This window comes from Mesorhizobium sp. M0968, assembly GCF_040319065.1.
GTDB lineage: Bacteria > Pseudomonadota > Alphaproteobacteria > Rhizobiales > Rhizobiaceae > Mesorhizobium.
In genome coordinates this window covers 217,652-324,596 of record NZ_JAMYNL010000007.1, presented here as the reverse complement: position 1 = coordinate 324,596, position 106,945 = coordinate 217,652, and the positions used below count along the sequence as shown (strand labels likewise).

Below are 106,945 nucleotides of genomic sequence, written 5' to 3'. Positions count from 1 at the left end.
CGCAATACGGTAAGCTGAAGAACTGGCGAATTGCCAATGACGGCACCCATGTCGACGGCCTCAGGATTTCCGAAACCGGCCTCGCTGCACTCGATCTGAAGAGCCATCATTCAATCCGCGTCCGTATCGGCGTCAAGGACGACGCCAAGCGCCCCGGCGGGATCAATATTTTCGGCAAGGGCTTTGGAAATTACGATCAGGACATCCTGCTCAGGATCAAAACTGGTTGATATCATGAAACCGGGTTCTGAAGATAACGCAGCGATTTCAACGATCTGGCATTCTGCTGTGCCAAGGCGTTCGTCTAATTGTCCTACATTTGGCTATTTTGGCTTGACGAAGGGCTGCCAATTCCTCTTTGATATCGGGCAAGATGATTTAAATCATCGTTTGTGATATCGATGGGAGGAATGCATGAAGGCAGCCGTTACGGCTCATCCGCACTATGTTGTCTCGGAAATCGATCCGAGGCTCTACGGATCCTTCATCGAGCATCTGGGGCGGGCAGTTTACACTGGCATCTATGAGCCCGGCCATCCGACAGCGGATGCCAACGGCATGCGTCAGGACGTCATCGACCTCGTCAGGGAACTCAATGTTCCGATCGTCCGCTACCCCGGCGGCAATTTCGTCTCGGCCTACAATTGGGAAGACGGCATTGGCCCCAAGGAACAGCGCCCAGTGCGCCTCGACCTCGCCTGGCACACGTCGGAAAGCAACGAAGTCGGCCTGCATGAATTTGCCGATTGGTGCACCTCCGCCAACACCGAGATGATGCTTGCGGTCAATCTCGGCTCGCGCGGCCTCGATGAAGCCCGCAACCTGCTGGAGTACGCCAACCATCCCGGCGGCAGCAAATGGAGCGACAGGCGCATCGCCAACGGCCGCAAGGAGCCGTTCGACGTCAAGCTCTGGTGCCTCGGCAATGAAATGGATGGCCCCTGGCAGATCGGCCACAAGACCGCGGACGAGTATGGCCGGCTGGCGCATGAGACGGCCAAGGCCATGCGTGCCTTCTCCAAGTCACTTGAGCTGGTGGTCTGCGGCTCTTCGAATGCCAAGATGCCGACCTACCCTGAATGGGAAGCGACGGTTCTCGACCATACCTACAACGAGGTCGACTACATCTCGCTGCACATGTATTTCGACAACGAAGCCAACGACGCTCCGAACTATCTCGCCATGAGCGAAAAACTCGACGACTACATTGTCTCGGTCGCCGGCGTCATCGAGTATATCAAGGCCAAGAAGCGCTCCAACAAGCAGGTCTACATCTCATTCGACGAATGGAACGTCTGGTACCATTCCAAGGAGCAGGACAGGAAGATACTCGGCGGCAGCAACGGCTGGCCGTTCGCCCCGCCGTTGCTCGAAGACATCTATAATTTCGAGGATGTGCTGCAGGTCGGCCTGATCCTCAACACCTTCATCCGCCGTTCCGATGTCGTCAAGATCGCCTGCCTGGCACAACTGGTCAATGTCATCGCGCCGATCATGACCGTTCCGAATGGCCCGGCATGGCGGCAGACGATTTTTTATCCCTATCTGTTTGCTTCTAACTATGGTCGCGGCAATGCGCTGGATCTCAAGGTGGAAAGCCCGACCTACAAATCCAGCGTTGCGGGCGACGTCGCTTATGTCGATGTTGCGGGCGTGCACGACAGGCAAACCGGCCACGTCACCTTCTTCGCGGTCAACCGCCATTCGAGCGAGGCAATCGAAACAGTGGTCGACCTCACCGGCTTCGGCGCGGCGGAGATCGTCGATCACCAGGTGATGGCACACGCCGATCTGAAAGCCGTCAATTCGGCCGAAAACCCTGGCAATGTCGGCCCCAGGAAGGGCGAGGGCGCCTCGCTCGCCAGCGGCAAGCTGAGCCTGTCACTGCCGCCCTATTCCTACCAGGTCATACGCCTGAGGCTCTGAGTTCAGGCGGATCATCGAGAAAGCGCAAACGCTGAGGAGGAGCGTCGACGTGACGGCCGATATCGAGATCAGGAACGTGAGCAAGCAGTTCGGTGCCATGACGGTGCTGGATCATCTGTCGCTCTCCATAAGGGCACGCGAATTCATCGTGTTCCTGGGCCCGTCCGGCTGCGGAAAATCGACGCTTCTTCGAATGATTGCCGGGCTCGAAGCTGTCGATAGCGGCGAGATTGCCATCAACAACGAGCGCATCGATCATCTGCCACCGGGCAAGCGCGGCATTGCCATGGTGTTCCAGTCCTATGCGCTTTATCCGCACATGACGGTGCGCGACAACATGGCCTTCGGGCTTGCGAATATCGGCGTTCCAGGCAAGGTCATCGAGGCGCGCATCAACGAAGCCGCCCGCATCCTCGAAATGCCGCATCTGCTCGATCGCAAGCCGGGCCAGCTCTCCGGTGGTCAGCGCCAGCGCGTCGCCATCGGCCGTGCGATCGTCAAGGAGCCGAAGGCCTTTCTGTTCGACGAGCCGCTTTCCAATCTCGATGCGGCGTTGCGCACCCGCACCCGCATCGAGCTTGCCCAGCTTCACCAGCGGCTGCAATCGACGATGATCTTCGTCACCCATGACCAGGTCGAGGCAATGACGCTGGCCGACCGCATCGTCGTCATGAACAATCGCAAGATCGACCAGATCGGTACGCCGATGGAGATCTACGAACGCCCGGCGACCAAATTCGTCGCGGGTTTCGTCGGCGCGCCGGCGATGAACTTCGTCGATGCGACGCTTGACAGATCCGGCGAGAACGCCACGGCCAGGTTTGCGGACGGCGTCTCGGTCCAGACCGAGATCGCCTCCAGCCAACTGACCGATGGCAAGTACACTTTCGGCATCCGTTCTGAAGACGTGCGCATCGTTGCCGCCGGACAGGGCAATGCCGGCGGCGTGGTCGATGTGCTCGAGCGGCTCGGCGAACGCACCCTGATCTACGCGCGGCTGGGCGATGGCCAGCAGATCGTCGGCTCGGATGCCGGCAACAGCCGCGTCGCCGTCGGCGATAGAATCGGGCTCGCCTTTGACGGCCAGAAATCGCATCTGTTCAACGAGACCGGCCGCGCCTGGCATGCGAGAGAGGCCTGAGATGGCTGACCGGCTGGCGATGTCCCCGACCGCGACGCTTGCTGTCGGCGTCAGAGCCCCTACCGCCGACATCTATGCGCCGCAATGGCGAAACGTCATTTTCGTTGCGCCATTCTTGTTCTTCTTCACCACGCTGCTGCTCTTCCCGCTGCTCTGGGGGATGTGGCTGAGTTTCCACAAGGCCGACACGTTCTCGTCCGGAAATTTTGTCGGTCTCGGCAATTACGCCAGGCTGTATCACGACAAGGTCTTCCTGCAATCGATCTGGAACACCTTCTATTTCGTGCTTCTGACGGTGCCGACGCTGGCGCTGATCGGCCTTTTCCTGGCGCTTTGCCTCAACCGCCGCACGCGCACTGCCGCGGTTTTGCGGACGCTGTTCTTTTCCTCGTCGGTGCTGTCGGTCACCATCGTCACGCTGATCTGGCGCATCGTCTTCATTCCGAATGTCGGCCTGTTGTCGACGATCTACGGATGGTTCGGCGCAACGGCTCCGGCCTTCATTTCCGATCCCAGCCTTGCGATGATCGGCATCGCCATTGCCACCATCTGGTGGTGCATCGGCCTGCCGATGATGCTCTTTCTCTCGGCGCTCCAGCAGATTCCACAGGATATTTACGAGGCGGCAGCGCTGGACAATGCCAATCGCTGGCAGACGCTACGGTCGATCACGCTGCCGTCGATCAAGCGGACCTTCATCCTGGTGATCATCATCCAGATCGTGCTGCAATTCCAGCTGTTCGGCCAGGCCTGGCTGATGACGCGCGGCGGTCCGAACAACCTGACCAAGCCGATCGTGCTCTACATCTACGATACCGCATTCCGTCGCTGGGATCTCGGCCTGGGCGCCGCGGCATCGGAAATCCTGTTCATCCTCATCCTGGTCGCGGCCATGGCCCAGTACCTGGTGACACGCAGCAGGGGAGACCAGGCATGAGCGCCACAGCAGCTTCCATCAAGGGCCGGGCATTTGGCGACCATTTGTTATTGGCCCTGGTCATCCTGCTTTCGATCGTCATGATCGCGCCGGTTCTGTGGGTCATCGGCCTGTCACTCAAGGACAATACGGAGCTGATGGCCGATCCGAATTCGGTGTTTCACGCGCCCTATACGCTGAAGAACTACATCAACACCGTCGGCACCTCGTCGGTGTTCATCTGGGTGCGCAACAGCATCATCGTCTCGGGCGGATTGACGCTCGGCACGTTGATCCTGTCATCGCTCGCCGGCTACGGCTTTGCACGGCTGAATTTCCCCGGCCGAGACGTGCTGTTCGTGATCGTGCTGTTCGGCCTGGCGGTCCCGGAACAGGCCGTGCTTGTCGCCCGTCACCAGATCTTCAGCATGCTGAAGTTCCACAACACCTATCAAGGGCTCATCCTGCCGGGCCTTTCAGCTCCGTTCGGCGTCTTCCTGATGACCCAGTATTTCAAGGCCATCCCGAAGGAGCTGGACGAAGCCGCCATGCTCGATAACGCCAGCCGGCTCAGGATTTTCTGGAAGGTGCTTCTGCCGCTCACGCTGCCTGCGCAGGCGACGCTCGGCATCTTCACCTTTCTCGGCGCGTGGAACGACTACTTCTGGCCGCTGATTTCGGCGACGAAGAAGGACATGTTCACGCTGACGGTCGGCATGGCCTCGACCCAGACCAACTTCGCCCAGTCCGAAGGCATCGGCTTCCTGATGGCGCAGGCGGTGTTCGCCGGTGCACCGATCCTGATCGTCTACCTGTTCTTCCAGAAATACATCGTCACGGCGGTCTCCGGCGCTGCGGTGAGATAACGAAGATTGCCTGACGGCCGGGGGAATGCGCAGCAATTGAAGCACGAAAGCCAATCCAGGGTGGAGCGGCGGAAACTCAGTAGGAGGAACTGATATGAAACTGAAGAAAATACTGTTTGCCGCAGTCTCTGCGGGCGCAATGATGCTCGCAAGTCCAAGCTTCGCGGCCACGGAGCTGAGCGTGCAGCGCTTTTTCGGCGCCTGCGATGCCGATTTCGGCACCAACACCGATGCCACCAAGGCCGTTGGCGAATGCGGCATCATCACCTCGCTAATCAACAAGTTCAACGCCGACAATCCCGATGTCCATGTCAACGTCACCACCGTGGAATGGCCCGGCTATGATCAGCTGACCGCGCAGTTCGCTTCAGGCGACGCTCCGGACATCGTCACGATCCATGAATCCGTACTGTCGGATTATCAGTCGAAGGGCCTGTTGATGCCGCTCGACGATCTCTTGAAGTCGGTCGGCGTGACACCCGACGCCTTCACCGACGCGGCACGCAATGGCGCCACCAAAGACGGCAAGGTCTATGGCCTGCCGATCGACAGCTGGACGATGCTCTACCACGTCAACATGGATCTTTTCAAACAAGCCGGCCTCGTCAATGCCGACGGCACGCCGATTTTTCCAAAGTCGCCCGAGGAACTGCTCGCCCAGGCCGAACAGTTCAAGCAGAAGACGGGCAAGCCTTATTTCGTTCAGAACCTGACCAATGAGACTGCACTCTACACACGCAACCTCTACACCTATCTTTTCCAGCAGGATTCCGATTTCTTTGCCGATCCGAAGCACGTGAAGTTGAATACGCCGGAAGCCAAGAAGGTCGTCGAGATGTACAAGGCGATCTTCGAGAAGGGCTACACCACCAAGGATCTCGATTATGGCGGCTCGATAAACGCCTTCCTTGCCGGCGAGGGTGGCGTCCACCTTAACGGCACCTGGGTGGTCGGCGATTACAACGCCCAGTCCGAGACCAAGGGTACGGCGCTCAACAAGGGCGGCTATGCGGTCTATCCGTATCCGCAGCTGTTTGGCGGCGCCCATGCGCAATATGCCGACGGCCACACTTGGGCCGTTTCGCAGAAAGACCGCACGCCTGAACAGATCGCGGCCATCGGTAAATTCCTGAAGTTCTTCGCCGACAACGACTTCGAATGGTCACGCACCGGTCACCTGCCGGCCTATAAGGCCGTCATCACCTCGGACGCCTTCAAGGCCCTGCCGCATCGCAACACGATCTCTGCGGTCGCCGATCTCGGCAGGCCGCTGCCGTCCGCCGTACAGCGTCAGTTTGCGATCCAGGACATTATCGGCGAAGAGATGAGTGCAGCAATCAGTGGCCAGAAGGACGTCGACACCGCCCTTGCCGACATGGAAAGCCGCGTCAACGAATTGCTCGCCAACATTTGATCACGGGTTTCGAAAGGCCCCTCCCAAGGCCCCCCGCGGCTGGAAACGGCCGCGGGTTTTTGGTGAGGCAGTGATTATTGTCCTCGAATTGCGCGACTTGCCGGTGGCGACCGGGTCAAACACGCCAACCACGGCGCCGCAACCTCGGCAGCAGCCGACGCAAGCCCTGGCCGGAGGATTCCGTTAGCTAGAACGCCGCGGCCATGGGCATTGCGACCTTGTTGGGGATCTGGATGTCGATCTCCAATCTCGACGTCGTTTCGCCGTGATCCATGCTCACCTGCAGGAAATCCTGGTCTACCTGAACATGCCGGGCGATCACCACCATGATCTCCTCGCGCAACACCGAGACGAGATCGGGCTGGTTGCGGCTTCGACGCTCGTAAGCCAACAGCAGTTGCAAGCGTTCGCGCGCCACCGGCGCGCTGCCGCGGCGCTTGAAGATATCGAGCAGGTTCATGCTGCCCTCCTTCCCAACAGCCGGTCGAGGAGGCCCCTCCGCTCGAAAGGCAGAATGACCGGCAGGTCCTCGCCCTCGAGTCTTCTCGCCGCGTCGATATAGGCGCGTGCGGCGGGGTTGGTGTTTTCGCTGAGCGTAACCGGCGCGCCCACATTGGATGCGCGCAGCACGTCCTGGCTCTCGGGAATTATTCCCAGCAAGGGCGTCGACAGGATCTCGAGCACGTCATCGATGCTGAGCATCTCGCCGCGGGCAGCGCGCGCAGCATCGTAGCGCGTGACGAGCACGTGTTTGGCAATCGATTCACCCTGCTCGGCTTTCATCGTTCTGGAGTCGAGCAGGCCGATGATGCGATCGGAATCGCGGACCGAGCTCACTTCCGGGTTGGTGACGATTACCGCCTCGTCGGCAAAGCGCATGGCAAGTTGCGCGCCCCGCTCTATGCCGGCGGGACTGTCGCAGAAGACGTAGTCGAAAACCGAGCGCAGCTTGTCGATGACATCGGCGACGCCTTCCTCGGTGAGAGCATCCTTGTCGCGCGTCTGTGAGGCCGGCAGCAGGAACAGCGTGTCGAGTCGCTTGTCACGGATCAGCGCCTGCGAAAGCTTGGCGGTTCCCTGAATGACGTTGACGATATCGAAAACAACGCGCCGCTCGGCACCCATGATCAGATCGAGGTTGCGCAGGCCGACGTCGAAATCGACGAGAGCCACCCGCTTGCCGGTTTTCGCGACCGCGGCGCCGAGAGCGGCCGTCGAGGTCGTCTTGCCGACACCCCCTTTGCCGGATGTGACAACCACTACCTTGCCCATATTTGTGCCTCCAATGTTGTTAGTTGAGCGGTGCGACGCAAAGTGCGCCGTCCTCGAGAAAGGCCTGTACCGGCCTTCCTCGCGAGGAGGCGTCCATCTCCTCGGCAGTGCGGTACCAGCCGTCCACCGCCAGAAGTTCGGCTTCGTTTTTCCGGCAAAAGATGCGAGCCGCGGAATTTCCCGTGGCGCCGGCGAACGCACGTCCACGCAGCGTGCCGTAGACGTGGATTGATCCTCCGGCGACGATCTCGGAACCGGAACTGACGGAGCCGACAATGACCACATCGCCATCGGGATGAAAGATCGACTGGCCGGAGCGGATCGGTGCCTTGATCATCAATGAGTTCGGCGCCTGCGGTTCTTCCGTCTTGGCCTCAGCGGCGGCCTTCGGGTCCGGCTGCACGTAAAGCGCATCAGCGGTGGCCTCCTTGGCGCCAACGAGGAGCGGCGGCAGATCGGCATCGAGCGCTACATTGCCATCGGCCTCGATCGCGTAGATGCGAATCCCGCGCTCCGCGAGCTGTAAGACCAGATCCCGCATCTCGCCCACCTCGGGCTTGAGTATATTCAGATCGAGCACGACCGGGCGGCCGGCAAAGAAGCCGGGGGAGTTTTCGGTCCAGTGATCGAGGCTTTGCAGCCATTCCCCTAGCGGAGCCTCAGGGGTGAGGGTGAAGGCTACAAACGAGCGCGCTCGAAAGCGTATGGACTTGTTTTGGATGGGAGCGACGCAGGTCACAGAGGCGAGTCCTTACTGATTGGTTAAGGCTAGCCCGGCATGGTTAACGAAAAGTTAATGGCGGCTTCCCGAGGCGTTGGCGGAGGCATTCTTTTTGTCCCTGATCGTCCCGGCGGCGCCCTGCTTCCGGTGCACGACGAGGTCCTCCTCGCGGCTGCCTGGAGGCGCCTCCAGTTCACGAGGTCGGCCGACCGGTATATTGTTGTCGGAACGCCGGGCCTATTAAGGAGTTATCGATTTGACAAGTGTTGCCAAGGGGCCTGTCGCGGATCGCGGTCGCGCTACCTATGACCTTGGCGCGACCGCCATCTTTGCTTCCAAATCAGACGCGCGCTTTCACTATTGCCTGTATGTGCCTCCCGCGGTTGGGGAAGGGGCCAAAGTCGATCTGATGGTCGCTGTCCATGGCACCGGCCGCACCTCTTTTCTTGGATTCCGCGACGCGTTTTCCGAGTTCGGACGCTGGAACGGCTGCGCCGTTTTGTGTCCGCTGTTTCCAATCGGCGTTCTCGGGGATGATGCCCGCAGCGGGTACAAATATTTGCTCGAGGGCAACATACGCTACGATCAGGTGCTGCTCGCCATGGTTGAGGAGGTCAGCGCCAAATACAGTCAGGATTGGAGCCGCTTTGCCATGTTCGGATTTTCCGGCGGCGGACATTTCACGCATCGTTTTGCTATCCTGCATCCCGACAGGCTCTGGGCGGCCTCAATCGGCGCGCCAGGCTCGGTGACCTTGCTCGATCCGACGCATGACTGGTGGGTGGGCATTCGCGATCTGCCGGAGAAGTTCGGCATCACCTTCGATGCCGCAGCGCTGGCAAAAGTGCCTTTCCAGATGATCGTCGGCGGCGCTGACCTGGAGACTTGGGAAATCACTCATGTCCAAGGCAGCACCCATTGGATGCCAGGCGCCAACGATGCCGGGCGAACACGGCCGGAACGCCTCGTGGCATTGTGTCGATCGTTCGAGGAGGCGGGGGCGCGCGTGCGCTTCGATTTGCTGCCAGGCATATCTCATGAACGGGACGCGGTTCTCGATTCGGTCAAGGATTTCCTTGCCCAACAACTCAAGGAACGAGGAAACGTCTCACGATGAATTCGTTGCGCCCCAGCCCGTGAAGAGATTATCGCAATCAAAGCCCGACTACGTCGACCGCATCCAACGCCGATTTGCTGCCAGTGCGTAACGACTAGAGCAACGCTTCGTATTGATTGCCAATCTTGTCGACTGTGAAATCCACCGCCCTGTTTTTCAGCACGGCAGCAGGGGTGGGGTGGTCCAGCGTCTCGGCCATCGCCTTCGCCAGGGCCGCGGCGTCACCGATCGGCACCAAGGTGCCGAAGCGGCCGTCACCGAGTATTTCGCGCGGGCCGTGCGGAGCATCGGTGGAGATTACGGGGACACCGGCGGCCATGGCCTCGACCAAGACGTTGCCAAAGCCTTCGCTCGTGGATGTAAGGACGAACAGATCGGCTGCGGCGTAACAGGCTGCGGGATCGTTGACGTAGCCGGCAAAGAGTACGTCCTGGCCAATGCCGATCTGCTCGGCACAGGCGTGCAATTCGGCAGCCAGCGGACCTTCGCCGAAGATGACAAGCCGGGCAGGGCGGCCGGCGCGCAGGGCAGCGAAGGCCCGCAGCAAAGTCCGGTGGTCCTTGACCGGCACCAGGCGTCCCGCGGTGGCGATGACCGGGCCATCGCCCATCGCCGCCAACGCTGCCTGCCAGGCATAGGAATTCCTCTGCGGTGCTACAGCTGGCGGCAGCGGGTTATTGATGACGACAACCTTCGATTCGGGGAAGCCTCGGGCGATGATGTCACGGCCGACACCCGCCGAAACGGCGATGGCTTTGGTTGCGCGCGCTGCAACCAGCGCGGAAAGCCAGATCGCCAGCCTGGCGCCGAGGCCGCTGGCAGGCAGCGAGGCCGCGGCATGGAAGCTTGGAAAGAATTTTGCCCGGCTTCTGGCCAACATGAGTGACAGCGCCATCACCAGATTGGCGAATTCCGGGGCGCTATAGACCGCATCAGGATCAAGGCGGCGGAACAAATTTGCGCTTCGCACGATGCCTTTCAGCGTCGCCGACTTGGCGTAACCCTCGCCGCGCAAGGGAAGGCCGAAGTCGACCAGATGCACGGCAGCGGAACGCAGCGCGGCGTTAGGGCCTTCCGCGTTCCAGGTAAAAAGCGTGACCTCGTGGCCACGCGATGCCAGTTCATTTGCCATCAGGACGAAAACACGTTCGGCGCCGCCGCCCCTCAGGCTGGCGATGTGGAAAACGATGCGCTTCACCATGCCTTGCTTCAGGCTCGGCTGGCGGCAACGCCTGATCGGTTCGGCGGCCGGCGCATGTCGCGGATGATGCCCATGCCGATGGCCAGCAGCATCCCCAGGGCAAAGCCTGCGAACGCTCCGGCGCCTGCCACCAGGGCAGTGCGCGGGGGCCATGAGCGCGCGGGCGGGGGCACCGCGGTCGAAATCACCTGTACGTTTGTGGTGTCGATCTGCTCGCGCTCGCTGATTTGGCGCGCACGTGACAGGAAGCTCTCATAGACCGCTCTCTTGGACGCGGCATCGCGTTCAAGTTCACGCAGGGCGACTTCGGATTCGCTGTCGGTGAATACATTGCCCTTCAGATCGTTCATCCTGGCGTTGAGAGAAGCCAACGAGGCCCGGGCCTTGTCCAGGCTGGCCTTTGCCGTGCCGACGGTGCGGGAGAACTCGGCCCGGAGTTGCGAGTTGACGGTCTCGAGTTCCGTCCTGAGCCTGACAATCGTCGGGTGGCGCGGACCGAAGGTCATCGACTGTGAGTCGATCTGCTGCCGCAGGCTGTTTGACCTGTCGCGCAGCGCAGCGAGCGCTTCCGAAACCGTGGGGTCGGGATTGGCCCCGTTGATACCGGAGGCAACCAGGGCGTCGTAGCTTGCCTGCGCGGCGATGACACGCGATTGCGCATCGACGATTTCGCCATTGAGCTGCGTCAGCGTCTGCGAACTGACGAGCTGGCCATTGCTGGACGACAGGTTGTGGCTGCGCCTGTAGCTCTCGACCTTCTCTTCGGCTGCCTGCACGTCGCTCTTGAGTTGGCCAAGCCGGCTGTCAAGGGCAGCCGCGGCACGGCTGGCGCCGGCAGCTTCGGCCTTAGCCAGTTCTTCCTGGAAGTTTTTGACTATGGCCTGCGAGATCAGGATCGCCTTGGCGGTGGTTTCCGCAGATACCGAGAGGGTTGTGACAAACGAGGTCGGATCCGCGATGGCGTCTACCCGGTCCGCCAGGTTCTTCAAGGCGATGAGCCTCGGGTCGGGCTTCGCCACAGCGCCCGACGAGGATGTGCTCCGGTCCGGATCGAAAAACTCCGGATCGTGAGTCAGGTTCAGTTCGTCCACCACACGGGAAAGCACGTTGCCCGAGGTCAGGATGCGCTGCTTGCTGCGCGTGCTGAGCAACTGGCTATCGACCTGGCCCGGTTGCGAGTAGAGGTCGTTTTCCACAACCTGCAAATTGGATGGGTTGATGAGGACCTCGGTCGTGACGGTGTAACGCTGCTTGCTCAGCAATGCATAGGCGCCGCCGACAATGCCGCCGACTACCGCCAGCATGAAGGCCAGGGCGAGGCCGGCCCGCAGCCAGACGAACAGACGCCGAAAATCGAGCTCAAGGAAATCGCCGATCTTGTCCAGGGTCACCGTTGCGACAGGCTCTGGAGGTTGCGGCGTCACCGGCGCGGAGCTTAGCCCCGCGACTGGGCCATGCTGTTGCAGCAATGCCCTGCGCCGTGCATTGGCGATACGCTCGAATGCACTGTTATTGGAAGCCGTCGCGGAGATAGGGGGTGTGCCGGAACCGGCAGACATGGTGACAATCCTTGTTAAATCATTACGCTTGGCCTGCTCTACAGAAACATCGTTAACATCTTATTTTCCAAGTTGGCCCATTTTACCGCTCTCGCTGTCCGTCCGGCGGACGTTGAAGGGGTCTCGTTGCCCGGAATGTGTTTGAATACCTTCACCTGGATGGGCCATGAGCTATCCCGCTGCCGCATCGGAACGATTGTTGCCCAGTCGAGCGCGCCGTGAGAACGCGCTGTCGCTGCTGTTTTTCCTATGCGCCGCCTTCGCGCTCCTGCTTCGCTTTACGGTGTCGCCGCAGGTGATGAACATGGTCGTCGACTATACGGCCCAGGGGGGCTCGTTCTACGAGAAGCTGCATTTCGGCACCTATGCGATCTTCCTGGTCCTTGCCGTCGTTCTTTTCAGCCGACCGTTTCTGCTGCAGGGCGACGAAATTGGGATATTCAAAGCGTTGATTCGCTTTTCGGTGCTGATGTTCGCGCTGGTGCCCTATCTGTTCGTCACCGGCCGCGCGGGCTCCTCCGGGTTCATCATCGATTCTTATCTGGTGGCCGGCGCCGCAGGCCTGTTGATGCTGGCCTTGAACGCGGAAGTGCGGCGGACGTTGGGCGACGTCGTGCTTGGAATGGTGATCCTCAGCGCTGTGCTCGGCACGATCGAAGCGGTGACTCAACATCGATTTATGCCTTACGGTCTCAACGAACTGCAGTTCAGGCCAATTGGCCTATCGGCGCACCCGCTGGCGCTAGGCGCGCTCTGCGCCACAGCCATCGGATTCGTGCCGCTGACGCGCTGGCGCATATGGGTGCGGGTGGCATCGATTCTCGTGTTGCTCGTCGGTTGTGCTGCGTCAGGCGCCCGCGCCGCCCTGATGCTCGCTGCGGGAGAAACCCTCATTCTGCTGCTGTTCGTGCCTTGGCCGCGCCTGACTCTCAAGCACCAGCGGCAGGCCAAGTCCGTCGTGCTGCTGTTCGCCCTGGTGAGCGGCGCAGTGCTGGTGGCCATACTATTTTCGGGCGGGCTGCTGAATCGATTCGGCAACACGATCTTTGACGAGAATTTCATGGCGCGGGTGACGATCTACCAGATATTCGGACTTGTTAGCTGGAAAGACATCCTGTTTGGCATGAACGTCGACGACCTCCTGGCGATCGTCAAAGAGAAGCTGCATCTGCCCTATATCGAGAGCGCTCCGGTGGTCATCACCATGCTCTTCGGCTTGCCGATAGCTGTGCTCTTCATAGTGCTGGTATTCTGGTTCATTTTTCGGCTGCTGCGCGCGGCGCCGCTGCCGGCATGGATCGGCACCATGACCTTCCTGCTTGCTGCGCTGTCGAACAACGCGCTCTCGTCAAAAGCGCCGGATATTACGACTATCGTGGTGTTGCTGCTTGCCTATAGAAACGTGCCGTATAGAAACCAGCCGAAGAGCACGTCTTCGACCGCTGTCGCATCCGAGCCGAAACTGGATCGGCTTGGATAAGCGCAGGCTCCAGACGCATCAGCCGGCGCTATCCACAACCTCGACATTGCCTGCGCGATTGAGCGTGTGGATGCCCGCCCGCGCCCATGCCGGTCCTGGGCCGATCGGGTGGGGCGGTGCAAACAGGACATCGAAGTCGTCAAGGCGATCCAACCGCATCAATCCCAGGCCGCCGCCATAGGCTCTAGACCCGTTTTGCACGGGCAGCAGCAAAGCGTCGCCCTGGCGGATGAAAGCGCCGCCCGGCCGAGTGGCCGAGTGATCGACGGCGACGGGATTGAGCGCATGCGCGACCCAAGGCCCACGCAGCGCAGGGGCGGAATAGACCGCCATCGTGTCGGACGCGCTACCGTGACCGAACCGCTCAGTCCCCAACAGCCAGAAGCGGCCGTCGGATTCGAGCAGCGTGGCGTCGTTGAAGTCCCTGTCCATCATCAGCACCGTGTCGCGTACCCAGCGATCCGGAAACTGCACGGCACGGTAGAGCACCACTTCACGCGCCGTAGCGCTTTCAGGGATCATGAAAATCTCGCCGGAGTGAGCGAACACCTGCGGATATGACAGATGATGCGCTTCCTCCAGCACCACTTTCGGCACGCCGAAAGTGCCGTCGGTGCCAAGTTCAGCGACGGAAATCACCCCGCGGCCGGTGGAGTAGGGAAACTCCTCGACAAACAGAAAATGACGGCCGTCGCGCTCGAGAACGAACGGATCGGCGTAGAAGCGCTGCCCGTCATCGGCAAGCACGGTGAAGGGCTTACCATCCAGCAGTCCGGTTTCGGCGACGCCTGGACCGTCGATCAGCCGATAAGCAACCTGCCAATAGAAGGGACGCCGACCACGTCGCAGTTTTTGCACGGCGCGGTCGACTAACCCCCTGCCGAAAAAGGGCAGATAGTGCCCGATAAATCCGCCTTTCTGCAGGGGCGGCGCCGGGCTCTCGGCAATCGGCGCAAGTTTGCCCGCGGAAAAGCGGGCGACACATTGGGCAATCAGGGAGATGGCGCCGGCGAGCAGGTCGTTGCTGGTTCGGGACAGCCACAACCGGTCGCTGATCATCGGCCGCGCCCTGGCGACGGCAACGCCGTCGAGGCGCGCGGTGAGTTCGGGCAGCCGCCCGCTCGCCAGCATCTCGGTCATGCCTGCGGCAAAGCTGCTTTGGCCGCAAAATTCGAGCGTCAGGACAGGCGTGCCGCGTCGTGCGGCGGTAGCCGCGAGATCGACTATAAGATCGACTGGGCCGGTGTCGCCGGACGGCAACGGCCGGGAACGGCTTGCCAGTGAGGGGCCGAAGCGCCGGCCCTCGAGCGCCAGCACATTATCCATCGTGCGCGCATTGGGTTCAGGCGTCGGCGCGCGGCAACTCGAAACCGCATGTCCAGCCGCACTCAACCGCGCCAGAAGCTCATTTTCCCAGCGCCGGGATGGGTCGGCGTGGCCGATGATTAAAATATTAGTCAATCCAATATATTCTTTTTCAAGACTACTGCCATAGACTACTTGTCAGCCCAACCTTTCACAAGAGTTAAACCGGGAGAACGCGGCCTTGGTTGTTAATCATATATTAAGAATTGAGATCACGAAGGCGCTTTCCGGCGCTATTATAACTCTTGCGGGCAATAGTCGGCATGTCCCGAAGGCTGCAGGCGACCAGGATCAGCGATGAACGTCCTTTCACGTCCAAAACTGCCATCCAGGCAGAAACTGCTGATCGTGTTCGGCACTAGGCCGGAGGCACTCAAATGCTTTCCAGTGGCGCGTGCCGCCCTCGCTCATCCAGGCTTCATCACCGAAATATGCATAACCGCCCAGCATCGTGAAATGGTCGACCAGGTTGTCGAGCTGACCGGCTTGCCTGTGCACCACGATCTCAACATCATGCAACCCGGCCAGTCGCTGTTCGATGTGACCTCGCGCGTGCTCCTGGGCATGGCCGAGGTGTTGGACAAGGCGAAGCCCGATATCGTCATGGTACAGGGCGACACCACCACGGCAATGGCCGCGGCTCTTGCTGCCTTCTACAAGCGTATCCCCGTCGCTCATGTCGAAGCAGGATTGCGCAGCCACAACATCAACTCGCCGTTTCCTGAAGAACTGAACCGCAAGATTGCCGGCGACATCGCCACCTGGCATTTTGCGCCGACCGTTCAAGCGCGCGACAATCTCATCGCCGAAGGAAAGGCCGAAAGCACCATCTTCGTGACCGGCAACACGGTGATCGACACGCTGTTGCATTTTTCAAGCGCGATCGATGCCGACAGGCTGATGAAGGCGAAGCTCGCTGCCAGCTTCCCCTTCCTCGACCCTTCCAAGAAGATGATCCTCGTCACCGGACATCGCCGCGAGAATTTTGACGGCGGCATCCAGCGCATCTGTACGGCGTTGAAGGGATTGGCGGCGCGCGGAGACGTGCAGATCGTCTACCCTGTCCATCCGAACCCCAATGTGCGCTCGGTGGTCAACGCAGAGCTGGAAGGCGTGCCGAACATCCATCTGGTCGAGCCGCAGGACTATCTGCCGTTCCTGTACCTGCAGAAGCAGAGCTATCTGGTGCTTACCGATAGCGGCGGCGTGCAGGAAGAAGCGCCTTCGCTCGGCAAGCCGGTGCTGGTGATGCGCGAAAATACCGAGCGACCCGAGGGGATCGTGGCCGGCACCGCCCGCCTTGTCGGCACCGATGTCGAGAAAATCCTGTTCAACGCCAATCGCCTGCTCGACGATCAGGCTGCCTATCGCGGCATGGCGGAACGACACAACCCATATGGCGATGGCCGGGCCAGTAACCGGATTGTTGAGGAACTGCTGCATCATGGCTGAAATCAAAACCGTTTCCGTAGTCGGCATGGGATATATCGGCCTGCCGACCTGCGCCATTTTTGCCAGCCGCGGGCTCAACGTCATTGGCGTCGATGTCAACGGAGCGGTGGTCGAGAAGGTCAATCGTGGCGAAATCCACATCGTCGAGCCGGACCTTGACGGTCTGATCCAGAAGGTCGTGGCGAACGGCAAGCTCATGGCCTACAGCACGCCGCAGCCGGCGGACGCCTATATCATCGCCGTGCCGACCCCGATGACCCACGATCATAAGCCGGACGTGACCTACGTGCTCGCGGCGGCACGAAGCATCGCCCCCGTGCTGAAGCGCGGAGACCTTGTGGTATTGGAATCGACATCGCCGGTTGGAACCACGCGTATCATGACCGGGCTGCTTGCCGAGTTGCGGCCTGATCTCAAATTTCCTGTCCAGCATGGCGAAGACGCCGATGTGCTGGTCGCCTATTCCCCCGAGCGTGTGCTGCCGGGAAAGGTGCTGACCGAGCTGATCAACAACGATCGCTCGATCGGCGGATTGTCCCGCAAATCGTCGGAGCGGACCGCGGCACTCTATTCGACCTTCGTCACCGGCGACCTGTTCATGACAACGGCCGAAAGTGCTGAGCTGGTGAAACTGACGGAGAACGCGTTCCGCGACGTCAACATCGCCTTTGCCAACGAGCTTGCCGCCGTGTGTCAGGATCTGTCGCTCAATGTATGGGAAGTGATCGATCTCGCCAATCGGCACCCTCGCGTGAACATCCTCCAGCCGAGCCCGGGCGTCGGCGGTCACTGCATTGCGGTCGATCCATATTTTATCATCGACGCCGCACCCAACAGCACGCGGCTGATGGCTTCGGCACGCCGGATCAATTCCGAACGGCCCATGTCGGTGGTCAGGGATATCGAGGCCTTGCTCGACCCCTCACGCAAACAGACGATCGCCTGTCTTGGCCTCAGCTTCAAAGCCAACATCGACGATTTGCGCGAGAGCCCGGCCGTCGAGGTGGTGAAACTTCTGTCCGATATCCCCAATGTGAAGATCATTGCGGCTGAACCCAACACAAATGCGCTGCCGCATGAGCTCGAGGGCAGGGGCATCGTGTTCACCGACGCACTTTCGGCCATCGACAAGTCCGATATCGTCGTCCTCCTGGTCGACCATCGGCAGTTCAATCTGGTCGACCCCGAAGCGCTCAAGGACAAGAAGCTCGTCGATACGAGGGGTCTGTGGACGTGGCGCAAGGCACGCAAGCCCGACGCCCGCATCGAAGGCAAGAAACCAGAGGTCGCACAAGTGACGCTTGCAAGGGAGCAGGCCGCATGAACGCGCACGCCCCGGCATGGGCGCAGCATTCCCTGTTGGCATCACGGCGCCGGGAGTTCCTTGGTGCACCGATCCATGCGCTGACCATGGCCGAGACACTGGCCATCGCCGACGAGGCGATGACCCTGGGGCGGCCGCTGCATCATGTGGTCGTGAACGTCGCCAAGCTGGTGACCATGCGCCAGAATGCCGAGCTGCGCGAGGACGTGGCCGGGGCGGACGTGGTCAATGTCGACGGCATCGGCGTGCTTTGGGGTGCACGTCTGTGCGGCGTCGCGCTGCCCGAGCGGGTGGCGGGCGTCGACATCATGATCAATCTGCTGAGCCTCTGCGCGAAGCGTGGATTCAGGCCGTATCTGCTGGGGGCCGAACAGCACGTTCTCGACGCGGTTGTAGTGAGACTTGCCAAGGACCATCCGAGCCTCGTCATAGCGGGAATGCGCAACGGCTATTTCAAGCCGGAGGACGAGGCCGGGATCGTCGCGGCGATCAACGCCTCGGGCGCCGACTGCCTGCTGGTGGCCATGCCGACACCGCGCAAGGAACGCTTTCTCAAACGCTACCGCGATGAACTCGCCTCAAGCTTCGTGATGGGCGTAGGCGGCAGTTTCGACGTCTATGGGGGCAAGGTTGCCCGTGCGCCGAAGCTGATACAAGCGGCCGGCCTGGAGTGGCTGTTCCGCGTCGTCCAGGAGCCGCGACGCTTGTGGCGCCGCTACTACGACACCAACACTGCCTATGCGGGACTGCTGTGCCGGGAGTTCTGGGAGCGTCGCTGGCGCCGAAACGCCGGTTTATAGTTTCGCCTTCCCCCCACAAAACAGGCGTTGCCCCTGGACTTCGCTTTACGCGATCCGTAGCCGCGCTCGCAGCTGGGCGACGAATTGCGTCGCTGCCACGGGGTGGAACAACGAGGTCAGCCCGAAGAAAACCGCGGCGCCGGTGGTGCCGCCGGCGACAAGCGAGAAGATCGCCGGCACGTCGCCGGCCACCATGCTGGCAAGCTTGGCGGCCACCCCCGTGCTGAGCGAGATGATTACCGAAACACCGATGTCGCGCCACGGCACCGGCACCGGTGTGAGCCGCTCGCTGATGATGATGCAGGTTACGGAGCCCACCACCGAGCCCCCCGCCAGCGCCAAAGCGGCGCCGATCTCCGCCATCGGGGGGATCAACAGCAGGGACAATGCGATTGTTGCCACCGAGCCGAAGAGATTGGCGATGATCAGCAGCCACGGCCGCTTGTGCGCGTGCACCACGACGCCATAGACGAAGCTGGTGAGGTTGGCGCACAGCACGCTGAAGGCAATGATCGGAAACAGCAGGCCGAAGCGGCCGTGATATTGCGAGGGCAGCATGAGCTCGGTGATATCGCTGCTGAGCGCGACCAGCATCGCTGCAATCGGCAGGCAAAGCCGCATCATCAAGGCCATTAACTGCGACAGCAACCGACCCGATGCCGCGGGCCCATCCTCGTCGAACCGGCTAACCACCTCGGGAAAGGCGCCCATGTTGATGGCGTTGGCGACCATATCGATCGGCTGGCGGGCCAGCGCATAGGCTGCCGCGAAGATCGCCACGGCGCTGGCATCGTAATAGAACTTGAGGAACAGACGCTCCGCGCTGTTGAGCCCGAAGCCAACCAGCGCCATGATGATCAGCGGCACACCGAGCGCAAAGAAGTCCCTGTGGGTGAAACGCGGCGGACCGGCAACGAGCCGTCGCGATGCCATGATGCCCGCCACGATGCCGGCAATCAAGGCGCCGAGGCTCGAGCCGAGCGACACCGTCAGAAAGCTATCCTGAAAGACAAGGATAGCGCCGATCGGTAACGCGAGTTGCAGCAGGGCACGCAGGGCTTCTAGCATCGAATAGACCGAATGGCGCTGCTGCATCTGCAGCACCGTCAACGCGAAGCGGCTGATGGACCCGGCGACCAGATAGCCGCAGACTGCGATCGCGAACTCGATCCAGCGTTCAGGCACGATCACCGCCGACGCGCCTACCGATATGACCAGCGCCAGTGCCGTGGTGGCAAGCAACACCTGCCCGGCCAGCATCAGGCTGCCGCGGCTGACTTCGCCCTTGCCGCCAAGCCTGAGCAAGGCGATGCGCAGCCAGTTGGTGACGGCAATGTCGGTCATTTCCCCGACGGTCACCACCAGGGTGAGCAGGCCATACTCGGTCTGGTCGATCAAACGCGTCACAACGACCAGCAGGAGCAGCGCCGAAATTCGCGTCAGCAGGATCGCCGGAGCATAAATGAGCGTGGAACGGAGCAGCAAGGGCGTGTCCCTGGAAAACTCACCTTCGACTAGCCGCCGACTGGCGGAAAATCCAGCCCGATGACGCCGAAGGGTGAACAGATTCAGTTTGAACTAAAAGATTTGCCGTAAAACTTATCGGGAACGTTTGCTTTGCAGTTACCCGGTCTGTGTTATTTAGAGTACCATCATGTTGCAGCGCCTCATATCCGATCGAAAAATACATGTCCTGGTCGCGACGCCCTCGGGCGTTTCGGGGCAGGGCGGCATCGACCGCATCATGGGCGCGCTGAAGCAGGAGTTCGAACGGCAAGAAATCGCCGACATCGATGTGTGCTTCCTTGCCAGTCGTGGCCCGGGGCATGTCGGACTTTCGATCTTCTATATGCTCGGTTTTTGCTTACGGATGCTTAAAGCGCGTCTGGCTGGACGCGCCGATGTCATTCATATCAACATCTCAGTTTCCGGCAGCACCTACCGCAAGATGGTGATCGCCGCCTGCGCACGGCTGCTGTCGATACCCTATGTCCTGCATTTGCACGGGGCGCAGTATCAGACATTCTGGAAAGCCGACCGCGGTTTCATTAGCCGCCGTATCAAAGCTCTGTTCGAGCATGCCGATCGGGTGATCGTTTTGGGCAGGCTTTGGCGCGATTTCGTCGCCAGCCGGGCGCCGGGCGCAGCCGGCAATATCGTGATCGTGCCCAATGCGACCGAAGTCCCGTCGCTGGCGCATGTCGGCGGCGGCGACCATGTGCATATCCTGTTCCTGGGCCGCATCGGCGACCGCAAGGGCGTACCGCAATTGTTAGACGCGCTGCACCGCATGAGCCCTGTCAAGAATTGGCGCGCCACGATTGCCGGCGATGGCGAAGTCGAGGCGGCACGGGCAAAATCGGCCGCGCTGGGGATTGCAGACCGGATCGCCTTTCCGGGTTGGGTGGGACCGGACGATGTCGCATCGCTGATTTCTTCGGCCGATATTCTGGTTCTTCCATCCTTCGCCGAAAATCTGCCGATGTCGGTGATCGAAGGCATGGCAGCCGGTTTGGCGGTGGTGGCGACCCCGGTTGGCGCCGTCGAAGACATAATCACCGACGGGCAATCCGGGCTGCTGGTGCCGCCAGGCGATGTTACAGCGTTGACCGAGGCGCTGAGCCGCCTCGCGGAGAACCCGGCACTGCGGGCAAAGCTTGGTGCCGGTGCCATGGCAGTGCATCGGGAACGGCTTGAGCTCGCCCCGTTTGTCGGCGCAATCTGCGATGTCTGGCGGTCGGCCGCGTCAAGCCGTCAAACGGTCAAGCGCTGAGGCCGACGATCGCGGCGGCGCGTCGAGCCTGAATTCGCGGTGGAATATCTCCAAATTCAACAGCGCCCATATCAGCTTTTCGTGGTCTGCAGCACGCGTGGTGTGTTCCGAGACGATTTGATCTAGCTGTTTAGGACTCAGATAGCTGCGAATGACAGAGTGAGGCGAGCAAAGATGGTCATGCAGGTAGTTCCTCATCGATCCGCGAAACCATTCGGCGACCGGTACCTTGAACCCGACCTTGCGGCGGCTGAGAATTTCCTCCGGGAGGATATTGGCCATGCTGTCGCGCAGGATCTGCTTGCTGTGCAACCAACCCAGCCTGTAGCGATCGGGCAATTTGCTGACGAATGAAACCAGGTCTCGATCCAGGAACGGCATTCTTCCTTCGATTGAACCGGCCATCATCATGTGGTCGCCTCGTTCCAGGAGATTGTCAGGCAGCCACGATGTCTGATCGAAAAACAGCACGCGGCGAAGATGGGAAGCCGCAGCGCTTGACGAGAACGGAAAGTCGTTGCGCTCATAACGGCGATTTGCGGACGCGCCGATCAGGCAAGCGCTCTGCTGCGCCGAAACGGCTCCAAACCAGGAGACCATCCGGGCGGCAAAGTCCCTTTCGCCCGCGGTGCGGGCAAATGTATCGACCTTGGCCGACGCGCCCGGCATGGCGCGTACCAAAGGGGAAAGGACGTTATCGTGCAGCGAGGCTGGAACAAGCGACCGGTAGATCCCGGCCAGTGATTCCGCGCGATGCTTGGGATAGCCGCCGAGAATCTCGTCGGCTCCTTCTCCGGTGAGCACCATCTTGACGTCTTGCGAGGCTCGCTCCGACATCAGGTAAATTGGAATATCGCTGCTTTGCGAAACAGGTGCCCCGCGTTGGCGAACCATCGTCGGCAGATGATCCATCAGATCGCCTGGCTGGATTACAAGTTCGCAATGATCGGTCTTGAAATGATCGGCAACGCGTCGGGCGAATGCAAATTCGCTATAGGCTGCGTTGTCGAACCCGACGGAAAACGTGCGAATGGGCGTGGCGCTGTGGCTGGCCATCAGCGCGACGATAGCCGAGGAGTCAAGCCCTCCGGAGAGAAAGGCCCCAAAAGGTGCATCGCTGCGCATCCTGATCTCGACGGAATGGTCGAGCAATTCCAGAAATCGCCGCTTGGCGGTTTTTCCGTCGATCCGCTCGGTAACGGCCGCCTGGTCCGGAGGCGTATAGTAGCGCGTTTCCTTGACTACCCCTTGCGACCAGACAGCATAGCTTCCGGGATTGAGTTTGCGGATCTGTTTGAAGAGCGTGCGCGGTCCCGGCACATAACGCCAGTTCAGATACTCGTGCACGGCATCCAGATCGAGTTCCTGAGCATCTTGCTGCGATGACAACAATGCGTTGATCTCCGAGGCAAACAGCAGCAATTTTTCGTTTTGCATGAGGTAAAGCGGCTTTTCCCCGAAGGGATCCCGGGCGAGGACCAATTCCTGCCTCTGAGCATCCCAGAGTGCAAAGGCGAACATGCCGCTCAGCCGGTCGAACATTGACAAGCGCCACTGATCGTAGGCTCGGAGCAGCACCTCGGTATCGGAGCGCGTTCGAAAATGATGGCCAAGGCCGATCAGTTCCTGGCGCAGCTCGATGTAGTTATATATCTCGCCGTTGAAAATTATTTTGAGACGACCGTCCTCAATCTGCATCGGCTGATTCGACTCGGGCGCTAGGTCAATGATCGCCAGGCGGCGATGAACCAATGCCAATTGTTGCTCGCCGGTATTCAGGTCCAATATCTCGGTGCCTTCGGCATCGGGACCGCGATGCCGCAATGCGTTTGACATTTTGGCGGCCCGCTCTTGTGGATTTTTAGCCCTTCGCCCGATCCATCCGGCAATTCCACACATTGTTCCCCCCTAGGCGCGCGCATTCCCCACTCAGTACAACAAATGTGTTAAACACTTCGTGCCAATACAACCCAACGGGGAGAAAGCTGCCACGGGCCGTTCCTCGATCGAGCCTGGCCGTCAGGGGTTGCCACCGGTTGTTCGCTGGTGAGGGCGAGTGATGGCACCTATGGCAGGCCCAATGCCTGCAGCATCTCCGGGTCGGGAACTGGGGGACCATCGGGCGGGATGAGGCTCATCCCATAGGGATTGGAGAACTCCCAGGCAGACCATGGGATCGCGAAGCGTTCGGCCTCTTGGCGCACTGCCTTGAGATAGCGCGAACGGTCGGCCTCAAAGGCGCCCATGCGGCCGTCCGCGGACATGAGGATAGCGCCGAATTCGCCCATGAAGAGCCGCCGGCTGGGAATGCCATGGCCTTCAGCCCAGTCGACAGCCTGGCGAAAGCTCGCCTCCAGTTGGCTGTGGCCCCAATTCTGCTCGAAATAGTTCGCGATTGCTTGGCGCGCGGTGGCCATGTTCATGACCTGCTCGACCCTGCTCAAGCCGGCAGCGTCCATCCGCGCTCTAAGGGTTTCGGTCACCACTTCGGGTGTACTGCTGTCGGCCGGCCAGGGAAGTCCCGAAGCAAAGCTGATCGTGTCATCGGGCCGCTGGTGGGTGAAGCTGTGCGGCTCATACATATGGAAGCTGTAATAGAGGTTTGGGTCATCAAAGCCGGGGCTGAGGTTGACCAATCCGGCAATGCTGCCGCCGCAGGCGCCGGTTGCAACGATGGTAAGTTCGCTGTTGACCGCTCGAATGTCGTGGACGGTCCCTGCCATGATCCGCTGCCAGTGATCGCTGCCGCTCGCATCGCAAGGGTAGTATGCGGGCTCGTTGTAAGGTTCGAGGGCGACTTTGTCGGTGCCTATCTTGACCAGCATGGCGGCGACCGCCACAACCATTTGACGATAGCGGGCAACGCCCTCGCTGTCGGCGCCGCCATAGATCATCTCCATGCTGTAGTCGGGAACCTGAGTGACGCCATGCAGGTCGAAAACCACCTTGAGGCCGGTCGACGTGATCCGCTCGACGGCGGCGGCAAGCATGTCCAGCGCCTGCTGCCGCCTGGCGTCCCCGCTGGCAAGCAGCGGGCCGGGATCGATGCTCAGCCGGACGAAGTCGAAGCCCATCGATCGGATGTGGGCAAACACCTCCCCGGCCGGCCAGTCGGTGAGCGGCCTGCTTTCCGCAAGCCACTCCTTTTCGCTGCGATAGGGCGGCCAAACGTAGGTTCCGTCTTTCGCCACCGGCGACCAGTTGAGCCACTGATGCACGCCAACGCCGCGCTTGAGAGGGATGGGCTCTGCCTCGGCCGCCACAAGCAAGGCGAGCACCCAGGCAACAAAATACACCGCTTTTCGCATCGCTCCCTCCGCATGCTCGCGGGAGATATTAACCGCAACGAACGGGAAAGAAGATTGCCGGCCCGCACTTTTCGACGGCATGGTATACAAGGACCGAAACGTTGACGGGGCGTGCATGAGAATCGGCTGGTACATCAACCGATTGCGCAGCATGGGACCGGCCGAGGTGTTGCACCGGCTGGGCGAGCAACGTCGAAGGATCGCGTCGCGCCGCCGCGATGATGGGTGGGAGCGCTATCCATCGCCGCAGTTGCACCCAGTGCTGCCCGGATTTCGCCATGCTGCGCTGGCGGCGACCGACGCTCAACGGCAGGCCATAGCGGCGGCCGCGCAAGAGATGCTTCATGGCCGGTTTTCGGCACTCGGGCGGACATGGCCAAAGCGTGAGCCCGATCGTTTGTTTCCTGCTGAGCTTTGGCGTCTTGATCCGGTAACCGGCAGGCTTTGGCCTGGCGCCGAGGCTCATACTTTCGATATCGATTTTCGCGATGGCGGCGACCTTGGCGATATAAAATATGTCTGGGAGATCAACCGGCTGCAGCAATTGCCAGTACTGGCTGCACACCTGCTCCTCAGCGAGGACAATCGATCCCGGAGTGCCATTGAGGCGGCAATCGGCAGTTGGCATTCCGCCAATCCGCCGTACCGAGGCATTGGCTGGGCTTCCGGCATCGAAGTAGCGCTGCGAGCCATCAGCCTGATCGTCACCCTGGACCTTATCGGTGACCGGCTTGACCCGGCGACGCTGCGGAAAGCCGGTGAGATACTCGCGGCAAGCGCCTATTGGCTGCCGCGGTTTCCGTCGCGATATTCCTCCGCCAACAACCATCTCGTCGCAGAGTTGGCTGGCGAATATCTGGTTGGCCTGGCGCTCGGGGCCGAATCCGAAATTGCCCGCAGCGCCCTCTTAAATGAGACGCACAAGCAGATTCTTGCCGACGGCGCCGGTGCCGAGCAAACGCCGACCTATGCAGCCTTCAGCGCCGAACTCATCTTGCTGTGCGCCGCCGCGGCGCGCCAGGCGGGAACGCCGTTTCCCTCGGCCGCCGAAGCGCGTCTGGGCGCCTTCGCCAATTTCGTCGGCTGGCTGCCACAGAAAGCCGCCCGCTTCGGCGACGACGATGAGGGCCATGTGCTGAAGCTGGGCGACGAGCCGAACTATATCCGATCCGTCGCGGCCGCCATCCACGGCTTACTGGGGACGCCGGGCAACGCGCCGGAGCCTGACGATTTTCGTTCGCTTTTCTTTGGTGCGCCGTCAGGCCCGGCGCCCGCGGTGCATGGCTTGCAGACATTCACGCAAGGCGGGCTCTCCGTCTGGCGCGGAGCAATGAATGGCCGCAATGTCGAACTGACGTTCGACCATGGACCGCTCGGCTATCTCTCGATAGCGGCGCACGGCCATGCCGACGCGCTGTCGCTCACCCTGTGCATCGACGATGAGCCGGTGCTGGTCGATCCTGGCACCTGGCTCTACGGTTCGGGAGGCGCATGGCGCGACTGGTTCCGCTCCACACCGGCGCACAACACGCTGAACATCGAGGGCAAGAGCCAAAGCACCATCGCTGGAAATTTCAACTGGTCGCACAAGGCAGTCGCAGCGCTGGTGGAGAGCGAGCCGGGACCGCACTGGAGGCTGAGCGCCCGGCATGACGGCTATAGAAGCCGCTTCGGCGTCGTGCATCAGCGCACTTTGGCGCGCCAGGCCGATGGCATCCTCATCACCGACCAACTGCTCGGCGGCAGGTGCCAGTCCGAGATCGTCTTCCAACTGGCCGCCGGCCTCCATGCCGAGCGGCACGAAGATACGGTCACGGTATTACGCGGCGACGAGGTGCTGTTGGCCATCCGCTTTCCTGATGCTGCGCTCGATATCGGCGCCGGCGGTGACATGCCGGGCCAAGGCGGTTGGGTTTCACTGCGTTTTGGCACCAGGCAGCAAGCCGAACGCATCGCCTGGCACGGTGAAGTGGGCGAAGCCGGGATCGATATCCATCTTGCCCCAATTCACCCGCCGCAACAGCAAAAACCGGTGCCAACGTAGAGTTGCCGGGCGAGTTCCAGCCGTATTCGACATTAATTACGTTTGGACATTTAGCGGTTTCGTTACCGTTGATCTGCTAGTCTCGCACCATCCAGCCTGCTTTGCCCGCTGCGCCCCGCAACAGCCACTGGTTGCAGGCGGCGTAGCGAGTTTGGCGGGAATTTTGTGCTTTGCTATTCGCCAGATCGCCTTGTTACGACCCCAGACTGCCTTCTTACGACCAGGAGCCGCTGCATCAATGTTTTCCGAATTTGCCAGAGCGATTGTGGAAAAGCTTTCGAACGTCAATCTGACCACGCTCGGCCTGCTTCTCCTCACCGCACTGGGCAGCGCGGTGATCGCCTACTGGCGAACTGCCGAACATAAGTCCCTCAGGGACTTTTTCGACTTCGCCTTCCCACAGGAAGTCATCCTGCACCCGTCGGCGCGAGCCGACGCCCTGTTCTGGATCACGAAACGGGCGATGATGCCTTTCCTGCTTATTCCTGCCGGCGTCACCTTCGTCGTCGCGGTGGGCTATGGCACACGCGAGGCAATTGGCTGGCTCCTTAACATCCACGCGCCGCTTCTCGGCGGCCCGGCGGGACCGGTGACGATCGTCATCTTCACCGCAACCATGCTGGTCGCCTATGATATTTCATACTACCTCTACCACGTCGCCCAGCACCGTTTCCCGTTCCTGTGGGAATTGCACAAGGTACATCATTCGGCCGAAGTGATGGTGGGGATCACCAAGGACCGGGTTCATCCGCTGGACGATCTGATCAACCGTATGTGGGATGGCGTCATCCCGGGCATCTGCTTCGGTGTCTGGAGCCTGATCGCACTCGATCCGGTAGAGGTCGCTATCTTCGGCATCAACGTCTACGTCATCCGCAACATCCTGATGATGGACTTTGTTCGCCATACGCATCTCAAGATATCGTTCGGCTCGTTGAACAACATCATCCTGTGTCCGCACTGGCACCAGGTGCATCACAGCATCGACCCTCGTCATTATGACAAGAATTTCGGCCTGCTTTTTTCGTTCTGGGATCGTCTGTTCGGAACGCAATTTGTCCCGGAGCCCGATGAAGACCTGAAATTTGGCCTGGTCGATCGCGATGTGCGCGATTACCAGTCGCTCTTTGGGCTCTACATCCTGCCGCTCAAGAAGATGGCAAGGCATGTCATGCGACTGTTTCACAGACGGCCCAATGTGGTCGCGCAGCCACAGGACAGTTCTCCTTCATGAACACCGCTGTTTCCATCGACGTCCTAGGCGCGGAGCGCCTGGAAATCGTCCGTTCGGCGGATCGCCTGGCTGCGGTCGAAGCCGCTTGGATGGAGCTTTGGCATCGTACCGACGGGCTGATCTTTCAAAGCCATGCCTGGATTTCGGCATGGTGGAGTACCGTACAACGCCGTGACCAGCGCGCGTTGCGGATCGGCCTGGTCTGGAAGGGCGAGAGACTCGTTGCTGTCGTTCCGCTGGCGATCGGCAGGCGCAGGGGGCTGCGGTTTCTCGAATGGGCGGCCGGCAGCTATACCGACTATGGGGATATTCTCGTTGCTCCGGAATGCTCGTTATCGGCGCTGCAGGAGCTATGGACCCAACTCTGCGATGCCGGCGGCTTCGACCTTGCCTTGATCAATCGTCTCTCACCGGATGCGGCGGCCCGCAAAATTTTCACGCCAGGAGCTTCCGGCGGCATCAGGCTTCGTCCGTTTCACCGGACGGAAGTCAGCTATCGCGTTGCCGGACAATGGGAAAGCGGAGCGGCATGGTTCGCGGGCCAGTCGAAAAAGACGCGCCAGAACTATCGGCGCGGCATCAAAGCGCTGGAAGAAACCGGACAGGTGAGATTTCGCCTGCTTGCCCCCGACGAGCCGCTGCAACCGGTACTGGAGCGCCTCGCGGCCTTGAAGCGGAAATGGCTGACCGAGCGCATGCGTGAGTCAGACCTGTTCGAAGAGGGCGTCCCGGTACTCGCCGCGCTCGTCGGTGCGTTGGCGCGCGCCGGCGTGCTGCATATCTTCGTCCTCGAATGCAATGGCGTGATGGTCGCGGTGTCGATCAATTTCGTCCAGCACGACGTGATGATGGCCTTCGTGACGACGTTCGATCCGGATTTCGGCCGGGCGTCGCCGGGTGTGATCCTGTTGATGGATTACGTGCAGTGGTCGATAGATCACGGTTTGAGCATGGTCGATTTCCTCTGTGGCGCAGAGTCGTTCAAACACAAATTCTCAACGCAGGCGGTTACGCTGGAATCCGTCATCGGGACGCGCACGGCACAGGGCGCGCTTGCATTTCTTGCCGATCGTGTTCTCCAGACGGTCAGGCATATGCGCGAGCGGTCATCGGCACCACCAGAGGGACGCGATGCGCCCGCTCAAGCCGAAGCAGCCTTGGACTAAAGCGCGTCGCGTTCGATCGGCCTCATGCAACGCGCTTTAGATTCTTGTTTTAACATGTCGTTATCGCAAAACCGCTGCACACTTTTGCGCGACATGCTTTAGAACGGTTCATCGTTTCACGGAAACGGCCCGCTCGCAAAAAGCTCAAATGAAGCGCGGTATCGGACCGTTTTGCGGCGTGGTGCGGTCGCCGAGGTCGAGGAAGATTTCGTCGATGTAGCACCATCCCCAACCTTCCGGCGGATCGTAGCCTTCGATGACAGGATGGCCGGTTGCCCGAAAATGCTTGGTGGCATGACGGTTGGGCGAGTCGTCGCAGCAGCCGACATGGCCGCATGTGCGGCAGAGCCGCAGATGCACCCACTGCGAACCGCTCTTCAGGCATTCCTCGCAGCCGAGCGCGCTCGGTGTCACGCCGCGAATGTCCCCGGCGTGCCTGCATTCGTCTGCCATCATACGCTCCTGACCAGTTGTGGCGCCACGGCGAGACTGCCGTTTCGCGCGAGATATTGGCGGGTTGAGACATGGTTCGAACCTATCGCCGGTTTCCGACAGTTTGAAGCGGTTTTTGCGGCTTGCGGCCGGTAGGAACCTGGCCCGCCTGTCGGTAAACGCTATGTCCTTCGCTTCGCAGTTAACTGATCGCAGCCGTGCGACGGTGTCGTCGCGACGTGCCTCACGATCCGTTGCATCTCCTTGATTTGTTTGATTTGCGCATCCCGGCAAACCCGGCGCATGCTGCTTTAGCCGGCACCTGCCTAAGCCGGCCAGGCCCGGCGGGCCGTCCTGTGTCAAACTCTCGGCCGCCGGGCTTCTGGACAGCAGAAAACGGCCTGTGTCCGAGCACTCCGCAAACTGGCCCGCGGCCTGTTGTTCGGCGAGTGCTCAGGCAGCTACCTGAAGCACAATCTTGCCGCGCGTGTGCTGCTTCTCGAGCTGTTCCTCGGCCCTGGCGACTTCCTCAAGAGGATAGATTGCCTGCACGAATGGCCTGACCTTCCCGGCGTCGATGAGGCGGCTGATCTCGGCAAGCTGCGCCGCGTTCGGCTTGGTCAAATAGGAAACGCCGCGAGCCCGATGCAGGCGGGCCTTCTCCGCCGACGGTTCGGAAAGCGTTGAGACGAGCGTCCCGCCGGGCTTGAGCACGTCCCACGAGCGGTCCTGTGTTTCACCCGCTACCAGGTCGAAGACGAGGTCGACGTCCTCGACAAGCTCCTCGAAGCGCTGGTTCTTGTAATCGACCGCCTGGTCGGCGCCAAGCGCGCGGACGAAATCGAAATCCTGCGCGGACACAGTCGTCGCGACAAACGCGCCCGCGGCCTTTGCGAACTGCACCGCCAGATGACCGACGCCGCCGGCGCCGCCATGGATAAGGACCCGCTGCCCGGATTTGAGGCCGCCGTGATCGAAAAGGCCTTGCCACGCGGTAAGGCCCGCAAGTGGCACGGCGGCGGCTTCGGCGTGGCTTAAGCGTTGCGGCTTCGCCGCCGCCTCCGTTGCCTTCACGACGACATATTCGGCGTTGCCGCCGCGGTCGTTGCCGAGCATGGCATATAGCGGATCGCCCTTCTTCAGCGTATGGGCCCGCGTGCCGCACAGTTCCACCACGCCGGATACGTCGCGGCCGAGCGTGACGGGCAGATCCGCGCCCGAAGAGCCCTCGCGAACCTTGTAGTCGACGGGATTGACGCTTGCCGCGTAGACCTTGAGCGTGACCTCGTCGTCATGCGGCTGAGGCAACGGAACCGCGTCCAGCGAAAGAACCTCCGGTCCACCAAAATCGTGGATACGGACGGCCTTCATCGTAATCATGGCTTGCTCCTCGTCGGGTTGCAGTCCAGTTCGCTCTGAACAGTTTCGCCGGCAGGCCGGCGTCTATCCAGCCGGCGGTTCGGTCGTAGCAAAGGCCGGCCGGTGGTGCGCCGTCAGTGTATCGTTTGCGAATGCTCGCCGCCGGGTTGCGAGATGCCGCTCAGCGCTTCACCTGCTGTCGCCGTCTCGCTGTTGGTGGCGAGGTCGCCCAGCGAAACGATGCCGACCAGGCGCTTGTCGCGGTTCAGCACCGGCAAGCGGCGCACTTTCAGGTCAGCCATGTTACGCAGAACATCCTCTGCGTCTTCGTCTTCGAAGCAATACCTGACCTCGGTGCTCATCACTTCCCGTACCTTGGCGTCAGGTGTCTTGCCTTGGGCGACGCCGCGGATTGCGATGTCGCGATCGGTTACCATGCCGACAAGCCGATCGTTCTCGCCCACCGGCATTGCGCCGGCGTCGAGGCGACCCATCATTTCAGCCGCATCGCGCAGGGTTTGCTGCGGACTGGCGATCTCGACGTCCTTTGTCATGCAGTTGCCAACTTTCATTTTAACCTCCCTTGGTTGCAGGGCCCGCCGCCGGTTTCCAGGATGAAAGGGTGAATGAGCGCCAGCGCAAAACGTTCCATGGCAAGACCCGTTTCGAGCGCTTCGCCGAAATCACCCTTGCCATCCTCCACCCGACTGCCCTTCAGGCGGTCGGCCCGGGAAAGGTCGGTTCCGAAGGAATTTCGGAAGGCGTGCCGGGAGGAACTCCGATCGGCTCCTGGTCCGGCGTCGGAATTGGATCCGGCGAGGGCGGGGGTACGCCTGGAGGTTCTCCCGGCGGAGTCTCCGGCGGGGCAGGCGGCCGGGCCGGCTCCGGATTGGGATTGTCCGGCAGTGGATTCGGGTTGTTCGGATCGGGGTTGTTCATCGATCACTCCCTGACATCTGTGGCCTGATCTCCGCCAGAGCGGGGGTGCCGCAGCGGCGAGCAGGCTCTCTTGTCCTAAACCGAGGGGAAGCAAAAGCGTTCCCGCATCCGATGCCAAGCGCGGTGCCAATCTATCGGGCTATCGGGCGGTTCCCAGGCTGGCATACATCCCGTTGGTGCGGAACTGCGTCGGGTTGATGCCGTAGAGGCGGCGGAAGACCTTCGAAAAATAATTGGCATCCTCGAAGCCGCACATGATGGCGACTTCCTTGACCGGCAGGAAATCGGCCTTCGTCAGCAACTTCGCCGCGAGCTGCAGTCGCTGCTGCAGCACGAATTCGGCGGGCGGAAGTCCCTCGCTCTCGGCGAAGCAGCGCGAGAAATGCGCGCGGCTCAGGCCGCTGATCTCAGCGAGATCGGCAACGCGGAGCGGCCTGTCGAGATTGGCCCTGATGTGATCGATGACCGGCTGCATGGCGCTCTTGTCGTCGGTGACGGCATGCGAGCCGAAGACATCGTCGTAGAGCGCCATGGCTGCTTCATAGGCGACGGCCGAGGCGGCTCCCGGCGAGACCGCGCCCGTGATCAGGCGCACACTGCAATCAGCCAGATGATCGATCGTCGAGGGCTGCAGCCGCAGCACCGGACCGACGGCGGCAAGGATCGACCTGTGGATGCGCAGTGCCTCCTCGCCGTTCATGGATATCCAGAAGAACTCCCAGCGTTCGCCCTTGGCCAGCCCGTAACGGTGGTTGTGCGGCACGAGAACCAGCAAAGTGTCGCCCTTTTGCAGGCGGTAGTTCCGGTTCTCGTAGCGCAATCGGCCGGTGCCGCTGATCGTATGCTGGAGCACGGTAAACGGCGTCAGGCCGCGCTTGCGCCCATCCCAGTCGTAGACCTCGTTCTCGCGCACTTCATAGCCGGTGCTTGTCGGCATGGTGTGTAGGCGCTGGCGCCCGCGCGGCAGCGATACCGTCCTGCCCGCCGGCCCGATGTCGATCAAGTTCCGCAGCACAAAATTACCCCTAAAAGCATAATCCTTCTCTGGTCGCGTGCCGAATAAGGCGCATAATCCCTCGAGAAAAGCAAAAGAAACCGCGGTCAAAGAGCGGATGGGAGGAAGTGCTGGATTCCAGCCTGCATAGCGTCGCAGGCGGGCCAGCCTCTTTTCGCCGCCTTTGCCCTAGCGTTCGATCAGGTCGAGGTGAGGCTGATGAGTTTCAAGATCGCTATCATCGGTGCGGGAAGCGTCGGGTTCACCAAGAAGCTCTTCACCGACATTTTGTGCGTTCCTGAATTCAGGGATGTCGAATTCGCATTGACCGATCTCAGCGAGCGCAACCTCCAGATGATCAAGTCGATCCTCGACAGGGTCGTCGAATTCAACAGGCTGCCGACCAAGGTTACGGCAACGACAGACCGCCGTGCTGCCCTCGAGGGCGCACGCTACATCATCAGCTGCGTTCGCGTCGGCGGTCTCGAAGCCTATGCGGACGACATCCGCATTCCCTTGAAGTATGGCATCGACCAGTGCGTCGGCGACACGATCTGCGCCGGCGGCATCCTCTATGGCCAGCGCAACATTCCGGTGATCCTCGATTTCTGCAAGGATATCCTCGAAGTCGCCGAGCCTGGGGCGAAATTCCTGAACTACGCCAATCCGATGGCCATGAACACCTGGGCGGCGATCGAATATGGCAGGGTCGATACCGTCGGCCTCTGCCACGGCGTCCAGCATGGCGCCGACCAGATCGCCGAAGTGCTCGGCGCCAAGTCGCGCACCGATCTCGACTACGTCTGCTCCGGCATCAATCACCAGACCTGGTTCATCGACCTGCGTCTCAACGGCCGCAAGATCGGTAAGGACGAGCTGGTTGCCGCCTTCGAGGCGCATCCGGTCTATTCGCAGCAGGAAAAGCTGCGCATCGATGTCCTGAAGCGCTTCGGCGTCTATTCGACCGAAAGCAACGGCCATCTTTCCGAATACCTGCCCTGGTATCGCAAGCGGCCGGACGAAATCACCCGCTGGATCGACATGTCCGACTGGATTCACGGCGAGACCGGCGGCTACCTTCGTTATTCGACCGAAACACGCAACTGGTTCGAAACGGAGTTCCCGCAATTTCTGGAATCCGCCGCCAGGCCGATAGACCCCGCCAAACGCTCCAACGAGCATGCCAGCCACATTCTCGAGGCGCTGGAGACGAACCGCGTTTACCGCGGCCATTTCAACGTCAAGAACAACGGCATCATCACCAACCTGCCGCAGGACGCGATCATCGAGTCGCCCGGCTTCGTCGACCGCTTCGGTATCAACATGGCCTCCGGCATCACGCTGCCGGAGGCCTGCGCCGCCACTTGCATTTCCTCGATCAACGTCCAGCGCATGTCGGTTCATGCGGCGATCTCCGGCGATATCGACCTGCTGAAGCTCGCGGTCCTGCACGACCCGCTGGTCGGCGCGGTTTCGACGCCGGAAGAGGTTTGGCAAATGGTGGACGAAATGGTCGTCGCCCAGGCTCGCTGGCTGCCGCAATATGCCGATGCGGTGCCGGCCGCGAAGGAACGGCTTTCGAAATCCAGGATCAAGACCCGCGAATGGGCCGGTGCGGCAAGGCGCGACGTCCGTTCGATCGAGGAATTGCGTGCGGAAAAAACGGCTCTCAAGCAGGCCGTCTGAATTTCGCCAGAACGGATCGCGGCAAGCTTTCGGGAGGATTTTCCGCACCCGTCTGTACATTCGTTCGAGGAGAAATGGAGCGGCGTCAACGCGCTCCTGAACAACAGGGAGGAGAGACGATGAGGAATTTTCGAAACATTGGCATTCTCGCCGGGCTGGCGCTTAGCGTCTCGGCCTCGGCGCTGAACGCGTATGCATCCGAGCCGACCGTGCCGCCGGTGCCCGCGCAATTTCCCGCCGAGGGAAAGATCAAATACGTCGCGCGCGACTCCATCTTGGAGTTCAAGGCACTTCCGGAATACCACGAACCCGATTGGGTCACCGACAAATACGTCAAGGCAGGCAAGCTGCCGCCGGTCAAGGACCGGCTGCCGAAGGAGCCGCTGGTCTTCAAGACCGGCAATATGCCGGACGGCGTCGGTGTCTACGGTGATACGATGCGTCATGTCATCGGCGGCCGGCCGGAGGGCTGGAACTACGGCGCCGGCCAGACGCAAGGCTGGGGCGGTATCGACATCGGCCTTTCCGAATGCCTGACGCGCACCGCGCCGCTGTTCCAGGTCGAGGCCAAGGACACGGAGCCGCTGCCGAACCTCGCCAAGAGCTGGGACTGGTCGAAGGACGGCCACACGCTGACGATGCATCTGATCGAAGGCGCCAAATGGTCGGACGGCGTTCCGTTCAACGCCGACGATGTGATGTTCTACTGGGACGACGAGGTGATCGACCCCAATGTGTCGCCGCTGAACGGCGCGACGCAGGAGACCTTCGGCGTCGGCACGACGTTGAAGAAAATCGACGACTACACCGTCGAGTGGACGTTCAAGGACGCCTTTCCGAAACAATACCTTTACGCCATGGCTTACGGCACCTTTTGTCCGGGCCCGTCGCATATCCTCAAGCCGCAGCATCCGAAATATTCGAAGAACACCTACGAGCAGTTCAAGAACGCGTTCCCGCCGGAATATATGAACATGCCGGTGATGGGTGCCTGGGTGCCGGTGGCATACCGCCCCGACGACATCATCGTCATGCGTCGCAATCCGTACTATTGGAAGGTCGACGAGAAGGGCAACCAGCTGCCGTATCTCAATGAACTGCACTACAAATTGTCGACCTGGGCCGACCGCGACGTTCAGGCGGTATCGGGGGCGGGCGACTTCTCCAATCTGGAGCAGCCAGAGAACTTCGTCGCCTCGCTGAAGCGCGCGGCGCAAAAAGACGCACCGGCACGGCTTGCGTTCGGCGCGCGGCTGATCGGCTATAATCTGCGCATGAATTTCTCAGCCAATGGCTGGGGCAACCCCGACGAGCGCGGACAGGCGATACGCGAGCTGAACCGCAACGAGGACTTCCGCAAAGGCGTCACCATGGCGCTCAACCGCAAGGCGCTCGGCGACTCGCTGGTCAAGGGTCCGTTCACTGCCATCTATCCGGGCGGCTTATCCTCGGGCACGAGCTTCTACGACCGGAAGTCGACGGTCTACTACCCCTTCGATCTCGAAGGCGCTAAGGCGGAACTCGCCAAGGCAGGCCTGAAGGACACGGATGGCGACGGCTTCGTCAATTTTCCTGCAGGTACCGCCGGCGGCAAGAATGTCGAGATCGTGATGCTCGTCAACAACGACTACACCACCGACAAGAGCCTTGCCGAAGGTGTCGTCGCCCAGATGGAAAAGCTAGGGCTGCGGATCGTGCTGAACGGACTCAACGGCACCCAGCGCGATGCCTCGCAATACTCCGGCCGCTTCGACTGGCTGGTACGGCGCAACGATCAGGAGCTGACTTCCGTCGTCCAGAATACCGATCAGCTGGCCCCGGTCGGTCCACGAACCAGCTGGGACCATCGTGCGCCGGAAAACGGCGAGGTCGATATGATGCCTTTCGAGAAGGACCTCGTCGACATCGTCAACAAGTTTGTCTCGTCCGCGGACAATGACGAGCGCGCCAGCCTGATGAGAAAGTTCCAGAAGATCTCGACCGAGCACGTCTACAATGTCGGCCTGACGGAATATCCCGGCGCGCTGATCATCAACAAACGCTTCTCCAACATCCCGCAGGGCACGCCGATCTTCATGTTCAACTGGGCCGAGGATTCGATCGTCCGCGAGCGGGTCTTTGTCGCTGCCGACAAGCAGGCCAAGTACGAGCTGTTCCCCGAAGAGCTTCCCGGCAAGCCCGGAGACAAGGGCCCGATGAACTAGGTTTACCTCCCCTGACTGAGAACTCCGGCCGCGCCAGTTGGCGCGGCCGGACAAAGCAAACCTCCGTACGCTCAAAGAGAGCGACCGGCCAGACAAGGAAGCGGACCGACCGATGTTGCGATTCCTGCTCACGCGCATAGCGTCGGCGATCCCGGTCCTCGCCATTCTGAGCCTGGTCACCTTCGCCATCATCCAGGCGCCGCCGGGCGACTATGCCGACTACATCCGCTCGCAGTTGATCAATCAGGGCGGGGCCTCATTCGCCGAGGCCGACGCGCAGGCCAAGGCCTATCGGATAGAACACGGTCTCGATAAGCCGCTGCCCGTCCAGTATTTCAACTGGATCGGCGGCATCATCACCCGCGGCGATTTCGGCTACAGCCTCTATTACAACAAGCCGGTGGCCGATGTGGTGGGCGAGCGGCTGCCGCGCACGCTGCTGCTGGCGCTGGTGTGCCATCTGCTGGCCTCGGTCCTCGGTATCACCTTCGGCATATGGGCGGCGACCAGGCAGTACAGCTGGATCGACAGTACGCTGTCAGCGATTTCCTTCCTCGGCATGACGGTGCCGCGCTTCCTGATGGCGCTGATCATCGTCTATCTGCTGGTCTTCCAGTTCAACGTTTCCGAGATCGGCAGCTTCTTTTCGCCGCAATTTGGCGGGGCGCCGTGGTCCTGGGCGAAGTTCGTCGATCTCGTCCGGCATGTCTGGCCGGTTGTCGCCATCGCCACCTTCGGCGGGCTCGCCTACAACATGCGGGTGATGCGCGGCAATCTGCTCGACACGCTGAACGCGCAATATGTCGAAACCGCTCGCGCCAAGGGCCTTAGCGGCGGTGCGGTCGTGATGCGCCATGCGGTGCCCAATGCGCTGCATCCGCTGGTCATGTATCAGGGCGTGGTGCTGCCCTATATGCTGACCGGCGAGATCGAGACCGCGATCATCTTTGCCCTGCCGACCGTCGGCCCGGCGATCGTTGGCTCGATGGCGGTCGGCGACGTCTATGTCACGGCGACATTCATGATGGTGCTGTCGGCGACGCTGATCGTCGGCAACATCATCGCCGACATGCTGCTCGTCATGCTCGATCCGCGTGTGCGCCAATATGCAGGGTCCTGAGATGCTTGCTTTCGAGCCCTCGCTGCCGCCACTTGCCGAGGAACCGGCCAAGATCAAGCCGCGCGGCAATGAGAGTTACATCGCACTCGTCTGGCGCCGCCTGAAACGGTCCTGGACCGGCATGGCCGGGCTCATCCTGGTCGCGTTTCTGGTGCTGCTGGCGGTGTTTGCCGACTTCTTCGCACCGATGGATCCCAAGGTGACCGATGTCGGCTTCGCCCCGCCGCAGATGATGAGCTTCCATGACAAGGACGGCAACTTCGTCTTCCAGCCACGCGTCTATGCCCTGGCGGATTCGGAAGACCTCGACCCGGTCACCTTCCAACCCGTCGTCGGGCCGGACTACGACCATCCGCGGCTGCTCGGCTTCTTCGTCAAGGGAGCGGAGTACAGACTGCTCGGCCTGCTTCCCGCGAACCGGCACTTCTTCGGCTCGACCGACGGCCAGCCGGTGCACTTCCTTGGCACCGACAAATTCGGTCGCGATGTGCTGGCTCGTGCGATCTATGGTTCGCGCATCTCGTTGATGATCGCATTGACCGTGGTCTTCATCGTCACCGTGATCGGCACGACGGTCGGCATGGTGTCGGGCTATTTCGGCGGCACATTCGACGTCTGGGTCCAGCGCTTCGTCGAACTGGTGCTCGCGTTTCCGCAATTGCCGCTTTATCTGGCGCTGACCTCGCTGGTTCCGGTGACGGCGCCGACGAATGTCTTCCTGGCCTTCGTGATCGTTGTCATGTCGGCACTCGGCTGGGCGCAGATGTCGCGCGAAGTGCGCGGCAAGACCCTGGCACTGGCGCGGATTGATTACGTTCGTGCGGCGATGGCGGTCGGCGCCACAGATGGCCGCATCATCATGCAACACATTTTTCCAAACGTGATGAGCCACGTGATCGTTGCGGTCACGTTGGCAATCCCCAGCGTGGTTCTGCTCGAATCCTTCCTCGGTTTTCTCGGCTTCGCGGTGAAGCCGCCGCTGATCTCCTGGGGCCTGATGCTGCAAGACACCGCGACGTATTCGGTCATCGGCACCTATCCCTGGATCCTCTCACCGGTCGGCTTCGTGCTTGTCACCGTCTTCGCGTTCAACGCGCTTGGCGATGGACTGCGCGATGCGGTCGATCCTTATTGAGCATGAGATGATGCAACACGCGCTCGTCAAATCCTTCGCACCGCCTGTCCGGCTCGACCATGACGGCCGTTCGGAAAACCCGGTCATTGATGCCCGCAACATCGCCGTCGATTTCAAGGTCGAACACGGCATGATCGAAGCCGTCAAGGACATCTCCTTCCAGCTCTATCGCGGCGAGACGATCGCCATTGTCGGCGAGTCGGGATCGGGCAAGTCGGTGACGGCGCGCACCGTCATGGGACTGTTGTCGAAGCGCGCAGTCGTGTCGCCGAAATCGACTGTCGAATACAACGGGGCCAACATCCTGAAATTTTCCGAGCGTGCGCGGCGCAAACTGCGCGGCGACCGCATCTCGATGATCTTTCAGGAGCCGATGAGTTCGCTTAACCCGATCTACACGATCGGAAGCCAGATCGTCGAGGCGATACGGGTGCATCGCAAGATGAGCCGCAGGCAGGCCGAAGCAAGAGCGCTCGAGCTGCTGCAGCAGGTACAGATTCCTGAGCCCCAGGCGCGGCTGAAACAATACCCGCACCAGCTTTCCGGCGGCCAACGCCAGCGTGTGATGATCGCCATGGCGCTGGCCAACGATCCCGATGTGCTGATCGCCGATGAGCCGACGACGGCGCTCGACGTCACGGTTCAGGCGCAGATCCTCAATCTCATCCGAAACCTGCAGAAGAAACTGCGCATGGCGGTGATCCTGATCACGCATGACCTGACCGTGGTGCGGCAGTTCTCCGACTATGTCTACGTCATGCAGCATGGGGAGATGCGCGAGCACAATGTGACGGAGAAGCTGTTCGCCAATCCGCAACATCCCTACACCTGTCACCTGCTTGCCTCCGAGCCGCGCGGCCAGGCAAATCCGTTGCCGGAAGGCGCCGACGTTATTCTTGAAGCTAGGAATGTGCGCGTCTCCTTCATGCTGCGGCATGGCACGTTCATGAGGCCGGACCTGCGCGAACTCGTCGCCGTCGACAGCCTCAGCCTGACCCTTCGACGGCACGAGACGCTGGGTCTCGTTGGCGAATCCGGATCGGGCAAGACCACCTTCGGCGAGGCGTTGCTCAGGCTCAACACCACCGACAGCGGCGAGATCTATTTCGATGGCCGGCCGATCCATGGCTGTTCGCGCGCCCAGATGCGGCCGTTGCGGTCGCGCATGCAGGTCGTCTTCCAGGATCCGTTCTCGTCGCTCAACCCGCGCATGACGATCGGCCAGATCATCGAGGAAGGGCTGGTCGTCAACCGCATGGGCGCCACCAGGAACGATCGGATCGAGCGGGTGCGCGAGGCGCTGATCAGCGCCGGCATGCCCGGCGATATCCTCTCGCGCTTCCCGCACGAGTTTTCCGGCGGCCAGCGCCAGCGTATTGCGATTGCCCGCGCCGTCGCGCTCGAACCGGAATTCATCGTACTCGACGAGCCAACATCGGCGCTGGATCTCTCGGTCCAGGCGCAGATCATCGAATTGCTGCGCAAGCTGCAGCGCGAACGGGGCCTGAGCTACATCTTCATCTCGCACGACCTCAAGGTCGTGCGGGCGCTGTGCCACCGCGTCATCGTCATGCAGCACGGCAAGATCGTCGAAGAGGGGCCGGTCGACGAAGTCCTGTCCCATCCCAAGACCGCTTACACCGAACGGCTGGTCAAAGCCGCTTTCGAGGTAGCCTAATTGCTTATGCCGGAGGTTGTTGTGGCAAGAAATCCCAAGGTCGCTTTCATCGGAGCTGGCTCGACGGTGTTCATGAGGAACATCGTCGGCGACATATTGCAGCGTCCGGCTTTATCCGGCTCGACGATCGCGCTGATGGACATCAATCCGCAACGGCTCGAGGAAAGCGCAATCGTCGTCGGCAAGCTGATCTCGACGCTTGGCGTAAAGGCCAAAGCCGAAACCTATTCGGACCAGCGCAAGGCGCTGGCGGGCGCCGATTTCGTCGTCGTCGCCTTCCAGATCGGCGGCTACGAGCCCTGCACGGTAACCGATTTCGAAGTTCCGAAGAAATACGGGCTGCGCCAGACCATCGCCGATACGCTCGGTGTTGGCGGCATCATGCGAGGCTTGAGAACCGTGCCGCATCTCTGGAAGATCTGCGAGGACATGCTCGCGGTCTGCCCGCAGGCGATCATGCTGCAATATGTCAACCCGATGGCGATCAACACCTGGGCGATCGCGGAGAAATACCCCGACATCAAGCAGGTCGGCCTCTGCCATTCGGTGCAAGGTACGGCGATGGAACTGGCGCATGATCTCGATATTCCCTACGAGGAGATTCGCTACCGCTCGGCCGGCATCAATCACATGGCCTTCTACCTGAAGTTCGAGCATCGCCATCCGGACGGCTCCTACCGCAATCTCTATCCGGATCTGCTGCGCGCCTACAGCGAAGGGCGGGCGCCGAAGCCGGGATGGAATCCGCGCTGCCCGAACAAGGTGCGCTACGAGATGCTGAAGCGCCTCGGTTACTTCGTCACCGAGAGCTCCGAACATTTCGCGGAATACACGCCCTATTTCATCAAGGACGGGCGCGAGGATCTGATCGAGAAATTCGGTATCCCGCTCGACGAATACCCGAAGCGCTGCATCGAGCAGATCGAACGCTGGAAGGGGCAAGCGGAAGCCTATCGCTCGGCTGACAAGATCGAAGTGGAGCAGTCGAAGGAATATGCGTCCTCGATCATGAACTCGGTCTGGACCGGCGAGCCGTCGGTGATCTACGGCAACGTCCGCAACAATGGCTGCATCACGTCATTGCCGTATAATTGCGCGGCCGAGGTGCCATGCCTCGTCGATGCCTCCGGCATTCAACCCACGTTCATTGGCGACCTGCCGGTGCAGCTCACCGCGCTGATCCGCACCAATATCAACGTCCAGGAGCTGACGGTCCAGGCGCTGATGACCGAGAACCGCGAGCACATCTATCACGCGGCGATGATGGACCCGCACACGGCGGCCGAGCTCGACCTCGACCAGATATGGTCGCTGGTCGATGATTTGCTGGTTGCGCATGGCGATTGGCTGCCGGCCTGGGCGCGTGGAGCGCGCAGCGTTCGAGCGGCCTGAGGCGCAGGGCTGTCTATTTCACTCGCCTATGCCGACCATAGGGCCGGCTTTGAAAGCGGAGCGGCGTTGCCGGCAGATGTTTCGAAATCAAAGAGCTTCTGCGTCACGAGTGCAGCCGCCCCTCTTGCCCAGGAATTGTCCTCCCAGTCCAGCAGCATTGGTGGTGCCGCGCGAAAGGTATTTTTCCCAAGCGTCAGCCGCATTGGGCCAAACAGCGCATCGCCAAACGACACGGCTTCACCACCGACGACAATGACCTCCGGGTCGGTGATGTTGACAAGATTGGCGAGATGCCGGCCGATGCCATGTCCCGCTTCCTCGAGAATGGCGACGGCTCGCGGTTCGCGGTCTGCCAAGGCTGCCATAAGGCTGACTTTGCTATCCGTTTCGTTGTGCCCCGTGGCTTCGCGCCAGGTGCGCAGGATCGCCGGCTCGGCGTAATAGGCCATCAAGCAGCCGCGCTTTCCGCACTCGCAAAGGCGGCCGTTCTCCTCATATGAGGTGTGGCCGAACTTGCCGGCGGCACCGTTCGCGCCGCGATAGAGTTTGCCATCGAAGACGAGCGCGCAGCCGATTCCGACGCCGATCGCCAGCACAGCCATATTGCGGTGCTGGCGTCCCAGGCCGAAGAGTTGCTGGGCAATGGCATAGGCATTGGTGTCGTCCTCAAGCCACACGGGGACGTCTACCAGTTCGGCCAGCATCGGGCCAAGGGGAACGTTGTCCCAGTTGTAGCGATTGCTGCGGATACACACAGCCTTCTGGTTGTCTATGACGCCAGGCATTGAAATGCCGATCCCGGCAAGCTTGGCAGCGGGCCGATCGATAATGGAAATCAGCTCCGGTACCGCCTTGGCCAAGGTCGCTATGATGTGGTCGGGATCGCTGTCCGAGAGCTTGACGCGCAGAGAGCCCAGCGGATTGGTCGCAAGATCGGTGACCACGCATTCGACCGATCCGACCATCAGCTTGAAACCTATGGCAAGGCCGTTGGCATAGTTGATATCCACCGGGATAGGGCGGCGCCCAGCCGAGCCCACGACTGTCTTGCCTTCGATCAGCAGGCCATCCTCGATGAGGTCGGCCACGACGAAGGTGACCGCTGCCGGACTAAGGCCGGTAACTGACGCTATGTCGGCCCGGCTGCGTGCTCCTTCCTGCCGCAAGAGATTGAGGATCAGTCTGCGGTTCATCGCCCGAGTCGTGCTCGGGTCACCCTTGAGCTTCACGGATCCGCTTTCTTAATTTTGTAAATTAATTATTGCCTCTCGAGAAAACATATGCATAAGTTTGCCCGACTGTTCAACACCCGAACCGGGGGTCAGCGAAATTAATCCGGTTAGCAATGTCACCGCGCTCTGAAGGAGCGGGCAAGCATTCTCTCTTGCCCGGGAGGTGAGCCGTGCCGTTGAGAAGAACAACCGCGCCGGCCGGTGTGCCAGTAGAGAATTGACAACACGGGAGGAGTAACAATGACGTTCAAGTGGATTGAAAAGCCGTCGACGCGGCGCAATTTCCTGAAGGGAGCTGGGGGCATTTCTGCTGGAGCCCTCGCGGGCTTCCCGATGCCGGCACTCAGCCAGTCGAGCGAAGTCACCATCATTTCAGACGAAAACAATGCCGATGCCCTGCGGATCTTGCGGCGCATCGCGGCCGACTTCGAGAAGCAGTCCGGCACCAAGGTTGTGATCAACAATATGGATCACGAGGCCCACAAGACCGCGATCCGCAACTACCTTGTCGCCGGCGCGCCGGATGTCTGCTTCTGGTTCTCCGGAAACCGCATGCGCGCCTTCGTCACCCGCGGCCTGTTCGACGACATTTCGGATCTGTTCGAGAAGGAAAAGTACAAGGACGTGCTGGGTGCCACGACCGGTGCCGTCACTGTCGACGGCAAGCAGTATGGCCTGCCGACTGGCGGCACGATGTGGGGCATGTTCTATCGCAAGGACGTCTTTGCCGAGCACGGACTGACGGTGCCGGCGACCTGGGACGAATTCCTTGCTTACGGCCAGAAGTCCAAGGCTGCCGGCCTTATTCCCGTCAGCATCGGCACCAAGGAACTCTGGCCGGCGGCCGGATGGTTCGACCAGATGAACCTGCGGATCAACGGTCTCGACAAGCACTTTGCCTTGATGAATGGCAAGATGGCCTACACCGACCCGGCGCTGACGCCCGTTTTCGACCACTGGGAAGAGCTGATCAAGCAGGGTTTCTTCACACCGGATCAGACGTCGTTCGGCTGGCAGGAGGCCGGCGCCTTCCTCGCCCAGAAGAAGGCCGGCATGATGAACCTCGGTGCCTTCGTGAAAGCTACTTTCCCTGAGCAGGATCTCGAGCAGCTGACATTCGCCCCTTTCCCGAAGATTGACGGCGCCCTCGACCGCTACGAAGAATTCTCGGTCAATTCGGTCCACATCCCGGCCAACGCCAAGAACAAGGCGGGTGCCCGCGAGTTCCTTGCGTTCTTCTACCAGCCGGAAAATTTCGGCCCCTATCTGGAACCCGGCGGCAACGTTCCGCCGCGCAACGACCTTCCGGCCAGCAAGGACCCGCTGGTCAACGTGGCTGTGGAAAGCCTGAAGACGGTGGCCGGCACGTCGCAATATTACGACCGTGACACCGATCCCGACATGGCCCAGGCGGGTTTGGTCGGCTTCCAGGAATTCATGGCCAAGCCGGACCGCCGGGATGCCATTCTTCAGCGTCTCGAGGGAACTCGTCGCCGGATCTTCAAGATCTAGCGCCTCCCAGCGGAGGGGAGCGGGGTTCGTGCCCCCGTTCCCCGATGCTTTCCCTGAATGAGGTCCCCCAAAAATGACGAAGCTTTGGCGCCGCCATCGCTGGTGGCTGACACCGACACTTCTGATCCTGCCAGCCGCTGTGCTGTTTTCCGTCGTCATTCTGGCCTCTGCGGTCGAGAGCCTATGGATCAGCCTGCACGAATGGGACGGCTTCAGCCCGATGGTCTGGATCGGCCTCGGCAACTACCGCGAACTGTTCGCCGACCCGCAGTTCTATGTTTCGCTGAAGAACAATCTGATCTGGTTGGTGATGTTCATGCTGGCGCCGCCGCTCGGCCTCGCCATCGCGCTGCTCGTCAACCAGAAAATCCGCGGCATGCGCCTGCTCAAATCGCTGTTCTTCATTCCGCTGGTGCTGGCTTCGGTTGCCGTCGGCGTTGTCTTCACCTGGGTCTATACGCCGGAATTCGGACTTCTCGCCCTGATCTTCCGCACCTTCGGCGCGACCGCCCCGGCAGTGCTGTCGGATGAAAACTTCGTCACCTTCGCCGTCGTGATCGCAGCGTTGTGGCCGCAGATCGCCTTCTGCATGGTGCTCTATCTCGCCGGCCTCAACAATCTCAGCGAGGACCTGATCGGCGCCGGGCGGGTCGACGGCGCCAGGGGCTGGAACATGCTGCGCCACATCGTGTTGCCGCAGCTGACGCAGGTCACCTTTATCGCCATCGCCGTCACTGTCGTCGGCGCACTGCGTTCCTTCGACATGGTCTCGGTGATGACCAGCGGCGGCCCCTTCGGTTCGTCCGAGGTGCTTGCCTATCAGATGTTCGAGCAGTCCATATTTTCCTACCGCTTCGGCTATGGCGCGGCCATTGCCTCGGTGCTGTTCGTGATCATGGCGGTCTTCATCGCCTGGTACCTGACGCGGATGATCCGCGCCGATGAAAGAGGCGGCTGATGTTTCCCCGCCCGATTCCCGAGACTGCTATTTGGCAGCGTGGCCTCTATGTCGTGCTGGTGGTCGGCATCCTGATTGTCTGGCTGGCGCCGCTCTTTGCCATCGTTCTTACCTCGTTCCGCTCTACGCAGGATGTCATGGGCGGCAATCTGTGGGGCTGGCCGACCCAATTCGGCCTGGTCGACAACTACACGGCGGTCTTCACCCAGACGCCGATGGCACGCTACTTCCTCAACAGCCTGACGATCACAATCCCCTCGGTGATGGGCGTTCTCATCTTGAGCACGCTCGCTGGGTTCGTGCTCGCCCGTTACCGGTTTCGCGGCAATATGCTCGTCTTCGCCCTGTTCGTCGGCGGAAACTTCCTGCCGCACCAGATCATGATGATCCCGGTGCGCGATCTCATGGTGCGGCTCAACCTCTACGACACGATGGCGGCCCTGATCATCTTCCACATCGCCTTCCAGACCGGGTTTGCGACACTGTTCATGCGCAACTTCATCGCCGCCTTGCCGGGAGAACTGTTTCAGGCCGCCAGGGCCGAGGGCGCGACGCCGTTTCAGACATTGGTACATGTCGTGGTCCCATTGGTGCGGCCGGCTCTCGCGGCGCTGGCCATCCTGCTCTTCACCTTTATCTGGAACGATTATTTTTGGGCGGTCGTGCTCACCATCAGCGATACCGTCAAACCGGTAACCGCCGGCCTCGCCAACCTGCGCGGCGAATGGGTTTCGGCCTGGAACCTGATCTCGGCTGGCACCATCGTCGTGGCTTTGCCGCCGGTTGCCATGTTCTTCCTAATGCAGAAGCACTTCATCACCGGCCTCACCATGGGAGCGGTCAAGGGATGAGCGACCATGACTTCAAGGCGTCGCCCACCCGATCCGAAACTGATTTCGCAAGCAGGGCTCCATGACCAGTCTTGAACTCCGGCAGATACAAAAGAATTATGGCAGCTACCACGCGCTGCGCGGCATCGATCTCAGCGTCGAACAGGGCGAGTTCATTGTCACCGTCGGGCCGTCCGGCTGTGGCAAGTCAACGCTGTTGAAGATCATCGCCGGGCTTGAAACCGTCTCGACCGGTAAGATTCTGATCAACGGCCGTGATGTCACCACCACCGAGCCGGGTGAGCGCGGCATTGCCATGGTCTTCCAGTCCTATGCGCTTTACCCGCATATGACCGTCGCCGAGAACATGGGTTTCGGCCTGCGCATGGCGCATCGCCCCAAGGCCGAGATCGATGCCGCCGTGCTGCGAGCCGCCAAGATCCTTCGCATTACCGACCAGCTCGACAAGCGGCCGAAACAGCTTTCCGGCGGCCAGCGTCAGCGTGTGGCGATCGGCCGTGCGATAACCCGCTCGCCCGACGTGTTCCTGTTCGACGAACCATTGTCCAACCTCGACGCAGCGCTGCGCACGCAGATGCGCGTCGAGCTTTCCGATCTGCACGCCAGGCTCGGCGCCACCATGGTCTATGTCACGCACGACCAGACCGAGGCGATGACAATGGCGAGCCGTATCGTCGTGCTCAATCGCGGCTCGGTCGAGCAGGTGGGCGCTCCGCTCGAACTCTATCGCAATCCGGCCAACCTTTTCGTCGCGGGCTTCCTCGGCGCACCCCGGATGAATTTTTTCGAAGTGACCGTCGCCGCTGTCTCCGGCGGCGCCGCCACGCTGTCGACCGCCGGTCTTTCTCCTTTGACTGTCGAACTGACGGAAGCGGCATCCGTACAGGTCGGCGATAGGGTGACGATGGGGATTCGGCCGGAGAGCATCAGCTTGGCCGCGGAAGGGACAGCGAGTTTTGCAGGACGGGTGCGGCTGGTCGAGCATCTCGGCCGCGAGACCATCCTCTATGCCGACGCCGGCCCGCTGCAATGCGTCAGTTCTGAAAGCGGCAGCGGCAACGTCACCGTCCAGATCGGCCATGCGAGTGCCGTCGCTGCCGATGCGACCGTCGGCTTCAAGGTCGAGCCGCGTGACGTCTATCTCTTTTCCTCTGTCGATGAGCGGACAATCAGTGCCCGCAAATCCACCATCACCGACTGATCTGCAGGAGTATCCTTCGTGAACAAGACTTCAAGAGGCCGCGCCCTGTCGGTCTGGCGCACGATCCAGACCGACCGCTTTCTGGTCGGCGCGCCGCACTACCCCGAACATGTGGACGAGAGTTACTGGGACAACGACGCCCGGCGCATGGCCGAGGCCGGCTTCAACGTCGCCCGCCTCGGCGAATTCGCCTGGCACATTTTCGAACCGCGTGAAGGCACCTTCGATTTCGACCTGTTCGACCGGGCAATCGAGGGCCTCGCGCGTCACGGCGTCAACACGATCCTGTGCACGCCGACCGCCACCCCGCCGCGCTGGCTGACCGCAAAGCATCCGGAAATCCTGCGGCTTGATGGAAATGGCCGGTCGATGGGCCACGGCTCGCGCCAGTATGCCGACACCAGCAGCCCGGTGTTTCGCGACTATAGCCGCAAGATTACCAGGGCGATGGTGGACCACTACCGCGACAACGCAAATGTCATTGGCTGGCAGACCGACAACGAACTCAACACCAGCATGCCGGAATCCTACTCGCCGTCGGCATTGAAGGAATTCCAGGCTTATCTCCAGGAAACCTACCAGACGATAGACAGGCTGAATTTCGCCTGGGGTGGCGACTTCTGGGCGACGGCTTACGGCGATTTCAGCGAAATTGTCTTCCCGCTGGAATTCTCACCGTCCTTTCCCGGTCCCGGTCACCTCCAGGACTACCACCGTTTTCTCGCCTTTTCGACAGCACGGTTCCAGCACGACCAGGTCGAGATCCTGAGAAAAGCGAATGCCAGTTGGTTCATCTTCCACAATCTCGGCGGATTGCGTGACATCGACTTTCGCGGCCAATTCTCCACCGATCTCGACTTCGTCGGCTACGACATCTATCCGTTCCTCTATGACGAGTTCTTTCGCCTCGGCAATCACGCCAAGATCCAGGCGCTGCATCTCGACATCTGCAGGGGATTTTCCGGCAACTACATAGTGCCGGAACAACAGTCGGGCTTTGGCGCCCAGCCGGGCTTCTGCACGCTGACGCCGGAGCCGGGCGAAATGCGACGTATGGCGATGTCGTCGGTTGCGCGTGGCGCCGATGGTATCATGTTCTTCCGCTGGCGCCCCGCGCATTTCGGTGCGGAGATATACTGGATGGGCATCATCGACCACGATGATGTCGCTCGCCGCCGCTATGACGAAGCCAGGCAGTTCGCCACCGAGATGACCGCGCTTAAAGACAAGATCCTAGGCACCCATGTGCGGATGGATGTCGGCATCGCCGGCTCGGACTTCGACAATCAGGAAGCCCACAAGACCTTCCCCATCGGCCTGCCAAGTCCGCAGGATGATGCAACCTTGCTGCATCAGTATTGCTATGACCGCGGCATCGCCTGCGGCTTCATCCACCCGGAAGACGATCTGTCGAAGCTCAAGGTGTTCTACGTGCCGCATTGGGTGATCTGGAAGGACAGCTGGACCGAGCGGCTGCAAGTCTTTGCCGAAAATGGCGGTACCGTCATCATCGGCGCGCGCACGGGAACCCGCGACGAAAACAACCACGTCATCCGCGAGACAGCGCCGGGCCATTCGCTGTCGAAGCTGACCGGCGTTCGCGTCGAGGATTTCGGGCGGCTGGCGGCACCTGGGGCCAATGGCCTGTTCAATACCATGTCGCGCTCCGGCGGGCTCGTCATTCCTCCCGACAGACCGGCCGAATCCAGCCGCCGTATCCGTCGTTTCACCGTCGGAAACCACGAGTTCGATGCCGGTTATTTCTATGAGAACCTCGCAGTCGAACCGGAAGTCGAAATTGTAGGGGTTTGGTCGAACCGCTACGCGGCAGGAACGCCTGCTATTACCTCCCGCGCCGTCGGCAAGGGCCGTGTGCTCTATGTCGGCACTTATCTAACCCCGGAGCTGACAGCTCAACTCGCTAAGCGCACTTTCGTGGATGCGAATGTGGAGCCTCTGGTTCCGGATCTGCCGGACGGCGTCGAGGTCACAATGCGCGAGAATGACGAACGCCGGCTGTTGTTCGTGCAAAACGTCAAAGACACGCCCGTTACGGTAACCGGCGTTCCCTTCGGCAGCAACCTGCTCGATAGCGAAGGACCTGTCTCCGGAGTGTTGACGCTGGACGGCTATGGCTGCGCTGTCCTCGAATTGATCTGAGCATTGTCGCGGACGTTAGCGATACGAAACCTGAGCACTCTTTGATCCTGGAATTCGACCGGCATCGGCAGCACGCCGGCATCGATCCATATCGAACCGGCGCTTTGACGTGCGCAAGGAACGGCCGGCGAACTGCTGTTGCTCCCATTCAACGACGGCAGTTACACTACCGGCGCGACCATCGGAGCCGATGGCGGCATCTCGTTTCATCCTTGTGAGCGCCATGAATTTCGACATTTCCGTCCGAACCGAGGCCTTCCGCAGCCGGATCGCCGATTTCGTCGAGCGCGAAATCCTGCCGCTCGAGGCTGACAAGGCTTGCTATGACGGCCATGGCAATATTGCGCTGCCGCTGCTTGAAACGCTACGCGGCAAGGCGAAAGCAGCCGGCCTGTGGTGCCTGCAGCTCAAACCCGAGACCGGCGGGGCCGGCCTTTCCAAGGTGGATATGGCCGTCTGCTATGAAGAGATGAACCGCTCGATCTTCGGTCCGGTCGTGTTCAATTCCGCGGCCCCCGACGATGGCAATATGATGATGCTGGAACGGTTGGGAACGCCTGAGCAGAAGCAAAGATGGCTGAAACCGATCGTCGAGGGCAAGGTGCGCTCGGCCTTTGCAATGACGGAACCGCACCCGGGCGGCGGCTCCGACCCGTCGATGATCATGACCAGAGCCGAACGGCGTGGCGACAGATATGTCGTCACAGGCCGCAAATGGTTCATCACCGGCGCGCAAGAGGCGAGCCACTTCATTCTCATTGCGCGCACTTCGGACGATCCGCGTCACGGCCTTTCGGCCTTGCTGTTCCACAAGGACCAGCCGGGCTGGCGGATCGTGCGGCGCATCGAAATCATGGGACCGGAAGAACATGGCGGCCATTGCGAGCTGGAGTTCGATGGCCTGGAAGTCCCGGTCGAGGACGTGCTTGCCGGCGAAGGCAGCGGCCTCCGGGTTACCCAGGTCCGGCTCGGTCCGGCGCGGCTCACCCATTGCATGCGCTGGCTCGGTCTTGCCAAGCGCTGCATCGAGATCGCGCGCGCCTATGCCGCCGAGCGTAGCGGTTTCGGGCAGCTTTTGGCCGACCGTGAGAGTATCCAGCTGATGCTCGGCGACCTTGCCATGCGCATCGAGATCGGGCGGCTGCTGGTGATGAAGGCGGCCTGGGAGCTCGATCGCGGTGGCTTTGCCCGCAAGGAGGTCTCCATGGCCAAGATCCAGGTCGCCAACGTGCTGCATGACGCCGCCGACGTGGCGATCCAGATCAACGGCGCCCGCGGCTATTCGAAAGACACTGTACTCGAATGGATTTACCGCTACGCCCGCCAGGCTCGCCTGGTCGACGGCGCCGACGAGGTCCACAAGATGGTGCTCAACCGCTTTCTCAACGAGGAAGGTGCGGGCTTCTGGCGCTGGCATGTCGAAGCCGGCAGACAAGACGAAACAGGTCGCGGCGGGAACCGCTGAGCCGGCAATGAGGATGGATTTCGATCCGGTACGCCTGGAGGATTTTCTGAGAGCGCATTTTGGCGATGGCCAAATGTCGCTTGAGCGGATCGTCGGCGGCCAATCCAACCCGACCTATTTCGTCGACTATGGCGGCCGCCGCATGGTTCTGCGCAAGAAACCTCCGGGACCGATCCTGCGCGGCGCTCATGCGGTCGATCGCGAGTACCGGGTGATCGAGGCGCTAGCATCGACAAAGGTGCCGGTGCCGCGGCCGGTGCTCTATCACGACGGCGACGAGCCGCTCGGCACGCCGTTCTATCTGATGCAGCGGCTCGACGGCCGGGTGTTCCACGATGGCGCGTTGCCGGGACTGGCGCCGGACGAGCGGCGCGGCATCTATTTCGGCATGGCCGAGGCGCTGGCAAAGCTGCACGCAGTCCGGCCGGAAGAGGTTGGGCTCGGCGACTATGGCCGTCCCGGGAACTATTTTGAGCGACAGATCGCGCGCTGGACCAGACAGTTGCGGGAATCGCCGAGTGAGCGCATTGCCGCGCTCGAAGCCGTCGCCGAATGGCTGCCGCGACATCTTCCGCCAGATGACGGCCACGTTTCGATCGCGCATGGCGATTTCCGTCTCGGCAATCTCATCTTCCATCCCGAGCGGCCCGAGGTGATCGGCATACTCGACTGGGAGTTATCGACCCTCGGCCATCCGCTTGCTGATCTCGGCTTCTGCTCGATGCCCTGGCATTCCTCATCGGACGAATATGGCGGCATCCTCGGCCTTGATCAGGCAGCCCTCGGGATTCCGACACAGCGCGAATTCCTCGATCATTACTTCGCCCACGCCGTGCCGACGGCGCCGCTCCAGCGGTTCCATCTGGTGTTTGCCATGTTCCGCTTTGCCGTGATCTTCGTCGGCATCGCCGACCGCGTGCTGGCCGGCAGCGCGGTTGCGGCCGATGCGGCCGACGTGGCACCGCTGGCCGGCCGTTTTGCTGCACGCGCCATGGAAGTCATCGACGGCGCGCGGCCGTGGTGACGCGAGGCTGGCAATCAGCTGAGCGAACCGCACGCGATAACGCTGTTCAGTTCATGCGAACTTCCGGTTCGGCAAGCAGTGGAATCTCCAGGCCACGCCGCAAGCCGGTCGCCACGACCGATACCCTGAATTTTCCGGCGAGTGCCTTGTCGAAGATGGCGCCGACGATGATGTCGGCATCGTTGTCGACCTCCTCGCGGATGCGGGTAGCGGCTTCGTCGACCTCGAACAGCGTCATGTCCATGCCGCCCGATATCGAGACAAGGACGCCCTTGGCGCCCATCATCGAAGCTTCGTCGAGCAGCGGGTTGGCGATTGCCGCTTCCGCTGCCTTCTTGGCGCGGCCTTCTCCGGCGGCTTCGCCGGTTCCCATCATGGCGCGGCCCATGTCGCGCATCACCGACTTCACATCGGCGAAGTCGAGATTGATCAGGCCTTCCTTGACGATCAGATCGGTGATGCAGCCGACACCCGCATAGAGGACCCGGTCGGCCATGGCAAAGGCGTCGGCGAACGTGGTTCTGGCGTCGGCGATCCTGAACAGATTCTGGTTGGGAATGACGATGACGGTATCGGCGCTTTCGCGCAGGCGCTCGATGCCCTCATCGGCAGCGTACATGCGGCGCCTGCCTTCGAAGACGAATGGCTTGGTGACGACGGCAACGGTCAGTATTCCGGCTGCCCGCGCTGCCTGTGCTATAACAGGCGCGGCACCAGTGCCGGTTCCGCCTCCCATGCCGGCGGTCACGAAGCACATGTGCGTTCCAGCAAGGTGATCCATGATCTCGTCGATGGATTCCATGGCCGCGGCACGGCCGACCTCGGGCAGGGACCCGGCGCCGAGACCTTCGGTGATATGAGCGCCCAACTGGATCAGCCTCGTTGCCTTCGACATGGCAAGGGCCTGGGCATCGGTGTTGGCGACGATGAATTCCGCGCCCTGCAGGCCTTCGGCGATCATGTTGTTGACGGCGTTGCCGCCGCCGCCGCCGACCCCGACGACGGTGATCTTGGGCCTCATCTCCGAGATTACCGGCCTCGTCGCGGTGTTCATTGCCGTTCTCCCTGGATACGCCGAGTGGTCGCTGGAAGCTTGTCCCGGGCGCACTGCGAAAACTCTGAACCGGGCAGTGCGAATCAGGACAGCCCCAGAATGCAGGGAATCAGAGCGCGGAGCGGGCTGCAAGTGCGCGATGTGCCTCATAGGCGACTTGCGTCTGAAAGTTCACGCAATGCGCCTTGATACAGTGCAGATCGCGGCGCGGGGCGCCGCACGCTACAACTTCGGCGCGAGGCACTGCGCGACGTGGTCGGCAATCGTCAGGCAGGAGGTCAGGCCGGGGCTTTCGATGCCGAACAGGTTGACCAGGCTATCCACGCCGTGCACCGCCACGTCCTGGACGACGAAGTCGGCATTGGCCTCACCGGGACCGGACAGTTTTGGCCGGATGCCGCTGTAAGCGGGTTGCAGGCTGCCATCGGCCAGGTCCGGCCAGTATTTGCGGATCTCGCTGTAGAAGCGCTCGCCACGAGCCGGGTCGACGCGGTAGTCGAGTTGATCGGTCCATTCGACGTCCGGCCCGAAGCGGGCGACGCCATCAAGGTCGAGTGTCAGATGAACACCGAGCCCGCCGGGTTCGGGCACCGGATAGACCAATCGCGAGAACGGCGCCCGTCCGGCCACCGAAAAATAATTGCCCTTGGCATAATGGAGCTTTGGCACCAATTGCTGATTGAGCCCTTCAAGCGAACCGGCAAGTGCTGAGGCGCCAAGCCCGGCGGCATTGACGAAACGCGGAGTGGCGATCTCGAAGCGCTCGCCGCCGGCAGCGTCCACCGTCTCGAGCACGACGCGGCCTGCTTCGATGCGGCCGGAGGCGATGCGCGTGTTGAGACTAAGTGCCGCCCCGTGCTCCTCGGCGTCGCCCAACAGGGCGAGCATCAGGGCATGGCTGTCGATGATGCCGGTGGCGGGCGACAGCAGCGCCGCCGTGCACTTAAGGCTGGGCTCCAGCGTATGCGCCTCGGCTTCGCTCAAGCGCAACAGGTCGCCGGCGCCGCAAGCGCGTGCATTGGCCCGGATTGAGGCGAGCACCGGCTCCTGTTCGGCACTTGTGGCAACGATGAGCTTGCCGCAGCGCGCGTGTGGGACCGCCCGCTCCTCGCAATAGCGATAGAGTCTTTCCCGGCCGGCCACGCAGAACTGGGCTTTCAGCGATCCAACCGGATAGTGGAGGCCGGCATGGATGACCTCGGAATTGCGCGAGCTTGTCCCGGTGCCGATAGCGTTCTCGGCTTCCAGGACCAGCGTATCGATGCCGCGCTGCGCCATCTCTCGCGTGATCGCCAGGCCAACAACGCCGGCGCCAGCGACAATGCAGTCGACATGGTCCACGGTTAGGTCAAGCCGAAGTTCTGCATGCGTCCATCCATCCGCTGGCCCTGCCGAAAGCGCTTGACACTATACCGTTCGAGAAAGATGCATCAAACGGCATAACGCACGGGGACCTGCCGAGCCGGACCGGCGGCAGGATTGTTCCGCGTCAGCATCAGGAGCCGTCATGGACGCACGACCGAATTCACCCGAAGCCCGCGACATAAGCTTTCACATGCATGGCTATACGAATGCGCGCAAGCATCAGGAGTCGGGGCCGCTCGTCATCGAGAAGGGCGACGGCATCTATGTCGAGGACCTTGCCGGCAACCGCTATATCGAGGCGATGGCGGGGCTCTGGAGCGTCGCGGTCGGCTTTTCGGAGAAGCGGCTGGTCGATGCGGCAGTACGGCAAATGTCGAAGCTGCCTTACTATCACGATTTCGGCTCCAAATCGCATTCGCCGCTGATCGATCTCGCCGAGAGACTGGTGCAGATGGCGCCGGTGCCGATGAGCAAGGCGTATTTCACCAATTCCGGCTCCGAGGCCAACGATACGGCCATGAAGATGATCTGGTACCGGTCGAATGCGCTCGGCCAGCCGGCGCGCAAGAAGATCATCAGCCGCAAGAAGGGCTATCACGGCGTCACCATCGCCTCGGCAAGCCTGACCGGACTGCCCAACAACCACACTTCCTTTGACCTGCCGATTGCCAATGTGCTGTATACCTCGACGCCGCACCATTGGCGCGAGGCGCTGCCGGGTGAAAGCGAGGAGCTGTTTTCGACGCGGCTTGCCGACGAACTGGAAAAGCTGATCCTCGCCGAAGGACCGGAAACCATCGCCGCCTTTTTCGGCGAACCGATCATGGGCGCCGGCGGCGTCATCGTACCGCCGGCGGGCTACTGGGAGAAGATACAGGCGGTCCTGTCGAGATACGACATCCTGCTCATCGCCGACGAGGTGATCTGCGGCTTTGGCCGAACTGGTGAGATGTTCGGCTCGCAGACCTTCGGCATCAGGCCCGACATCATGGTGTTATCGAAACAGATCTCTTCGTCCTACCTGCCGATCTCAGCCCTGCTGATCAATGACAAGGTATTCGAGCCGATCGCCGACGAAAGCAACCGTATCGGCACCTTCGGCCACGGTTTCACCGGCGGCGGCCATCCTGTTGCGGCAGCGGTCGCGCTCGAGAACCTGAAGCTGATCGAGGAGCGCGACCTTGTCGGCAATGCGCGTGCGGTCGGCGCGCATATGCTGAAGCGGCTGCGCACGCTCGCTTCGCACCCGCTTGTCGGCGAGGTGCGCGGCATCGGCCTGATTTCGGCGGTCGAACTGGTCGGCGACAAGGCGAACAAGGCGCCGTGGGGGAAGACCAGTGAACTGGGCGGGCTCGTCAACGGCTTCATGCAGCAGAACGGCGTCATCTCGCGCAATATGGGCGATGCGCTGGCTTTCTGCCCGCCGCTGATCATCACCGAGCCGCAGGTCGACCAGGTGATCGACGCGTTTGAACGGTCGCTCGAGGCTGCCGCCAAGCAGATCCGATCGCAGAGCTGAATAGGCAAAGTCGATTTTTGAAACCTGAAAACAAAAACGCCTCGGCGACGGCTGGCAGAAGGTTACCCTCCACACCCGTTGCTGCCGTTTAGTCTCCGTGCTTTGTTTTCGCAGATGAGCCGCTGAATCCTTCCAGTTCCTCGCCGATTCCTGAAAGTGCGTTGACGATCGTCGCCTCGACGTCGCCACGCTGTTTCTGGGGAATCAAGCCAAGTCCTTTTTGTATCGCTTCACGCCAATGTTTCCCCCTGTCCCACGCTTCCGAAAACGCGACGGCGAGATCGTCCTGGCGACGGGTAGCTTCCAGTGCCTCGACCAGAAGTGCTGCCTGGCGGACATCCTTTTCCCGCTTGCCCACGCCGTTTGCGTTGTTCTGTCGGCGCGAGGCAACGATCAGCTTGTGAACCGCATATCGTCCGGGCGACGGTACCACGACAGGCACTCCCGATCGATGCAGCAGCACAGTTCTGATTGGTTCGTGGATCAGGAAATCGAGAAACCGAAGAGGCTGCGCGGATGCACCGCCCAAAGACGGCATCGAGGTTGCATGATCGGCGTAGTCATCGCTGCCCGTGTTCGGTGTAAGGAACTCGACCTTGTATCGGACTGCGTTCTCGAATTGCGTCGCGTGTCCGGGATCTGATCTGTAAGGGATTTCCCTGAAGGTTGGGTCGATCTCCCTCAAGATTTCGAGGATGGGCGGCAGGCTGTCCTCGACCGCGGCCGACACGGAATGGAATAGGGCGAAGTCTGCATCGCCCGTCTGCAACGCTGCACCGGGCAGCTTCACGCCCAGATAGCCCGCGTAGGACTGAAAGGCGACTGTGCCGACCAGGACGCCGCGTAAGCGGAAGATGCCAGCCTTCCCCAGCGCCTCGACGACATCCCCGGTGAACCTTTCGGGTTCTGTCAGCCCTGCCTCGCGCACGAGCGTGGATACCAGCTTCCTGCGGGCGCGGAGGTCGTCCTTGATCTGACGGAAGGATTCAACGCGTTTTGCAATCTCGGGATCGCTGTCAGGCCCGACATACCGTCGCGTCTTCGTCGGCTGCGTTTCCTCGAAATACCAGTATACCTTGCCCTTGACGGGCACCTTGACGAGATTGCCCGTCGTAGGGAAATCCGTTTCGAAGACTGCGTCCAAGGATCGCTGGACGAGTTCCGCATACATCGTGCGGTAAACGAGGTCGACCGTCTTCATGTCAGGCGGCTCCGGTTATAAGAAAAATGCGGTTCTCTTATAGCGGCATGACCTCAAGGGACGCAAGCGGGAGTTATAAGAAAATCGCGAAAACCTATAACACCGCAGGAGAGGGTCAGGAATCCTTGTTGCCGGCGTGCAGCCAAATCAGAATGGGTTTTGCTCATTCAGATAAACAAAGCCATCACGAAAACGCTGCTTGGATGTGGCGCTCGACCTCACCGCGTCCGCGAACGGCCCGAGCCTGTCATAGGCGTTTTTGGTCGACGCGCTATTTTGGCGACGCATCCGGCACGACGACCAGCTTGCCAACGAAATCCTTGGCGATGAAATCGGCCTGGGCGCGATGGAAATCGGACAGCTTGTAGACGCCGCCGACCAGCGGCCGGATCTTCTTGTCCTCGATGTAGCGCACGATGCGGCGGAAATCCGCGCGTGTGCCCTGGCTTGAGCCATGCAGTTGCAGCTGTTTCAGGTACATGGTGCGCAGATCGAGCTGCACGACCGGGCCGGCAATCGCGCCGGCCGTGGTATAGCGGCCTTCTGGCCTCAAGATGCGCAGGAGGTCGTTGAAGATCGCGCCGCCGACCAGGTCGGCGACCACATCGATTGGCCGCCCGCCGGTCGCCTCGTTCACGGCTGCCGGCAGGTCGGCCACGCCACGGGTGATCACCGCCTCGGCGCCGATGTCACGCACGGCCTGTTCCTTGCCCTTGCCGGCAACCGCATAGGGAATGGCGCCGCGTGCCCGCGCCAACTGCACGATGCCGGAGCCGACGCCGCCCGAGGCGCCGGTGACCAGCACGCGCTCACCGGCCTTCAATGCTGCGCGTTCCAGCATCTGTTCGCCGGTGAGATAGGCGCAGCAGAAAGTGGCGAGCTCGACATCGCTGAGATCGGTATCGACGACATGGGCATTCTCTGCCGGCACCGCCTGATATTCGGCATAGCCGCCGTCGCGGCCGTGGCCCATATAGTCGATGTCGGCGAGTGAATCGTCGTCGCGATTGTAGATGGAGAAATCGACCATCACCCGCTCGCCGATGCGGGTCGGCGAGACGCCGTCGCCGACGGCAATGATGTTGCCGACCGTGTCGGTGCCCTGGATGCGCGGGAAGCTCAGCGTATTGCCCCGACGACGCCAGGTCGACACAGCGGCGGCATCCTCCTCCGTTCCATAGGCGCCCTGGCGCACCCAGACGTCGGTGTTGTTCATGCCGCAAGCGGTGACCTTGACCAGCACCTCGCCCCGGGCGGGCGAGGGCACTTTCACGTCGGTGCGGTAGACGAGCTTTTCCGGTCCGCCGTGCCCGATCAGTTGCACGGCGGCCATGGTGGCGGGGAGGGTCTTGGTCATGGCATTCATGTCGGCTCTTCAGATATTTGCAAACACGCTCTTCACCGCGTCGGCCGTCCTCGACACGACGATATCGGCCTCTTGCCGCGTCAGGCAGAGCGGCGGCGCGAAACCAAGAATGTCGCCCTGCGGCATGGCCCGGCCGATGACGCCGCTTGCCGCAAGGGTGGTCGCGACCTGCGGCCCGATTTTATGCGAGGCGTCGAAGAATACGCGATCGTTCTTGTCGGCGACGAACTCGATCGCCGCCAGCATGCCGTCGCCGCGCACCTCGCCGACGTTTTTGTGGCCGCCGACGGCTTTCGTCAGCTCGGCGCGGAAATAGGCGCCGGTCTCGCCGGCGTTCCGCACCAGGTCCATCTCGTCGATCAGTTCCAGGTTGGCGACGCCGGCGGCGACGCAGATCGGATGCGCCGAATAGGTCCAGCCATGACCGAGCGAGCCGAGCTTGTCTGAACCCTGCACCAGCACCTGCCAGACCTTGTCTGACACGATGACGCCCGACAGCGGCGCATAGGCCGAGGTCAGGCCCTTGGCGATCGTGATCAGGTCAGGCTTGATGCCGTAGTGGTCGGAGCCGAACATGGTGCCCAGCCGGCCGAAGCCGGTGACGACCTCGTCAGCAACCAGAAGCACGTCGTATTTCTTCAGCACCGCCTGGATCTTCTCCCAGTAGCCGGCCGGCGGCGGCACGATGCCGCCGGTGCCGAGGATAGGCTCACCGATGAACGCGGCGACCGTCTCCGGCCCTTCGGCGAGAATCATCTCCTCGAGTTTGTCGGCACACTGTTGCGAAAACTGCTCCTCGCTCAGCGAGCGGTCGGCACGGCGGAAGTAGTAGGGCGCCTCGGTGTGCAGGACCGGCGCACGCGGCAGGTCGAAGGCGTTGTGGAACAGGTCGAGGCCGGTCAGCGATCCGGTCATGATGCCGGAGCCGTGATAACCGCGCCAGCGCGAGATGATCTTCTTCTTCTCCGGCCGGCCGAGCACGTTGTTGTAGTACCAGATCAGCTTGATGTTGGTTTCGTTGGCGTCGGAACCGGAGAGGCCGAAATAGACCCTCGACATGCCCTCGGGCGCACGGTCGATGATCATCTTGGCAAGCGTGATCGATGCCTCGGTGCCGTGCCCGACATAGGCGTGGTAATAGGCGAGGTTCTTGGCCTGCGCGGCGATGGCGTCGGCTATCTTCTGGCGGCCATAGCCGACATTGACGCAGTAGAGCCCGGCGAAGGCATCGATGCTCTTGCGACCGTTATTGTCCCAGATGGTGACGCCTTCGCCACCGGCGATCACACGCGTCGGGCTCTCGCCACGCGCATGCGTGCCCATATGGGTCGAGGGATGGAAGAAATGATCGCGATCCCAGGCGGCGAGTTCGTTTGACTGGTCGAGCATCTTTTTACTCCTGAGGAAAAGTGTCGGGCGCGGTTCTAGGCCACGTCCAGGCAGAGATATTTGAGATCGGTAAAGGCTTCGAGCCCGTGACGCGAGCCCTCCCGGCCGATGCCGGACTGCTTGACGCCGCCGAACGGGATCGGCGCGCCGGTGATCCTGACGCGATTGATGGCGACCATGCCATAGTCGAGCGCGCGGCCCATGCGCAATTGCCGGCCGCCGTTTTCAGTGACGACATAGGCGACCAGGCCGTACTCGGTGGCATTGGCGCGGGCGGCGACTTCCTCTTCGCTGTCGAAGGGCGTCACGGCCGCAACCGGACCGAAGGTCTCCTCGCGCATGATCAGGGCGTCGTCGTCAACATCGGCCAGCAGCGTCGGCTGGTAGAACAGCGGCCCGGCAGGATGGCGCTTGCCGCCGGTCAGGCAACGCACGCCTTTGGCGAGCGCATCGGCCACCTGCTCCTCGACCTTCTTGACGGCGCGTTCGTGCATCAAGGGTCCGATTTCGGTGTCGTCAGCGAGGCCATTGCCGGTCCGCAATGCCTCGACGCGTTTGGCGAAAGCAGCGCAGAACCGATCGTAGAGCGGACGCTGGACATAGATGCGGTTGGCGGCGAGGCAGTCCTGGCCGGAGGTGGCAAATTTGGCGTCGACGGCTATTCTCACCGCCTTGTCGAGATCGGCGTCGGCAAAGACGATCAGCGGCGCATGCCCGCCAAGTTCCATCACCAGACGCTTCATCGTCGGCGCACTCTGCGCGGCGATCAACCTGCCGACCTCGGTCGAGCCGGTGAAGCTCATGGCGCGAACGCGCGGGTCTTCGCACATCCGCCCGACGATGGTCGAAGCCCTGCCGGTGAGGACGTTGAACACGCCAGCCGGCAGGCCGGCGCGTTCGCCAAGCTCGGCCAGCGCCAGCGCCGACAGCGGTGTTTCCGACGAAGGATGCGCGACGATGGTGCAGCCGGCGGCAAGCGCGGCCGCCGCCTTGCGGGTCAGCATGGCCGCGGGAAAATTCCACGGCGTGACGACGCCGACGACACCAAGCGGTTCGCGTCGCACCACCATCTCGGCATTTGGCAGATGGCTGGTGACGCTTTCGGCGTTGAGACGTTTGGCCTCCTCGGCATACCATTCGACAAAAGAGGCGGCATAGTCGATCTCGCCGCGCGATTCCTTCAGCGGCTTGCCTTGTTCTAGCGTCATCAGCATGGCCAGGTCATTTTTGGCGGCGACGATCAGATCGAACCATTTTCGCAAGATTTTCGACCGTTCCTGCGGCAGCAATGCGCGCCAGGCAGGAAAGGCGCGCGATGCCGCATCGATCGCCAATGTGGTCTGCCGGGCATCGAGCGCGGCAACGAAAGCGACGGTGGATCCGGTGGCCGGATCGGTCACCTCGAAACTCTCCGCGGTCTCGCTCGCCGTCCAGTGGCCAGCGACATAGGCGAGTTCGCGCAGCAGCCGCCGGTCGGCGAGGCGATCAAGTGCTTCATGGCGGTGCGAGCGGGCAAAATGTGCGGACATCATCGGGCTCCCGGTTCGGGTCATGCCGCAAGACTATCTCTGCCGCGCAAACAGAGAGGCTGTTTGCGTGCCTGCACGTAGAGAGATTGTCTCTATTGCACCGAGCGGGCAGACGATCACTCCGATATCAGGAAAATGTCGGCAACAGATCCGCCACTGGCAGCACACTCTCCTCCTTCACCGTCTTGGTGACGATATAGGTGAAATAGCGGTCGATGCCGATCTCGCGCTCGAGCAGAGTGTCGACCAGCCGCTGATAGGCGTCGATGTCGCGCGCCATGACTTTCAGCAGGTAATCGACGCCGCCGCCGACAGACCAGCAGGCGACGATCTCGGGAATGTCGCGGATGACGCGCTCGAAACGGTCGAAATCGGCCTGGCGGTGGCTGGCAAGCGTCACCTCCATCAGCACGGTAGCGACCGGCGAGATGGCGCGCATGGCGATCCTGGCATGGTAGCCCGAGACGATGCCGGCCTTTTCCAGCTTGCGCAGCCGCATCCAGCACGGCGTCGGCGACAGGCCGACTTTCTCGGCCAGCGCCAGCTTGGTGATGCGCCCGTCGCGCTGGATGGCGTCGAGTATTTTCAGATCGATCGGATCGAGTTTCGCTGCAGCCATGATCGCCCACTTCCGGTGCCGGACACCATGACGGCGCATTATTTCGATTGTCAATTGCACTGATTTCGATCTCTAATAAGTCATGACATTTTGGCGACCAGATCCCGCTCTTATCCGGCGGCCGGCCTATCAATCGCTCGCCGACCAGTTCGCGCGCGCCATTCATGACGGGCGCCTGGCCAATGGCGCGCGCTTGCCGACGCACCGGCAACTGGCCGACGATCTGCAACTTTCCGTGCAGACGGTCAGCCGCGCCTACGAGGAATTGATCCGCCGCGGGCTGGTTTCCGGCGAGGTCGGCCGCGGCAGCTTCGTGCAGACGCAGCGCCGCGAGCCGGAGCCGCCCTATCTGCCGGAGCGGCTGGGCGAGCTCATCGACCTCTCCATCCTGAAGCCGGTCTGCGAACCGATGCATCTGGAGCGGCTGAGGCAGGCACTGGGCTGGCTCGCCGAAAACCTGCCGTCCAGCTCGGCGCTGTCGTTCAGGCCGAACATGGTGTTCCCACGCCACCGTGCGGTGGGTGTCGAGTGGCTGCGGCTCTGCGGCCTCGACGCGTCGCCGCAGAACATCAGCCTGACCAACGGCGCCACCGCCGGTATGACGGTAGCGCTGATGAGCGTAGCGCCGCCCGGTTCGACCGTCGCCACCGAGGCGATCGGTCACCACACGCTGATCCCGCTGGCGCGTTATCTCGGCTTCAACCTCGAGGGTTTGCCGATCGACGACAATGGGCTGATCCCGGAAGCGCTGGACGAGGCCTGTCGGCTGTCCGACATCCGCGCCGTGTTCGTGCAGCCCTCGGTGATCAACCCGACGGCAACGCTGATGGATGCCGCCCGGCGCGAGCAGATCGCTGCGGTGGCGCGCAGGCACGACATCGCCATTATCGAAAACGACGTGCTCGGCCCGCTGGTCGAGGACCGTCCGCCGCCGGTCGCGGCGTTTGCCCCCGAGCGCACGCTCTATGTCACCTCCTTCACCAAGATCGTGGTGCCCGGCCTGCGCATCGGCTATCTCGCCGCGCCCGATCGTTATGTCGCCGCAGTTGCCAACCGCCACCTCGTCTCGAACTGGATGGCGACGCCGCTGGTGGCCGAGATCGCCACCAAATGGGTGACCGACGGCACCGCGATGGAACTCGTTCGATGGCAGCGCCTGGCTTTGCGGCGGCGTCTGGACATCGCCGCCGAGGTGCTTGCCGGAGTGGACTATCGGGCTCATCGCGACGGGCTGCATGTCTGGCTGCGGCTGCCCGAGGATCGCGGCGAGGAAAGCTTTGTGTCCCAGGCGCGCCTGCAGGGCGTGGCGATTGCGCCCGGTACGTCGTTTCGCATTTCGCAGATGCCTTGGCATCCAGCCGTACGGATTTCGCTGGGCTCGACCACGGAGGGGGAACTGCGTGCCGGTCTCGGCGTTGTCACCAAGCTTCTGCTCGGCGATCCCGAGCATCTCCTGCTTGCGATCTAGACGGCGAACGGCGCGAAATTGTGCGGAATCCGAAATATTGTCATGATATTATTTTCTTGATTGACATGATTTGCCGCGATCCGCATCGTTAAAGGCATAGCTTCTCTAGCACGGGAAATTCATTGTCGGCGCCCATCATCAACATCGACGGCATTTCGAAAAGCTTCGGCACCTTCAAGGTGCTGGACGGCCTCTCGATGCAAGTCATGCCCGGCGAGAAGCTGGCACTGATCGGCCCATCGGGTTCGGGCAAGACGACGATCCTGCGCATCCTGATGACGCTAGAGCGTATCGACAGCGGCCACATCCAGGTCGACGGCGAACAGCTGTACCACATGGAGCGCAACGGCCGGCTGCTGACGGCCGATGAACGGCATTTGGCAAAGATGCGCCAGAAGATCGGCATGGTCTTCCAACTGTTCAATCTATTTCCGCACAAATGCGTCATCGACAATGTGACGCTGGCACCGATGCTGACCAAAGGCGTGCCGCGGGCCGCCGCAGAAAAACGGGCGATGGAACTGCTCGACATGGTCGGCATGGTCGACAAGGCCAAAGCGATGCCGGCGCAGCTTTCAGGCGGCCAGAAGCAGCGCGTCGCGATTGCGCGGGCGCTGGCGCTGTCGCCGAAAATCATGCTGTTCGACGAGGTCACCTCGGCGCTCGACCCTGAGCTCGTCGACGAGGTGCTCAACGTCATGCGCAAGCTCGCCGCCGAGACCGACATGACCATGCTGCTGGTCACCCACGAGATGGGTTTCGCCCATGACTTCGCCGACCGGGTGCTGTTCTTCGATCGCGGCAGAATAGTCGAGGAGGGCAAGCCCGACGAGATTTTCCGCCATCCCAAACAGGAGCGCACGCAAGGTTTCCTGAAGAAGATCATTGCGGCCGGACATCGGGTCTGACTGCCATGCGAGGCGGCGACGCCTCAAGCAAGCCAAGAAGACAGACAAACAAGGAGTTGGGAACAATGAAGAAATTTGCCATTTTGGCCGGCGTCGCCGGTATCGCGCTGACGGCGGTGCTGGCCGCCTCGACGGCCGGCTCGGCCGACGACAGCAAGCTCGAAGAGCTCAAGGCGCAAGGCTTTGCCCGCGTCGCCATCGCCAACGAGCCGCCCTATACGGCGGTCGCTGCCGACGGCAAGGTTTCGGGTGCGGCGCCTGACGTTGCCCGTGAAATCTTCAAGCGCCTTGGCGTCAACGATATCGTCGCCTCGATCTCGGAATATGGCGCGATGATTCCCGGCCTGCAGGCCGGCCGTTTCGACGTCGTCACCGCCGGCCTGTTCATGAAGCCGGAACGTTGTGCTGCGGTCGCCTATTCGGAACCGGTGCTGTGCGACGCCGAGGCGATGCTGGTGAAGAAGGGCAACCCGAAGGGCTTCAAGAGCTACGAGGACGTCGCGAAGGACGCGAGCGCCACGATCGGCGCGCCGGGTGGCGGCACTGAAGAGAAGCTGGCGCTCACCGCAGGTGTGCCGCGCGAGCGCGTCATCGTCGTGCCGGACGGCCAGAGCGGCCTGAAAATGCTGCAGGACGGCCGCATCGATGCTTATTCGCTGCCCGTGCTGTCGATCAACGACCTGGTCAAGAAAGCCAATGATCCGAACCTCGAAGTCATCGCGCCGGTGGTCGGTGCGCCGGTCTATTGCGACGGCGCGGCCTTCAAGAAGGGCGACGAAGCGCTGCGCGACGCCTATGATGTCGAGCTGGCGAAACTGAAGAAGTCCGGCGAGTTCGCCAAGATCATCGAGCCTTACGGCTTCTCGGCGGCGGCGGCAATGTCGACGAGCCGCGACAAGCTCTGCTCGGCGAAGTAGGTGCGTTCTTCCTTCTCCCCTTTCACGGGGAGAAGGTGGCCCGAAGGGCCGGATGAGGGGCGGCGCCATACTCCGGTTGGTTCGCGCTGCCCCCCATCTGCCTGCCGGTATCTTCTCCCCGTGAACCGGGAGAAGGACGCTGGAAGCAACGTGTCGCTAGACATTCAACGCGGAAACTTTCGACCCAATGAACCAATGGTCCGGCTATTTTGGCCTGATATTGCAAGGAGCGCTTGTCACCATCGAGCTGACGCTGATGGGGTCGGTGCTGGCCTTGATCATGGCTTTTCTTGCCGGGCTGGGGCGGCTGTCGCGGTTTTTCGTGCTGCGGGCGCTGGCCACCGCCTATATCGAGTTCTTCCGCGGCACCTCGATTTTCGTGCAGCTGTTCTGGGCCTATTTCGTGCTGCCCTTTGCCGGCATTTCGCTGACGCCGCTGCAGGCCGGCGTGCTGGCGCTGGGCCTCAATGTCGGCGCCTATGCAGCGGAAGTGGTGCGCGGCGCCATCAAGTCGATCGGCCGCGAACAATATGAGGCGTGCACCGCGCTCAATCTCGGCCGCTGGCAAGCCATGCGCCATGTCATCCTGCCGCAGGCGCTTCTGGTGATGCTGCCGACCTTCGGCAACAACGCCATCGAATTGCTCAAGGCCACCGCCGTCGTTTCGCTGATCTCGCTCGCCGACCTGACCTTCCAGGCGCAGGTGGTGCGCTCGCAGACGGGCAATACTCTGGTGCCGTTCAGCACCATCCTCGTCATCTATTTCGTCCTGGCGCTGCTCATCTCATGGGGCGTGCGCTCGCTGGAACGCCGCATGGCGCGTGGCGTCGACGGGGTGCGCGTATGATGGATCGGGCCTGATAATGGAATGGGATTGGGATTTTGTCCGGCAGATCCTGCCGACGCTGATCGAGGGGGTGAAGATCACCATCCTGGCGACGCTGCTCGGCTCGGTGCTGGCGGCGATCGTTGGGCTGGGCATCGCGTTGGCGCGCCGGTCGCCGAACAGGGCTCTGTCGCGCACCGTCGGTTTCCTTGCCGAGTTCATCCGTGGCACGCCGCTGTTGGTGCAGCTCTATTTCATCTTCTACGTGCTGCCGGATTTCGGCATCCTGTTGCCGCCGCTGGTGGCGGGCGTCATCGGTCTCGGGCTGCATTACGGAACTTACACGGCCGAGGTCTACCGCGCCGGCATCGATAATGTTCCGCGCGGCCAGTGGGAAGCGGCCAAGGCCTGCAATCTAAACGCCACCCAGACCTGGACGCACATCATCATTCCGCAGGCAATTCCGCCGATGATCCCGGCGCTTGCCAATTATTTCATCGCCATGTTCAAAGAGACGCCGCTGCTGTCGGCGATCACCGTGCTGGAACTGATGAACCAGGCCAAGAGCGTCGCCAATACCTATTATCGGTATATCGAACCGATCACCTTGGTCGGCGCCTTCTTCCTCGCCATCAGCCTGTTCTCGGTGGTGCTGCTGCGCTGGCTGGAACACCGTTATGGGCGGATCGAACGATGAGCGCTGCACCCGAAATCCGCCTGCATTCGGCCCGGCCGCCGCTCGACGCGCGTCCGCTGGAAAAGCGGGTCGGCCTGATCATCCTTGCCACCGACCATACGAGCGAACCGGATTTTCACCGCATGGTGGCAAGCGACCGCATTGGGGTCTATGTCGCACGCATCCCCTACGCCAACCCGACGACGCCGGACAATTTGCGCAAGATGCAGCCGTCACTGACGGCGGCCGCGGCCCTGATCCTGCCCGACGAGCCGCTCGATGCGATCTGCTATTCCTGCACCTCAGCTTCCGTCGTGATCCGCGATGCCCAAATCGAGGCGGCGGTGCAGGCCGCGAAACCCGGTGCGCCGGTGGTTACGCCGCCGATGGCCGGGGTGCGCGGCCTGAAGGCGCTGGGCGCCAGGACGATCAGCATTCTTACCCCTTATACGGTCGAGACCAGCCGGCCGATGGCGACCTATTTCACCGAGCATGGTTTCGAAATCGTCAGCTTCACTTGCCTCGGCTTCGAGGATGATCGCGAGATGGCGCGGATTGCGCCGAAATCCTTGGTCGATCTGGCTCGCGAGGCGACGGCCGAACGCTCGGACGCGCTGTTTGTCTCCTGCACGGCACTGCGGTCCGCGGCGGCAGTTGTCGGTATGGAAGAAGCCATCGGCCGTCCTGTCGTCACCAGCAACCAGGCGACGGCCTGGAATTGCCTGCGGCTTTGCGACGACGACGAGCCGCGCCCTGAATTCGGCCGTCTGATGACGCTGCCGCTGAACTGATTGATGAGCCATGACCACGTCCAGGATAAGCCTGTCCGAAATCCACGCCGCGCGCGAGCGCATCGCAGGCAAGGTCGAGCGTACGCCGACCGTTCCTTCCCGGAGTCTTTCCCAGCACTTGGACGCTCCTGTTTATCTCAAGCTCGAACACCGGCAGACCACCGGCGCCTTCAAGCTGCGCGGTGCCTCGAACGCTATCGCTTCGCTGACAGAAGAGGAGAAGGCGCGCGGCGTCGTCGCGGCCTCGACCGGCAACCACGGCCGGGCACTTGCCTATGCTGCTCAATTGCAAGGCATCCACGCGACGATCTGCATGTCGCGGCTGGTGCCGCAGAACAAGCTCGACGAGATCCGCCGGCTCGGCGCCGGGATCCGCATCGTCGGCAACAGCCAGGACGATGCGCAGCGGGAGGTCGAACGGCTGGTCGCGGAAGAGGGGCTGGTCATGCTGCCGCCTTTCGACCATCCCGCCATTGTCGCCGGGCAAGGCACGCTCGGGCTGGAGATCATCGAACAGGTTCCTGATGCCGCCCTTGTGCTGGTGCCGCTTTCTGGCGGTGGGCTGGCGGCTGGCGTTGCCGCTGCCGTCAAGGGCGTCAGCCCGGCGACGAAGGTGGTGGGCGTTTCAATGGCGCGCGGTGCGGCGATGAAGGCGAGCCTCGACGCCGGACATCCGGTTTTGGTCGAAGAACTGCCGACGCTGGCGGATTCACTCGGCGGCGGCATCGGCCTCGACAACCGGCTGACCTTCTCGATGTGCCGCGACCTGCTCGACGATGTGATCCTGCTCAGCGAGGACGAGATCGCCGCCGGCATCCGCCATGCCTATGAGCAGGAGCGCGAGATCGTCGAAGGCGCCGGCGCGGTCGGCATCGCGGCCGTGCTTGCCGGCAAGGTCAAAGCGAATGGCCCGACGGTGCTCGTGCTGTCCGGCCGCAACATCGATATGACACTGCACCGCAAGATCATCTGCGGCGAAGCAATTGCGGAGAGCGCAGCATGAGCCGGATGACGATCCTCACCGAAGCTGAATTGCGCAAGATCGTGGAGCTTGATCTCGATGCCGTTGCCTGCGTCGAGAACGCGTTTCGCGCGCTCGCCACCTTGCCGGTGGCGATGCCGCCAATCCTTCGGCTCGACATTCCCGAGCATCGCGGCGAGGTCGACGTCAAGACCGCCTATGTACCGGGCATCGACGGTTTTGCGATCAAGATCAGCCCCGGCTTTTTCGACAATCCGAAGCTCGGCTTGCCCAGCGTCAACGGCATGGTGGTGCTGCTGTCGGCGAAAACCGGTCTGGTCGAGGCGCTGCTGCTCGACAATGGCTATCTCACCGACATCCGCACGGCGGCGGCCGGCGCGGTTGCCGCCAAACATCTGTCGCGGCCGGGTTCCTCCGTTGCCGCGATCTTCGGCGCCGGTGTTCAGGCCGGACTGCAGCTCGAGGCGCTGATGCTGGTGCGGCCGATCACCAAAGCCCGCATCTGGGCAAGGGATGCCGCCAAGGCCGAAGCCGCGGCCGACGCATTGTCCGAAAGACTGGGCATCGCCGTTCACGCCGAGCCCGACGCGGCAAAGGCTGCGGCCAATGCCGACATCATCGTCACCACGACGCCGTCGACCGAGCCGCTGATCAAGGCCGGCTTCGTCTCCGCCGGCCAGCATATCACTGCCATGGGCTCGGATGCCGAGCACAAGAACGAGATCGCGCCGGCGATCCTGCGCATGGCCGATCTCTACGTCGCCGATAGCGCCAAACAGACGCGCCGGCTGGGCGAACTGCACCATGCTATCGCGGCGGGCGTGATGGCGTCCGATGCCGAAATCACCGAGCTTGGCCACATCATCGCCGGCGAAAGGCATGGCCGGCGCTCGGACAGCGACATCACCATTGCCGACCTGACCGGCACCGGCGTGCAGGACACGGCGATCGCCACGCTCGCCCGCGACCGTGCGCGTGCAGCCAAGACCGGTACGATTTTCGAAAGCTGATGCTGGCCGCAAGGCCCAACAAACGAGGACCAAGAACAATGCAGCCCAATTTGAAATTCTCGCGCGGCGAATATGCGGAGCGCCTCGCCAAGACGCGGAAGGCGATGGAGGCCAAGGGCGTCGATCTGCTCGTCGTCAGCGATCCGTCCAACATGGCGTGGCTGACCGGCTACGACGGCTGGTCGTTCTACGTGCACCAGGCTGTCATCGTGCCGCCGTCGGGTGAGCCGGTGTGGTACGGGCGCGGCCAGGACGCCAACGGCGCCAAGCGCACCGCCTATCTCGCGCACGACAACATCATCGGCTATGCCGACCACTATGTGCAGTCGACCGAGCGCCATCCGATGGATTTTCTGTCCAGCGTGCTCTCCGATCGCGGCTGGGGCAAGCTCAGCATCGGCGTCGAGATGGACAATTACTGGTTCTCGGCCGCTGCCTTCGCAGCGCTGCAGAAACACTTACCCTATGCCCGCTTCGTCGACGCCACGGCACTGGTCAACTGGCAGCGCGCGGTGAAGAGCCCGACCGAAATCGACTACATGCGCAAGGCCGCCCGCATCGTGGAAGCGATGCACCAGCGCATCGTCGACAAGATCGAGGTCGGCATGCGCAAATGCGACCTGGTCGCCGAGATCTACGATGCCGGCACGCGCGGCGTCGACGGCATCGGCGGCGACTATCCGGCGATCGTGCCGCTGCTGCCGTCGGGCGCCGACGCATCGGCGCCGCATCTGACCTGGGACGACCGGCCGATGAAATCGGGCGAGGGCACCTTCTTCGAGATCGCCGGCTGCTACAACCGCTACCATTGTCCGCTTTCCCGGACTGTGTTCCTTGGTAAACCGACGCAGGAATTCCTCGATGCCGAAAAGGCGACGCTGGAAGGCATGGAGGCGGGACTTGCCGCCGCCAAGCCCGGCAACACGTGCGAGGACATCGCCAACGCCTTCTTCGCGGTGCTGAAGCGGTACGGCATCGTCAAGGACAACCGCACCGGGTACCCGATCGGGCTTTCCTATCCGCCTGACTGGGGCGAGCGCACGATGAGCCTGCGTCCAGGCGACCGCACCGAGTTGAAGCCCGGTATGACCTTCCATTTCATGACCGGCTTGTGGCTTGAGACGATGGGGCTGGAAATCACCGAATCCATCCTGATCACCGAGACGGGCGTCGAGTGCCTGGCGAATGTGCCGCGCAAACTGGTGGTGAAGAATTGAGCCCGATGTCCAGCCTTCGCCCGTCACCGATCACGCCGACCGTCGATTTCGAGCGCGACGGCGTGCAGCACGGTTTCCTGCGCCTGCCTTACAGCCGCGACGATTCCGCCTGGGGATCGGTGATGATCCCGATCTGCGTCATCCGCAACGGCAAGGGGCCGAGCGCATTGCTCACCGGCGGCAATCATGGCGACGAGTACGAGGGGCCGCTGGCGCTCTATGACCTCGCCCGTACGCTCGACCCGAAGCAAGTCAGCGGCACGATCATCATCGTGCCGGCGATGAACTATCCGGCGTTCCGCGCCGGCACACGCACCTCGCCGATCGACAAGGGCAATCTCAACCGCAGCTTTCCCGGCCGGCCCGACGGCACGGTGACCGAGAAGATCGCCGATTATTTCCAGCGCGAGCTTCTGCCCCGTACAGACATCGCGCTCGACTTCCACTCCGGCGGCAAGACGCTCGACTTCGTGCCGTTCTGCGCCGCCCACATCCGGCCCGACAAGGTGCTGGAAGCGAAGGGTTTCGCCGCGGTTGAAGCCTTCTCCGCACCATGGTCGATGAAAATGCTGGAGATCGACGCGGTCGGTATGTTCGACACTGCCGCCGAAGAGATGGGCAAGCTGTTCATCACCACAGAGCTTGGCGGCGGCGGGACTTCGCGCGCGGAAACGGTGCGGATCGCGCGTCGCGGCGTGCTCAATGTGCTGCGCCATGCCGGCATTGTCGCCGGCGCGGTCGAGATGCAGCCGACCCGCTGGCTCGACATGCCGTCCGGCGATTGCTTCTCGTTCGCCGAGGACGACGGGATGATCGAAACGATGATCGATCTCGGCGAGGCGGTGGCAGAGAACCAGGTGCTGGCACGTATCCATTCTATAGGCCGCACCGGCGGCGCTCCGCGGGAGATCCGGGCCAAAATGTCCGGTCTGTTGGCGGCGCGGCATTTTCCGGGGCTGGTCAAGGCCGGCGACTGCGCTGCCGTGGTCGCCGTGCTGGTCGATTGACGGTTAGGAAGCCGATGTCGGGAACGGTTCGGTCCTGCCTTTGGGGCGATCGCCGATGGCAAAGACGGCGCTCGCCTCGCTGACGATCGAGACATGATCCTTGGCGGCTGTTCCGGCCGCCGCACTGTCGCCGCGCATGATTGCTGTCACGATGGCGTCATGCTCCTGCCATGACTGGGCCAGCCGGCCGGGCAGCATGAATTGCGCGCGCCGGAACGGCGCCAGCCGGCCGCGGGTCATGACGGTCAGTTCATAAATGTGCTTGCTGTGGGCGCCGCGATAGAGCCGGGTGTGGAATTCGGTGTTGAAAAGCTCATACTCTTCTTCAGCACCGAGCTGCACCAAGCGCGCCGAGGCCTGGTGCTCGGCCTCCAGCGTGCGGCGCTCACCAGCGGTCATGCGCTCGGCCGAGAACCGCGCGCAGATCGCTTCAAGCTCGGCCATGCTTTCGAACATCGAGGCGAGGTGCTCCTGCGTCACCACGGCGACGGTGGCGCCGCGGTTCGGCCGCCTTTCGACCAGCCCCATGGCGCTGAGCCGGCTGAGCGCTTCCCTGATCGGCGTGCGTGAGACGTCGAAGCGGGCCGCGAGCGAGGCCTCATCGAGCTTTTCGCCCGGGCGCAGGAAACCGGTGACGATCCGGTCGCTGATCGCCCTCACCATCTGATCGACGGTCGTGCCCGACCTGATCAAATTGCGCTTTCCCGACACGTCTCCTCCGTCCAGTCTTTTCGCTAGAGCCGTAAGCCACTCACCGGCTTCGATTCCTCCGCATCTCTGTATGCCTATGTTTTAGCCTTCATGTCAAATTGGCGATTTTGAAGGCAAAAAGTGTATGCAATTGCTCCGGCTTTGTGCAGTCCACATCGGCACACTCATTGATATTGCTGAATAAATCCTATTTCTGAAACTGGCATGCTGATTGCATACACTTCTTTCATTGAGGTGTTAACCGGCCCCAAAGGCCCCACAGAGGGAGCATTCAATGTCCGAGAGATTCATGCTTAGCCGCCGCGACCTGCTCAAGACCTCCGCCGCCGGAGCGGCGCTCGGCCTTGCGTCCGCATCGTTTCCGATCAGCAGGGCCTTCGCCGCGACGGCCACCGTCGGCTTCATCTATGTCGGGCCAAAGGACGATTACGGCTACAACCAGGCGCATGCCGAAGGCGCCGCCACGCTGAAGGGGATCGAAGGAATTTCCGTCGTCGAGGAGGAGAACGTGCCGGAGACGGTCGACGTCCAGAAGACGATGGAATCGATGATCAATCTCGACGGTGCGTCGCTGATCTTCCCGACCTCGTTCGGCTATTTCGATCCGCACATGCTCGCCATGTGCGCGAAATTCCCCGACGTGCAGTTCCGCCATTGCGGTGGCATGTGGAACAAGGACAAGCATCCGATGAATGCCGGTTCCTATTTCGGCTATATCGGCATGGGCCAGTATCTGAACGGCGTCGTCGCCGGTCACACCAGCAAAACCAAGAAACTCGGCTTCGTCGCGGCAAAGCCGATCCCGCAGGTGTTGCTCAACATCAATTCCTTCCTGCTCGGCGCGCGCTCGGTCGACCCGACCATCACCTGCCAGGTGATCTTCACCGGCGAGTGGTCGCTGGCGGTCAAGGAGGCCGAGGCCACCAATGCGCTGGTCGACCAGGGCGCCGACGTCATCACCTGCCATGTCGACAGCCCCAAGGTGGTGGTCGAGACGGCGGCCGGCCGTGGCGCCTTCGTCTGCGGCTATCATGCCAACCAGAGCCCGCTGGCGCCGGAAAAATACCTGACCGGCGCGGAATGGAACTGGGCCAAGGTCTACAAGATGTTCGTCGACGATCTGGTGGCGGGCACGCCGCTGCCCAATTTCACACGCGGTGGCTTGGCCGACGGCTTCGTCAAGATGAGCCCGCTCGGCCCCGCCGTCGGCGACGCCGCCCGCAAACAGTTCGACGGCACGCTGGCCGAAATGATGAAAGGCGGCTTTTCCGTCATCAAGGGTCCGCTGAAGAGCAACAAGGGCGTCGTCGTCGCGACCGAAGGCCAGGCCTTCGCCGAGACCGCGCTCGAACTCGAAAGCATGGACTACTTGGTCGAGGGCGTCGTCGGTTCGACCGCCTGAACCGGATCGGAGACGGGGCCATGGCAGACACGGTCAGCACTGCGGGCGCACCGGCGCTGGTTGGCGCCAGGAATTATCCGGCGGCGCTCGAATGGGCGGCGCGGCGGGCGGAAGCCTTCGTCATACCGCTCGCGGCGCTGATCGTCGGCATGGCGCTGTTCAGCGTGTTCATCGCGCTGGTCGGCAATTCGCCGGTGCAACTCTACGAGACGATGTGGCGCGGCGGCTTCGGCTCGTGGTTCTCGATCCAGAACTCGCTGTCGCGGGCAGCACCGCTTTTACTGGCAGCGCTCTGCGTGGCGCTGCCGGCCCGGCTCGGCCTCGTCGTCATCGGCGGCGAAGGCGCGATCGTGCTGGGCGGCGTTGCCGCCGCCGCCATCGGCGTCGCGGCGAATGGCGCGCCAGCTTTTCTGGTCATCCTGCTGATGGGCGTGGCGGGCGCGGTCGCCGGCGGCATCTGGATCGGTGCCGTCGGCGCACTCCGCCACTACCGCGCCGTCAACGAAACCATCTCCAGTCTGCTGATGGCCTATATCGCCATCGCGCTGATGAACCATCTGGTCGAAGGGCCTCTGCGCGATCCGGCTTCGCTCAACAAACCCTCGACCGAGCCGCTGGCGGATGCCTACCGCATCGGCAACATTCCAGGCATGGACGTGCACTGGGGCCTGGTCGTCGGCATTCTCGCCTGCCTCCTGTCCTGGCTGTTGATCGAAAAGACGCGCTGGGGGTTTGCCGCCCGCATTGCCGGTGGCAATGTCAGGGCAGCTCAGGTGCAAGGGCTTGCCGTCGGGCCGCTGATCGTCGGCTTCACCGGGCTGGCCGGCGGCTTCGCCGGGCTGGCCGGCATGCTGGAGGTCGGCGCCGTGCAAGGCAGCGCCAACGCCTCGCTCGCCGCCGGCTATGGCTATACCGGCATCCTCGTCGCCTTCCTCGCTCGCCACAATCCGCTCGCCATCATCCCGGTCGCTTTCCTGCTCGGCGGTATCGGCGCTTCCGGCGGGCTGATCCAGCGCCGCATGGACCTGCCCGACGCCACCGTGCTGGTGCTGCAAGGCATGCTCTTCGTCGTCATCCTGTTCAGCGAAACCTTTTACGGCCGCTTCAAGGTCTTCAATCCCGATCTGTGGAAGAGAGGCTCCTGATGGACGCGACCGAGATCGGCCTGTGGGGCGTGCCGCTCGCCATTCTCGGCGGCGCCATCCGCGTTTCGACGCCCTTCATCTTCGTCTCGCTCGGCGAAGCCATCACCGAACGCTCCGGCCGCATCAATCTTGGCCTCGAAGGCACGCTGGTCTTCGGTGCGATGACTGCCTACGCCGTCGCGGTGATGACCGGCTCGCCATGGCTCGGCGTGCTGGCTGCCGCCGGTGCCGGTCTTTGCTTCGGCCTGTTCCACGGCTGGATCTGCAAATTCCGCGGGGTGAACGACATCGCCATCGGCATCGCGCTGATGCTGTTCGGCTCCGGCCTCGCCTTCTTCTTCGGCAAGCCGTTCATCCAGCCCTCGGCACCAGACCTGCCGGCCATCGCCTTCGGTGGCTGGTCGGATATCCCGCAGGTGCAGGCGGCGCTCAACGTCAACATCCTGTTCCTGATTGGTGCCGCACTTGCCGTGTTCCTATGGTGGGCGTTCCGCAATACGCGCGCCGGCCTGATCGTGCGCGTCGTCGGCGACAGCTCCGATGCGGCGCGCGCCATGGGCCTCAATCCCAACACCGTGCGCCTGCTTGCGACAGGTGTCGGCGGTGCGCTTGCTGGCATCGGCGGCGCCTATCTGTCGCTCTATTATCCCGGCAGCTGGACCGAACGCATCTCGTCGGGGCAGGGCCTGATGGCGGTGGCGCTGGTCATCTTCGCCCGCTGGAATCCGCTCGGCTGCTTTGCCGCGGCACTGTTGTTCGGCGGTGCGGGCGCGCTGGGCCCGGCGTTGCAATCGGTCGGGGTCACGCAGGGCTACTACCTCTTCTACGCCGCGCCTTACATCCTCACGCTCATCATCATGATCGCCACCTCGTCGCCGAGCCGCTCGCTTGCCGGCGCGCCGGGCGAATTGTCGATCACCAAATGACTGGAGTTTTTCCGATGAACGCCAGAGCCGAGATCACCCAGCGCTATATCGATGCCGACCCCTATCCATGGCCCTATAATGGCGAGCTGCGGCCGGACAATACGGCATTGATCATCATCGACATGCAGACCGATTTCTGCGGGCCGGGCGGCTATGTCGATCATATGGGTTACGATCTTTCGCTGGTGCGGGCGCCAATCGAGCCGATCAAGTCGGTGCTCGCAGCCATGCGGGCCAAGGGCTACACCATCATCCACACGCGCGAGGGCCACCGGCCCGATCTCGCCGACCTGCCGGCCAACAAGCGCTGGCGTTCGCGCCGCATCAATGCCGGCATCGGCGACCCCGGACCTTGCGGGCGCATCCTGGTGCGCGGCGAAGCCGGCTGGGACATCATCCCCGACCTCTATCCGGCGGCGGGCGAGCCGATCATCGACAAGCCCGGCAAGGGCTCGTTCTGCGCCACCGACCTCGAACTGATCCTGCACCAGCGCGGCATCGAAAACATCGTGCTGACCGGCATCACCACCGATGTCTGCGTCCACACGACGATGCGCGAGGCCAATGATCGCGGCTTCGAATGCGTGATGCTGGAGGATTGCTGCGGGGCAACCGACTACGGCAATCATCTCGCCGCGATCAAGATGATCAAGATGCAGGGCGGGGTGTTCGGCGCGGTGTCGAATTCGGCATCCTTCGTCGCGCAACTGCCGTGAGGAGGCGATCTTGAGCGGGAGCACTGGCAAGAAAGCCGTCGGCGTCGAGACCATCGGCATGACCATGCGCTTCGGCGCTTTCACCGCGCTGGACGACGTCTCGATCAAGGTGCCGGCGGGATCGTTCCATGCGCTGCTCGGCGAAAACGGCGCCGGCAAGTCGACGCTGGTCAAATGCATGACGGGTTTTTACCATCCGACCGTCGGCGACATGCTGGTCGATGGCCGCGAGGCCGCGATCGCCAGTCCGAAGGATGCCTCGGCATTGGGGCTCGGCATGGTCTACCAGCAATTTACCCTGGTCCCGTCGCTGACCGGTGCGGAAAACCTGGTCATTTCGCGCGAAAAGGTGCCCGTCGTCATCGACTGGCGCAAGGAGCGCGCCGCACTTGCGCAATTCATGCAGCGTATGCCGTTCAAGCTGCCGCTCGACGTCAAGGTGGCGGAACTTGCGGCCGGCGAGAAGCAGAAGCTCGAAATCATCAAGCAGCTCTATCTCGGCCGCAGTTTCCTGGTGCTCGATGAGCCGACCTCTGTGCTCACTCCCGGCGAGGCACAGGAAGTGCTTGGCCTGGTGCGCGACATGACCAGGACCGGCGACCTCACCGTGCTGTTGATCTCGCATAAATTCCACGAGGTGACGGCCTTTGCCGACGATATCACCGTGCTGCGCAAGGGCAGGCTGACCGGAACCGGAAAGGTCTCCGAACTTTCCCACAAGCAGATGGCGGCGATGATGATTGGCGACCAACCGATCGCCGCACTCGACAGCCGCGCCCCGGTGCCGGCCGGCGCCAGACAGGTGCTGACGGTAAAGTCGCTGAAGGCGCCCGACCGCACCGGTTTGAAAACCATCGACATCGGCGAACTCGATGTGAAGTCGGGTGAGATCGTCGGCATTGCCGGCATCTCCGGCAACGGCCAGAAGGAGTTTCTCGAAGTCCTTGCCGGACAGCGGGCGCGCAATGGCGGCGACGTTCTGGTGAAAGGCTCGCCCTATGGCGCCAGCCGCAGCGAGGCGCGTACGCTCAATGTCCGCTTCATTCCGGAGGAGCCGTTGCGCAATGCCTGCGCACCGAAGATGACGGTGGCGGAAAACATGGCCTTCCGGACCTTCGACCTCAACGAGGCGGGCAAGCCGGTCAACTGGATCAGGATGAGTGCGATCAGGGACTACGCGGCCCGCCTGGTCGAACAGTTCAAGGTCAAGACGGCATCGCTCGCTTCGCCGATTTCGTCGCTCTCGGGCGGCAATGTGCAGCGCGCCGTGCTGGCGCGCGAGCTGACCGGCGAGGTCGATTTGCTCATCGTGTCCAACCCCTGCTTCGGCCTCGACTTCTCTGCCGTCGCCGAAATCCGCGCCCGCATCATGAAGGCGCGCAACGCCGGTGCCGCCGTGCTCCTTATGTCGGAGGACCTTGATGAGCTGCTCGAGCTCTCGGACCGCATCTTCGTCATGTCGGATGGCGCGCTGGTCTATGAAACGCCGATCGCGCAGGCGAGCGTGCAGATGATCGGCGAGCACATGGCGGGACATCACTGATGGCGGAGATCGAGGCGCTGCCGTTTCCGTTTGTGTTCAATCCTGAGGCGATGGCGCTGGTCGTCATCGACATGCAGCGCGACTTTGCCGAACCCGGCGGCTTCGGCGCCAGCCTCGGCAATGACGTCAGCCGGGTCACGGCGATCGTGCCCACGGTGAAGAGGCTGATCGCGGGGTTTCGCGCCGCTGGCCTGCCGGTGATCCACACGATGGAGTGCCACAAGGCAGACCTTTCGGATCTGCCGCCGGCCAAGCGCAATCGCGGCAATCCGTCGATCAGGATCGGCGATGTCGGGCCAATGGGTCGTGTGCTGATCATCGGCGAGCCGGGAACGGCGATCCTCGATGAACTTGCCCCACTGCCTGGCGAGATCGTCATCGAAAAACCCGGCAAGGGCGCGTTCTATGCCACCAGCTTCGGCGACGACCTCAAGCGGCTCGGCGCACAGCAGCTAGTCTTTGCCGGGGTGACGACGGAGGTCTGCGTGCAGACGACGATGCGCGAGGCCAACGACCGCGGCTATGAATGCCTTCTGGCGGAGGATGCCACTGAGAGCTATTTTCCGGAGTTCAAGGCGGCAGCCCTTGCCATGATCAGGGCGCAGGGCGCCATCGTCGGCTGGACGGCAACGACGGACCAGGTGCTCGAGGGACTTTCCAATGCCTAACGTCGCATACGCGGCTCTCATCCAAGGAGGCTGGCGTGATCTGCCATTCGAGCATTTTCGCGAAGGCATCACAGTGCATTGGCTGCTCAAGGGTGGGCCGATGGAACCGTCGGTCGCCATCCTGAACTACCGGGCTGGCGCCAGCGTGCCGCGTCATCGCCATGCCGGGCTGGAGACGATCATCGTGCTGGAAGGCACGCAGAGCGACGAGAACGGCGATCATGCCGCGGGCAGCGTGATCCTGAACCCGGTCGGAACCGAGCATTCGGTGTGGACCAAGGATGGCTGCGTCGTGCTCATCCAGTGGAACCTGCCGGTAGTCATTCTGGGCGAGGCCAAATGAGCGAAATCCGCTTCGACATAGCGAGCCTGCACGTTGCCTATCAGGCCGGCGTCGGCATTGGCGAGGTGATCGATGTGGTCCATGCGCGGCTCGCGGCGGCCGATGACCCCGGCATCTTCATCCATCTGGCGAGCAGGGCGGAGTTGCTTGCCGAGGCGGAAAAGCTCGGCCCGTTCGATCCCGCGGCAAAGCCGCTGTGGGGCGTGCCGTTCGCGGTCAAGGACAACATCGATGTTGCCGGCATGCCGACCACGGCGGGTTGTGCGGAATATGCCTACTTGCCGGCGAAAGACGCCACCGTCGTCGCGCGGCTCAAGGCCGCCGGCGCGCTGGTTGTCGGCAAGACCAATCTCGACCAGTTCGCCACCGGCCTGGTCGGCGTTCGCACGCCCTATCCAATCCCGAGGAATGCGATCGACCCGAAACTGGTGCCGGGCGGTTCCTCGTGCGGCTCGGCCGTGGCGACGGCGCGCGGCATCGTCTCCTTCGCGCTCGGCACCGATACCGCCGGTTCGGGGCGCATACCCGCCGGCCTCAACAACATCGTCGGGCTGAAGCCGAGCGTCGGCGCGCTATCAGCCGCCGGCGTCGTGCCGGCCTGCCGGACGCTCGACTGCGTCTCGGTCTTCGCGCTCACCGTCGATGACGCCTATCACGTGTTCGAGGCGGCGGCGGCAAAGGACGACGCCGATCCCTATTCACGTGACCTCTGCATTCAGGCTCTTGCCGCGCGCCCGCCGGTGCTGACTGTCGGCGTGCCGGCCAGGGCCGACTGGACGTTCTTCGGCGACGAGGCGATGCAGGCGGGTTTCGAGGCCGCTCTTGCCTCGCTGGAGACGCTGGGCTGCCGGCTGGTCGAAATCCCGTTCGGTGATTTCTACGCCACCGCCACTCTGCTCTACGAAGGCGCCTGGGTGGCCGAGCGTTACGCCGCGATCAGGGACTTCATGGATGCCAACGAGGCCGCCATGCATCCGGTGACGCGGCAGATCATCGGCGGTGCGCGAAAACTTTCCGCTGCGGACGCTTTCAACGGGCTCTATGCCCTGCAAGGCTATAAGGCCAAGCTTGCGCCGGTCATCGCCTCGGTCGACGTTTTCTGCGTGCCGACCGCGCCGACGCACTACACAGTCGAAGCGGTGCTGGCCGATCCGATCGTCACCAACAGCCGGCTCGGCACCTACACCAACTTCGTCAATCTGCTCGACATGTGCGGCATTGCCGTGCCGAGCGGAACCCGCAGCGACGGTCTGCCGATGAGCGTCACCTTGCTTGCCGCGGCGGGCAAGGACCACCTGACTGCGTCGCTTGCGCGCGATGTCCATGCGGCAAGCGGCCTTGCGCTTGGTGCTATCGGCTGGCCGCAGCCGCAGCGCGGCGATGTTCTGGCGGGCGTGGATGAAGGCACGATCGAGCTGGCCGTGGTCGGCGCGCATCTGTCGGGGATGGCGCTGAACGGCCAGCTGCAGCAGCTCGGCGCAATGTTCGCCCGGGCTGCAAGAACGGCGCCGCTCTACCGGCTTTACGCGCTCGCCGGCCAGTCGGTGCCGCGACCGGGGCTCGAACGCATCTGCAACGGCAAGGGGACAGCGATCGAGGTCGAAGTCTGGCGGCTCTCGCCGCAAGCCTTCGGCCGTTTTGTTGCCGCGATCCCGCCGCCGCTAGGCATCGGCACGCTTCTGCTTGATGACGGAACTTCGCCGAAAGGCTTCCTCGTCGAAAGTGCCGGTCTCACCGATGCAAAGGAGATTTCGCATTTCGGCGGCTGGCGCAATTTCATGGCGGGTCAGCTGCAGCGAAGCTGACGCTATCACTCGACCTTTTGCCTAAACTTCGAATGGCAGCTCGAGCAATCCTGCAAGATGAGATGCAGGAGGTGCTCCGCCGGCAATTTAGTGGGATCGGCTTCCGCGAGTGATGGTCGCTTGCCAAGCAGGCTGCCACCGCCCATCGCCAGGCCGGAACCCATTCTCATGTCGTCGGTGATGCGCGGCGGCGCCCGCTCGGCGTCGGAGGCCAAGGCGCTGGCCAGCGTCCCGATGTGGCGAGCCAGCTCTTCGAACTCCGCGCGGGCGGGGTCGATATCCGGCCTGGCGCCTGAAGGCGCGCCCAATGTCGCGCTGGGGAATTCGGCAATCAGGGCAGGGCCGGTGCGGGCGCGGATGGTCTCGGCCGCCGCCTTGAAGGCCGCGGCGTCGTACGCCTGCTTGCCGTCGAACATCCCGGCGATCACCTTTGCCGCCGCGGCCATTTCCTTCATCGAGGCCTGGCGAGCCTGGATGACCGCATCACGACCCGAATGGGCGGCGGCGAGCACGACAGAGACGCAGGCAAGCGACAGGACCGCTATGATAGCTGCTCGTCTCATCGTTGGCACATAAGGAGCTAGAGAATTCTTGTGACCAGACTGTCCAGTCGGGAGTTCTCGCGATAGGCAAATCGGACCACAACGGCACCTAAGACGCCAGTGGTGGCACCGCCTATCACGTCGGTGAGATAGTGGGTGCCGATATAAATTCTCGACCAACAGATCAGCAATGCCATGATGGAGAGGGCCAGCGTCCGGCGCGGCAGACCTTGCATTGCAAGAGCAGCAACAACCGCAAAGCTGGCTGTCGCGTGGTCGGAGGGAAACGACCAGTCGGCGCTGGGCGCAATCAGCAGATGCGTCACGCCGGCATCGTAGGGCCGCAGCCGGTGGACGAATAGCAAAATGAACTGATTGATCGCCAGACCGAGCAGGAACGCCAAGCCGGCGGACAAGGCAGCATGGCGCACATGGTAGCGGTCGGCCTTTGCCCACCATTGCAGGGCAACAGCCAGCACCATCAGCGGAACGCCGATTTGTGAGACGGCGATCATTGCCTTATCAAGAAAAGGGCTGATCCCGGCTGCCGCGTTGATCCAGTGGGTTAGAGCTGCATCCATCGTTTCTCGTTTCCGCTGTTGTCGATCGCAAGGTGAATTTTGTGAAAGCAGTAGACGAACGCCGCATCCATCAGATTTTCGAGCTCAGCATCTGGCTTAAAGGGGCGCATGCCCTGATCGAATGCGTGGGCGGGATCCTGCTTTATGTCGTCACCACCGACGCCATTGCCTCCTGGGTCAATACATTCACCCAAGAGGAATTGATCGAAGATCCGAACGATTTCATAGCTGGCTATCTGTCGCAGATGGCAAGCCACTTTTCCGTCGCCAGCAAGGAGTTTTATGCCTTCTACCTACTTAGCCACGGCCTGATAAAACTGCTGCTCGTTGTCGGGCTTTTGAGAGGCAAGCTGTGGTCGTATCCGGCATCGCTTGCGGCGCTGGGCGCATTTATGATCTACCAAGTCTACCGCTACTCCTACACCCATTCGTTCGGCCTGCTTGTCCTGACCGTCTTCGATGCTGTCGTCATGGTGCTGATCTGGCATGAATGGAAGGTCGTGCGGCAGCACAAGCCGGCATGACAGCGAAGTTTGCACGTCAGCCGCTCCGATTTTCAATCCACCTCACTGGGCGACGCCTTGTCCTGCCAGCTCGTCGATGATCGGGCAATCCGGCCGCTCGTCGCCGTGGCAGTGACTGACCAATTGGTGGAGCAAGCCGCGCAATCCGACCAGTTCAGCGATCTTCCTGTCGATCTCCACCAGCTTGGCTTTCGCGATCACCTTCACGTCGGCGCTGTCACGTTTCCTGTCCTGGTACAGCGACAGCAGCTGGCGGCATTCGTCGACCGAAAACCCCAGGCTTCGCGAGCGCTGCAGGAAGCGCAGCCGGTGAATATCGGCCGTCGAGTAATCACGATAGCCATTGTCTGTCCGGGCCGGGCGCAAGAGCCCGATATCCTCGTAGTAACGGATCGTCTTGGCCGGCAAGCCGGATTTTTCGGATGCGACGCCGATGTTCATGGCGGAAATCTCCTTTGTCGGAGGAAATAGACCTTCCAGTAGATGGAAGGTCAACATGATGTGGCGATTTTGGATGCCTGACGCAACCGCCCGCCCGCTCCAACCGTTTGCCTGCCAGCACATACTGAACCTTCGGGAAGAAATCGGTCCTCGGAAACGTTTTTACCGAACAGTGCTCAAAACCCGGTGTTCGACACCGGGTGCCGATGAGCAAAGACCCTCCGGCGCTGGCTCGACGCAACACCGTGCAGACGCCGAGGAGACAGAACATGCCCGTCAAGGCCTATATCAACCGGATCGCGACAGCGGTGCCGGAGTACGAGGTTCATCAATTCTACCTGCGTTTCGCGGCCTCCATGCTCGCGGCCGATCGCCGGAGGATATTCGAACGCATGGCCGATCTTGCCGGCATCGAGCACCGCTATTCCTGCTTTGCGCCGGCGTCCGACCCCGAAGGACCAACTGCCGACCTGGCCGGGACCTTCATCCGGGGCGCGTTTCCCGGAACGGCCATGAGAATGGCGATGTTCGACGATGCCGCACCTGTTCTGGCGCAAAAGGGCATCGACGGATTGCAGCTTGGCGACGACGCTTCCCGCATCACCCATTTGATCGTCACCACCTGCACCGGCTTTTCGGCGCCGGGCATCGATCTCGAGCTGGTTGCGCGTTGCGGGCTGCCGAACGGGATCGAACGCACGATGATCGGGTTCATGGGTTGCTATGCGGCGATCAACGGCCTCAAGCTGGCCCGCCACATCGTCCGCTCCGACCCGCAGGCCAAGGTCCTGCTGGTCAATATCGAGCTCTGCACGATGCATCTGCGACAGACCACCGAGCTGGAAAAACTGCTGTCGTTCTGCCTTTGGGGCGACGGCTGCGCGGCTGCGCTCATCACTGCCGAGCCGGCCGGCATCGAGCTCGATAGCTTTCACTGTCTGGTGGCGAGGGAACGGCGGGACCTGATGCGCTGGAACATTCGCGACCACGGCTTCGAAATGGTTCTTTCCGGCCAGGTGCCGGCAGCGATTCATGAAGCGTTGCGGAACAGCCAGGCCGCCATCCTCGGAGGCCGATCGGCTAAAGACATCGACCTTTGGGCCGTGCACCCGGGGGGACGTTCGGTTCTCGATGCCGTCGAAAGGGCTCTGGAACTGGAGCCCACGGCGCTGGAACCATCGCGCGAGGTGTTGCGCCAGTATGGGAACATGTCGTCGGCGACCGTCATGTTCGTGATGAAGGAGATGCTGAAGGCGCCACCCGGCCTGCTCGGTTGCGGCATGTCGTTCGGACCCGGGCTGACGGCCGAAACCATGCTCTTTCGAACGGTGTCATGAGCGGCCTGGAGCACCGGCAGCTTGCGCCGGAAATCCTCGACGGACTTGCGGCCGACGATCCGCGAGCGCTGGCCGCGCGCCGCGACCTTCGGCGCATCAATATGCTGATGTTTCAGGCGCCGATCATGACGTCGTTGCTCAGGAGGTTCGTGCCAACGCCGCCACGCCGCATCCTGGAGATCGGCGCCGGCGATGGCTCCTTCATGCTGGCGGTGGCGCGGCGCGTGGCCAGGCATTGGCCCGGGGTCGAACTGGTGATGCTCGACCGCGTCGGCCTCCTCACCGCGCAATTGCGCGGCGATTTTGACCGGCTGGGATGGAGGGCGGAAGGCGTCACCGCCGATGTCTTCGACTGGGCAGGAAAGATCGAGAGTGCGCGTTTCGACGCCGTCACCGTCAATCTGTTCCTGCATCACCTCGATGATGCACAGGTCGTGCGTCTGTTTTCGCTGATCGGGCCGAAAGCCCCGTTGCTCATTGCGACAGAGCCGCTGCGGGCGAAACTGCCGCTGGCCGCGACCCGTCTTCTGCCGGCAATCGGCGCCAACGACGTCACACGAAACGACGCGGCGCAAAGCGTGCGTGCCGGCTTTCGCGGCAGCGAGCTTTCCGGTCTCTGGCTTGCGGCCAACGGCAAACCGGTCGAGGAACGACGCGCCGGCCTGTTTTCCCACATTTTCGTCGGCGCCAGCGCCGGCAACGACCCATGACGGGATTGTCGACCCATGACGCGATCATCATAGGCGCCGGCCCGGCGGGCACATCCGTCGCGCTCACGCTGGTCCGGCGCGGATGGGCTGTGGCAATTGTGGAAAAGAGTGCGTTTCCACGCCGCAAGGTCTGCGGCGAATACATCTCGGCAAGCAATCTTGCGCTTCTCGACCGGCTCGAGATCGGCGATGCCTGGCGTACCAATGCCGGCCCCGAAATCCGCCGCGTCGGCTTGTTTTCCGGCGAGACCTGCGTCGAGGCGGCAATGCCACGTGCGGGAGCTGGGCCTCGGGCGAAAGACAGCTTCGGCCGGGCGCTCGGCCGGGACATTCTCGATTCTCTGCTTTTGCAAGCGGCGCGATCGGCGGGTGTCGAAATCTTTCAACCCTGCCGCGCCGTCGCCATCGAGCCGGACGGTGGGATGCAAAGGGTGCGAATTCAAGCCGGGGATGAAGCGGCGATATTGCGAGCGCCGGTGATTGTCGCCGCACACGGCTCGTGGGAACCGGGACCATTGCCCAGCCAGCTCGCAAAGGCCAATCGCCCGTCGGACCTGCTCGGCTTCAAGGCGCATTTCACCGGGTCGTCCCTGCCGCCGGATTTGATGCCTCTGCTGGCCTTCCCCGGCGGCTATGGCGGCATGGTTTCGGCGGATCATGGCCGGTTGTCGATCTCGTCCTGCATCCGGCGCGATATGCTCGCGCGGCTGCGTAAACAATATGGCCCCAAACAACGGAGCCACGTGTCGGCCGCCGATGCGGTTTCGCGCCATCTCGTGGACTCGTGCCGAGGCGTCAGGAACGCCCTGGAACCGGCTCTCCTCGACGGTCCGTGGCTTGCCGCAGGTCCGATCCGGCCGGGAATTCGCTCGTGCTACGAAGAGGACATCTTCCGCGTCGGCAATGCAGCTGGAGAGTCTCATCCTGTCATCGCCGAGGGCATCTCGATGGCGCTTCAGTCCGGCTGGCTGCTGGCTTGCGAACTCGCATGCGCGCCAAGTGGCCGGGCAGGGCGCGAGGCTGCCGCCAGACGCTACGAGGCGGCCTGGAAAAGACTGTTTTCGACCCGGGTCTACGCCGCCGCGGCCGTTGCCGGAATTGCCCTTCGCCCCGGCAGCGCCACCTTGATGGCAGCGATCGTCCGGAATTTCCCGCAGACACTGACGCTGGGCGCGCAACTGAGCGGCAAGACCAAGCCGGTTCCAGGCTTCGTCTGACAGGGATTGGCAACGGCTGCCCCCTTCTCCTCGGAATTTGCCATCGCATAGTCGTATGCTTGACGGTGTCTACGGCTTCAGGTTCGCAGGTATTTGACCAGGGCTGCAATCGCGAGCAAGAGGGCGACGAACACCAGGACCCAGACGAGCGCCATGCCGCCCATCATCCACGTACCCATTGGACCATTCATCATTGCAATCACCTTGCTGTCAGTGAAAGCCCGCCTTCGTCGGTAAGCATCGGCGATTGCGCAGGGAATTAGCTCGCCGTGGATTTCGGTCAAGACGACGAGGAAACCCGATCGGCCGCCCTGTCGCCCTTGTCCCGGCAACCGGAAGTATCTTGTCCTGCCAACCGGAGTGTCGACCACGTCCTGGTCGTCTTACATACCTCCGCCGCAGCCGTCTGAGAGATCCCAGACATCGACGACCTGCTTGCCGGTGAAACCGTGCTCACGGATCAGGAACTTCGCCAGCCCGCCATATACTTTCCAGCGCCAGCATTGGCAGCAGCATGGGCCTTTCTCGTTGGAATTAGCCATCGCATAGTCGTAAGCCTGCTGCTCGTCGCGGGAGAGCTTCACATCGTAGTAGGGCATCATCTTCTGTGCGATGCCGGCCTGAATATCGTACGGATCGCTTGGGATCATCGCGATGTCGCGGTACCTGGCCAGGCCGCTCACCTGCTCGGCATAGCGCTTCATCTCCATCGGGCTGCAGCACGAGCCCGTGATCCGCGACATCGCCGGCATGGTCGCGATCGACTCGGTGAACTTGGCCGAACACGTGCTGTTGCCGTTCTGGCTGAGATATTTGAAACGGCGCAGCAGATCGGCATCCCCATCGGCCATCGCCAGATCCGGCCCCTTGAGGAAGCTCAGGACCGCGGCGGCGCAAAAGGCGCCGCCCAGAACAACCGTCCGTCGGTTTAGGTAGCATATTCGGCTCATTTGCTGCTCCTCGCCTGCTGGATCAGTTTCTTCATCGTTGCCAGGTCGGTCGCGCCGGGGAAAATCTGCTCGCCAACGACGAAGCTTGGCGTTCCGCTGATCTTCAGCGCCTGTGCCAGTTGCGTATTCCGGTCGATCGACGCCTGGATGTCGGGCCGCTGCATGTCGGTCTTCAGTTTAGCCACGTCGAGCCCGACGTCGGCAGCGACCTTCAGCACGACCGTTTCGGTCACCCGCGTCTTCACCGCATACAGGGCCTTGTGGAATGCCAGGTATTTGCCTTGGCGCTTTGCGGCGAGAGCCGCCTTGGCAGCAAATACGGAATCCGTGCTGAGGATCGGGAATTCCTTGTAGACGACCTTAAGATGCGGATCGTCGGCCATTGCTTGCGCCATGATCGGCGCAACCTGCCGGCAATAGGGGCAGTTATAGTCGAAGAACTCGACCATGGTGACGTCGCCTTCGGCGTTGCCGCCGACCGGGCTCGCCGGGTCCCGGAAAATCTCGTCCGCCTTGGCCGCCAGGGCGGCTTTCGCCTCTTTTGCCGCAGCCTCGCGCTGGCGGGCGTCGAGGCTCTGCAGCGCCTCCATGACGACTTCGGGATGCGCGAGGATATAATCGTGGATACGCTGGTCGAACTGGTCCTGGGACATCTCGCCCGCGGCGATCGCCTGATTGTGGAGACCGAGCGCGAGCCACATCGTCGCGCCGGCCAGCATGACGGCACGGGCCATTTTGCCGACGGCTCCGCTCAATGGATTGGACTTGTGGGCCACAGGCTTCTCCCTCCCTCTGTTTCGCCGGACCGCCGGCACGTGCGAATGGTGCTCAGAACATGTCCTTGATTTTCGCCCACCATCCCGTTTCCTGATCATGGTGCGGGCGCTCGACATTGTTGGTGAGCGCATTGACGAAGGTGACGAGATTGACGGACGCGAAATCCAGGCCATGGAAATTCGCCCGCCAGCGGCCCTCCTTGTCGATCACATGGGTGACGATGCCATGCATCTGATAGCCGTCATCGGTCAGCGTGAACTTGTGGCCGAAGGCCTCCGCCAGTCTGCGGGTCGCATCCTCCGGCTGATCCTCGGTCGTGGTCAGGAACAGCCAATTGACGGGATCGAGCCCGTGCGCCGACCCGTAGGAGTGCAGCACGTCGGGCGTGTCTTTCTTTGGATCGGTGGTGATGCTGACAAAGATGACCTGATTCTTCATCGGCGTGCCGTTCACCATGTTCTGGACATCGGCGATCTTCTCGGCATGCAGGGGACACACATCCGGGCACGATGTGTAGATGAAGTGGAGGACGACCACCTTGCCGCGCAGATCCGCCGTTCGCACGACACGCCCATCGGCGGTGCGCAGTGTGAAATCAGGCGCCGGCTTGTCGATCTGCTGGAAATATTTCTCATCGCTTTGCAGCATGGCGTCGACATCGTCGAGTGAGTGCGCCCGCGCACCGTAGGCGAAGCCCGCGACCAGTGCTGCGAGCGCGACCAACAGCACACGCATCCATCCTTTCCAGCTCGATTGGATGTGCATCGGTCACTTCCTTTCCGGGTTGGCGGCGATGCGGCCGCGGAGGAAGTCGACCATGTCGGGCGCGTCCCATTCGGCCGGCCCAATCAACCGGCCGATTTCCTTGCCGTCGCGGTCGATCAGCAGGGTCATCGGAAGGCCGACAGCGCCGAGCGTGAACATCGCCTTCGCGGAACTGTCGATGTTGAGGGCGAGGTGTGTGACCCCGATCTCGCCATAGAACATTTTGACGGCGTCAGGTCCGGCACGGTCCATCGACAGCGCGACGACCTCGAAATCCGGACCGCCGAGCTTGGCCTGCAGACGATCGAGCGTCGGCATCTCCTTGCGGCAGGGCGCGCACCATGTCGCCCAAACGTTAAGCAGCACGACCTTGCCGTGGAAATCCGCAAGCGTTTTCGGCTTGCCATTGCCGTCCTCGAAGCTGATTTCCGGCACCGGGACGGGCGCCTCGTGAACGGCAAAGTTCTGCGGCGGCTCAGCGGCTGATACCGGCCACGAAAACGCCAGCAGCATGCCAACCAGGACCATGGCTAGTTTGCTCACAATGTCCTCACTCGGTCGCGTAGACGGTGGGCGCCTTGCCGTCCTTGGTGAAGGCGTAGACGACGAAGGGGCCTTGCTTCTCGCCACCCATGCCTGGGGCGCCGGCCGGCATGCCGGCGAGCGTTATGCCGGTGATGGCAGGGCGCTCGGTCAAAAGCTTCTTGACGATCTCGACCGGCACCAGGCCATCGACGATATAGCCGTCGACCATCAGCGTGTGGCAGCCTTCGAGGTCGGCCGGCACGCCGGCATCGCTGCTGATCTGGGAGAGATTGTTGACCGGCTTGATGGCGACGTTGAAGCCGTTGTGCTCGAGATAGTTGGCGTAGGACTCGCAGCAGCTGCATTGCGGGTTCTTGTACATGACTGCGTTGATCGTTGCGGCGAAGGCGGGCAGCGGCGTTGCGATCAGCAGGGACAGTGCGGCAAGGCGGTAGGTCAGTTTCATTGCAGTTCTCCTTGATTGGATAAAAGTTTCAGGTCACACGGAACGCCGTCATCAGACCCGCCATCTGGTGGTCGGCGACATGGCAGTGCAGCATCCAGTCGCCGGGATTGTCGGCGACGAAGGCGCATTCGATCACATCCTTGGGGGCGAGCAGCACCGTGTCCTGCCATTGGCGGTGCGGCACCGGCGAACCGTTGCGCGAGATGACCGACAGGCTGAAGCCGTGGACATGCATCGGGTGCCACCAGGCGGTTTCGTTGCGCATGGTGAGATGGCAGGTCACACCGCGTTTCAGCGTGAACTGCGGCGCCATGCCGGCATGGCCGTCGCCGGTCATCGACATGCCGTTGATCGCCCAGGCCGCACCGCCGTTCATGCCCATCATCCCCATGCCCATCATGCCGCCGACGCCCTTGAGCTTGCCGCCGCCCATCATGCCGCCCTGCAGCACGATTTCCTGGCGCTCGGCGCCAGCGAGGTCGGGCTGGGGCAGAGGGTTGCGCGGCAGGCCGGCTGGCGCGTCGAGCGGATGGGTTCTCAGCGGCGGCGCTGCGTCATAGGCCAGCGTGGTCAGCGTATAGGCGAGGCCGTCGTAGAAATCGTCGATCACCGCGTGGCGGCTGCCGGGGTGGCCCTGCATGTCGAGCACGATGTCGATGCGCATGGCGGGCGCCAGCACCAGGCGACCGCCCTCCGGTTCATGCGGATCGCAGGGCTGGCCGTCGATGGCGACGACGACCGGACGGTGGCCTTCGAAGCGCAGCGCCATCATGCGGGCAAGCGAGGCATTGGCGAGCCGCAGCCTGACGCGCTCGCCGGCCTTCACGCTCCGATCGCCTGGCCCCGTGCCGTTGACGGTGACGACATTGCCGACGCGGCCCGACATCGAGGCATCCATGGCACTGCCGAAGCCGCCGGCGATCTGCCCGTCGGCAACAAGCCGCCAGTCCTGCAGCAGCCAGACAAAGTCGCGGTCGACGGCGACCGGCTCGGCCTCCTCGACGATGAGGGGGCCGGCAAGGCCGCGGCCGATCTGCACCAGGCTGTCGGCATGCGGATGGTACCAGAAGGTGCCGGCGTCCGGCGGTGTGAACTCATAGACGAAACTTTGCCCCGGCCCGATCGGCTTTTGGGTCAGGCCCGGCACGCCGTCCATTGCGTTTGCCAAGCGAATGCCGTGCCAATGGACGGTCGTATCCTCGTCGAGACCGTTCTCGACAGTGATGCGGACCGGCTGGCCTTGCCGCAGGCGCAGCGTCGGGCCGGGAATTGTGCCGTCATAGGCCCATACCGTGGTTTGCGGGCCACCTGCGTCGATTAACCGGGCATGGGCCGGCGTGACCTTGATACGGCGCTCATCAACTGCGGCTGCCCGCGCCGGGCGCATCGACGTCGAGACGGCGACGCCCGCCGCCGCAAGCAGGAACCCGCGGCGCGACAGGAAAAGACTGGAATTGCTATTCACCCTTACGTTCCTTGCGATCTCGATCGACGGCGAGCGTCGACTGATTGCTTGTCCGCGCCCGTCGCGCATCAACGCGAGCGGGCGACCGGACGCCGGACATCAGCCGCGGGACGGCTGAAACGGCGTCAGACGAGAGCGCTGGCTCTGGGAGGGTATGGGTCGGGCAGGGAACTTCGCCCGTGCAGGAACGGCGCCGGCAGCGGCGATATTTGCGACGGCAGCGGGATTGTCACCATGTCGAGCTTCTGCGGCAGCAACGCAAGCGCCGGGGCAATGCAGGTCGGCGGGCAGTATATCCCCTTGCCGTCACCGCCGGCACCCTTGAGGCACCCCTTGCAGTCACCCTTCATGGCGGCATCGGCCATCTTGTCCATGCCGGGCCCCGCAGGCATGGTCATGCCATCGCCGGCAGCCATGCCGGCCGTCATCGTTGCCGACATGATGCTGGCCTGTGCACCGGACAGGCTGAGCCCCACGGTCAGGAAGACCGCGAGCAGCGTGACAAGCATGTGTTTTGGCGACAGCCGAGCCAACATCTGCTCAGGCTGACCGCAAAGTACGGTTTTTGCAAGTGCCAATGCTGTGACATAGCGACCAAGGGGAGCCAATCAGTGCCGGGCATGCTCGCATTTATCGTGATCCGCCAGCACCTCGATGACACGGCATTCGCAGACTTTTCCGTGCCGGCAGCCTTCGACCATATGCTCCAGCTCGGCTTTCAACGCTGTAAGGCTGCGTATCCGCTGAACCACGTCGGCCAGACGCGCCTGGGCAATGGCGTCGGCAGTCGCACAAGGCTGGCTGGGATTATCCTGCAGCGTCAGCAGCGCCCTGATGGCTTCGATCCCGAACCCCAACTCGCGCGCGTGCCTGATGAAGGCGAGCCGGCGCAAGTCTGCCGCTTCATAATGCCGGCGATTGGCTTCGCTGCGGGCAGGGGCAGGAAGCAACTCTATCTGCTCATAGTAGCGGATGGTTGGAACCTTCACGCCGCTGTGTCGGGCCGCTTCACCGATGGTCACACCTGTTGACATTTCGCTTGCTCCTCTAGTCGCTAGAGGATGTAGCGTCGCGGTCGAAGATACAAGAGGTTCATCATGGCTGCGACCAAACAACAGACCCGCTACCGCGTGGAAGGCATGGATTGCGCCGGTTGCGCCAGCAAAATCGATATGGCCGTGCGGCGGATGCCTGGTGTTCGGGACATCAACGTATCCGTTTCGGCGGGCACTCTGACGGTCACTCATACTCCCGAAAGCAATCTCGGCGCGATCGAGAGGAAGGTCACCGGCCTCGGCTACGCCGTCGCTCCGCTGACCTCCAAGTTTGGGACGCCGGCATCCGATCAATCCGCCGACAACCATGCCGACGGAAGGCGCAATCACGACGAGAACGTAGCGGGGTTACATGATAACGATGATGCGCCGGCGTCGGAGCTATGGTGGGACAGCGCCAAGGGCCGCCTGGCCATCGCCAGCGGAGTCGCCTTGGCCGTGGCTTTCGCGATTGATTACGCCTGGCCCGCGACCGGCCCGTGGGCCTTCATCGCCGCAATGCTGCTCGGCCTGGCTCCGATCGCGCGCCGAGCGGCCATGGCCGCAGCCGCAGGCATTCCGTTCACAATCGAAATGCTGATGACTGTGGCGGCGGCCGGGGCCGTCATCATCGGTGCCGGCGAGGAAGCGGCGACGGTGGTCTTCTTGTTCCTGATCGGCGAGTTGCTCGAAGGGGTTGCGGCCGGCAAGGCACGGTCCAGTATTCAAGCGCTCACGACCCTCGTTCCCAAAACCGCGTTCGTCGAGAAAGACGGCCAGACCCGCGAGGTGCCGGCCGAAAGCCTGGCTGTGGGCGCCATCATCCTCGTGCGGCCGGGCGACCGGATTCCGGCTGACGGCGAGATCACCGAAGGCGGGAGCGCCATCGATGAATCACCCGTCTCCGGTGAAAGCGTGCCGGTGCGCAAGGACGTCGGCGACACGGTCTTTGCCGGCACTATCAACGGCGACGGCGTGCTGCGCGTCAAGGTGACGGCGACCGCCGCAGACAACACGATTGCACGCGTGATCAAGCTGGTCGAGGAGGCGCAGGAAAACAAGGCGCCGACCGAGCGCTTCATCGATCGCTTTTCGCGCTGGTACATGCCCGGCGTTGTCGCCGTCGCGGCGCTTGTGGCGGCCACACCGCCGCTGCTCTTGGGCGGCGATTGGAACGAATGGATATACAAGGGGCTGGCGCTGCTGCTCATCGGCTGCCCGTGCGCGCTGGTCATTTCAGTTCCGGCGGCGATCGCGGCGTCGCTTTCGGCCGGAGCCCGGCGCGGCCTGCTGATGAAAGGTGGGGCGGTGCTGGAAGGGCTCGCGACCATCAACGCCGTGGCGCTCGACAAGACCGGCACGCTGACGCTCGGCAAGCCGCAGGTCACCGATGTCGTTGCGGTGGGCGCCAGTGAACGCGACATCCTTTCGCTCGCCACAGCGCTTGAGATCGGCTCGAGCCATCCCCTCGCTTTGGCCATCCTCCAAAGGGCCAAAGCCGGCAACATTCCCGTGCCGCCTGCCGCCGAAGCCAAAGCGATCGGCGGTAAAGGGGTTATCGGTCGTGTCGGCGGCAAGAACCTGTTTCTGGGCTCGCCAGTCGCGGCGGGCGAGATAAACCTGCTGCCAGCAGACCAGGCGGCACGCATCGTGGCATTGAACGATGAAGGCAAGTCAGTGGCGGTGCTGCTTGTAGACAACGCGCTGGCCGGCTTCATTGCCATGCGCGACGAACCCCGGCCGGATGCTTTCGCCGGGCTAAAGGCGCTGACCAATGCAGGCATCAGGACAGTCATGCTAACCGGCGACAATAAGCGCACGGCGGCTGCCATTGGCAAACAGCTCGGCATCGAGGTGCGCGCCGAACTGCTCCCGGAGGACAAGCAGCGCATCCTCGACGAGTTGAAGGGGCAGGGGCTTAGGGTAGCCAAGGTCGGCGACGGCATCAACGATGCGCCGGCACTTGCCGCCGCCGATGTCGGCATTGCCATGGGCGGCGGCACCGATGTGGCTCTTGAAACGGCTGACGCAGCGGTGCTGCATGGACGCGTCGGCGACGTTGCGGCCATGATCAGGCTGTCCCAAGCAACCATGGCCAACATCAAGCAGAACGTCACCATTGCATTGGGCCTGAAGGCAGTGTTCCTGGTGACGACGATCGCCGGCATCACCGGCCTCTGGCCCGCCATTCTCGCGGACACCGGGGCGACGGTGCTGGTGACGGCCAATGCCATGCGGCTGTTGCGTTGGAAGAGCAGCTGGTAAGAGCGACAACGGCATCGTGTTAGGGCAGATCATGCAGCAAGCCATTGCGTCGGACGGCCTTCGCCGGGTGGTGCTTGTCGTCGCACTGCTGAACCTGGGTTATTTCGGCATTGAATTCGCTGTCGCGCTGGCGATCGGCTCGGTGTCGCTGTTCGCCGACAGCGTCGATTTTCTGGAAGACGCCTCGGTCAATCTCCTCATACTGCTCGCCATGGGATGGTCGCTGCGTGCCCGCGCGCGGGTCGGCATGGCGCTGGCGCTTATCCTGCTGGTGCCGGGCCTGGCGACGCTGTGGACCGCGTGGGAAAAGTTCAACATGCCGGTGCCGCCGCAGCCAACGGCGCTGACGCTGGCGGGATTGGGCGCTCTGGCCGTCAATCTGTCATGCGCCTACATGCTGGCGCGCTACCGCCATCACAGCGGCAGTCTTACCAGGGCGGCATTCCTCTCGGCCCGCAACGATGCGGTCGCCAATATTGCGATCATACTGGCCGGATTGGTGACGGCCTTCCTGTGGCGCTCGGCGTGGCCGGATCTGATCGTCGGCCTGGGAATCGCGGCACTGAATGCAGATGCGGCGCGCGAGGTCTGGGAGGCCGCTCGGGAAGAGCACCGGGCCGTTTCGTGAACTCCAAAACGCTCAGCGCGCTGCCCGATTGCCAATCCGCCAATGCAGCAGTCAGCCAGAAACCTGCGCGATCTCTAATATAATCGCACCCTTTCAAAGCGGGCGGAGGGAGAACCGCTCATAAGTAAAAATCGGGAGGAAAAACCATGAACAGCATGAGCCTCACCACACTTGGACGAAGTCGACCGGTCGAAGCGGTGAAGCGATGAACCGCTCAAGGCCACGCACGTCATCAAAAGGCCCGCGTCTCCGAAGCGGACGCGGGCCGATTTCGTCGGTATACGCTAGGCAGGTATCAAGACAGCGATGCGGTGGATGCCGACCACCTTGCTGGTGTTGGCTGCCTCGTCGGTCTTGCCCTTGGAGCAGGTGTACACGTCACCTTCCTTGAGCTTGAATTCCTTGTCCGCCTTCTTGATCGTGAATTCACCGGCAGCAATGGTGCAGACCATGTCGTTGTCCATCACCATTTGAGGGGCGGCTGCTCCGGGCTGAAAGACTATATCGACAATTGAGATGCTCTTGTAGGCGGGGATATCGGAATTGCCGGTGCCGACCTCGACCAATCTGACGCCGGGTGCAATCTCCTTGCCTTCCTTCGGGCCGTATTTCTTCACCTTTGCCGCCGCCGCCAGCGTGAACAAAGGCGTTACCGCTGCCGCCGTCACGCCGAGCGCAATCGCGGACCTGCGATTCATGGTTTTCATCGCGTCCTCCCATTTAATGTTTGGCCACGCACCAATGCGCATGACCACAATACATTAGCACACATGCAGATAATTGCAGCACGGCGTTTCGGAGCTTACGGAAGCGAACCGCCTCCCGGTCGAATGCGACCGAACAGCAAACAATTCCATGCTATGCTGGCGAGCCATCAAACGGACGGCGGGGGATAGCAATGTTGGAAACGGACAAGGTATTCGCTGGCTCAATTCCGGAAAACTACGACCGCTATATGGTGCCGTTGATTTTCGAGCCGTTCGCCGCAGATCTTGCACGACGAGCAGCGTCCTTGTCGCCAAGCGCCGTTCTGGAAACCGCCGCAGGCACCGGGGTTGTCACCCGCGCATTGGCGCCAAAACTGTCCGCCGATGCAAGCTATGTCGTAACCGACCTCAACCAGCCGATGCTCGACTACGCCGCTTCGCGGCAAGCTCCCGACGATCGCATCAAATGGCGTCAGGCTGATGCTCTGGCGCTACCGTTCGAAAATGCGGCATTCGATCTCGTTTGTTGTCAGTTCGGTGCGATGTTCTTTCCCAACCGCTCATCCGCCTATCGCGAGGCCCGGCGAGTCCTGAAGCCCGGAGGACATTTTCTATTCAGCGTATGGGATCGCATCGAAGAGAATGTATTTGCCGACGATGTGACGAATGCCCTGGCGAGGATTTTTCCGAACGATCCGCCGCGCTTTTTGGCACGCACGCCGCATGGCTACCACGATACGGCACTGATCCGTAGCGAGCTGGAGGACGCAGGTTTTTCCGGTGTGGTGATCGAGACGAGGGCCGAACAAAGCCGTGCCTCCTCGCCGCGCGTTCCGGCCGTTGCTTATTGCCAGGGCACTCTCCTTCGCAATGAAATCGAGGCCAGAGAGGCGGGAAAACTGGACGCTGCAACCGACTACGCCGCAGCCGCGATTGCAGACAGGCATGGCAGCGGCGAGGTTGCTGCCAAAATCCAGGCTCACATAATCATGGCTGTGGTCTGAACGGTTCATCGTTTCACGGAAACGCTCTGTCTTTTGTTTTGACGCAATTCCGGACGGAAAAACCGTTTCGCACTTTCCTGAAATTGCTCGAGGTGTTGGATATCCCGTTCCAGCACCTGCGACGTTCAGCTGCCATGCAGCACACGTCTTGCCGCTATTCCGAATTCCCGGACGATGACCGTTCATTCGCCCAAGTGGCAGGTCGACAAGTGGCAGGTTGACGATCGCCGGGGCTTGATGGCGGCGGCGGCCGGCCGCGCGATTCTGGTCGGCCCGGCTTCACTTTCGCAGCCATGGCCGACTCCGCCCAGCAAGGTCTAGTCATTTCGCTTTCTTGACTCGGCCGACAAAAACGGGCAGCAAAGTCATCATTGGAGGGCAGTTTTGCCAACTATGCAGGTTTTGGAGGGCGTTTTTCGGTGTGACCGTCGCCCAATCGGCGGTCGGTAGAGGGATTGGTTAACCAACTTTGTCCATCTTTTGAATCAATCGGCAACAGACGCAAAGCGTGCTGGGGGCACCAGGCGAACTGTGAATGTCACGGCTGCGAAATCCGCTAGCCGGCATCGGCCGATTGAGAGTGGTTGAATGGCGTTTGTAAGTGCGAAAACCCGGGGTGACAGTCCTGCAACTGGATTGACTTCGATGAGGCCCGGCCTGCGCTGGGTCGCGGTTCCGGCCGTCGGCGCAGCCATTGCTTTATGGTCGGTGGCGACCTTGGCCGGCCTTTATTCAGTGGGAACCTCGCTCAGCGCCGCTTCCAACGGTCTCCCGCAAAGCCTGCTCGCGCCGCGCACCATCGCGCTCGCCGATCCTCGCCGCAGCCTTGCAAAGGCGCAGGCCCCGACATGGGCCGCAGCAAACGCGGCGCTGTCGGCCAAGCTGCTGCAGCACGGATGCGATGCCAACTGCCTGCGGTCGGCGTCGAACTTCGTCCACCAGGGAAAATCGGCCCGCCTCAAGCGCAACACCGTGCCGCTTGTCGCTGATGCGTCGCGGCAATCGAGCTTCGACGACGTGGTTGCCAAGGCCGCGCTGTCGCCGCAAAAGCTTGCCGCCGCCTTTGCCCGTGCCTCAGCCGGCTCTCCCGTCATGCTCGCCAGCCTGCCGGCCGACGCCCGGTTCGCCGAGCCGGTACGCATACCCGACCCGAACGGCCCGGCGTCAGTGCGCTTCGGGCCCGCGGTGGCGGAGATCGAACGCTCGTCGCGCCTTGCGCTGGCGCTGGCGAATACATTGCCGGAGCAGATGATCGATGTGCTCCCGGCAGCCATCGCGGCAAGCGAGCCCGCAGCCTCACAAGAGCCGCAAGAACCTGAGGTCCAGCTAGCCTCGCTGCCGCCGCAAGACGACATGCCCGACAGCATTCCGCTGCCGACGCTGCGTCCGCGGGCGGACATCGATAAGCCGGCCGAGGCGCCGCGGGCTCAAGCGTCAAGAGATCAGGCGCCAAAAGACCAGGCGCCAAAAGCCCAGGCGCCAAAGGCCCAGGCGCAAAAGGATCAGGCATCGAAAACGGAGCCGCCCAAGGCGCAGGCCTCCAGGACCGCCAAGGCGAGCAAGGTGCAGACGGCCGACGCTCCGCCGGTCGAGACGCAACCCGGCAGCCTGTCGCCTCGCAATTCGTCACAAGCGGCAGTGCCGGCCGTGTCGGGCAAGCCGGGCAAACGTTCGAAGACGCAGGGCGGCGACATGCTGGCCTATGCCAAGCCCGACATGCCTTCCGGCGGACTCGGCGGAGCCTTCAGGAACCTGTTCACCACGCCCAACATGGGTACCGGCGTCGCCGTCTACGACATCTCGGCCAAGACCGTCTATATGCCCGACGGCTCGCGGCTGGAGGCACATTCGGGACTGGGCGCGATGGTCGACCAGCCACGCTACGTCCACAAGAAGAATGTCGGCCCGACGCCGCCGGATACCTACAATCTGACGATGCGCGAATCGCGCTTCCACGGTGTCGAGGCGATCCGTCTGACGCCGGCCAGCGGCAGCAACAAATATGGCCGTGACGGCCTGCTCGCCCACACCTACATGCTGCGCGGCGGCCGCGCCGAATCGAATGGCTGCGTCGTCTTCAAGGACTATGCCCGCTTCCTCGCCGCCTACAAGAAGGGCAAGATCAAGCGGCTCGTCGTGGTGCCGCGCCTGTCGAAGCCGCTGACACGCGTCGCCCAAGAGGGGCGAGGGGCTTAGGTCGCTCGCGGCAGCCCTTCATGGCTTCGTCATCCCAGGGTCTTCGCGACGCCGCTTCGCGCCTGCTCCGCCCTGGGATGACGAAGCTGGGGAGGTTTGGCCAATCTCGAAGGTTTTCAATCCCGTCCGATGACACTATGAATGACCGGCCGGGGCGGCTCCAGCTTCAAACAATCACGAGGACATCATGACAATACGCGCTGTCGTCTGGGGCGAGAATATTCATGAGCGGACCAACGAGGTGGTCGCGGGCATCTATCCGGAGGGCATGCATGCGACGATCGCCAATGCACTGAAGCTCGACCCGGAGATTTCGGTGTCGTGGGCGACGCTGGAACAGCCGGAGCATGGGCTGCCGGCCGACCGTCTGGCCGAGACCGATGTCTTGCTGTGGTGGGGGCACAAGGACCATGGCGCCGTCGCCGACGAAGTGGTCGAGCGCGTGGCGCGCCGCGTCTGGGAAGGCATGGGGCTGATCGTTCTCCATTCCGGCCATTTCTCGAAAATCTTCAAGAAGCTGATGGGCACGCCCTGCACGCTGAAATGGCGCGAGGCGGGCGAGCGCGAACGGCTTTGGGTGACCAGCCCCAACCACCCTATTGCTGCCGGGATCGGCGAGTATTTCGAGCTCGAGAACGAGGAGATGTATGGCGAGCAGTTCGCCGTGCCGGAGCCGCTGGAGACCGTCTTCATCTCGTGGTTCCAGGGCGGCGAAGTGTTCCGGTCGGGGCTGACCTATCGCCGCGGCGCCGGTAACATCTTCTATTTCAGGCCCGGCCACGAGACCTATCCGACCTATCACGACGCCAACGTCCACAAGGTGCTGCGCAATGCGGTGAGATGGGCGCACAATCCCCAAGGCTCCAATCCAGCCATCCTCGATGCGCCGAACGTGCCGGTGGAAAAGGCGCTCGAGCCGATCGTCGAGCGCGGCGGAAAGCTTCATTCCGCTGGCGAAACCGGCTTCCGCTAGACGACAAATCCATGATCGAACAAGAAGATAAAGCCCTGTCCTAAGGATACGAATCATGCGTCTGTTGATACTCGGCACCGGCTGGATGGCGGAGGAGCATGCCAGGCAGTTCGGCAAGATCGAGGGCGTCGAACTGATCGGCGCCGTCGATCTCGACCGTACGCGCGTCGACAAGTTTTCGGACATCTACGGTATCCCCAACCGCTTCGCGTCGCTGGACGAGGCGCTGGCATGGGGCAAGTTCGACGCGGTGGCGAACGTGACGCCCGATCGCATCCACCATCCGACCACCATGACGCTGATCGCGACGGGCAAGCCGGTGCTGTGCGAAAAGCCGCTCGCTGAAAATTACCAGAGGGCCAGTGAAATGGCCGATGCGGCCGAGCGGGCCGGCATCATCAACATGGTCAACCTGACCTATCGCAATGTCGCGCCGCTGCAGAGAGCGCGCGCCATGGTGCTGGCCGGCGAGATCGGCACGGTCAGGCATGTCGAGGCGTCCTATCTGCAGAGCTGGCTGATATCCAAGTTCTGGGGCGACTGGCGCACCGATCCGAAATGGCTGTGGCGGCTGTCGCGCGGCCACGGCTCCAATGGCGTGCTGGGCGACGTCGGCATCCACATCCTCGATTTCGCCAGCTATGGCGCGGCGCTCGACATCGACCATGTGTTCTGCCGCCTGCGGTCCTTCGACAAGGCGCCTGGCAACCGGATCGGGGAGTACGAGCTCGACGCCAATGACAGTTTCACCATGGCGCTCGATTTCAGCAATGGCGCTTTCGGCGTCGTCCATGCCAGCCGCTGGGCGACGGGCCATCTCAACGAGCTCCGACTGCGCATCTACGGCGACAAGGGTGGCATCGAAGTCGTGCACAATCTGACCGGCTCGGAGCTGAAAGCCTGCATCGGCGAGGATGTCGAGAACGCCAAATGGCAAGTTCTGGACGCCGGAACGGTGCAGACCAACTACCAGCGCTTCGTCGATGCGGTGCGCAGCGGCGTCCAGGCCGAACCGTCGTTCCGGCATGCTGCCGAATTGCAGAAGGTCCTCGATCTCGCCGTCGTCTCGGATGAGAAGCGGGCCGAATTGAGCACCCACGCGGATGCGCAGTGAGGTCATTTCAGGAGTCTAGCAGCCATGGTCACGCGTCGCGCCGAATGTTCCTGCGGTCAGCTATCGGCCATTTGTTCGGGCGAGCCGGTGCGCGTCTCCGTCTGCCATTGCCTGGCCTGCAAGCGGCGCACCGGCAGTGCCTTCAGCTTCAATACGCGGTTTGCCGAGAATGACGTATCGATCGAGGGGCGGGCAGCGGAATTCTCGCGCACCGGCGAGGAGGGTGGCCGCGTCATCTACAGCTTCTGCCCGGATTGCGGCACCACCGTCCACTACCGGATCGACACCCCAGCCCGGTCTGACCGCCATCCCGGTGGGTGCCTTCGCGGACCCTGCGTTCCCATCGCCCTTCCGGTCCTTCTACCACGAGAGCCGGCGCTGCCAGTGGGTCGAGGTCCGAACCGAACCTTTGGCGACGTTCGGCTGAAGACGCTGGTCGCCTCCGGCTGACGTTTCAGGATCAAACCCAATCACTCTGAACGACCGAGTTCGACCCGTTTCAGTCGTCCGGGACGTTCCCCATTCAGAGCGCTTTAAGTGCATTCCGGTCATTCGCGTTCGAGCATGCTATACTGCACCTTGGCTCCAAAGCAGCCATTGATGGCTAGGAACCAATGCGGATGGGCAGGTCAGACCGACAGCAATTCAACAGCGGCTCCTTGCAGGAGGCGGACCAGCTCGTGCTCGGTCGTGAGGCTTACGAGGAAAGGGCGTGGGACGACGCCTATCGGTTCTTCTCGCGTGCCGGCGAAGCGGCTCCGCTCGCAGTGGACGATCTCGAACGGCTGGCGATGTCGGCCTATTTGACCGGGCGCGACGAGGAGTACCTGCGGGCCCTGGAGCGAACCCATCATGCATATCTGGACGCGGGCGAGTGCCATCGGGCCGCCCGCTGCGCCTTCTGGCTTGGCCTGCGCCTTGTCTTTCGTAGGGAGATGGCTCAGGCGGCCGGCTGGTTTGGACGGGCGCATCGGCTGCTCGAACGCGAGCCACATGATTGCGCCGAACAGGGTTACCTGATGCTGCCCCATGTCGAACAGCAGCTTGCTTCGGGCAACCTTGAAGCGGCCTACGCTGCGGCGAGCGGCGCAGTCGAGATTGGCGAGCGCTTTGCGGACGTGGATCTGGTGGCCTGTGCACGGCACTTGCAGGGCCGTGTTCTGTTGCGCCAGCGGCGAACCGCGGAAGGTTTCGCGCTCCTGGACGAGGCGATGGTTTCGGTCACGGCCGGCGAATTGTCGCCGCTGCTTACCGGCTTGATCTACTGCAGCGTGATCGAAGCGTGTCAGCAAGTCCATGCTCTGGGCCGCGCACGCGAATGGACCTCCGCCCTGGGGCGATGGTGCGCCGAACAGCCCCAGCTGATCAGTTTCAGCGGCACCTGCCTGATGCATCGCGCCGAGATCAAGCGGCTCAGCGGCGCATGGCAGCACGCGATCGACGAAGCGCAGCAGGCCGTGGAGCGTTTGACGCAGTCGAACAATCGGAGAGATACGGCTGGAGCATGGTACCAGCTGGCGGAAGTATACCGCCTTCGCGGAGACTTTGACGTGGCCGAGCAGGCATATCGGAGTGCAAGCCAACATGGCTTCGAACCGCAGCCGGGCCTTGCCCTGTTGCGGTTGGCCGAAAGGCACATCGATGCGGCTGCGGCCGCAATCCGGCGCGTCATGGGCGCGACGACCGACCAACTGAAGCGCATTCGGCTGCTGCCTGCTCACGTCGAGATCATGCTGGCGGCTGATGACATCGAGGAAGCACGGCGTGCCTGCCACGAACTGGCGGACATTGGAGAAAGCTACGGAACCGAACCGCTACGCGCCCTTGCCGCTCACGCGCGGGGAGCGGTGGAACTGGCAGAAGGCGAAGCGCAGGCTGCATTGACTTGGCTGCGCCAGGCACTCGAGGGGTGGCAGCAAGTCGAAGCGCCATACGAAGCAGCGCGCGTAGGCGTCATGATAGGCCAGGCTTGCCGCGCCCTCGGTGACAACGATGGTGCGGAACTGGAGTTGCAGGCAGCCCGGACAGTGTTTCGGCAGCTCGGTGCGATGCCGGACCTTTCTCGTGTCGATATCCTGCTTGGCATGCGATCAGACGGAGCCCGCGGCCTCTCTGCCCGTGAACTGCAAGTTCTCCGCCTGGTCGCTGCCGGCAAAACCAACAAGCAAATCGCCAACGAACTGGATTTGAGCGGGAAGACAGTGGACAGGCACGTCAGCAATATTTTCAACAAGCTTGACGTCCCCACGCGCGCTGCCGCCACCGCCTGGGCCTACGAGCACCGCCTGGTTTGAGCAGGTCTGGCATGGGTCGAATCACCCATGCCGTCATCGGCGCCCATTGGGTGGTTCGCCCGAAGCGCCGCCCTCCCTTCCGCGCTAGCTTGCACTCGAAATCGATCGGCCATGGATGCGCGGCGCCACGGCGCAGCTCGCCCACAGATCGCGAGACGGACGCAGTGATCGCGCTGCGAACATCCGGCCACAATGAAGGGAAGTAGCGATGTCGCATGCCGATACCGGAATGCGGGTCGCGGGCGCCTGGCTTGCGATCGCTTCTGTACTCTTGGGTTTCGTCCTGATCGGTCACGGGCCGATTAATCCCGACCTCGCCCAGCAAATGCAGGCCATCGCCAGTGGCGTCACCCTGTGGGTGGTCGTGCATTGGGCCGCCGCGGCAGCACTTTCGCTGTTCGTCGTCGCGAGCCTGATCGTGCTGACCGCCGGCTCTCGACTGACCGAACGCTGGTGGACCCTATCCGCCTGGGCGGTGGTGGCCGTCGGCGCGCTCTGGACGATGACAACCGCCGTGGCCGAGGCCACCACCGTCGCCGATGCCGTCGCCGCCAACGACATGGCGCGATTCGCGGTCTGGTGGGCCTTCGCCGAGGGCAAGGCCAACGGCTTCATGTTCCTCTGCCTGGCGGTTGCCGTGATCGCCGGCAATGAGACGCTGAGCCGGCAACAGGTAACGCCGACCTGGGCGTCACTGGTCGGAGTCGTGGCCGGGCTTGGTGCCTTCGTCGGATGGCCGCTGGGCATGTGGTTCGGCATCGGGCTGGGCAGCCTCGTCTGGGTTGCGTCGTCTTTTGTAATGGCCCTGTGGACGTTGTGGTTCGGGTTGGGGCTCGCGCGAGCCGAGAACAGCGTGTCGAAAGCTCGCAGCGCGAGCTTCAGCGCGTGAGCACCCCAAGAGGCCAGCGGCGTCCTATCAACATCAGGGAGGTCATGATGACTCACGTTGAAGGTTACACCGCCACCCCGGCAGCAATTGAAGATAGCGCCGATGTCAAAGCTGAAGGCGTGCGGCAAATGTCGGCTATTGTTTAGGGTTACGGATGCCGGCCAACAGGTGTTGGCTTGGCGCGAGGGCCGGCGTCCGAAAGCCTCCAGGGAAAGAACCCGCGGGATGGAGGGCGTGGTTCCGGCGCTATGGGGATTTGACGGTTCCGCGTGGTTCGCGGTGGGTGCACTGATGCGGCTGACAGGTGGGACTGCTCAGGTTGACAGGCGCGCGCGGCCGGCCGAGGCGGCGCATGATGCGGTGTGGCGGCTGAAGAATCCGGTCGCCTGCGGCTGACGTTTCAGGATCAAACCCAATCACTCTGAACGACCGAGTTCGACCCGGTCCGACCGTCAAGGCATTTCAGGCGACGAAGTCGATCCATCAACGTGCGTGGCTCGATCGCGCCAAAAGAAGGCGTGTGCGTCGGCTGAGCAAGCTCCGTCACAGCTGCGCTCAACGGGTCGCGACAAGTGCCGACCATCCAATTGATCGCTGATGGTTACTACGTGCTGGCCATGCTAGAATTCAGCGTCCTCGACGTGGTTAAAATCGGGGAATTGCGACCGGTTGACGGCGCGGGAGGTCGACGGACAAACACGAACAGATCACAGGGAGGAAGCAATGTTTCGGACACCAGTTCATCTTGCATTCTTGACAGCGTCGATTGTTGCCCTGCCATCTTACGCGGCCATGGCCGATGACACACAGATCGCGCGCGGCGAATATCTGGTTACGATTGCCGGCTGCAGCGACTGTCACACATCCGGTTATTTCTTCGGGAAACCCGACATGTCGCGCTTCCTCGGCGGTTCGGACGTGGGCTTCGAGATTCCTGGTCTTGGTGTCTTTGTCGCCCGTAATATCACGCCTGACAGGGAGACCGGTATCGGAAGCTGGACCCCGGAGCAGATCGTCACCGCGATTCAGACCGGCGAACGGCCGGACGGCCGCATCCTGGCGCCGATCATGCCTTGGCGCGACTTCGCGCATCTCACCGCGGATGACGCCATGGCGATCGCGGCATTTCTCCAAAGTGTGAAGCCGGTCAGCCACCAGGTTCCCGGCCCGTTCAAACCCGGGGAAGCGGTGTCGACGTTCATGATGCGGATTATGCCGCCGGGGGAAGCCGCAGCCGCTGCAACGAAGTAGGGCGGGCTTTGATCGGAACGAGATTTTTCGTCGAATAATGGGTGAATGTCCGCCTTGGAGATGGTGAGGCCATGTCCGAACGGCAGAAATGGGTCGATTCGAGCCGTTGCGCGAAGGGCAGCTTTTGAGAAGCGCCATGAATGTCGCGATATTGGCGCTACCTACTCGTTCCCATCGACGAGACGAATGGCAGCATTCCACCCTTCCCGGTCCTCGGCGGCGGACGCGATGAACGGCTCGATTGAGCCCGAAACGAACTTCTGTCACATCGGTAACTTGCCGCCACCTCCTCAAATTGCCGGCGAGCTCGGTTTGAGCCAGCGGACGGTAGACCGTCACGTTAGCGATATCCTGACGCGGCTGAACGTGCGCACGCGCGCGGCAGCCACCGCCTTGGCGGTCGAGCACGGCCTGATCGGCATGGGCGTATCTGGGTAATCTTACCCAAGCCAAAATTTCTCGCTGCGTGGGTATTTACGCCGAAGCGGGCAACCGTGGCGCGGGTCTAAACTTCATGCCGTGGTAAAGGCCACAGGAGGTTTTCCCGATGCAAACGAATAATAACAGCATGAGCGGGCCGGGCGGTGTCTGGCTCGCCACCGGAACGCTGCTGCTGGCGGCTGCGCTCGTCTTTCACGGGCCACCGGACGCGGATTTGTCTGTTCAGATGCAGAATATCGCCGAGGGCCATGGGCGATGGGCTACGGTCCATTGGACGGCGGCAGCGGCGCTGTTCCTGATCGCCGGCGCTTCGTTCCTGAACCTG

98 protein-coding genes and 1 pseudogene (1 of these 99 only partly in view) are annotated in these 106,945 nt (G+C 62.2%); 64 read left to right on the top strand and 35 right to left on the bottom strand.

Features of this window, described 5'->3' with window-relative positions; translation table 11 throughout:
• From NKH67_RS16040 to NKH67_RS16015, 6 genes and pseudogenes are all read left to right on the top strand, one after another.
• Positions 1-230: pseudogene (locus NKH67_RS16040) on the top strand (transcriptional regulator); the annotation flags it as partial.
• Positions 231-414: 184 nt separating this feature from the next.
• Positions 415-1,926, top strand: coding sequence for an arabinosylfuranosidase ArfA (gene arfA / locus NKH67_RS16035; protein ID WP_352501363.1), 1,512 nt, complete (start codon positions 415-417; stop codon positions 1,924-1,926).
• A gap of 49 nt (positions 1,927-1,975) precedes the next feature.
• Complete coding sequence (locus tag NKH67_RS16030; RefSeq protein ID WP_352449658.1) at positions 1,976-3,067, top strand: ABC transporter ATP-binding protein; 1,092 nt, start codon at positions 1,976-1,978, stop codon at positions 3,065-3,067.
• A gap of 19 nt (positions 3,068-3,086) precedes the next feature.
• Complete coding sequence (locus NKH67_RS16025) at positions 3,087-4,004, top strand: carbohydrate ABC transporter permease (RefSeq protein WP_502893759.1); 918 nt, start codon at positions 3,087-3,089, stop codon at positions 4,002-4,004.
• Positions 4,001-4,849: a carbohydrate ABC transporter permease gene (locus NKH67_RS16020; RefSeq protein ID WP_031211878.1), complete on the top strand. Its 849-nt coding sequence runs from the start codon at positions 4,001-4,003 to the stop codon at positions 4,847-4,849. Before NKH67_RS16025 ends, NKH67_RS16020 begins: the two co-directional genes overlap by 4 nt.
• Positions 4,850-4,943: 94 nt before the next feature.
• Complete coding sequence (locus tag NKH67_RS16015; RefSeq protein WP_352472497.1) at positions 4,944-6,263, top strand: ABC transporter substrate-binding protein; 1,320 nt, start codon at positions 4,944-4,946, stop codon at positions 6,261-6,263.
• A gap of 187 nt (positions 6,264-6,450) precedes the next feature.
• Here the strand turns inward: NKH67_RS16015 and minE are convergent, their stop codons facing one another.
• Genes minE through minC form a run of 3 tightly spaced genes read right to left on the bottom strand, consistent with a single transcriptional unit; the run spans position 6,451 to position 8,274 of the window.
• Positions 6,451-6,723, bottom strand: a complete 273-nt coding sequence (minE, locus tag NKH67_RS16010) for a cell division topological specificity factor MinE (protein ID WP_352472498.1) — start codon at positions 6,721-6,723, stop codon at positions 6,451-6,453.
• Entirely contained in the window at positions 6,720-7,535 is an 816-nt protein-coding gene (gene minD, locus NKH67_RS16005) for a septum site-determining protein MinD (RefSeq protein ID WP_352472499.1), read from the bottom strand. Before minD ends, minE begins: the two co-directional genes overlap by 4 nt.
• A 19-nt stretch (positions 7,536-7,554) precedes the next feature.
• Positions 7,555-8,274 carry a septum site-determining protein MinC gene (gene minC / locus NKH67_RS16000; RefSeq protein ID WP_352472500.1) on the bottom strand — a complete coding sequence of 240 codons (720 nt, stop codon included), beginning with the start codon at positions 8,272-8,274 and terminating at the stop codon, positions 7,555-7,557.
• 238 nt (positions 8,275-8,512) lie between these two features.
• On the opposite strand from minC, the gene NKH67_RS15995 reads away from it, so the two are divergent.
• On the top strand, positions 8,513-9,373 hold the full coding sequence (locus NKH67_RS15995; RefSeq protein ID WP_352472501.1) for an alpha/beta hydrolase: 861 nt from the start codon (positions 8,513-8,515) through the stop codon (positions 9,371-9,373).
• A gap of 94 nt (positions 9,374-9,467) precedes the next feature.
• On the opposite strand, the gene NKH67_RS15990 is transcribed toward NKH67_RS15995, so the two are convergent.
• Entirely contained in the window at positions 9,468-10,574 is a 1,107-nt protein-coding gene (locus tag NKH67_RS15990; protein WP_352472502.1) for a glycosyltransferase, read from the bottom strand.
• A gap of 8 nt (positions 10,575-10,582) precedes the next feature.
• Complete coding sequence (locus tag NKH67_RS15985; RefSeq protein ID WP_352472503.1) at positions 10,583-12,133, bottom strand: GumC family protein; 1,551 nt, start codon at positions 12,131-12,133, stop codon at positions 10,583-10,585.
• Positions 12,134-12,299: 166 nt separating this feature from the next.
• Here NKH67_RS15985 and NKH67_RS15980 point away from each other — a divergent pair, with 166 nt between their 5' ends.
• On the top strand, positions 12,300-13,613 hold the full coding sequence (locus tag NKH67_RS15980; protein WP_352501361.1) for a VpsF family polysaccharide biosynthesis protein: 1,314 nt from the start codon (positions 12,300-12,302) through the stop codon (positions 13,611-13,613).
• Between the two features lie 18 nt (positions 13,614-13,631).
• Here the strand turns inward: NKH67_RS15980 and NKH67_RS15975 are convergent, their stop codons facing one another.
• Positions 13,632-15,074 carry a glucosamine inositolphosphorylceramide transferase family protein gene (locus NKH67_RS15975; RefSeq protein WP_352501360.1) on the bottom strand — a complete coding sequence of 481 codons (1,443 nt, stop codon included), beginning with the start codon at positions 15,072-15,074 and terminating at the stop codon, positions 13,632-13,634.
• Positions 15,075-15,275: 201 nt separating this feature from the next.
• Here NKH67_RS15975 and wecB point away from each other — a divergent pair, with 201 nt between their 5' ends.
• Genes wecB through NKH67_RS15960 form a run of 3 tightly spaced genes read left to right on the top strand, consistent with a single transcriptional unit; the run spans position 15,276 to position 18,554 of the window.
• Positions 15,276-16,430 carry a non-hydrolyzing UDP-N-acetylglucosamine 2-epimerase gene (gene wecB / locus NKH67_RS15970; RefSeq protein WP_352472506.1) on the top strand — a complete coding sequence of 385 codons (1,155 nt, stop codon included), beginning with the start codon at positions 15,276-15,278 and terminating at the stop codon, positions 16,428-16,430.
• A complete protein-coding gene (gene wecC, locus NKH67_RS15965) occupies positions 16,423-17,754 on the top strand; it encodes a UDP-N-acetyl-D-mannosamine dehydrogenase (RefSeq protein ID WP_352501359.1) in 1,332 nt (443 codons plus the stop codon). The genes wecB and wecC overlap by 8 nt, the downstream gene beginning before the upstream one ends.
• Positions 17,751-18,554, top strand: a complete 804-nt coding sequence (locus tag NKH67_RS15960; RefSeq protein ID WP_031211886.1) for a WecB/TagA/CpsF family glycosyltransferase — start codon at positions 17,751-17,753, stop codon at positions 18,552-18,554. Before wecC ends, NKH67_RS15960 begins: the two co-directional genes overlap by 4 nt.
• Before the next feature lie 45 nt (positions 18,555-18,599).
• On the opposite strand, the gene NKH67_RS15955 is transcribed toward NKH67_RS15960, so the two are convergent.
• On the bottom strand, positions 18,600-20,039 hold the full coding sequence (locus NKH67_RS15955) for a lipopolysaccharide biosynthesis protein (protein WP_352501358.1): 1,440 nt from the start codon (positions 20,037-20,039) through the stop codon (positions 18,600-18,602).
• A gap of 169 nt (positions 20,040-20,208) precedes the next feature.
• Here NKH67_RS15955 and NKH67_RS15950 point away from each other — a divergent pair, with 169 nt between their 5' ends.
• On the top strand, positions 20,209-21,327 hold the full coding sequence (locus NKH67_RS15950) for a glycosyltransferase family 4 protein (RefSeq protein ID WP_352501357.1): 1,119 nt from the start codon (positions 20,209-20,211) through the stop codon (positions 21,325-21,327).
• Here NKH67_RS15950 and asnB read toward each other — a convergent pair.
• Both asnB and NKH67_RS15940 read right to left on the bottom strand, forming a co-directional pair.
• Positions 21,301-23,226 (bottom strand): asparagine synthase (glutamine-hydrolyzing), encoded by a 1,926-nt coding sequence (asnB, locus tag NKH67_RS15945; protein WP_352501356.1) that lies wholly within the window; start codon positions 23,224-23,226, stop codon positions 21,301-21,303. The genes NKH67_RS15950 and asnB overlap by 27 nt on opposite strands.
• Before the next feature lie 167 nt (positions 23,227-23,393).
• A complete protein-coding gene (locus NKH67_RS15940) occupies positions 23,394-24,635 on the bottom strand; it encodes a glycoside hydrolase family 5 protein (RefSeq protein ID WP_353031262.1) in 1,242 nt (413 codons plus the stop codon).
• Between the two features lie 115 nt (positions 24,636-24,750).
• On the opposite strand from NKH67_RS15940, the gene NKH67_RS15935 reads away from it, so the two are divergent.
• From NKH67_RS15935 to NKH67_RS15925, 3 genes are all read left to right on the top strand, one after another.
• Positions 24,751-26,679, top strand: coding sequence for a heparinase II/III family protein (locus tag NKH67_RS15935; protein ID WP_352501354.1), 1,929 nt, complete (start codon positions 24,751-24,753; stop codon positions 26,677-26,679).
• A gap of 238 nt (positions 26,680-26,917) precedes the next feature.
• Positions 26,918-27,913 carry a sterol desaturase family protein gene (locus NKH67_RS15930; RefSeq protein WP_352449641.1) on the top strand — a complete coding sequence of 332 codons (996 nt, stop codon included), beginning with the start codon at positions 26,918-26,920 and terminating at the stop codon, positions 27,911-27,913.
• Positions 27,910-29,079, top strand: a complete 1,170-nt coding sequence (locus NKH67_RS15925; protein ID WP_352501353.1) for a GNAT family N-acetyltransferase — start codon at positions 27,910-27,912, stop codon at positions 29,077-29,079. The genes NKH67_RS15930 and NKH67_RS15925 overlap by 4 nt, the downstream gene beginning before the upstream one ends.
• Before the next feature lie 144 nt (positions 29,080-29,223).
• Here the strand turns inward: NKH67_RS15925 and NKH67_RS15920 are convergent, their stop codons facing one another.
• From NKH67_RS15920 to NKH67_RS15900, 5 genes are all read right to left on the bottom strand, one after another.
• The gene (locus NKH67_RS15920; protein ID WP_352501352.1) at positions 29,224-29,535 is read right to left on the bottom strand and encodes a UBP-type zinc finger domain-containing protein; all 312 of its coding nucleotides are present in this window, start codon (positions 29,533-29,535) and stop codon (positions 29,224-29,226) included.
• Positions 29,536-29,964: 429 nt separating this feature from the next.
• The gene (locus tag NKH67_RS15915; RefSeq protein WP_352449638.1) at positions 29,965-30,891 is read right to left on the bottom strand and encodes an NADP-dependent oxidoreductase; all 927 of its coding nucleotides are present in this window, start codon (positions 30,889-30,891) and stop codon (positions 29,965-29,967) included.
• 113 nt (positions 30,892-31,004) lie between these two features.
• Complete coding sequence (locus NKH67_RS15910) at positions 31,005-31,442, bottom strand: CBS domain-containing protein (RefSeq protein ID WP_352472517.1); 438 nt, start codon at positions 31,440-31,442, stop codon at positions 31,005-31,007.
• On the bottom strand, positions 31,439-31,573 hold the full coding sequence (locus NKH67_RS15905) for a hypothetical protein (protein WP_352501351.1): 135 nt from the start codon (positions 31,571-31,573) through the stop codon (positions 31,439-31,441). The genes NKH67_RS15910 and NKH67_RS15905 overlap by 4 nt, the downstream gene beginning before the upstream one ends.
• Before the next feature lie 375 nt (positions 31,574-31,948).
• Positions 31,949-32,824 carry an AraC family ligand binding domain-containing protein gene (locus tag NKH67_RS15900; RefSeq protein ID WP_502893755.1) on the bottom strand — a complete coding sequence of 292 codons (876 nt, stop codon included), beginning with the start codon at positions 32,822-32,824 and terminating at the stop codon, positions 31,949-31,951.
• Between the two features lie 198 nt (positions 32,825-33,022).
• On the opposite strand from NKH67_RS15900, the gene NKH67_RS15895 reads away from it, so the two are divergent.
• From NKH67_RS15895 to NKH67_RS15870, 6 genes are all read left to right on the top strand, one after another.
• Positions 33,023-34,489, top strand: coding sequence for an alpha-glucosidase/alpha-galactosidase (locus NKH67_RS15895; RefSeq protein ID WP_352472519.1), 1,467 nt, complete (start codon positions 33,023-33,025; stop codon positions 34,487-34,489).
• A 119-nt stretch (positions 34,490-34,608) separates the two neighbouring features.
• On the top strand, positions 34,609-36,693 hold the full coding sequence (locus tag NKH67_RS15890; protein ID WP_352501350.1) for an ABC transporter substrate-binding protein: 2,085 nt from the start codon (positions 34,609-34,611) through the stop codon (positions 36,691-36,693).
• A gap of 112 nt (positions 36,694-36,805) precedes the next feature.
• Complete coding sequence (locus NKH67_RS15885) at positions 36,806-37,813, top strand: ABC transporter permease (RefSeq protein WP_352452370.1); 1,008 nt, start codon at positions 36,806-36,808, stop codon at positions 37,811-37,813.
• Position 37,814: 1 nt separating this feature from the next.
• Positions 37,815-38,948: an ABC transporter permease gene (locus NKH67_RS15880; protein WP_352467677.1), complete on the top strand. Its 1,134-nt coding sequence runs from the start codon at positions 37,815-37,817 to the stop codon at positions 38,946-38,948.
• 10 nt (positions 38,949-38,958) lie between these two features.
• Positions 38,959-40,626: an ABC transporter ATP-binding protein gene (locus NKH67_RS15875; protein ID WP_352501439.1), complete on the top strand. Its 1,668-nt coding sequence runs from the start codon at positions 38,959-38,961 to the stop codon at positions 40,624-40,626.
• Positions 40,627-40,647: 21 nt separating this feature from the next.
• On the top strand, positions 40,648-42,018 hold the full coding sequence (locus NKH67_RS15870) for an alpha-glucosidase/alpha-galactosidase (protein WP_352501349.1): 1,371 nt from the start codon (positions 40,648-40,650) through the stop codon (positions 42,016-42,018).
• Between the two features lie 26 nt (positions 42,019-42,044).
• On the opposite strand, the gene NKH67_RS15865 is transcribed toward NKH67_RS15870, so the two are convergent.
• Positions 42,045-43,247, bottom strand: coding sequence for an ROK family transcriptional regulator (locus NKH67_RS15865; RefSeq protein ID WP_352501348.1), 1,203 nt, complete (start codon positions 43,245-43,247; stop codon positions 42,045-42,047).
• Between the two features lie 243 nt (positions 43,248-43,490).
• Between NKH67_RS15865 and NKH67_RS15860 the strand changes: the two genes are divergently transcribed.
• The 7 genes from NKH67_RS15860 (at position 43,491) to NKH67_RS15830 (ending at position 52,421) form a co-directional block, all read left to right on the top strand.
• The gene (locus tag NKH67_RS15860) at positions 43,491-44,762 is read left to right on the top strand and encodes an ABC transporter substrate-binding protein (protein ID WP_352501347.1); all 1,272 of its coding nucleotides are present in this window, start codon (positions 43,491-43,493) and stop codon (positions 44,760-44,762) included.
• A gap of 73 nt (positions 44,763-44,835) precedes the next feature.
• Positions 44,836-45,720, top strand: coding sequence for a carbohydrate ABC transporter permease (locus NKH67_RS15855; RefSeq protein WP_023677182.1), 885 nt, complete (start codon positions 44,836-44,838; stop codon positions 45,718-45,720).
• Complete coding sequence (locus NKH67_RS15850; protein ID WP_352501346.1) at positions 45,720-46,571, top strand: carbohydrate ABC transporter permease; 852 nt, start codon at positions 45,720-45,722, stop codon at positions 46,569-46,571. The genes NKH67_RS15855 and NKH67_RS15850 overlap by 1 nt, the downstream gene beginning before the upstream one ends.
• A 61-nt stretch (positions 46,572-46,632) precedes the next feature.
• On the top strand, positions 46,633-47,772 hold the full coding sequence (locus tag NKH67_RS15845; RefSeq protein WP_352473208.1) for an ABC transporter ATP-binding protein: 1,140 nt from the start codon (positions 46,633-46,635) through the stop codon (positions 47,770-47,772).
• Positions 47,773-47,790: 18 nt separating this feature from the next.
• Positions 47,791-49,932, top strand: a complete 2,142-nt coding sequence (locus NKH67_RS15840) for a beta-galactosidase (RefSeq protein ID WP_352501345.1) — start codon at positions 47,791-47,793, stop codon at positions 49,930-49,932.
• A 223-nt stretch (positions 49,933-50,155) separates the two neighbouring features.
• Positions 50,156-51,397 (top strand): acyl-CoA dehydrogenase family protein, encoded by a 1,242-nt coding sequence (locus NKH67_RS15835; RefSeq protein ID WP_352501438.1) that lies wholly within the window; start codon positions 50,156-50,158, stop codon positions 51,395-51,397.
• Between the two features lie 7 nt (positions 51,398-51,404).
• Entirely contained in the window at positions 51,405-52,421 is a 1,017-nt protein-coding gene (locus tag NKH67_RS15830) for a phosphotransferase family protein (protein WP_352501437.1), read from the top strand.
• Between the two features lie 46 nt (positions 52,422-52,467).
• On the opposite strand, the gene ftsZ is transcribed toward NKH67_RS15830, so the two are convergent.
• Positions 52,468-53,475 (bottom strand): cell division protein FtsZ, encoded by a 1,008-nt coding sequence (gene ftsZ / locus NKH67_RS15825; RefSeq protein WP_353031258.1) that lies wholly within the window; start codon positions 53,473-53,475, stop codon positions 52,468-52,470.
• A 222-nt stretch (positions 53,476-53,697) separates the two neighbouring features.
• A complete protein-coding gene (locus tag NKH67_RS15820; protein ID WP_352501344.1) occupies positions 53,698-54,816 on the bottom strand; it encodes an NAD(P)/FAD-dependent oxidoreductase in 1,119 nt (372 codons plus the stop codon).
• 166 nt (positions 54,817-54,982) lie between these two features.
• Here NKH67_RS15820 and NKH67_RS15815 point away from each other — a divergent pair, with 166 nt between their 5' ends.
• Positions 54,983-56,359 (top strand): aspartate aminotransferase family protein, encoded by a 1,377-nt coding sequence (locus tag NKH67_RS15815; protein WP_352501343.1) that lies wholly within the window; start codon positions 54,983-54,985, stop codon positions 56,357-56,359.
• An 88-nt stretch (positions 56,360-56,447) separates the two neighbouring features.
• Here NKH67_RS15815 and NKH67_RS15810 read toward each other — a convergent pair whose 3' ends face one another.
• The 5 genes from NKH67_RS15810 to NKH67_RS15790 form a co-directional block, all read right to left on the bottom strand.
• Positions 56,448-57,560: a nucleotidyltransferase family protein gene (locus NKH67_RS15810; protein ID WP_352501342.1), complete on the bottom strand. Its 1,113-nt coding sequence runs from the start codon at positions 57,558-57,560 to the stop codon at positions 56,448-56,450.
• 271 nt (positions 57,561-57,831) lie between these two features.
• On the bottom strand, positions 57,832-58,926 hold the full coding sequence (locus tag NKH67_RS15805) for an alcohol dehydrogenase family protein (RefSeq protein ID WP_352501341.1): 1,095 nt from the start codon (positions 58,924-58,926) through the stop codon (positions 57,832-57,834).
• A gap of 9 nt (positions 58,927-58,935) precedes the next feature.
• Positions 58,936-60,315: an aspartate aminotransferase family protein gene (locus NKH67_RS15800; protein WP_352501340.1), complete on the bottom strand. Its 1,380-nt coding sequence runs from the start codon at positions 60,313-60,315 to the stop codon at positions 58,936-58,938.
• A 35-nt stretch (positions 60,316-60,350) separates the two neighbouring features.
• Positions 60,351-61,844 carry an NAD-dependent succinate-semialdehyde dehydrogenase gene (locus NKH67_RS15795; protein WP_352501436.1) on the bottom strand — a complete coding sequence of 498 codons (1,494 nt, stop codon included), beginning with the start codon at positions 61,842-61,844 and terminating at the stop codon, positions 60,351-60,353.
• Positions 61,845-61,971: 127 nt separating this feature from the next.
• Positions 61,972-62,463 carry an Lrp/AsnC family transcriptional regulator gene (locus tag NKH67_RS15790; protein WP_352501339.1) on the bottom strand — a complete coding sequence of 164 codons (492 nt, stop codon included), beginning with the start codon at positions 62,461-62,463 and terminating at the stop codon, positions 61,972-61,974.
• A gap of 82 nt (positions 62,464-62,545) precedes the next feature.
• On the opposite strand from NKH67_RS15790, the gene ehuR reads away from it, so the two are divergent.
• The 10 genes from ehuR to doeB all read left to right on the top strand — a co-directional run bounded on the left by ehuR (position 62,546) and on the right by doeB (position 72,265).
• On the top strand, positions 62,546-63,931 hold the full coding sequence (ehuR, locus tag NKH67_RS15785) for a MocR-like ectoine utilization transcription factor EhuR (RefSeq protein ID WP_352501338.1): 1,386 nt from the start codon (positions 62,546-62,548) through the stop codon (positions 63,929-63,931).
• A 122-nt stretch (positions 63,932-64,053) separates the two neighbouring features.
• Positions 64,054-64,839: an ectoine/hydroxyectoine ABC transporter ATP-binding protein EhuA gene (gene ehuA / locus NKH67_RS15780; RefSeq protein WP_352501337.1), complete on the top strand. Its 786-nt coding sequence runs from the start codon at positions 64,054-64,056 to the stop codon at positions 64,837-64,839.
• A gap of 65 nt (positions 64,840-64,904) precedes the next feature.
• A complete protein-coding gene (gene ehuB, locus NKH67_RS15775) occupies positions 64,905-65,756 on the top strand; it encodes an ectoine/hydroxyectoine ABC transporter substrate-binding protein EhuB (protein ID WP_023677200.1) in 852 nt (283 codons plus the stop codon).
• Between the two features lie 187 nt (positions 65,757-65,943).
• Positions 65,944-66,603: an ectoine/hydroxyectoine ABC transporter permease subunit EhuC gene (gene ehuC, locus NKH67_RS15770; RefSeq protein WP_352501336.1), complete on the top strand. Its 660-nt coding sequence runs from the start codon at positions 65,944-65,946 to the stop codon at positions 66,601-66,603.
• Positions 66,604-66,619: 16 nt separating this feature from the next.
• Positions 66,620-67,279, top strand: coding sequence for an ectoine/hydroxyectoine ABC transporter permease subunit EhuD (ehuD, locus tag NKH67_RS15765; RefSeq protein WP_023677202.1), 660 nt, complete (start codon positions 66,620-66,622; stop codon positions 67,277-67,279).
• Positions 67,276-68,049 (top strand): ectoine utilization protein EutA, encoded by a 774-nt coding sequence (gene eutA, locus NKH67_RS15760; RefSeq protein ID WP_352501335.1) that lies wholly within the window; start codon positions 67,276-67,278, stop codon positions 68,047-68,049. Before ehuD ends, eutA begins: the two co-directional genes overlap by 4 nt.
• A 10-nt stretch (positions 68,050-68,059) precedes the next feature.
• The gene (eutB, locus tag NKH67_RS15755) at positions 68,060-69,052 is read left to right on the top strand and encodes a hydroxyectoine utilization dehydratase EutB (RefSeq protein ID WP_352501334.1); all 993 of its coding nucleotides are present in this window, start codon (positions 68,060-68,062) and stop codon (positions 69,050-69,052) included.
• A complete protein-coding gene (locus tag NKH67_RS15750) occupies positions 69,049-70,041 on the top strand; it encodes a cyclodeaminase (protein ID WP_352501333.1) in 993 nt (330 codons plus the stop codon). The genes eutB and NKH67_RS15750 overlap by 4 nt, the downstream gene beginning before the upstream one ends.
• A gap of 38 nt (positions 70,042-70,079) precedes the next feature.
• Positions 70,080-71,258, top strand: a complete 1,179-nt coding sequence (doeA, locus tag NKH67_RS15745) for an ectoine hydrolase DoeA (protein ID WP_352501332.1) — start codon at positions 70,080-70,082, stop codon at positions 71,256-71,258.
• Positions 71,259-71,263: 5 nt separating this feature from the next.
• Positions 71,264-72,265, top strand: a complete 1,002-nt coding sequence (gene doeB / locus NKH67_RS15740; RefSeq protein WP_352501331.1) for a N(2)-acetyl-L-2,4-diaminobutanoate deacetylase DoeB — start codon at positions 71,264-71,266, stop codon at positions 72,263-72,265.
• A gap of 3 nt (positions 72,266-72,268) precedes the next feature.
• Here doeB and NKH67_RS15735 read toward each other — a convergent pair whose 3' ends face one another.
• A complete protein-coding gene (locus tag NKH67_RS15735; RefSeq protein WP_352455454.1) occupies positions 72,269-72,928 on the bottom strand; it encodes a GntR family transcriptional regulator in 660 nt (219 codons plus the stop codon).
• Positions 72,929-73,250: 322 nt separating this feature from the next.
• Between NKH67_RS15735 and NKH67_RS15730 the strand changes: the two genes are divergently transcribed.
• Genes NKH67_RS15730 through atzF form a run of 8 tightly spaced genes read left to right on the top strand, consistent with a single transcriptional unit; the run spans position 73,251 to position 81,524 of the window.
• Complete coding sequence (locus tag NKH67_RS15730) at positions 73,251-74,378, top strand: BMP family ABC transporter substrate-binding protein (protein ID WP_352467659.1); 1,128 nt, start codon at positions 73,251-73,253, stop codon at positions 74,376-74,378.
• Between the two features lie 20 nt (positions 74,379-74,398).
• The gene (locus NKH67_RS15725; RefSeq protein WP_352501330.1) at positions 74,399-75,523 is read left to right on the top strand and encodes an ABC transporter permease; all 1,125 of its coding nucleotides are present in this window, start codon (positions 74,399-74,401) and stop codon (positions 75,521-75,523) included.
• Entirely contained in the window at positions 75,523-76,449 is a 927-nt protein-coding gene (locus NKH67_RS15720) for an ABC transporter permease (RefSeq protein ID WP_352501329.1), read from the top strand. Before NKH67_RS15725 ends, NKH67_RS15720 begins: the two co-directional genes overlap by 1 nt.
• 14 nt (positions 76,450-76,463) lie before the next feature.
• Complete coding sequence (biuH, locus tag NKH67_RS15715) at positions 76,464-77,165, top strand: biuret amidohydrolase (RefSeq protein WP_292658819.1); 702 nt, start codon at positions 76,464-76,466, stop codon at positions 77,163-77,165.
• Positions 77,166-77,223: 58 nt separating this feature from the next.
• Positions 77,224-78,708 carry an ABC transporter ATP-binding protein gene (locus tag NKH67_RS15710; protein WP_502893758.1) on the top strand — a complete coding sequence of 495 codons (1,485 nt, stop codon included), beginning with the start codon at positions 77,224-77,226 and terminating at the stop codon, positions 78,706-78,708.
• Positions 78,708-79,376 (top strand): cysteine hydrolase family protein, encoded by a 669-nt coding sequence (locus tag NKH67_RS15705; protein WP_352501327.1) that lies wholly within the window; start codon positions 78,708-78,710, stop codon positions 79,374-79,376. The genes NKH67_RS15710 and NKH67_RS15705 overlap by 1 nt, the downstream gene beginning before the upstream one ends.
• Positions 79,369-79,719 (top strand): cupin domain-containing protein, encoded by a 351-nt coding sequence (locus NKH67_RS15700; RefSeq protein ID WP_352501326.1) that lies wholly within the window; start codon positions 79,369-79,371, stop codon positions 79,717-79,719. Before NKH67_RS15705 ends, NKH67_RS15700 begins: the two co-directional genes overlap by 8 nt.
• A complete protein-coding gene (gene atzF / locus NKH67_RS15695; RefSeq protein ID WP_352501325.1) occupies positions 79,716-81,524 on the top strand; it encodes an allophanate hydrolase in 1,809 nt (602 codons plus the stop codon). Before NKH67_RS15700 ends, atzF begins: the two co-directional genes overlap by 4 nt.
• Before the next feature lie 5 nt (positions 81,525-81,529).
• Here atzF and NKH67_RS15690 read toward each other — a convergent pair whose 3' ends face one another.
• Complete coding sequence (locus tag NKH67_RS15690; RefSeq protein WP_352501324.1) at positions 81,530-82,087, bottom strand: cytochrome c; 558 nt, start codon at positions 82,085-82,087, stop codon at positions 81,530-81,532.
• Positions 82,088-82,104: 17 nt separating this feature from the next.
• On the bottom strand, positions 82,105-82,647 hold the full coding sequence (locus NKH67_RS15685) for a phosphatase PAP2 family protein (protein ID WP_352501323.1): 543 nt from the start codon (positions 82,645-82,647) through the stop codon (positions 82,105-82,107).
• Positions 82,648-82,688: 41 nt separating this feature from the next.
• Here NKH67_RS15685 and NKH67_RS15680 point away from each other — a divergent pair, with 41 nt between their 5' ends.
• The gene (locus NKH67_RS15680; protein WP_352501322.1) at positions 82,689-83,171 is read left to right on the top strand and encodes a DUF2127 domain-containing protein; all 483 of its coding nucleotides are present in this window, start codon (positions 82,689-82,691) and stop codon (positions 83,169-83,171) included.
• Positions 83,172-83,213: 42 nt separating this feature from the next.
• On the opposite strand, the gene cueR is transcribed toward NKH67_RS15680, so the two are convergent.
• Positions 83,214-83,612, bottom strand: a complete 399-nt coding sequence (gene cueR, locus NKH67_RS15675; RefSeq protein ID WP_352501321.1) for a Cu(I)-responsive transcriptional regulator — start codon at positions 83,610-83,612, stop codon at positions 83,214-83,216.
• 269 nt (positions 83,613-83,881) lie between these two features.
• Between cueR and NKH67_RS15670 the strand changes: the two genes are divergently transcribed.
• The 3 genes from NKH67_RS15670 to NKH67_RS15660 are packed head-to-tail and all read left to right on the top strand — an operon-like array spanning position 83,882 to position 86,876.
• A complete protein-coding gene (locus NKH67_RS15670; RefSeq protein ID WP_352501320.1) occupies positions 83,882-84,949 on the top strand; it encodes a type III polyketide synthase in 1,068 nt (355 codons plus the stop codon).
• The gene (locus tag NKH67_RS15665; RefSeq protein WP_352501319.1) at positions 84,946-85,659 is read left to right on the top strand and encodes a methyltransferase domain-containing protein; all 714 of its coding nucleotides are present in this window, start codon (positions 84,946-84,948) and stop codon (positions 85,657-85,659) included. Before NKH67_RS15670 ends, NKH67_RS15665 begins: the two co-directional genes overlap by 4 nt.
• Positions 85,656-86,876 carry an NAD(P)/FAD-dependent oxidoreductase gene (locus NKH67_RS15660; protein WP_352501318.1) on the top strand — a complete coding sequence of 407 codons (1,221 nt, stop codon included), beginning with the start codon at positions 85,656-85,658 and terminating at the stop codon, positions 86,874-86,876. Before NKH67_RS15665 ends, NKH67_RS15660 begins: the two co-directional genes overlap by 4 nt.
• Positions 86,877-87,259: 383 nt before the next feature.
• Here the strand turns inward: NKH67_RS15660 and NKH67_RS15655 are convergent, their stop codons facing one another.
• The 8 genes from NKH67_RS15655 to NKH67_RS15620 form a co-directional block, all read right to left on the bottom strand.
• A complete protein-coding gene (locus NKH67_RS15655; protein WP_352501317.1) occupies positions 87,260-87,826 on the bottom strand; it encodes a hypothetical protein in 567 nt (188 codons plus the stop codon).
• Positions 87,823-88,602, bottom strand: a complete 780-nt coding sequence (locus NKH67_RS15650; RefSeq protein ID WP_352501316.1) for a DsbA family protein — start codon at positions 88,600-88,602, stop codon at positions 87,823-87,825. The genes NKH67_RS15655 and NKH67_RS15650 overlap by 4 nt, the downstream gene beginning before the upstream one ends.
• Positions 88,603-88,654: 52 nt before the next feature.
• Positions 88,655-89,368 carry an SCO family protein gene (locus NKH67_RS15645; RefSeq protein ID WP_502893754.1) on the bottom strand — a complete coding sequence of 238 codons (714 nt, stop codon included), beginning with the start codon at positions 89,366-89,368 and terminating at the stop codon, positions 88,655-88,657.
• A gap of 3 nt (positions 89,369-89,371) precedes the next feature.
• The gene (locus NKH67_RS15640) at positions 89,372-89,911 is read right to left on the bottom strand and encodes a TlpA family protein disulfide reductase (RefSeq protein WP_352501314.1); all 540 of its coding nucleotides are present in this window, start codon (positions 89,909-89,911) and stop codon (positions 89,372-89,374) included.
• A 7-nt stretch (positions 89,912-89,918) separates the two neighbouring features.
• Positions 89,919-90,359 carry a DUF411 domain-containing protein gene (locus NKH67_RS15635; RefSeq protein WP_352501313.1) on the bottom strand — a complete coding sequence of 147 codons (441 nt, stop codon included), beginning with the start codon at positions 90,357-90,359 and terminating at the stop codon, positions 89,919-89,921.
• Positions 90,360-90,387: 28 nt separating this feature from the next.
• On the bottom strand, positions 90,388-91,824 hold the full coding sequence (locus tag NKH67_RS15630) for a multicopper oxidase family protein (RefSeq protein ID WP_352501312.1): 1,437 nt from the start codon (positions 91,822-91,824) through the stop codon (positions 90,388-90,390).
• Between the two features lie 125 nt (positions 91,825-91,949).
• Positions 91,950-92,333, bottom strand: a complete 384-nt coding sequence (locus tag NKH67_RS15625) for a hypothetical protein (protein WP_352501311.1) — start codon at positions 92,331-92,333, stop codon at positions 91,950-91,952.
• 99 nt (positions 92,334-92,432) lie between these two features.
• A complete protein-coding gene (locus NKH67_RS15620) occupies positions 92,433-92,858 on the bottom strand; it encodes a MerR family transcriptional regulator (RefSeq protein WP_352501310.1) in 426 nt (141 codons plus the stop codon).
• 63 nt (positions 92,859-92,921) lie between these two features.
• On the opposite strand from NKH67_RS15620, the gene NKH67_RS15615 reads away from it, so the two are divergent.
• Positions 92,922-95,123, top strand: coding sequence for a heavy metal translocating P-type ATPase (locus NKH67_RS15615; protein WP_352501309.1), 2,202 nt, complete (start codon positions 92,922-92,924; stop codon positions 95,121-95,123).
• A gap of 31 nt (positions 95,124-95,154) precedes the next feature.
• Positions 95,155-95,751: a cation efflux transmembrane domain-containing protein gene (locus NKH67_RS15610; RefSeq protein WP_352501308.1), complete on the top strand. Its 597-nt coding sequence runs from the start codon at positions 95,155-95,157 to the stop codon at positions 95,749-95,751.
• Positions 95,752-96,035: 284 nt separating this feature from the next.
• Here the strand turns inward: NKH67_RS15610 and NKH67_RS15605 are convergent, their stop codons facing one another.
• Entirely contained in the window at positions 96,036-96,458 is a 423-nt protein-coding gene (locus tag NKH67_RS15605; protein WP_352473275.1) for a hypothetical protein, read from the bottom strand.
• Between the two features lie 191 nt (positions 96,459-96,649).
• On the opposite strand from NKH67_RS15605, the gene NKH67_RS15600 reads away from it, so the two are divergent.
• The 11 genes from NKH67_RS15600 to NKH67_RS15550 all read left to right on the top strand — a co-directional run.
• Entirely contained in the window at positions 96,650-97,462 is an 813-nt protein-coding gene (locus NKH67_RS15600; protein ID WP_352501307.1) for a class I SAM-dependent methyltransferase, read from the top strand.
• Positions 97,463-98,107: 645 nt separating this feature from the next.
• Positions 98,108-99,658 (top strand): DUF2778 domain-containing protein, encoded by a 1,551-nt coding sequence (locus NKH67_RS15595; protein WP_352501306.1) that lies wholly within the window; start codon positions 98,108-98,110, stop codon positions 99,656-99,658.
• Between the two features lie 187 nt (positions 99,659-99,845).
• Positions 99,846-100,631: a ThuA domain-containing protein gene (locus NKH67_RS15590; RefSeq protein WP_352501305.1), complete on the top strand. Its 786-nt coding sequence runs from the start codon at positions 99,846-99,848 to the stop codon at positions 100,629-100,631.
• 55 nt (positions 100,632-100,686) lie between these two features.
• Entirely contained in the window at positions 100,687-101,745 is a 1,059-nt protein-coding gene (locus NKH67_RS15585) for a Gfo/Idh/MocA family protein (protein ID WP_352501304.1), read from the top strand.
• Between the two features lie 24 nt (positions 101,746-101,769).
• Complete coding sequence (locus tag NKH67_RS15580) at positions 101,770-102,195, top strand: GFA family protein (RefSeq protein ID WP_352501303.1); 426 nt, start codon at positions 101,770-101,772, stop codon at positions 102,193-102,195.
• 170 nt (positions 102,196-102,365) lie between these two features.
• Positions 102,366-104,039 (top strand): LuxR C-terminal-related transcriptional regulator, encoded by a 1,674-nt coding sequence (locus tag NKH67_RS15575; protein ID WP_352501302.1) that lies wholly within the window; start codon positions 102,366-102,368, stop codon positions 104,037-104,039.
• Positions 104,040-104,247: 208 nt separating this feature from the next.
• Positions 104,248-104,928, top strand: coding sequence for a hypothetical protein (locus tag NKH67_RS15570; protein WP_352501301.1), 681 nt, complete (start codon positions 104,248-104,250; stop codon positions 104,926-104,928).
• Positions 104,929-105,153: 225 nt separating this feature from the next.
• Complete coding sequence (locus NKH67_RS15565) at positions 105,154-105,324, top strand: hypothetical protein (protein WP_352501300.1); 171 nt, start codon at positions 105,154-105,156, stop codon at positions 105,322-105,324.
• A gap of 327 nt (positions 105,325-105,651) precedes the next feature.
• Complete coding sequence (locus NKH67_RS15560) at positions 105,652-106,179, top strand: c-type cytochrome (protein WP_502893757.1); 528 nt, start codon at positions 105,652-105,654, stop codon at positions 106,177-106,179.
• A gap of 186 nt (positions 106,180-106,365) precedes the next feature.
• Positions 106,366-106,617, top strand: a complete 252-nt coding sequence (locus NKH67_RS15555) for a LuxR C-terminal-related transcriptional regulator (RefSeq protein WP_352501299.1) — start codon at positions 106,366-106,368, stop codon at positions 106,615-106,617.
• Positions 106,618-106,726: 109 nt separating this feature from the next.
• A protein-coding gene (locus tag NKH67_RS15550; RefSeq protein WP_352614409.1) for a hypothetical protein crosses the window boundary here: on the top strand, positions 106,727-106,945 show its start. The gene runs 444 nt beyond the window's last position; 219 of the gene's 663 nt are visible here — the first part of the coding sequence; its start codon is at positions 106,727-106,729; the stop codon falls past the right edge of the window.

Bases quoted from the DNA above. Each gene is read 5' to 3' on its own strand.
- NKH67_RS15800 (WP_352501340.1), bottom strand. From the start codon at position 60,315: ATGCTCGACCAGTCAAACGAACTCGCCGCCTGGGATCGCGATCATTTC.
- NKH67_RS15635 (WP_352501313.1), bottom strand. From the start codon at position 90,359: ATGAAACTGACCTACCGCCTTGCCGCACTGTCCCTGCTGATCGCAACG.
- NKH67_RS15845 (WP_352473208.1), top strand. From the start codon at position 46,633: ATGACCAGTCTTGAACTCCGGCAGATACAAAAGAATTATGGCAGCTAC.
- NKH67_RS15805 (WP_352501341.1), bottom strand. From the start codon at position 58,926: ATGAATGCCATGACCAAGACCCTCCCCGCCACCATGGCCGCCGTGCAA.
- NKH67_RS15735 (WP_352455454.1), bottom strand. From the start codon at position 72,928: ATGGTGAGGGCGATCAGCGACCGGATCGTCACCGGTTTCCTGCGCCCG.
- NKH67_RS15790 (WP_352501339.1), bottom strand. From the start codon at position 62,463: ATGGCTGCAGCGAAACTCGATCCGATCGATCTGAAAATACTCGACGCC.
- wecC (WP_352501359.1), top strand. From the start codon at position 16,423: ATGGCTGAAATCAAAACCGTTTCCGTAGTCGGCATGGGATATATCGGC.
- NKH67_RS15950 (WP_352501357.1), top strand. From the start codon at position 20,209: ATGTTGCAGCGCCTCATATCCGATCGAAAAATACATGTCCTGGTCGCG.
- NKH67_RS15660 (WP_352501318.1), top strand. From the start codon at position 85,656: ATGACGGGATTGTCGACCCATGACGCGATCATCATAGGCGCCGGCCCG.
- NKH67_RS15700 (WP_352501326.1), top strand. From the start codon at position 79,369: ATGCCTAACGTCGCATACGCGGCTCTCATCCAAGGAGGCTGGCGTGAT.
- doeB (WP_352501331.1), top strand. From the start codon at position 71,264: ATGTCCAGCCTTCGCCCGTCACCGATCACGCCGACCGTCGATTTCGAG.
- NKH67_RS15670 (WP_352501320.1), top strand. From the start codon at position 83,882: ATGCCCGTCAAGGCCTATATCAACCGGATCGCGACAGCGGTGCCGGAG.
- NKH67_RS15575 (WP_352501302.1), top strand. From the start codon at position 102,366: ATGGGCAGGTCAGACCGACAGCAATTCAACAGCGGCTCCTTGCAGGAG.
- NKH67_RS15725 (WP_352501330.1), top strand. From the start codon at position 74,399: ATGGCAGACACGGTCAGCACTGCGGGCGCACCGGCGCTGGTTGGCGCC.
- minD (WP_352472499.1), bottom strand. From the start codon at position 7,535: ATGGGCAAGGTAGTGGTTGTCACATCCGGCAAAGGGGGTGTCGGCAAG.
- NKH67_RS16025 (WP_502893759.1), top strand. From the start codon at position 3,087: ATGTCCCCGACCGCGACGCTTGCTGTCGGCGTCAGAGCCCCTACCGCC.
- ftsZ (WP_353031258.1), bottom strand. From the start codon at position 53,475: ATGAACACCGCGACGAGGCCGGTAATCTCGGAGATGAGGCCCAAGATC.
- ehuR (WP_352501338.1), top strand. From the start codon at position 62,546: ATGACATTTTGGCGACCAGATCCCGCTCTTATCCGGCGGCCGGCCTAT.
- NKH67_RS15600 (WP_352501307.1), top strand. From the start codon at position 96,650: ATGTTGGAAACGGACAAGGTATTCGCTGGCTCAATTCCGGAAAACTAC.
- NKH67_RS15850 (WP_352501346.1), top strand. From the start codon at position 45,720: ATGTTTCCCCGCCCGATTCCCGAGACTGCTATTTGGCAGCGTGGCCTC.
- NKH67_RS15980 (WP_352501361.1), top strand. From the start codon at position 12,300: ATGAGCTATCCCGCTGCCGCATCGGAACGATTGTTGCCCAGTCGAGCG.
- NKH67_RS15710 (WP_502893758.1), top strand. From the start codon at position 77,224: ATGACCATGCGCTTCGGCGCTTTCACCGCGCTGGACGACGTCTCGATC.
- NKH67_RS15555 (WP_352501299.1), top strand. From the start codon at position 106,366: ATGGCAGCATTCCACCCTTCCCGGTCCTCGGCGGCGGACGCGATGAAC.
- NKH67_RS15795 (WP_352501436.1), bottom strand. From the start codon at position 61,844: ATGTCCGCACATTTTGCCCGCTCGCACCGCCATGAAGCACTTGATCGC.
- NKH67_RS15690 (WP_352501324.1), bottom strand. From the start codon at position 82,087: ATGAGACGAGCAGCTATCATAGCGGTCCTGTCGCTTGCCTGCGTCTCT.
- NKH67_RS15645 (WP_502893754.1), bottom strand. From the start codon at position 89,368: ATGCACATCCAATCGAGCTGGAAAGGATGGATGCGTGTGCTGTTGGTC.
- doeA (WP_352501332.1), top strand. From the start codon at position 70,080: ATGCAGCCCAATTTGAAATTCTCGCGCGGCGAATATGCGGAGCGCCTC.
- NKH67_RS15750 (WP_352501333.1), top strand. From the start codon at position 69,049: ATGAGCCGGATGACGATCCTCACCGAAGCTGAATTGCGCAAGATCGTG.
- asnB (WP_352501356.1), bottom strand. From the start codon at position 23,226: ATGTGTGGAATTGCCGGATGGATCGGGCGAAGGGCTAAAAATCCACAA.
- NKH67_RS15860 (WP_352501347.1), top strand. From the start codon at position 43,491: ATGACGTTCAAGTGGATTGAAAAGCCGTCGACGCGGCGCAATTTCCTG.
- NKH67_RS15590 (WP_352501305.1), top strand. From the start codon at position 99,846: ATGACAATACGCGCTGTCGTCTGGGGCGAGAATATTCATGAGCGGACC.
- NKH67_RS15605 (WP_352473275.1), bottom strand. From the start codon at position 96,458: ATGAAAACCATGAATCGCAGGTCCGCGATTGCGCTCGGCGTGACGGCG.
- NKH67_RS15620 (WP_352501310.1), bottom strand. From the start codon at position 92,858: ATGTCAACAGGTGTGACCATCGGTGAAGCGGCCCGACACAGCGGCGTG.
- ehuD (WP_023677202.1), top strand. From the start codon at position 66,620: ATGGAATGGGATTGGGATTTTGTCCGGCAGATCCTGCCGACGCTGATC.
- NKH67_RS16020 (WP_031211878.1), top strand. From the start codon at position 4,001: ATGAGCGCCACAGCAGCTTCCATCAAGGGCCGGGCATTTGGCGACCAT.
- NKH67_RS15910 (WP_352472517.1), bottom strand. From the start codon at position 31,442: ATGAAAGTTGGCAACTGCATGACAAAGGACGTCGAGATCGCCAGTCCG.
- NKH67_RS15580 (WP_352501303.1), top strand. From the start codon at position 101,770: ATGGTCACGCGTCGCGCCGAATGTTCCTGCGGTCAGCTATCGGCCATT.
- NKH67_RS15585 (WP_352501304.1), top strand. From the start codon at position 100,687: ATGCGTCTGTTGATACTCGGCACCGGCTGGATGGCGGAGGAGCATGCC.
- NKH67_RS15610 (WP_352501308.1), top strand. From the start codon at position 95,155: ATGCAGCAAGCCATTGCGTCGGACGGCCTTCGCCGGGTGGTGCTTGTC.
- NKH67_RS15960 (WP_031211886.1), top strand. From the start codon at position 17,751: ATGAACGCGCACGCCCCGGCATGGGCGCAGCATTCCCTGTTGGCATCA.
- NKH67_RS15730 (WP_352467659.1), top strand. From the start codon at position 73,251: ATGTCCGAGAGATTCATGCTTAGCCGCCGCGACCTGCTCAAGACCTCC.
- minE (WP_352472498.1), bottom strand. From the start codon at position 6,723: ATGAACCTGCTCGATATCTTCAAGCGCCGCGGCAGCGCGCCGGTGGCG.
- NKH67_RS16015 (WP_352472497.1), top strand. From the start codon at position 4,944: ATGAAACTGAAGAAAATACTGTTTGCCGCAGTCTCTGCGGGCGCAATG.
- ehuB (WP_023677200.1), top strand. From the start codon at position 64,905: ATGAAGAAATTTGCCATTTTGGCCGGCGTCGCCGGTATCGCGCTGACG.
- arfA (WP_352501363.1), top strand. From the start codon at position 415: ATGAAGGCAGCCGTTACGGCTCATCCGCACTATGTTGTCTCGGAAATC.
- NKH67_RS15835 (WP_352501438.1), top strand. From the start codon at position 50,156: ATGAATTTCGACATTTCCGTCCGAACCGAGGCCTTCCGCAGCCGGATC.
- NKH67_RS15560 (WP_502893757.1), top strand. From the start codon at position 105,652: ATGTTTCGGACACCAGTTCATCTTGCATTCTTGACAGCGTCGATTGTT.
- NKH67_RS15830 (WP_352501437.1), top strand. From the start codon at position 51,405: ATGAGGATGGATTTCGATCCGGTACGCCTGGAGGATTTTCTGAGAGCG.
- wecB (WP_352472506.1), top strand. From the start codon at position 15,276: ATGAACGTCCTTTCACGTCCAAAACTGCCATCCAGGCAGAAACTGCTG.
- atzF (WP_352501325.1), top strand. From the start codon at position 79,716: ATGAGCGAAATCCGCTTCGACATAGCGAGCCTGCACGTTGCCTATCAG.
- NKH67_RS15885 (WP_352452370.1), top strand. From the start codon at position 36,806: ATGTTGCGATTCCTGCTCACGCGCATAGCGTCGGCGATCCCGGTCCTC.
- NKH67_RS15985 (WP_352472503.1), bottom strand. From the start codon at position 12,133: ATGTCTGCCGGTTCCGGCACACCCCCTATCTCCGCGACGGCTTCCAAT.
- biuH (WP_292658819.1), top strand. From the start codon at position 76,464: ATGAACGCCAGAGCCGAGATCACCCAGCGCTATATCGATGCCGACCCC.
- NKH67_RS15855 (WP_023677182.1), top strand. From the start codon at position 44,836: ATGACGAAGCTTTGGCGCCGCCATCGCTGGTGGCTGACACCGACACTT.
- NKH67_RS15875 (WP_352501439.1), top strand. From the start codon at position 38,959: ATGCAACACGCGCTCGTCAAATCCTTCGCACCGCCTGTCCGGCTCGAC.
- NKH67_RS15930 (WP_352449641.1), top strand. From the start codon at position 26,918: ATGTTTTCCGAATTTGCCAGAGCGATTGTGGAAAAGCTTTCGAACGTC.
- NKH67_RS15685 (WP_352501323.1), bottom strand. From the start codon at position 82,647: ATGGATGCAGCTCTAACCCACTGGATCAACGCGGCAGCCGGGATCAGC.
- NKH67_RS15880 (WP_352467677.1), top strand. From the start codon at position 37,815: ATGCTTGCTTTCGAGCCCTCGCTGCCGCCACTTGCCGAGGAACCGGCC.
- cueR (WP_352501321.1), bottom strand. From the start codon at position 83,612: ATGAACATCGGCGTCGCATCCGAAAAATCCGGCTTGCCGGCCAAGACG.
- NKH67_RS15720 (WP_352501329.1), top strand. From the start codon at position 75,523: ATGGACGCGACCGAGATCGGCCTGTGGGGCGTGCCGCTCGCCATTCTC.
- NKH67_RS15990 (WP_352472502.1), bottom strand. From the start codon at position 10,574: ATGGTGAAGCGCATCGTTTTCCACATCGCCAGCCTGAGGGGCGGCGGC.
- eutA (WP_352501335.1), top strand. From the start codon at position 67,276: ATGAGCGCTGCACCCGAAATCCGCCTGCATTCGGCCCGGCCGCCGCTC.
- NKH67_RS15625 (WP_352501311.1), bottom strand. From the start codon at position 92,333: ATGCTTGTCACGCTGCTCGCGGTCTTCCTGACCGTGGGGCTCAGCCTG.
- NKH67_RS15935 (WP_352501354.1), top strand. From the start codon at position 24,751: ATGAGAATCGGCTGGTACATCAACCGATTGCGCAGCATGGGACCGGCC.
- NKH67_RS15890 (WP_352501350.1), top strand. From the start codon at position 34,609: ATGAGGAATTTTCGAAACATTGGCATTCTCGCCGGGCTGGCGCTTAGC.
- NKH67_RS15925 (WP_352501353.1), top strand. From the start codon at position 27,910: ATGAACACCGCTGTTTCCATCGACGTCCTAGGCGCGGAGCGCCTGGAA.
- eutB (WP_352501334.1), top strand. From the start codon at position 68,060: ATGACCACGTCCAGGATAAGCCTGTCCGAAATCCACGCCGCGCGCGAG.
- NKH67_RS15940 (WP_353031262.1), bottom strand. From the start codon at position 24,635: ATGCGAAAAGCGGTGTATTTTGTTGCCTGGGTGCTCGCCTTGCTTGTG.
- NKH67_RS15665 (WP_352501319.1), top strand. From the start codon at position 84,946: ATGAGCGGCCTGGAGCACCGGCAGCTTGCGCCGGAAATCCTCGACGGA.
- NKH67_RS15920 (WP_352501352.1), bottom strand. From the start codon at position 29,535: ATGATGGCAGACGAATGCAGGCACGCCGGGGACATTCGCGGCGTGACA.
- NKH67_RS15570 (WP_352501301.1), top strand. From the start codon at position 104,248: ATGTCGCATGCCGATACCGGAATGCGGGTCGCGGGCGCCTGGCTTGCG.
- ehuC (WP_352501336.1), top strand. From the start codon at position 65,944: ATGAACCAATGGTCCGGCTATTTTGGCCTGATATTGCAAGGAGCGCTT.
- NKH67_RS15615 (WP_352501309.1), top strand. From the start codon at position 92,922: ATGGCTGCGACCAAACAACAGACCCGCTACCGCGTGGAAGGCATGGAT.
- NKH67_RS15895 (WP_352472519.1), top strand. From the start codon at position 33,023: ATGAGTTTCAAGATCGCTATCATCGGTGCGGGAAGCGTCGGGTTCACC.
- NKH67_RS15915 (WP_352449638.1), bottom strand. From the start codon at position 30,891: ATGATTACGATGAAGGCCGTCCGTATCCACGATTTTGGTGGACCGGAG.
- NKH67_RS15810 (WP_352501342.1), bottom strand. From the start codon at position 57,560: ATGAAGACGGTCGACCTCGTTTACCGCACGATGTATGCGGAACTCGTC.
- NKH67_RS15655 (WP_352501317.1), bottom strand. From the start codon at position 87,826: ATGAGCCGAATATGCTACCTAAACCGACGGACGGTTGTTCTGGGCGGC.
- NKH67_RS15565 (WP_352501300.1), top strand. From the start codon at position 105,154: ATGGAGGGCGTGGTTCCGGCGCTATGGGGATTTGACGGTTCCGCGTGG.
- NKH67_RS15815 (WP_352501343.1), top strand. From the start codon at position 54,983: ATGGACGCACGACCGAATTCACCCGAAGCCCGCGACATAAGCTTTCAC.
- NKH67_RS15705 (WP_352501327.1), top strand. From the start codon at position 78,708: ATGGCGGAGATCGAGGCGCTGCCGTTTCCGTTTGTGTTCAATCCTGAG.
- NKH67_RS15595 (WP_352501306.1), top strand. From the start codon at position 98,108: ATGAGGCCCGGCCTGCGCTGGGTCGCGGTTCCGGCCGTCGGCGCAGCC.